The sequence below is a fragment of the Elusimicrobiota bacterium genome, from assembly GCA_041660185.1.
GTDB lineage: Bacteria > Elusimicrobiota > Elusimicrobia > 2-01-FULL-59-12 > 2-01-FULL-59-12 > JBAZWU01.
In genome coordinates this window covers 57,407-141,564 of the sequence record JBAZWU010000007.1, presented here as the reverse complement: position 1 = coordinate 141,564, position 84,158 = coordinate 57,407, and the positions used below count along the sequence as shown (strand labels likewise).

The window sequence follows — 84,158 nt, the reverse complement described above, 5'->3', positions numbered from 1 at the left end:
CAGATCGAACATTGGCTCAATGATCGTCCCAGAAAATGTCTTAAATTCCGAACCTCAGGGGAGGCCTTCAATGCCCTCTGTTGCACTTAATGGTGGAATTCGCCTACGACACCTTTTACGTCCCATTCCTATGAAATTATTGGAAGGGACAGTCCCCCTGACGTAAGGGGGACGACACCAGGATTGCCGTTTGAACGTATTCTCCGCTCGACTTTCCCCAACTTTTCTCCGAATTGGCCCGCCTGGATAATATTATTTACTACTATACCTTGCTAATCGCTTATTTATGTAGTAGATAATCTATATGCGTCAGACAGAGAACTATGGAGCCTCGGAAGGTCGAAAGCTGGTCCGCTATTTGACAGATAACGGCCAGTACATATTTTCCATTGAACAAGCTCATGCGGCGGCCGAAAAGCTCGGCATCCCCAAGAGCTATGAAAGCGTTCTTCTGACTTCTCTATTCCAAGGCAAGTGGGTTCAACGGTTACGTCGAGGCCTCTACAGCATCGCAGACGTCTCGATCCATCCTTTTGCGATCGCGACCCGCCTCGTGGAACCCTCGGCCATTAGCCATTGGTCGGCGCTTAATCACCATGGTCTTACGGAACAGATCCCTCAAGCTGTCTTCGCCATCACCCCGACGAAGGTTGTGACACCCAGTATGCGATCCAGCTCTTCAGCCCGACCCGCGGAACGACATGCGTGGGAAGTCGGTGCCGCCCGGTATCACTACATGACCGTAAAGCATGAGTACTTTTTTGGGATTGACCCCGTATGGGTCAGTGAACAGTTCAGGATTCCCATGACCAACAAGGAACGTACGGTACTTGAAACGTTCGCTTCCCCCCGTCTTTTCGGTGGGATTGGCGAGGCTCTTTCTGTGGTGGAGCAACATGCCGACAAGCTCGATATCAAGCAACTCGTGGATTATGCCAGACGCTACGGAAAGGCCTCTGTCGCCAAGCGCTTGGGCTGGGCACTGGGACGCGCCGGAATTTCAGAAAAGACACTTGTTCCTTTAAGAAATATTCCACTAACGGGCATCGCCATTCTTGACCCAACGCGCCCACGCCGCGGGCCTATCAATTCAAGGTGGCAGATTTTAGAGAATTTGGCAGGACGAGTCGTATGATCCTTCGACTAGCGCTCAGGATCATGGTGAGCGAAGTCGAACCATGAAACCGCTGCGCGCCCGCATCGCCGAAGAAACCAGAAGAACTAAAGTACCTCAGCCGGTCATTGAAAAAGATTACGCTCTGAGTTATATCTTGGCTGGCTTGAGCACGCATCCCGTTTTGCGAGAGTGTTTGATCTTCAAAGGCGGGACAGCGCTGAAGAAGCTTTTCTTCGGCGATTACCGATTCTCGGAAGACTTGGATTATTCAGCGATCAAGGCGCCGAAGGGAAAAGCGCTCATGACCGCCATGGAATCTGCCGGTCAAGAAGCCAAACATCTTCTTCTCGAACAGGGCCCCTTTGAGGTTGTGCTCCGGCGCTACGAGGAACGGGATCCTCACCCCCATGGCCAGGAAGCGTTCACTTTCCACGTACAATTTCCCTGGCATCCCTCGCCGCTTTGCCGGATCAAGGTCGAAGTATTTCATGATGAACCGGTGATCCTGCCGCCGGATGAGCGCCTCTTAATCCACGGATATGATGAAAATTTAGCCGTTCGAGTTCGCGGCTATCAGCTGATGGAAATCGTCGCTGAGAAATTACGAACGTTGCTCCAGACACACTCGAAGCTCACGACCAGAGGCTGGAACCGGCCGCGCGCCAGGGATTACTATGACCTTTGGCGTTTATTCTCCACCTACGGCAAGACACTCTCCCCTGAAAGGCTCTTGCCGCTTTTACGCAAAAAATGCCAACATCGCAAAGTGGGCTTTCGGGCGGTGAACGACTTCTTTACCGATGAACTTATCTCAGAAGCACGGACACATTGGCAGGGCACTTTGGGAGCCTTTGTGGCCGATCTGCCGCCGTTGGATGAAGTTCTTGGCGATCTGAGAAACGAATTGGCAAAGTTGACCACGATGGAGCGCGAACCGAAAAAGAAGTAAGGTACGCCAATCTCCAGGCGTGATAATTTTTGCGACACCAGATTACGACACCACGGAAGCAACTTCTATCTACTTCGATCTGTCTTTGGTTTCATTTCGTCGACGGGCGGATACTTCAAACATTTCACGTGGAAGGTTAAACGCACTCGTGTGAGGATGGCACTCTACCGCTGAGTTTGCCGTTCAACCCATAAACGGTATTGATCGAGACGTGAATAGCTCGCGAATGCCTTCGGCCCATGGCCACAGTTCGATATCCCCCCACCGTTTTCGATGCTCCCCGGCGTAAAGGACCATTTTACGGTGAGGTTTTCTGTGGTAGTCCCCGAAACTTCGTAAACCACGCAGGTCATTGGACCCGATCTGGGTGGACGATTTCACTTCAATCGCGCATAACTCATGGCCTCTTTCTAAAATGAGATCGACCTCAGCCCCGCTCTCGGTTCGATAGGACGACCATCGGACCTCCACATCGAGGGCTTGCGCCGTATGCATCAGCTGAGTCACGACCCAGTGTTCGAAAAGGGAGCCTCGGCGGTCCGGAGACACATGGAAATTGCCCAGCAAACCATTCAAGACCCCCACATCAAAGAAATAAAACCGCGGATGCTGGACGAGTCGCCGGTGCTCGCTTTTTGCAAAGGCATCGATTCGTAGGACGATCAGACAGTCTTCCAGAATTTCAAAGAAACGGACAGCCGATTGCCGCGGCACCTGCGCGGCCGACGCCAATTTAGAGAGATCCAGGAATTGCCCCGATGCGGCGGCCGCGATATTCAAAAAGCGGGCAAACCCCTCCAGGTTACGAGCCAGACCTTCGGCTTGAATCTCTTCCTTGAGATAAGTGCCCGCATAGGAGCGCAGGGTTTTTTGGGCAGAATTCTGATCCGGATCGGTCCATACGCCGGGAAGAGTCCCCAGTGACAACGCTTTAGAGAGAGACACCGCATATCCCAATTCCAACGAAATGAGCGGCCCGAGCGTATAGGTATGCACCCGTCCAGGCAAAAGATTGGCATGACCGCGACGCAGTTTCCTCGCGCTGGAACCCGTCAATAGAAATCGGCGGGAATTCCCCTGTCGATCCACGAGCGATTGAATCGTATTTAAGAGCGAAGGAAGCCGCTGCACTTCATCGATAAAAATTGTTCTGGCGGACGGAGAAGCAGCCAATCGCTCTTCCAGTTCTCGTGGATTGCGGAGAAAATCAAGGTAGGTTGGCTCATGGGCCAAATTCAGGGTCAAGTCCGGATCCAGACTCGAAACCAGCGTAGACTTCCCGGTCTGACGCGGCCCTAACAACAAAATGTGTTTTTTGGATCGGGCTAGAAGCGAGGTTATTGATCGAGATATCATGAGGTTATATTACGTCGTAATTTAACCTAATGTCAACCTGTTTTTTTACGGGCTCTCTCCTACCGAAGTGCACCCGGTTTCTGCTGCTAAGGATGGCAGGTCACCATCACCTTCGGTGTTAAGCCAATTAGGCAAAATAACACGGTTTTGGAGTATCGGATTTTTATTGGGACGAAAAATTGATTAAAGAACCAGGTATTGAAAGATTAGGTGTTACGCGGTATAGTAAAAAGAACGAAATGAAAATTAAACTTATTGCACCTGCGCGAAAACCAGAATATGGAGAAGATTTCTGGGATATTGGGACTGCCGTACGATTACATGGTAAAAAAACCGGGGGCCCCTACTTGTCTTTATATATTCTGGCTGCACTCACTCCGGACAATGTCGAGGTAGCTATTACCGATGAACGCATCGAACAAATCAATTTCAATGAAAGAGTTGATTTGGTAGGGATTACGGTCGTCACGTCCCTGGCCAATCGGGCGTATGAAATTGCGGATGAATATAGAAAACGAGGAATTCCAGTGATATTGGGAGGTATTCATGTTTCCCTCCTGCCTGAAGAAGCAATTCAGCACTGCGATTCAGTCGTTATCGGCGAAGCCGAAGAACTCTGGGGACAGGTGGTAGAAGACTTTCAGAAAGGAAAATTAGAAAGATTTTACCGCGCTTCGGCATTCCCGGAATTAACCCAATCCCCTATTCCTAAATGGGATTTTTTAGAGCCAAAAGCCTATTCATATTTTACGCTTCAAATTGGGAGAGGTTGCCCGTTCGATTGCGACTTCTGCATGGTCAAGCGATTTAATGGGAGAGTCTACCGACATAAAGAAATCGAACGCGTCATTTCGGAAATCAAGCTCTTGAAGAAACTCGATCCTGAGAAATTGATCTTTTTCACCGACGACAATATATTGGCGATCCCGCCATTCACTAAAGAATTGTTGTCTCGGTTAATTCCCCTGAAAATGAAAGCGTGGTGGTGTCAATCTTCCGTGAACAGATTGAAAGACGACAGAATGCTCGACTTAATGTATCAAGCCGGATGCCGGGTTATTTTTGTCGGCATCGAATCAGTTTCTCAAAAAAGCATTGATTCAATGAATAAAGGGGCGGTGAATAAGGTTGACGAATACAAAGACGTAATCAGAAAAGTCCATTCTCATAAAATGGCTGTTTTTGGTTCCTTTGTATTCGGCAACGACACCGACGATAAAACTATTTTTGAAGAAACAATTAAGTTTATCGATGAAACGAATATTGGTTTTGCGATGATCAATATCCTTACGCCTCCTCCGGGGAGCAGGTTATTCACCCGCCTGGAACAAGAAAATCGGATATTTCATTGGGAGTGGTGGAGATATAACACCGACACGGTATGTTTTCAGCCCAAACAAATGACTCCAGACCAGCTTTATGCAGGCCGCCACCGGGTACTCAATCAAATCTATTCATATGATTCCCTCTATAAACGATGGGATGCTTTGTGGAGTCAAGGCGTCTTATGCAGACAAAAAAAGGGATTTTTTGCTTTTTGTACCAAAGGCAGGCTTCTCTTCACTTTGCTTTCGTTGTGTTCGACGGATTTTAAGAGGATGAGGTTCATTTTAAGAAGTTTATGGAATAAGAATTTATCTTCCGTCGCTTCGGTCGATTTAGGGCTTAGTTTTCACGACTACGCGTATCGGTTTATTAATAAGGCTCACTCAAAGGGCCTTAAGTCGTCTTTTTCCTCGATTTCGTAAGATTTCGTAAGATCTTGACAAACAAGGAACCGCTTGTTATAGATGTTTGATAGCGGGTGATCATGACGACGCTGAAAAGTTAACGGACTATAAAGGAGAAAATGATGAACTCTGAAAATAAATACTGGGCCCTGTCCAAGATTTCCTTGTCCTTCCGGGTGTTGGGATGGATCGCAGCCGGTCTGTGCGTGATCTTTTTCTTTATTATCTTGATCGGTGGCGGAACTCCGCGCTCTCCCAGGATCTACTCGCTTGTATCCCTGGTTGTCGGCGCGTTCTACTTCATGCTCTTCTACGGCATCGGCGAGGTGATCCGCCTGCTGATGGATATCGAACAAAACTCGCGCAAGAGTTAATGGTCAATCGGAAACCCCTTCTTCTGGTTGCCGCGGCCATCGTTTTGCTGGTCGTCAGCTATATCCTTTACAGCCGCCATCGGACTCGAAAAGCCCGGTTCAATCGAGCGGTTCAAGCCCAGAAGGCGCCGCCGGTCTACGAACCGGGACTCATGCCGAAACGCCCTGCTTCTCCCATGCCGAACGCCTCGGCGGACATCCAGCGCACCATGCGGACGATCGAGGAGATCAACCGCATCAACAAGATGAACGCTGAGATGCGCCAACGGCAACCTGTGCCGCCCAGAAAATAGTCCACTGCGATTGGTCCCGTTGGCAGGTGGTTTGTCGGGAGATTAGGGGGATGTTCTTTCGTAAATTTTCTTAATCAATCGCTCGGCCGCGTCCCGGTTACCTGTTTTGATGAGACGTTGTATGGCCAGAGCCTCTCTCAATAGCATTTTGTCCATTATAACGCCTGCGGCCTTGCCATACTCCGTTTCGAGTTGTTTTCCGATCAAAGCGCGGCCTTCTTCAAAGTCCTTCGGGCTATAAAAAGGCCACTGACCTTCCGAATTTAAAGGAGACTTAAAGAATTCTGAGACAACCGTGAGCATCTGCGCTCCCGGCAAGTTCTGGCAAATAACATCAACCACCGAATACTTAGCCGGTGTCTCTTCCGGATGGATCGTCTGTGTTCTCTGATAAATCCCTTCAACGACTTTTTTGACGCCGGCCAGGTCCCCTTTCTTCTGGAAATCCTGTATGGCGATGGCCTCCTTCACCCGCATCTCGTGCATAATCGCGTTTGTTGCTTCATGCGCCTGCTGTTGAAATTTGTTAGTTAATTCGTTGGAGGCTTTTTTATAGGTATTCCGGCCGTAGAGAGGCCAGAACCCCTTTGAATGAAGAGGAGAATTCAACACCTTGTTAACGACCGCTGATACCAGAGCGATTGGCGGCACATGAACAATGACTTTAAACAACGAAACCTCTTTTTGCGAGGCCGGCGCGCTGCCGGAGTCCTTCAGGGAATATTCTTTCCCCTCAAAAAGCTTGTACTTCAGGAAATGATATCGCCCGGGACTCTTCCGGTTGAGCTCGGAGGGGCGAATCACATAGAGCACCGCTGATTCGGCCATATCCTTTTCTAGACCCCGAATATCCTTTGCGGTCGGCTGATGCCGTTCCCGGCTGATCGATCGGGCGTAGTCCTTGATCAGCTGATCATTCTGGATCGCAAGCGTCAGGTGCTGCACAATCGCCCTCTTAAAGGCCTCCTGCGGCGACAGGAGAAGGGTCCCTTCCGGGCCCTGGACGATTATGGAGTTGTTTCGCGCGAGTTCCGACCGGTCGATGATCAGCCCCGAGAGCTTCTTCGTCCAACCGCCGGGAAGTTGATGGAGGACTTCACGAAGGAGGCGAATTTCCTGCAGATTCCATGGGGTCTTTTTCTCATCTCGAAGTTGGACATCATACGTCCCTTCCAACACCGATTTTTCTCTGAGAGCCGCAAAATCTTCTTTCAAAAGGGCATTCCAGCGGAATGGGAAAAGAGCGATGTTTTGGAAGGAATCCAGCACGGCTTGAATTTTTCCGCGCCAAACCGTGACCTTGTCGACGGGCGATGCCTTGCTGAAAGACGTGTTTTCCCCCACCGCGACCGGACCCAGCACGAGCGACATCACCAAGGCCGCGGACACCGCGGCTTTCGATATCAAAAATCCTTTCGGCTTCTCTGACGGCCTGGCCACGGTTCCGGCGCCGCCCGGTTGCTTCGACGCATTTAGCAAGAAGGGAGCCAGAATCATGCTCGACGCGCCGATGGCTGACAGGGGAAGCTCTCGCAGGTAGCCCAGCATGTCGGGATGGACGAGCGGGAGCATGGCCAGAATCATGAGACCCGAAGAGAGGCTGAACGTATTCTGCTGCCAGATTTCTTTTACGGATAAATGTTGTTCCGCACCGTTCTTGGCGGTCACGTTAAAGGGCACCCTTTTCTTGGTTAAGGCAAAAACCATGGATTGGAATGTTCCTATAAATACCTCGGGCAGAACGACACCGCTATAGGCCACGATGGCCGCCGGGATCTCCTTCAGCTTGACGCGGGACATATTGGCTAGGGCAAGCGGAACCATCGAGGCCGCCAACACAATAAGACTGGACACCGTGGAGATCTGTGGATGAGCGAACATCACCGCGAACCCTGCTGCCGTCGCCGAATAGCTGCTCATCTGGAACAACAGATCTGTTTTTTCATACCAGCGCAGCTCCTTGGATAAAACGATCTGGTTCACCCGTTGGCAAAGGACTTCGAATGTTCCACCGGCCCATTTCCTCTGCTGCTTCCTCCATTCGGCCAATTTTGTCGGCGCATACTCGCCGGTGTCAACGTAGGAAATGAATTTCGACCTAAAACCCGCCAACCGAATTTTGATGCTGGTGGCGAGGTCTTCCGACGCGAGGGTTTCCCAGCCACCGATCCGTTCAAGAGCCGAACGCCGGATAATACCGTTGTGACCATCAAATCGGACCAGGCCCTGGGTATTATTGACCTCATTGAGTCGATGATAGGATCGCATGATCGTTGCGACGGCCCGGGTGATGGCGTTGGTTCCTTCGTTCGTCGTATTGATTTTTAACTGGGTGAATCCAAGATTTGGATCGTCGAGAAACTCCGGCATAACCTTGAGCAGCGTATCCGGCTCGACGGTTGAATCGACGTCCAGAATAAATAAGAATTCGCCTCGTGCTTTGGCTAATGCGGCATTCAGATTGCCGCCCTTTAAATCTTTGGTGCCGTCACGATGGATAACCTGAACACCCTTCGATTTGGCATAAGCCTCAATTTTCAGGTACTGCTCCAGGTGCGTTGGATTCTGCAAATCGCTGTTATCGGTGATCTGTATTTCAAACTTATCTTTTGCGTAATTCAGACCCAGAGCTGAATCCAGAGTCATTTTCACAACCTCAAAAGGTTCGTTTCTCATGGCGATTTGCACCGTCACAGACGGCAAGGCGGGATCCGTGACCAGCAGCGGCTTCGGCTGGCGGGCGGGTCGAGCCGCTAAGCTGAACGCGGACAATACCAGAGGGTGAATCATCCTCGGCAAAAACAGCGCTCCGGCAACAGCCTGCGCCACGTGCGCGGCGTCGGTCAAGGGGATGGCCTGCAGAAGGGCCACTGTCGAAGCGAAGGTCATTGCATACGCAAGGCCGGGGCGTTCAGCCAACTTGCTTATGGCGTCCCGAGGGGTCGGCTTGGTTCCCTCTACAGCTTGTTTGATGGGGTCCTTGAGGGCCCGGTGCTTTGCCCAGATGGCCTCGTTTCCGACGATGTAGATCCGGTCCGTGTGGTTAATTCGGGGATCCTTGACGGTATAGGTCGTGCCCTCTTCCCTCGGGACGACCGTTCCGACGGGTTTCGCGTCATAGGCATTCAGGAGTTGCCCATCTTTCCGCCAGGAAATGTATCCCCGCTCACCGGTCGGTCCGGCGAACTCCATCACAAACTGACGGCCATCACTCTTCATCATGCCCGTCGTTTTATCGAAAACCTGATAATCGCAATCGAACAGGACCGTATCACGGGCATTCAGATATTTTTGCAAGGTCTGTTGAAGCAATCGATTGTACGCGGGTTCCTGCTGTTCAACAGGCAATTTCAGAATCGCCTCGACTTCAGCTTCCACACCAGCGGCTCGGGCAAAATCTTTGACGTGCTTGGGATCTCCCCATCCGTGTTTCCGCCCCTCGATGACAAGACCCGGCTTATTAACATCCAACCACTCTACCGTGGCGCGCCGAGCACCCTGCTCATCATTGAAATAATCTTTAAAGCGTCCGGTCTGACGTGCGGCCTCTTTAGACGAGACGTTTGACTCAGACACCACCACAACATCGACATTCCTTCCCTCTTCAATGGCCAGGCGCAGACGATGATTGCCGTCGAGTACAACACCGTTCGAGTTCACCTCTATCGGCGAAAATTTCGCTGATTCAATCTCGCGCACACCACCCAGCCGCGCATGGTCCAACGAATTAAGATCTTTACCGGGGATTAAGGTCTTGGGATTCACCCCTGTCTGATTTGTTCCATATTGGCGGCCCTTTTCAAAAGGCAGCCCACCGGCATCTCGGAATTTCCCCCGCAGCGCTTCGTACGCGCCTTGGATCGCGCCAGCAATACCCTTAACCACCAGATCAAGGATTACGTTTGATCCTCTTTCGTTTCCTAAGGGTCCTTTGGCGGGAGTGTTCTTAGATGCGTTCCATTTGTTGTCGACAATTTCGCCAGCTTTTGTAAGAAGAGCGTTTTGGGCAGCGTCGGCTTGAGCGGCCCGGACCAGAGCGCTGGCGGCCTTCCTGGATAATCCCAGTTCTTTCCGTTGGCCTTCCAGAGCTCGCAGCGTATCCGCTTTCGACAGGCCGGCATTGAGCCGCGCACGAGCCGACTGCACAAAGGTAGACGACGCTTCGGTAAACGCCTTAAAGGCAGAGGGACGGAGTGACCCGCTATGGATGAACCCTTGAATCGTGTCACGCGACCCCATCACCAGGTCCAGGAGCGCCTGATGGACTCGCCCGTCACCTTCCACTCCTTCAAAAACGAATTCCTTATTCCCTAATTTCTTCGCTTCATGAATGACCACGATTTGTTCGACATGGTTTCTGACTTTATTAAAGAGGGTTTGATCATCAATCAGCTCACCCTTTTTAACTCTCTCTTTAAGGGAGAAATCGCCGTTGATCAGTTTCTCTTTCACGGAAGACTTTATTTTCCCGTCACGCATCAGAGCGTCTTTGAGGACCTGCTCGGGGACCGTCCCTTTGGCAAGGATCTCTTTCAAGAGCGACCGGGATGGATCAATGGCCAGGACAACGGCTACGCCGTCCGCAACCGCCTTGTCAATTTTTACGACGTCGATGAGTCCCGGGTATTTTCCTTCAATGGCTTTCAGATTGGCTAAGGCAAAGTTGTTTTTGCCTTGAAGCGCGACATCATCCATCGCCAGAGAGAACCCTTGTTCCTTGAGAACTTTCAGGTTTGCAACAACCGTGTCGACTTCACCGACTTCGAGCAGTTTGCCTTCGGTGATCTCAATTTGCAGCTTACGTGCACTCGGGGAGACTCCGGTTTCTTTTAGGATGTCTCCGAACATCCCGGCAAGCTTCGCGTCCAGAAGCTGGAATAAGGAAACATTGATAGCGATTGTTGTATCCGGCAATTCTGATCGCTTGATGGATTCACAGACCGAACGCAGGATCCACTTCCCGACCGAATCAATCAGGCCGTTCTTTTCCGCCATCTCAATTAATTTGTCAGGTCTGACCATCTTCCCGTTGTCGGGTCGTTTCCAGCGGATCAGATCTTCACCGGCCACAACCTTTCCGAACGCATCCACTTTGGGTTGTGTTTCGAGGGAGAAGCCAATCTCCTCCAGTTTGCCGGTCTGCAAGGCTTGATGAAGCTGCGTGGCCAACTCCGGAGAGTTAATCGAGGGGTCTTTGAGTTCGCCGGCTAGATCGGTCAAATACTTCTGGACGGCGGGGAGGGTCGGGCGATCCGTTGGCGCAAGGTATTCGAGAAGACCCTGGATCTTAGGGGAAAGGGAGATAACGTTGGGGGTAGTGGCTGGAATAATCGACGGTCGAACAACGGGTTTAGCCACAATGGCCGGCGGGCCGGTCTTGCTGATGTTCGATACACCCTCATTCAGGTCTAATACGGGACCATGGATTTCCCGTACGGCTATCTGGTTCTTTTCAAGATAAACCGGTAGCTGCTTCTGACTTCCTACTGCGACCGACGCCGTAGCCCTTGGTTCAGGCTTCAGGTCAGCTGCCCGATAAACGCCATCCTCTCCGCGAACCATCTCAATGACGGAAGGAAGAGCTTTAACGTTCTTGTTTACAACAACGGTCTCAGGTGTTCCTTGACGTTCAGCTTTGTGTCCACCTTTAAACATGCTAAGCACAAAAGCGATGTCCAAGGAACCCGTAAAGGGATCCTTCACAACATTCCCCGGGATCGACAGGAACATTCCCCCAAGCCCGCTGGCGAGTTCCCATCCAGTATCGAGGACAACCGATACGCCTCCCCAGCGCGCGTTTTGATAGCTTTCAACAGGGCGATCCAATGTCGTTGCGTGAATGAAAAACTGCCCCATTCCAACCGCCGCACCCGCCGACCACATGGCGCCTCTCTCCAGGAGATTTGGTGTATGAATGGGGTCTCTCGTCCGCTCCGTGAGTTTGCCTAGAGTGGCTTGTGCCAGTTTGATGTCTGTATCCGATCTATGGAACCATCGATCGATGGTATCCAACAGCAATGCTTGTCGTATGCCGACAAGGGGCTTCCCCTTGTTAAACATATTTTCTGCTGCTCCGAGGACTGCATCCACCACTAATCCCGTTTCCACCGCCACTACGCGTCCTGCAACAGCCGATGCGTATTTCATGCCTGATTCCAGAATCAATTCGGTTTTGGGAAGCGATGCATCAATAGTGATGTGATTAGTCTTCCCCCAAGCCTGTTCCTTCGCCGCACAAGCGAATTGGTCTGGTGTTAATCCGTCATAATACTCGCTGCCGTTCAGCGACTGTACTTTGAATACGCGGCCATTAAGCGACCATGGCAACGAAGTGCCGTTTTCATCTTTGACGCTTAACTTCGATGGCCCGTCCTGTTGAATATCAATGGTCTCTTGACTCCCTTGCGCGTTCACCTTCCCAAAGATTCGTGTCACCCGGCCTTTATCCAAAACTCCAACGGCCCCTTCGGGGATTTTCAGCCCGTAGGGTGTGATAGCGAAATCCAGAGTCTCGTTCCCCAGGCCTTGACTCAGTTGCATCCCATCCCAGGCGATGGAGTGGCCCGATGCGATATGGAAGACGGTTCCGGTCATAAACGGCTGCAGGACATTATTCTGAAGCATCACGTGTCCCTGCAGATTCAGTTTCTGGCCGCCTGTCACCGCCTGGCTGTCCGTAATAGTGAACTCATTGATCGGTCTCTTATGCGGAGCGCCGATCTCGGTTGAACTCTTCGACGACACCGGCTCTCCAGACGACTTTCCTTCCATGAGATACGAGACGAAACTACCGTTTAATTGACCGGTGGCCTGGACGGTGTTCTGGCGAATCATCACGTTCAGCGCTCCGGAAGCCTTGGCGCCTTCGTTGGACAAGGTAGCTTTCACATTGTCGTAAGAGCGCTCATTCAGCACGGCTTTGCCGGTTTTCGCATCGACGTGGCCGGACAGCTCCAGCCCTTTATCAAAGGTCAGTTGTTGCCCGTCCGGCAGGAGGTATTTCTCCATCCTCGCCTGGAATTCATTTCCATTCGACTTGACGATGAGGAGTTCCTGCTCGATGCCAAGCGCATCCTGCACCAGAACGGTTTGACGTTCCAGGTCACTCACAACAGGAGCGTTCTCCCGAACACCCGCAGAAGACGGCAGTTCGACCACTCCGCTGACCACGTCGTAATCACGGCCAACGTTATACGCTTTGGACCAATTGGCGCTGGCGTACACCGCCTCGACAACATGGTCCTGCATATTTTTCAGCAGGAAGATCGGCTTAAAGGGTGTGAGCGGCCCTGGTTTCATCATGTCTTTGAGGCCAGGAGGCGGCGGCACTTGTTCGTTGCCTTTCACCGGTTCCGGCAAGGCAAGCGGATTTAAGAGTGCCTGGACACCGGGGAAACTATCGAGGAGGTTCCGTGTCGCCTCGGGAACACTTGTTTCCACATTTTGAACACGTATGGAATTTAATGATTCGACCCCGGCCATATGATTTAGGGGGCCTCCATCGCCGAGTCCCGTTTTTCGTTGATCTTTGGCCGCAACGATTCCTGCGGCCCAAGCTGTCATATCGGCTTTATAGCAGTCTGAGAAAGAATGGGCAGGCCCCTCCTTTTGATCGATCACTCGCCAGCCATCCCCCCCTTCTCGACGAAATACTCGATACCAGTGGAAGGGGTTCAAGAAGTTGACCGGGTTCAAGTTGTTCCCTATGGACGGAATCATGTCTCCCTTATTCCACACATTCCGGCTGTCGGCGATTCCCACCTTGGCCGCATCGATAAGCCACTCCGATCCAGCCCCGTAAAAGTGGATCTTACTGCGCTCTTCGGGTGTCAGCATCTTGAGCGCGGTCGCAAAAATGGCCGTCCCCTGGCTATGCGACACCACATAGACTTCTCCCTTTTCACGAATAGCCTGGCGGATCGCTTGAGCTGTGTTGATGGCGGGCTTGTCATAACCACCCAATTCGTGCCCAACAATCTGGAGAATGTCGCCTATCCCAAACCCATGCGTGCCATTGGCGATACGCGTCATTCGATCTACTCCAAAAGCCTGCATAACGTTACTCTGCAAATCGACGGCGGCATCATTATCGGACCATACGCCCGAGATGCTGATAACAGCAACTTTTGACGCTCTCGGATCGAATGTAATGGGCGGCTGAGAATCCAGAATATCACCGGAGAGCACAGAGAATAGAAACCCAACGACATAGCTCTTGGTCACCATGATCGCGTCAAAGAGTTTCTTGGGGACAGACAAGACATTTCCAATCACGCGACTGACCGTGCTCAAGAATCCAGGTTTGGACTCCAAACCACTGGCCACGATCGAACTCGCCACCAGCGCCTTTCGAACCTTTTGCGCACTGATCGTGGTGCTCGCCAGAACGTTGATCGCCTGCGGGTTCTGTTCATTGGGCGCGATCGACCACATATCGTATTGTGAACTGTCTTTCTGAATCAGAAGCAGCTGCAGGCCCTTTTCGCCGCTCAGGCTTTGCAACGGCATCAGGGACTGAGCCAGCTCGCCGGTGGCGCTCATCAGGATAAACGACCGGCCGGATTCGAGGAATCTCCCGCTCAACCCGTCATTCCCCGCAGCCACTGGCGGGGAATCCATCATGCCGGGATGTTTGGATCCCCCGCCAAAACCCGCGGGGGATGACGACTTTGTGTCGAGCAGGGTGCCTTCCAGAATCAGGTTTTGGTCTTTGTCCATCCGGAGCGTCTTCACCCGCAGATCCATGGTCACCTGATTGATCGTCAGTTTGAGGAAGATCTTGCCACCTTCGCTCTCGCTGACTTTGAAACCCGTCGCTTCCGAAGCCTTGCGCACCATGGCCAGGGCCAGTTGCTGCTGCAACTCGACGATCTTGGATGTGGTGAGCGAGGCATCCTGCTTGCTCATCGCCGGCAGGCTGGCGAGCACGTCCGTCTGCTGCAGCGTGGAAAGCGAATTAAAGTCGCGGACGATGGTCCCCTGCGGCAGGTTGTTCCCTTTCGACAACAACGCCTTGTCTGCGGCGCTGAAGACGGTCATGGTCAACCCGGCTTTGGTCTTTTCCATCACATACTTCAATTGGCCCTGTTCGGTCATGACGATCTCTCGGGTCAGCGACCCATCCCGAACCGCCTTTTCACGGTAAACCAGGAGCGCCCCGGCCACGTTGCCACCCTTGGCCATGGCCTGCAGAATGGATTGCGTGAGACCGGCCAGTTTATTGACGCCGGCGGCTTTGAGGATCTCAAAGGTGGCCTGGGCCGCGCCGTACTGGCTATCCAGTGCGCGGGTAAAGACTTTTCCACGGACCAGGACTTCCCCTTCCGGCACTTTTTCAGAGACCACCTCGTAGGTACGGAAGGTATAACCGGTGACGCGGCCAAACGCGTCGAAAGCCGCGTGTTCGCTGGCCAGGACCCGCTCATCATCCCCCAGGAACACCCGGCGGGACACCGCTTCCTTCCCGGTCGAATCCTTGGCAAATTCCTGATAAACCGCCTTGGTGCCTTGAATGGCCTGAGCAATGGCTTCGGCGCCTTTGCCGATGGACTTGCTCACGCCGCTCAGCACCGTCTGCACATCTTTGGCATTCTGCAGGTATTCAAATCGTCCGGTCTCCACAAACTTGCCGTTGATTTCGCGGAAGATCTTGCCCTCGGCCCGGGTCACTTGACCGGACGCATCGTACGTAAAGCTGTAGGAACGCAGTTCACTCTGGCCGGAAGCGTTCTGGTACAGCGACGCCTGGATCTGGTTGTCTTTGAGGAACAGCCCCACCACCCGGTCATTGATCTTGACCGCCATCGTCTTGTCGTAGGTGATGCCCTCGCGGCTCAAGGTATCGATTGCTCTGTTCAACGACTCGCCGAACACCTTCGGCAGGACGCTGGCATCCAGGACTTCGACCCCTTTAACCGCGTTAAAGAGATTGCGGATCTCATCTTCGGAGAGCGCCTGCGGACCTCTATCCTCGCGTTCCCGGAAGCTCAGGTATCCACTGTTGTCTTTCTCCACTGCTCCAATCTGGCTGCCGACATCGTCTCCTGAGAGAAGCTTCATCCGGTCTTCCCGCCGCAGATCAGCCAGACTGTCCTGAAGTTCATCCGGTGTAACTTCTGAGAGTGGGAGCTGTCTTGATTCGGCATAGGTATCCAATAGTGACTGTGTCGATGACAGGGTCTGAAGGCTCTCGCCACCACTCAGCGCGTTGGCCGCCGGAGCGGGACGGATGAGATCAACCATGCTCTGGATAAACTCACTCCCTAAACTTCCAAGCGTGTATTGTCCCAGCAGCCAGCCGCTCGCCAAACCAGCCGCCCCCGGCACATTACTCATCAGGGCATTTTCATAGGCAGTTTGACCCTGAGCTTCCCGATTGATCCGGTTTTGTTGTTCTTCTACTGAAGGCGCTCCGGCACCATATTGCATCGTGACAGACTGCTGTGCACTGCGCGCCTCCTGATTCTGGCTGCTGATCGACTGTGTCAACCGCTTGCTAAATGCGACATTCAAACTTGCGCCGCCCGCCGACGCTGAACCCGTCTTTGTTTTGTCCGACAGATCGGCACCCGTCGTTGTCGTACCAGTCATCACATTAACGACAATCTGAGAGACCAGTGCCCCAAACATCTGGCCTTCGGCGTTATCGGTACTGTCGACCAGGACACGGGCCACCACTTCGGCAACCAAAGCGCCAACCAGTGCGTTTGCCACTTTTTCAAACGTACTGCTGGTGTTCGTTGAATCCGAACCGCTCTGCGACGGATTGCTCCAGGATGACACCGCGCTCATCGCCGCCACAGTTAAAAGCTGTCGAACCCCTTTGACACCCTCAAGGCTGGCCGCCGCCACATTCAGTGCCGTAACCGCCGTGATCCGTATAAATTTATCTTGCGAACCCGATGCAACTGTACTGGCCGCCGCTGCAATGATAGATACGGCTGCGGTTTTCAATAAATCATTACCTTGGACCCCTTGCGCGACAGCTACCGTGACCTTGATCGCCGCTGTCCCGGCCACGCGTAAGGCGCCGTTTTTCACGTTGGTGAATTTATCGCCGCCTTTCGTTATAGGCGTGAGATCACCCAACGCGGACGTCGCGATGGATTCAACAGCCTCTATCACAGCCGATTTAAGCGCGTCCCCCAGACTGGCGCCGTTGATGAGAGAAGTAAACATGGTGGAAACAAATGAAAAAATCAAAAAAGCGATAAAATTCACACCGGGAATGACCGAGAGTATGACTTTGATGATGCTCATGATCGTGCTGACCACGCCTAACCAGGAGGCGTCGCTTAGGCCGGAGGTCTCCGTGGTCGTTGTAATACGGCTGGCGGCCTGGGTGGCTTTCTCATCCACATTGCCGAAAGCATCGTAGACATAGTTATTGGTTCCATGACTCTGGGTCGAGATCCACCGTTGTGCGCCGTATGAGGCCCCGGCCGCCGCCACCGCCGCACCTAACTGACTGATCTGACCCGCCAAATAGATATGGCTGCTGGTGGAGTTCCATGTCGAAATCAGGCTCAGGGCGGCTGGTCCGTTGGTCCCTCCGGCGCCTGGGTCGTCGGTTTCTCCGACCTGGTTCCATCCCTGCATCTGACTGCTGATCTTCTGGCCGTTGGCGTCATAGACAATATTGGTCTCCACGTTCCAACCCCGGGTCCCATTGCGGTCGTCGCGCGTATAATCCGTCCGGGTACCGACGGGCAGGCCGTACGAGTTGAAGGCAAACGTTTGATTGTGCGAGAACGTCGCCACGCGTTGGGCGTAGGCATCTTCACTGACGTCTTTAACCTTTCCACGTCCAAGCCCATAACTCTTGTAGGTGTAGTACGTGTAATGGAGAGGCCCGACGGTGACGGAATCGCTCAGCGTCTGCCGCCCGCGAGAGTCATATTGAATATTGCCTTCGACGTAATACAGGTCAATTCCATATCCCTGAATCGTCGCATCGGATGCATACGTTCCGGTTCCCTGCGCATGGACCGTCTGGCCGCTCAAGCGGTCGGAGTTCCCGTCATACGCATATTCCGTCACAACCGTCGCCGTCGCATGGGTCCAGCCGCTATCCAGACCGGGGATACCGCCCCCGCCGATCTCCTGCCACGATTTGATTTCGGTTTTTCCGGTCATCCGGCCCAACGTGTCATAGGTCACATTGGAAACCGTGGAACCGACCCCTGTTTTCTGGGCGTATCCCTGGAACGTATCGCGCAGACGTGAGGTAATGGCAGCGGCCAGAGAACTCAGGGAATAACTCGATACCCCGAGCGAAGCGCCCAGAAGCTGTCCAAACGTGAGCTGTCCCAACGGAGAGTTATCGGAAAGCCGGTAGCCGGAGAGGTCGCCGTTCAAGACCTGATTGAATACGGCGGACAAATTGACCGGGTTCATTTCCCGGAAAAGGGCGTTATAGAGCAGGGTCTTGAGGGACGTGTTGACCAGCGAAGCGCCGTAGTTGTCAACATCCTCCGCCGGCAGGGTTTGGATATATGAAAGGGTTTCGTCAAGTGCCCAGGCCGGGATGTTCATCGTCGCCAGCAGCTGTCCGGCCAGGGTCGAGGCCGCTGCTTCGCTCATGCCTTGGGTCACGAACGACGATTCCAGAATCTGCCTGAACACGTCACGGAGCGTCATGTCCTGGATGCGGTTGTGGTTGCTGTCGAGCGTGTTATTGCTGACCAAATTATCGATGCTGAATTGGTCGACGGCGTCTCCCTCGTCGTCTTGGTAGGAGTCCAGCGCCTGGGACAGCACGGAGTACAGCACCTCGCCGGCCGTCAGCAGGGTGACCGGGGTGCCTTGGTCATCCCGAAGATCGGACAATCCCGCCAGGATGGAATCCACCGCCATCGTAAGGATATCTTCAGAATAGTTGCTGCCCAGTTGTTGTTGCAGAATCGGTCTCAGGGCCTGATTCAGAATGTCTTTAAAAAAGGTATAGACGTTTTCCTTCGCCAATGCGGAGCCGTCTGTTTGAGAGTAGGTGTTGGCAATCTGGTTGATAAAATCCTCGAGCGTCAAATTCACGAACGCCTGCCCGCTCGGGTCGACGTACGAGAGGAGGCTGTTGGCTGAAATGCTGGCCACGAGGGCGCTCAGATCCAGACTTTGTCCGTTGACGAGGTAACTGGACGTTTCCTGGTCGACCCAGCTCGTCATCTGGCCGATGGCGTTATAAACGATGGCGGTGCGCTGCGTCGTGACGTCGCGGTTGGGCGCGGCGCTGGAATGCGCGGTCTCGGTGTAGCCTGTAATCTGGCCGCTCCTGTCGTAGCTGATGGCGAAGCGGTGAAGGGTTTGAACACGATCAGGGGCTCCGTTATCTCCGGAGAGGGTGGTCTGGGTTTCGAGCGCCTGCCCCAGCGTGTTGTAAGCCAAGGTGCTCTGTTCGCTGATATATGAATGGTAATACGCCCCTCCGTCGGATGCCGTGAGGACATCGCTGGTTTCCACCGTAAAGGACAGGCGGTGGGTCACGCGTCCATAAGCGTCGTAGGTGAAACCCGTGATATCCTCCTGGACGGTTTTGTCATAGTCGACGCGCTGCTGCTGGAGATAGACGATCTGGCCTTGGGCGTTATAGTAGGTTTCCAGAATGTTGGACTGGTACGTATGGTCCAGTCCGGGCGCTTCTTCCCGGATGCTGGTGTGCGAACTGGCCATGCGGCCGTTGTTATCGTAGGTCTGGTCCTGTAAAGAGGTTTCGGTTGTTGTTTTCAAACCGTCAACCGTTACGCGCGTGAAGCGGGCCACGAGTCCCTGTGCGGTGTAGGCGCTGTTGAGAATGGTTACCTGAGTGGTTTTTTCCAGACCGTCCACCGCGCCCTGGGACGGCGCATCGACTTCATGCACACTCAAGCTGGTGGAGAAAAGCAATCCGAGGGTGTTGTAGGTATTGTCCGACAAGGTGGTCTCGGTGATGGTTTTGACCACAGCCCCCTGCATCATAAACTGCGTTGTCCGATTAAACTGCACGACACGGCCCGCCCCGTCAAATTGCGTGTTCTGAGTCACGACATCCTGGACCATCGCCAGGCTGGCGCCGCCGGTCGTCTGTTCGGTAACCCGCACGTGACTGGAGGTCAATCGGCCGAAGACGTCATACGTCGAGTCACTCAGTGTCTGTTCAATGGTGACCTTGTCCCCCTCCACGGACGTGCGGGTATAACTGAGAAGGTTGCCCTGCGCGTCATACGTCATTCCATCAGTCGTCACATCTAAAACCCGCGCGTTATCAATGGTTTCCTGGAAACTTCGGATCACCCGGTTTGAGGAGTCAAAAGCGAGGTTTCTCGTCAAGAGGCTGTAGGTATGATCAAGTGTAGTGGTCCCATCGCTGCCGGTCTCATGGATTTGCGCGCTTTGGACGATGATGCGTCCCTCGGCGTCGTAGTTGATATCCCCCTGAATAGCTTCAGAAATGGACTTGTTGCCGTCAATGGTTGTTCGAATGTATCCGGCCACCTGATTGGCCGCGTTGTAGCGGAGGGCATCCGTCCGGAGGGTGTAGGTATGGTCCAGAACCCCGTCTCCCGGATCCGCCGCGCCCACTTCGTGGTACCGCGTTTCCGAAGAATACAACCGGCCGTTCGTGTCGTAGGTCGAGTCACTGAGGGATGTTTCCGTCGTTGTCTTGATGAGCGCGCCCGATGCCGGATCTTCCGTTTCTGTCGTCTTTTGAACGCGAATAATCTGCCCCAGATCGTTGTACGTATTCTGCGTCACAACGCGGCTTAAGGTCGCTTCAGGCTCGATTTTCTGATAGAGGCTATCTGAACTGGCCAGTTGCCCGTTGAGGTTATATGTCAAATGAGTCGCGGTTTCGATGGATGACTCGTCTTTGTCGGCGCCGGTCACTGGATTAAGCGTCGTTGTCGACCGCGTGTACGAAAGAGCCTGACCCAGGCTGTTGTAAGTAATCCCAGATGTGACGATGCGGGTCATTTGGGTATATCCCGGTCCAGTTTCGGTTTCCACCACCGTACTGCCGGTCAGCTGGCCGTCGCGAAGATAAGTCAAACCACTGGTTTCTTCCGTTGTCACGCACGTGCCATCCGTCGTGATTTTGATGGATGAAACCACGCGTCCCAGCGCATCAAACGTACTCTGCGTCGAAACCACGTACGAATGGTTCAGCGTGGCGCCCTGCAAAATCTCGCCATCGGCCGCATTTTGCTCGGTGATGTCGTAAATCGAAGCGGTCATCATCCCATACCGGTTGTAGGTTAACTGCCGGGACACTTCTGTTGTGATCTTGCTGCCATCAGTCGTCACTCGTGTGATGTGCTGATACTGGCCAAGGGTGTTATAGATGTAGGTTGTATCGGCCGTATACGTATGGTTGAGCACCGTTCCGGTCGAGTCCATTTCAGTCACGACAGAATGGCTGTATGCCATCTGCCCGTCAGCGTTATAGGTGGCTCCTGTGACAACTTCACGGGTCTGGTGATCCCCTTCAATGGTCAACCGGTTCCAGGCCACAAGTTGCCCCAAGGCGTTGTATTGGTTTCCGGACGAAATGACCGTGTACGTTTGGTCCAGCACGGCGCCAGGATTGGAGGCACTCAGAGTATCCTGCTTATGAAATACGGATTGCTGGGAGACCAGCTGGCCGGAAGCGTTGTACTGAAGATTCGTCGCGGTTTCGGTCTCGATCGTGTTGGAATCCAGATCGGCAACTGTCTGCGTATACGCCGTCACACGGCCCATGTCCGGGTCATAGTCGTTGACCAGATCGGTAATCGTGTGGTTATACAGAAGTGTTCCGCCGGTCGTAACGTCGGTTTCCACGGCTTCGGTATGGCTGGTCAACACAGCGCCGTAGCTCGTGTAGGTCAACCCGGTAACTGTTTCGACTTTTCTCGTGTCGCCTTGCGTGATTGTCCGTTCATAGGCGGTTGTCTGGCCGAAATCATTAAAAGACGTTGCCTGCGTGACGACGGCTGAAAAGGAGGATAAAGCATCGGTGTCGATTGTTGAGCTTTCGGTCCTGTTGGTATTGGTCAGCGTCACATGTCCCAGGGCATCATAGGTGTAAAGGGTGTAGTCAACCGTGCGGCGCGTCCCCTCAATTATCACGCTGACCTGTGACAAAACACGGTTTTGAAGCGAATCAAAAATCAGATAGGTCACGGTCTGCTCAAAATCACGGGAATAAGACGATCCACCGGTCTCGATGTCTTCTTCATGCGTCAGGACATGCGTTGAAATGACACGCCCGTCCGAACTGGAATAGGTGTTATGGATTCGCTCGACAGTCACGATGCCGCGCTCAGTGGTGGTGCGGGTAATATTCTGCAGATTCCCGTACGCGTCGTACCCGGCCTGGTCGTCATAACCGGCCGTGATCACGACCTGGCGAGTGACGTCTGGAAGGGTCTGGCCGCCGGAGGAGTAACTATCCGTTTCATCCGCCTCGCTGTAGATAAGGCGGCGCTGAGAGTCGTACTGGATGCCGCTGACGACACGCACGGTCGTTTTACCAAAAGAATCCGAAGACGTGATGGTTTCACGATAGCCGGACGGCAAATTCGCCGCGGATCCCTGGGTAATATAGGTGTATTGATCGCGGACGGTTATTGTCGTCGGATAATCAGCGGAATTGAAATCATATGTCCTCAGATCAATGGTCTCTACGGCCACGCCTTCGACCGAAATATTGGTCGACCGGCTGATGCGGTCGTTTGAATCGTACTCATAGGCGTTGTATTCCACAGTGGTGGCGCCAAGCGGGTCAACCGTCAAAACGCGTGACTCGGTCACCTGCGAACCGGTGTAGGTATAGAGCGTTGTTTCTGTTGTAATCTGCCCGCCGCCGGAATAGGACCGGAAATCATTCCATTGCCCGACCGTACTGGACTCCACCGTCAGATCCCCGGTCCGGTCCGTGATCAATTTCTTGACCGTTTTGACGACCACGTTGGCGTCTGTCGTATAGTCCGTTATTTCAACCGAGCGTGCGCCGCTTTCATTAATGATCAGGATTTCGCTGTGCGAGAGCACGCCGTCGGCGTTGTAGCTGTAAGAGGCGTCTTCGACTGTCGTCAAATCGGTTGCCTGCGGTATCCAGGCCCCGTTTGCGTCCAGAACCGGTTCGGTCACATGAACGGTGCGGGTGCTCGCCGGTTTGGTGTCGCCCGACTGAGAGTAGTAATACTGCGTCTGGTCCACCGTCGCAACGTTGTCGCCATTGATCGTGGTGACCGTTGTCTGACAAATGCGCGGAGGCACGGCTGTGGCGTCATACGCATACGATGTGACTTCCTGCGTGGTATTGGAATCCGATGTTTGCGTAAAGGCACCGGCGACCTGTGAGGCGAAATCCGAATGCGCCGCCACATAGGCCGAGAGCGACCCGATCAACCCGTTCAGAAGCACCTCGGAAACGTCTACATCCGAAATCTTTTGCGTCGTCGTTTGCCCGTACAGATCCCGGTTCTGGAGATTGATAAAGCTGTCAACATGCGTGCTTCGGACGACCCAACCGTCGGATGAACCATTGGAGGAGGTATTTTTCGTAATCGAGAGAACGTCCACTGCCCGCCCCTGATCGTCGTAGTTGTAGAAGGTCCAGCTGGAGGTGGTCGACCCGTCCGCGTTGACCGTCGTATCTTTGGTGGCGATTTCATCGCCCGCCGCGTTTTTGACTGTCTCTTCACGAATATTGGAGCTGAACCGGTTCACGGCCAAAGCGATGGTCCCATCGGACTCGGGCTGGAGAACATCCTTCATCAGGAGCTGGATTTCCTGTGTGGTTTGCGTCCAGGAGATCGCTTCCCCATCCTGGGAATAGGACAGGTCCGTCATGTGCGTCCAGGTCGTATACGTATTCGGAATGTACGGGATATCCGCCGCCGTGATGCTGTCGGCCCCCTGCAGACGCTGCCAGATACTCGTCAGATTCGACTGCGACCCGGCCGCAGAGTAGCGTCCATTGAGCACCCATCCAGTCCCTTCCAGGGCGACCTCGTCATAGGCCGTCGCCTGGCCCAGGCTGTTGTAAGTCGTGTTCAGACGCAACGTCACCGTGGAATTATCAACAGGCACCCGGATCTGAACTGACGACAAAAGCGTCCCTCTCAAGCTCAGGCCTGTCGTTGTCGCGGCGCTCATGAGGAGCAGCTTTTCGTCATCGGTCAGATCAGCGACCGCCAGCGTACTGCCGTCCGAGAAAATGAGGGTGGCATTGCTCAGCAAGTCGTTAAAGACCGAGAGATTGTAGGCGCGCTCGGAGGCCGTCATCGTAAAGTCCGAGAAACTGGTGCTCATGAGGCTTTCCAGCTCCGTTGTGACCGGCCCGATCACGCGCGCGGTACTCTGCCAGGTTTCCATCAGGCGTTTGGCGTTATAGGTCACGCTTTCCATTTCCGTCAAGACGACGGAGGAATCGAGGCTGGCGTTTAAGTTACCGGAAAGCAGGTCGCGCTTTTCCTGGCCCGTGAGGTCATTCCAGGACACATCCACCCACGCGCCCGCCCGCCTAATGCGGATGGTACTGCCCTCATACGAAACTGACGTAAACGATGTCATCTGGCCGCTCGAGTTGTAGCCGGACACGGGAACAACCGTCACGGAGGTCGTGGTCTTGTCCGACACAATCGTCCCGGTAGAATCCATCTGATACGAGCGCTGAATGGCCGCATCTTCCAGCACCTGGCCGTGCACGTTGTAGACGTAGGTGTTTTGCACTTCGGTCACACAGGTGTATCCATCGCTGTCCTGCAGCTCTGTGATTTTGGTCGACGTTAACAACTGGCCCACGGAATCGTATGCGTCATAGATCAGGGTCTGCCGGTAGCTCTTCCGGTAATCGGACGTCTCCTGTCCCGAAGCGTCAATGGATGTCTCTGTGACATCCATGACCTGACGGAGGAGGCGGTCTTGTGCGTCATATTGGAAGTCTTCTGTATCCACATTGGATTCAACCGTCTTCATGCCCTCATCAATCGTTGTACGGGTCTGCCGGACCACCCGGTCGGACGCGTCATATTGGGCAATATCCAGCGTGACTTCGTAGGTATGTGCTAGTGAACCGGTTGTTTCCGTAATCGTTTCACGGGAATGCAGGAGTCTGCCCTGGGAGTCATACGTCATGTCCTCCAGGCTTTGTTTGACGGTGGTCTTTGTGCCTTCGGTGATGGTTTGGGTCTGGCGCAGGACCTGGCCGGCGGCATTGAAGCTTAAGTTATGGGTCTCGATAACCGAGGAACGATAGTAGTAAGACGTCTCTCCATGAACATCTGTGGTAACACCGGTTTCCAGCGACTCGGAACGGACCGTCGAAACCCGGCCGAGCGCGTCATACTGATAGGCAATGTCCTCGAGCGTGCTCTTGGATGATTCTTTGGTCAGACGCATTTGATGCAGCACCTGACCCCGCGCGTTGTAGGTCTGATCCCAGGATTCCAGCGTGTAATACCGGCCCAGTGTGTTCAAGGCCGGGTTACCGGCATACAGCTGGTCAACCTGATCTGCCGTTGTTTCCACAACCTCGTACTTGCTGTAGCTTAACTGTCCCTGCGTGTTGTACTTGTTATCGACAATCGTGTTTTCCATGACAGCCCGGTCACCGGTCACCGTGATCCGGGTCATGCGCGAGATCTGGTCCAATTCGTTATAGGCCTGGACCGTGGTTGTGATTTCGGAGGTGGTCTGGTAGTCGTAAACCGGATCCTCTTCGGTGCTGGTAAGGCTTGGCACACTCTCCGTCACGGAAAGGTGAGAGGTCAGCAGACGGCCTTCAGAGTCATACGTCATGGCTGCCAGCGTGTATTCCTCGGTAACCTTGCCGGGTTGCCCGCTGGCATCGGCGTCTTCCTGCGTTACCTTGTGGTACTGCGTCAGGTTACCCAGCCGATCGTATTCCATGCCGCTCATGGTGGTCACGTAGGAATGGTTATAGACATCGCTTCCCTGCTGGCTGATTTCCCGGGTACGGACCACGGAACCGGTCACTTGAGCGGCGGCGTTGTAGGCTGTCGAAAGCGTTTGATTGACTGAGAAGGTGCCGTTGCCGGCCAATTGGACAACCAGCGTTCCGGCAAAGATGCCGCTCTTTTCAGTCTCTGACAAATCGCTCCACTGCCGAGTCACGGAATTGACGGTCAGGGAGGTCCCGGTGAAGGTCGTTTCTTCATAGGTGCTCAGGAGACCGCGACCGTTGTAGGACATGTTGCGCCGGGCCACGGTGGAGACGGCGCCGGCATCCGCCTTGACTCTGACGCTGGCATCCGTGCTGAGCGTGGTCAGCGTCCAGGTCTGGCCGGCCAGCACCACACTGCCTCCGTTAACGAGCGTCGTGGCGTCCGACGTCTGCAGCACAACCTGCTGGGAACCGATCAAGAACGTACTCCCGGTCAAGAACGTGCTGGCTCGCGCCTGTTCCGCGGTCAGATCCGTCTGCATGCTGGTCAAATCTTCCTGAACCGTCTGGAGATCCGATGTTGCCTCCGTCACATTGTCGACGCCGGCTTCTATATCAGCCATGACGGTTTCCACTTTTTCACGGGCATGACGGGCAGTGCTCACTGCAGCCGCATCCGCGTCATAGGTCGACTGGGCGGTTTGTTTGTTGTCAAACGCCGTCCTCCATTCCGTCGCGAGCGGCTTCATCTGAGTATTCAGAATATTAAGTGCCGAGTAAGTGAAAGCCGCCAGGCCGGACACCCCGTTCGCGCTGCCGATCAGACTGCTGAGCGTGTCTCTGATATTTTTCAATCCCTGGAACGACTCGTAGCCGTTCAAATACTGGTCCGTTATGGTGACAACGTTATTCGCGGTATCGAGTGCGCTCTGGGCCGCGTTATAGAGACCGGACGTTCTCGAAACCTCAGCCGAAGCGGCCTCCCAGGCTGCCTGAGAAACTGCCAGCTCGTTCTGTTCATAAGATTGGATTGTCGCCAGAACCGCGTCGCGGGCCGCCACCACAGGACCCAGCTGGTTTTGAAGGCTTGTCAGTTGATCCTGTAAGCTCGCCCGCTGGTCCAGAAGATTGGCGAAATCCTGAACGGCCTGGGTATAGACCCCATACGCCTGCGCCATGCTCCGGATCGAAGCGGAATCGTACAGGGCCAGGTTATAGTAACTCTCCCCCTTGTCCTCCATGTCATATCTCCGGTTAAAGATGACATGATCTCCTTCAACGGTTATCGATGTGCGGAGGGCTTGAGTGTGCCGGTTATACCAATAGACCTCGTGCGATTCGCTCGCCAGAGTACTACCGTTCATCGCGGCGATCGCCGCTGCAGTGGCGGTCAATTGGTTTTGAATACTGGTGATCTGGGATTGCAGAGCGGTGACTTTGGCGTCGTCGGTGTAATACGTGCCGTAGAGACCCCCGTTGGCGTCTTGAATCAGATCGTTTCCATACAAAAGGATTCTTTTCTGCAAAAGATCGGCTTCCGCGTTAGCCAGAATTGTTGCCGCGTTGGAGTAAGCCTCAAGAGCGCTGTCTCGAACCGCCTGATATCCGGTATTGGGCGTATCAATGAGTGTCTGAATATTCGTCTGCAACGTGGTGAACTGATCAATGAGCCCGGATACATCCGACTGAATCCGTTGAGCCTGCGCCACAAGCGCGTTCATCGCCGTATCAGGATTCCAATCGGCCAATGCCTCCTGCTGTGCGGTATTCATGGCCAAAGACGTATCCCATGCCGCCGAAGCGGCGCGCGCCGCGGCGGCCAAGGCAGCCCATTGATCCAAATCGTTAAAGAGAGTCTGCTCCGCGGCCTGCAAAGCGCTGCCATTGGACTGGTAAACGGCGAGAGTGTTCAGATCGCTCACAAGCTGGCTGACCCAGGCATCGAGAGAATCCCTGATGGCAAGCTGGGCGCTGACAAAACTATCCAGCGATGAGACCGCGCTCTGCCAATTTATGATCGCGTCCGACAAGACGCGCTGATAATCAGCCACTTGCGAGGCCTTGCTGGAGAGATCAGCAATCAGCGTATTGAGAGTTTCCTGCGCCGCCTCCAGTGCATTTTCTTCGCTTCCCTCCGCCAGATAGAGAGTTTGTTCGTACTCTGAAAGAGCTTCCATGACGGCTTGCGCGTTGGAGGCATCCGGCAGATCAATGCCAAGGACTGATTCGGCTTCGTTGTAAGCCGCGAGCCATTCCTGATTGGCCGTGGCCAGCGCGGCTTGGGCCGAGGTCACGCTGCTGGTCTGGTTCTGGACCATGGCGGTCAAATCTGTAATGGATTGCTGAATGCTGGCGAGCTCAGACAACGCTTCAAGCGTATACCCCTTCTTATAGGTTGTCAGGTCATAGTCTTTCATCTGCCCGGAAGCGTTGTAGGTAATGTTCTGATAGCGGTTGAGGTAAACCACCTCTTTGACTTCCGACCCGCCAGAGGCGACTGCCAGACTGGCGGCTAGGGCGACTTTTTGCGCGGTGGTCAGCGCGGACCATGGCGTCACCACATCGTCTACAGTCAGCGAATCGTTCTCAAAGGTCATTTCCAGGTAGGCGCTGGCTTGGTCCAGGGCGTTGTAGCTGTAATCCGACCGGAAAAGATGGGTAACCTTATCCAGCGCCTCCCCGGCGTTGTCGTAGCCGGTTTCGTGGATGCGAGCGTCATAGGTGGCTTGCCGCTGGGTATCGCCGATGTAGGTGACCTGCACTTCCGAAACCGTGGTCTTTTGCTGGGAGGTGGTAGTTTGGGTAGTTTCTACCCACTGAATGGCGCGCATGCGGCTGTCATACTGAATATTGGTCTTGTTGGTGATGGTGGCGGTGTAATCAAACGGGTGCAGCTTGGCATACGCCGACTCAGCGGAAGGGACCAGCGGCAAGAGCCCGAAATCAATCCCGGCTAATAACGCCGCCACCTGCGTCTGCAAAGCCGCCAGCGCGGTACCCAGATTTGGCCAGGCAGCCTGGACTTGCGCCATAAGCGCTGCCAAAGACGTGCTGATGTCGCCGGCGATGCCGGATTCAGGGAACAGAGCCGCCAGCGAATCCAGCAATCCTTCCAGAAGATCCAGCCCTTCCACATCCGCCAAGTAGGTCTCGAGCCAGGCCTTGGCTTCTTCAACATTTGTGCTCGAGAAGCCCAGGAGCGACGCCACTGAGAGCGTCAATGTCAAAGCGGGCTGAACACCATCTCCCGAGAAATCAAAGGCGCTGAGCCATTCCGAGAACCGCCGCAGGATTCCGGCCGTCACATCTTCCTCCGCGGTCACGGTCTGGCTGCTCAGAAGCCGGCCATCCCGCGCGTCATAAGACATGCTGTCGACAATGGTCTGGACCGGCATTTCAGAAGCGCTCGAATCCAGACTGAGCTCTTCATATCCCGAAACCATGCCGCGGATATGCTGGGCATCGGTTGTCTCATCAGCGGCGGTGTAATAGGCGGTATTCAACCGGATGACCACCGAGTCAGACGTCTGCGTTCCATCCGACGTTACGCGGGAGGTTTCCGTGGCATCGCGGTAACTGAGCAGGCGGCCGCTCGCATCGTAGATCCCCTGGCTCCATTCACGGACCGTGGTGGTATCGCCGGAATCGGCCGAATGCGTGACGGTCGTGCTCGTGAAATGTTGCTGTTCGCCAAGCGAATCATAAGAATCCCCGTAATTGGCGAGCCAATCCGTGACATAGGTTTCTTTGACAACGCTGGTGGCGTCATCGGTCACGGTTCCGGTTTCTTCGTAACCCAGGAGCTGGCTCTTGTCGTTATAACCGAGCGTCACGAGCCACTGAGTGGCCGTGGTTTGACCGTAACTGGTCAAGGATTGGGAATACGACCGGATGCGCTCAGAGGTGTCGTAAGTGGCATCGCTCCAGATCTTGGTGTAGTTGCCCAGCGAGAGGCTCCAGCCTGTTTCCTGATATCCCAGCGCCTGGGAGAGTGCGTTATAGATGAGCGATGTCTGGGACCGTTCAAACCAGCCGTTTTCCGTCCATCCGGATTCAGCGAAAGACTGGATGCGGCCCAGCGCGTCGTAAACAGGCGTCTGCGTTACCGTCAGGTACTGGAACGTGGCCGCGATTCCCCAATCCTTGCGCGTATAGGTATTGCCAATCACGCCTTCATCGTGATAACCGGTCACAAATCCGTTCGAATCGTATGTGATAGTGGAGCGGGTGTAGTTATTAACGCCGTTGGACTCCGAATAGCCGGTTTCGGTGTAGCCGGTGGCGCGGCCCAGAGCATCCAGACCCGTGGCCGTCCAAGTTTTCTCGTAGTATCCCGAAGAAGAGCTTGTCCCGGTTTCCTGATACGACAGCAGATGTCCGTAGGCATCGTAAGTCGAGGCGCTACGCGTCAAGCTGGAAGTGGCGTCGACCGCCACCGCGCCAGAGGCGCTGGTGACGGTGCGGACGCTTTCTTCCTCAAAGCCTCGCAGGACCCCGCGGTCCTGTATGTTGTAATCAGCGTTCTGCCAGGTATGCGTCAGGGTTTCGTGGTAGAGAAGCGTCTGGACCGTTGCGGTTGGATCATAATAATCGGTCGTGGTGGTTTCTTCATAGGATAGAATCCGGCCCTGCGCGTCATAGTCTCCTGCTTTCCACACCTTCTGGCTGCGGGTGGAGGTGACGCCGGGAATCACCGTCAGGGTGTCTTCAGCGTAACTGACCAGAAGTCCCAGGTCGTTGTATTCGGCCTCTTTCCATTCCCGCGTGGTTGTCTTGGTTTGCCCCACCACATCCGTGCCATAATCCCGGACGATCGTTTCCAGATAGTGCTGCTGCTGGCCGCTCGTGTTGTAAGCGTCGGCATAGGAACGGGCGTCCCAGGTCGTTGTATAGTTGCCGTCTTCCGCGTTTGAACCGGATTCCACGTAATAGACGAGTTGTCCTTTGCCGTTGTAAGAAGCGGCGCTCCAGGTCTTGGTATAGTCGCCGCTCTGCTGGCTGGTCCCCTGTTCCTGATAGGACAGGCGACGACCTTGATTGTCATAGGTAACGTTAGCGGTGTGCTTTTCAAATGTGCCATAGGCCCCAACGCCGTTTGTTTCATCCCAGCCGGTCAACTGGCCGAACCCGTTGTATCCGGTGGCTGTCCAGTCTTCGGTGGTCGTGGTGTAGTAGGATGTTCCGTCCTCCGTTCCCACAAGCTCTCGTAGCGAATCGTGATAAGACACGATCCGGCCCTGCGTGTCATACGTGATGCCGTAACGCGTATCAATGGATTCGGTCTGAAGCGATGGCCCGGTCTGAACCGTGGTATCCGTATAAGAAACCACCTGGCCCATGCCGTTATAGACGTTGCCGGTCCGGGTGATGGTGGTCAAGATATCCGGCGAGGCACTCGAAGTCATTTGCTGGACTGATCCGATTAAAAGCCCGGTAGCATCTTCATAGGTCACTGAAATCTGTTCCGTGGTTTCGGTGAGATCAAGCGTTCCGTCAGTGGAAACGCTGTGCGTTTCGTCCCTCCGGGTCAGGAGACGGCCCAGGGTATCGTAGGTCAATTCGGAACTCGTCGCCGTTTCAGTCACATCCGGCGCATCTGACGAGACGCTGGTATCAACACTGCCGGTCAACTGCCCAAGGGTGTTATAGGTAGCTCCTGAGCGCACCGTATGGGTCCGGATGTTCAGGGTAGCACCGGTCGAGAGCGTGCCGGTCTGCGTGGTATCCAGGGTATAGTCCCGGAGATATCCCCCCACGTAATAGGTCAGTCCGCTCCAGGTCTGGACTTCGACCACATCCGCCTTGTCAGTCGAGGTGATGGTTTCCGTATAAGCGGAGCGCTGGTTTTGCGCGTCATACTGGATATTTGAATAAACGTTCGTAGTGATGAGGCCATCTCTCTGAATCCGTTCCTGATAAGCGGTCAGCTGGCCGTACGCGTTGTAGACGGAGCCGGACCAGTTCAGGATTTCAACCAGGAGCGGCGAGTTCGAATCGCGTGTTTCCTGCGTATAAGAGGTGACGCGTCCAGAGGTGTCGAACACGGCATCGTGGTACGTGGTACGAATGGTTTCATACACGGTGCCGGTCGCGAGATTTGTTTTAACCAGCGTCTGGCTGTAAGCGGTCACAAGCCCGTCGACCGAGAGGGCCCCGTCCCACTGGACGGTTTCCTGCAGGTCTTGATCCACCGTGGTTTCTTCGTAATGGATGAGGCGCCCGTACGCGTCATAGCGCTGGTTTTGCCGGGTCGCTGTCGTTTCAATATCCAGTTCCAGGGACGCCAGGTTGCCGAGCGCGGTGATATCGGATTTATGAATGGCGTCCGTATACGACAGGATCTGGCCGAAACCGTTGTACGTGATCCCGTCGCGGTGCGTAGTCGTTTGGAGACCGAGGGTCAGGTCGTCTTCTTCCTCATCATAGGAGGCGACGCAACTGAGCGAGCGGTAGACCTGGTTCGAGCGGGTGGTGATAACACGTGAATTATAGGTAGCGCCGTTATCGGACTGGCTTTGCTTGATCGTGTCTTTGCTGTAGGACACCAGTTGCCCGAGCGCGTTATAGGCGGTGTTGGCGTAATCGATTGTGGTGAGGAGCCCTGACTCGTCCGAAGAAACGATGCTGTCATGGTAAGCGATCTGCCGGCCGGCCGCGTCGTACTGGATAGTGGAGCGTTGAGTGCTCTGCGTGACATTCAGCGTGGCGCTCGTGCGGGTGACTATTTCGGTGTATCCCGTTACTTGTCCGGCGTTGGTATAGGTGGCGTTCTGCCACACCCGAGCCTGCGTGGCCGCGCCGTCTTCGGTCGTGAGCGTCCGTTCATAGGCCAGATGCCCCAGGGTGTCGTAGCGGCGCTCCTGAAGCACGGTTTCCGTTGTTTTGTTAAGGGTCGAGCCATCAGCCAGCGTGCCGGTCTCGAGCGTCACTTCCCGCGATGACACCAGTTGCCCCACCGCCGTATACGTTGCGTTCGAGAAGGTGACAGTCGTTATCAGATCCGGCGTCTCAGAAGTCGTTTGCGTTTCCGTATAGGACAGGGTCTGACCCAGACCGTTGTACTGGATCGCGCTTCGGAGCGTGGTCTCGGTGGCCAGCACCCCGCCGCTGGAGGTGTCCGTTGAGATCACTTCATTCGTGTACTGGGTGATTTGAGCGAGGTTGTTCCATGTTTGGCCGGTCCAGTGCGTGGTAGTCTGCAAATCCGGGCTCGCGGTCTGATTAACGGCGTTTTCAAGGGTTTCAACAACATTCCCGTAATTGTCATAGCGCGTGAGCGTGCGGTACGTATTCAGAACCACCGCCAGCCCTCCGCCGTTGGTTTGAACGGTGGTGTGGAAAGTGCTTAAGCGTCCTTGTTGATCATAGACCCCATCTTCCCACTCGGTGGTCTTTGTCACCGCGGAGGCGCCGGTCGATGTCTCGGTTTCCTGGTAATCGGTCATTTGCCCCAGGTCGTTATAAAGGATACCGGCGCGGTTCCTGGTCTCGGTCACGTCATAGCCGTCCGCCTGGGTATGGACTGATTCGGCTTGCGCGGTCTTTTGACCGTGATTGTTGTAGAGGATTCCCGTGACATGATGCGTTTCCGTGTACCCGGCATCCGAAGTATCAATTTCGCCATAGGCGACGAGCAGGGTCCCGGTATACTCCTCGGCGTTCCACACCACGGTAAGCGTTTCATCGGGTTTCTGCGCGTCATATCGCGCTTCCATGTAAGAACTGATTCGTCCCGCCGTGTCATAACGCGTCTGCGTCCGGCTAACCGTGGATTCCACATCCAGCGTGACGGTACCGGAATTCGACAAACGGTGGGTTTCGATCTGATAGGTGTTCAGCTGCCCCAGTGCGTTATAGGTCTTATTTGAGTACACCGTCTGGACGGTGACAAACGGCGAATCACTCGACGTCACGGATTCGGAATACCCCGACTGCCGGTTGAGCGAATCATAGGTGATGCCGGTGCGCACGGTGGTCGTGAGCACGTCCAGCGCGTCTCCCGTGATCGATGTCTTATGATCAATCTGTGTACTGGCCGTCAAGCGTCCTTGCGCGTCACTCGTCCCGGACCAGGTCGTTTCAACCTGCGCGTTCGGCTCGTCATCGGAAACGCGGGTCTCGTGATAAGCGTTTAAAGCCCCGTTCACGTCATAGGTCATCTGGTCGCGGGCCACGGTCGTCGTCACTGTGCCGGCGTTGGGATTCGACGTCACCACGGTTTCGTTGTAGCCGCGCAGTTGCTGGAGGGCATTGTAGGTGCTGCTTGTGCGGGTCGTGGTCGTGATCACACCGGTGGCCAGGTTCTCTTCCTGGTCCAGATAGCTGTTCACGAGGTCGTAGCCTGAATAGGTGATATCCACACGGGAATGATGGGTGGTGACATCAAGCGTGTCTCCGTTGGCGAGTGACCCGGTCTCATGGGTGGTATCTTCAAGGTCTGTGATGCGGCCGTAGTCGTCATAGGCTACGGCTGTCCAATCCGTGGTCGTGGTGACGGCTGGCGCCGAGGAATCCGTTGCCACGTCGTGGTAGGACGCCAGGCGTCCCAGGAGATCGTAGGTGCTCGTACGGGAGGTTTGCGTCACCACTTCAAAGCGCCACACATCAGGCGCTTGACCGTCTTGTGGCGAGCCCGGCCCTGTTTTCGTGACGGTCTCGCGGGTTTCTCTGTTCTGTGACGTGGCGGTGAAAGAGAGGACCTCCCAGGTTCGCGTGGTCGTTACATTATTGGTCGTTTCCCGTGTCTGCTCTTGAACCAGACGTCCCAATTGGTCATAAGACCGAGACAGGGTTTGTACCTGGGTAACGATGTCGAGTGACAAGCTGGAATCCGTCGATTGCTCATGCTTGGTCTCAGCATCGGACAGGAGAAGTCCAAAATCGTTATAAGCGGTGGCGGTGCGCTGAATCGTCGCAACGAGCGAACCGGTGGTTTGCACTTCCTGGTAAGTTATCAGTCGGTTCTGGCTGTCATACACGTTGCTTGTCCGGACACTGACGGTTTCTTCCAGAATCTCCCCGCTTGTCTGGTCCACTTTCTGCTCGGTTTTCGTGAAGCCCTGCACCCGTCCGGAACCGTCATACTGATCCACGTGATAAATCGTCCGATTGTCGAGACCTGGCGCGTCGCTGGATACGACATCCTCTTGATACGACAGCAACCGTCCCTGATTGTCATACAGCATGGCGGAGCGCTGGGTGCGGTGCGTGAGGCTTAACCCCTCACCAGTCTGCGCCAGTTCTTCGATATACCCGGCCAGTTGCCCCAGAGTATCGTAGGTGGCACTCCAGGTCCCTGTATAGGTCGAACCCAGGCCGTCCGTATACGTTTCGTCATACGACGTCATGCGGTCCAGACCGTCATAGGCGATACCCGAATGTGACTCCGTGGTGGTCAGGTCATAGAGCGTCGGATCCGACGGATCGTAGGTGCGGCTCGTTTTATGGTATTCGATCAGCTGGCTTTGATCGTTGTACGTGCCTGCCCACGTCACGTCCGACTGGAGCGCCGCCTGGGAAGAATCGGTGCTGACTTCGCGATACGACGCCAGCCGGTTAAAGGCATCGTACGTGATGGTAGACCGGTGCGTCGTGACAACAGTGGCACCGGCCGTCTCGGTCTGATCATAGGCGGTTACGCGTCCCAGCGTATCCACGGATGACGCGCTCCAGTGAATCTGCGTGGTCACGTCCGGGGAAGCCGTTGTGTGCTGGGTTTCGTCGTAATCAATCAAAATACGGGCCCGGCTGTACACGCGGTTGGCGACGGTCACGGTCTGCGTGACGTCCAGATTCTGCGTCCCCACGGTCCCGGTGGTTTCGACTTCTTCCTGGTATCCCGAAACAAGCTGCAACTCGTTATAGGTCGTCGATGATCGGCGGGTTGTCGTCGTCTTCAGATCCATAAGCCCGCCAGTGGTTGTTTCCTCCTGCTCGAGCTCTGTCTGCGTGTAAGACGACATCAGATTCTGATTGTTGTAGGCGATATCGGTTGTCGTCCGGGTAATGAGCACATCCGGGGTGACCGAGCTTTCTTCGGTTTCCTGGAAGGAAGTTACCAGGCCGCGCCGGTTGTAGGTCGTGACCAGGCGCAGGGTGGTGACGATGAGATCAATCGAGCTGGAACCGGAACTACCGATGGTTGACACCTTTTCGCGATAAGAGACCACCTGCCCCTGGTCATTGTAAGCGCCGCGCGACCAGACGGTTTTCTTCAAGGCCTCGGGCTGGTCGGAAGAGGTTTCCCTGTCAATGTAATAGGTCATCTGTCCGACAGAGTTATATAAGGCGTTGGATCTTTCGCGGGTGGTGACGAGTCGGTAGATTTCAGTTCCGGAGGTGTCACGGGCGGTGAAGGTCGTTGTTTCCTGGCGGCTGGTTTCCTGCGCCAGGTTGTTATAGGTGATGTTCCGGGCGATGAGCGCGGCCGTATAACCGTCTGAATCCACGGTGATCTCGTTGTAGGACACGAGCTGGCTGTCACCGTCATAATGCATCGCCGACCGGTCTACGACGCGGGTCCCGACAATACCCGTTCCCCGGACTTCTTCGTGATAACCCAGAAGGCGGCCGCTGCCGTCATAGAGGATGCCCGTGCGGCGAGTATGGGCCGTCGTCAAAAGCAGCGTACCGTCCCATTCTTCAGTTGTTTCCTCATAAGCCGTCACCTGGCCCAGCGGGTCATAGAGCATCCCTGAGCGGAACACGCTCATGATAATGGCCGGGGCATCCGAAGAAGTAACGGTTTCCTGATAGGAAAGCAAGCGGCCGTGGCTGTCGTAGAGCATGCCGGAGCGCAGGTGCGTTTCGGTGCGGTTCAAGTTGAGCCCGGTTGAGGTCGTGATTTCCAAATACCCGTCCAGATGGCCGCGGCCGTCAAAGGTGGCGTTTGAGCGCACGATACGGGTCGTTAAATCCATGGTCACGATCACAACCGTTGACGCGCTGGGCTGCAAGGACAGACGGATTTCACCTGCGGAGGTCACTTTGACGACCTCGCGCCCTGCGAGCAGTTCGTTTCGCTCATCCTCCGTCAAATCGTCCCAGTTGAATTCGCTCCCGGCGAAGAGCAGCGTGGAACCTTCCAGCATCCTGGGATCGATGTCCGCAAGATCCGGCAGCGCCTGCTCGGTTCGTCCGGTCAGATGCGTGGTTTCGTCCTGGTTGGCGACAACACCGAATGAATCGTAAGTAATACCGATCACCTGTTTGTCCGTCAAAAGACCCGGTGCCCGCGAATCGGTCGACACCGAGTGATACCCGAGCATCTGGGCGAAACGGTTGTACGTGACGTTGTCCCGCTGGGTAACCAGTGTGTAGTCAAAGACAAAGATGTTCTGGGAATGGATGAGCGTTGTCATGGTGTCCGCGGAGACGAGCGAGGCGGCGTTGTACGCCACCGCGTCCCAGGTGCTGGTCTGGAGCGTGCCCTGGACCGGATTTAAGACTTCTTCCTCATAATGGCTCATGCGCCCCAGCACATCGTAGCGGGTGGTCAAGCGGTTGGTGGTCTGTTCAACGGTCAATGTCAGATGAACCTGCCCGTTGGCTTCATCCAGTTCAAGGACGGTGCCATCCGACAAGACCACTTCGCGCCCGGCTAATACATCCAGTTTCTGGGCATCGGTAAAATCATTCCACGACAGCACGCTGCCGAAATCCGTCAACAGGGCGCTGATCGTATCGGTTTTCTGGGCGTCCGTCATCACGGACCAGGAATCGGGCAGGGATTTGAAGCCGTCCGAGACACGAATGGACGTCTCACCCGAACTGAAGAGACGTTTCAAACCGTCATAGACCAAATTGGTAGTGACCTTGTTCGAGGTGTCGCCCAGAAGATCGGTGGTCACCTCCCGGTAGCCCAGGACTTCGCCGCCGGCCCCGAAGATCGTCTGGCTTCGCACCACAGTGATGGTCCCGCCGGGCGTGGCCTCGTCAAAGATCACGTCCTGGTATCCCACGATCTGGCCATTGATATTGCGGACTTCGTTCGTGCGGGTGGTCGTGACCGTGTGATCCAGACCCGGGGCGGTTGTTCGCATGGATTGCACTTCTGAAAAAGCCGTTATATTAGTCACCGTCAAAACCTGCTGGCTGTTCAAGGTTTCGCCGGTGGGGCCCTGCCCGGTGGTCATGATCGTCTCGACATAGGAGGTGAGCCAGCCGTTTTGAATGACCGCGTTCTGCGTGGTGCGGGTGGTGGTCGCGTTGACCGTACCCCCGGAATGATCGACGCCGAGCGTCACCGTGGTTTCGGTTCCCTGTGTCAGGCGCCCGGCGCGGTCATACGAACGGCCGGTAACGGTATCGGTGACTGTAATCTGAGGGTCGCTGTCACAAACCGTGGTTTCAACATAGCCGATCACGCGGCCGCGATTATCGAAAGTGGTCTGGAAATGCCTCGTGTGGTACCGAAGATGATCCGCACCAACCGAATCCTGTTCGTAGGAGACCTTGCGGCTGTAGTCGTCATACACCGCGTTGGACTCCACCACCGTTGAAAGGACGCCGGACACCGATTCGGTGGCATCTTCGTAGCCCAGCAACCGGCTGTACGGGTCATAAGCACCGGCGGTCCAGGTATGGGTTTGGACCAGGCGTGTGCGCTGCGGAACATCCGTCAAAGCCCCCTCCACCACCGTCCAGGTTTCCTTATAAGACAGGAGACGGTTATGGGTGTCGTAACTCCCAGAACCCCAGAAGCGCTTGACCGCGCTGCCGGCCGGATCAATCTGCGTTTCTTCAAAGACCTGCAGATTGCCGAAGGAATCGTACGAGCCGTTCTGCCAGAGACGGCGGCTTGTCTGACCGTAGGAATCGGTGACGTCTTCGTAGTAGTTCAACAGCTGGCTGGCGGTGTTATAAGCCGAAGAGGTGTCGCCGGCAGGCAAGCCTTCGTGCCAGACGGTTGTCGTCACGTTGCCATCGGCGTCGGTCACGCTCTGCGTGTAACTTGCCAGGCGGTCGGCGTAATCGTAGGTGCTGCTTCCCCAGACCTTGACCGAGGCGTTGCCGAAGACGTCGGTGTTGGTTTCGGTGTAGCTCATCAAACGACCGTAGTCATCGTAAACCGCTTGCCCCCAATCCTTTTGCGACGCGTGCCCGAAGGCATCCGTAAACTCTTCGTGATAGGACAGGAAGCGTCCCTTGGAATCGTAGAGGGTGTTCGCCCAGGTGTGCTGCGTCACCACACCAAAGGAATCCGTTGTGGTTTCGTGATAGCCCAACAAACGGCCGTAACGGTCATAAGACGGGTTCTGCCAGAGTTTGTTTGAAACATTCCCATGCGGATCGGTGCTCTTCTGGCTGTACGACAGGATATCGCCCAGCTGGTTGTACTGAATAGTGGTTCGCTCGTTCGTCGACACCAGACCCAGCGCATCGGTGTTTTGTTCGGTGTATCCCAGCAAGCGGCCGTTGTCCGCATACCCTTGCGCCTTCCAGACGGTAACGGTCGTGGCGCCTGCCAAATCGATATTGGTCTGCCGGTAACCGGTCAGACGGCCGTAAGGGTCGTACTCGCCCCTCTCCCACACCATGCGGGTCTGCCGGCCGAGGGCATCCGTGTTCACTTCGTTGTAACTCGTGAGCTCTCCAAAACTGTTGTAGTTGGCTCCGCTCCAATCCCGGCGGGTCACATTTCCCTGGTCATCGGTCACGGTCTCGTGATAGGTGATGAGCAGATATTCCGGCGCTTCCTGGGCCAGGCCCGCGTCCCGGTAATCATCGCGGAAACCCGGGTTTTTAATATATTCCCCGCCGGTCCAGTTCCGCGTCTGTCGGTTGCCGAGCGCGTCCTGCGTCACTTCCGTAAATTCAATGAGTTGTTTGTTGCCGTCGTATTTGGCGCCGGACCAGTCTTTCGTGCTCTGGTTGCCGCGGATGTCTGTCGCTACCTGGTGATACCCCATCAAGAGCTTGCCGTCATACACCGCATTCGACCAGATCACCGAGCTCACGTTGCCGAACGTGTCGGTCATGGTTTCCGTGTAGTTCGTCATGGCCTTGCGGGCGTTCGTATCATCGTCCGCGTAGTACACCGAGTCGCTCGTGTACAGCGCACCATTCCAGCTCACGTGCGACGTGTTCCGGAGCGCGTCCGTTGTATCGGATTCATACGAAGTCAGGAGGCGTTTTTCGTTGTAATCCATGTCATAGGTATTGCGGATGGAGACGTTTCCGTGAGCATCAAGTATGCGCTCGTTCTCGATGATCTTGGCCAGACCGTCCTTAAAGCGGATGATCTTGCCGTCATCGTACTTGACGTAGTTGAAGAGGGCGTTCTGCCCGAGGATGGCGAAGACTTTGTTGCGGGCCTGTTCGGCTTGTTTGGAAAGGTCCTCAGTGGTTTGCTGGGTCTCTTGCAGATTATGGTCGATACCGGATTGGATCTTGTCGAGCACCTTCGTCTTCTGGCGGTCGAGCATCTCTTCGGCCTGCGTCTGCGACTTGGCCGCGCGGTTCTTGTAATCGAGGTATTTCTGGAGTTCTTCCGGTGTGGAGTAGCCGGGAGGTGCGTGCTTTTCGCCGCTGCGCTGGTGGTTGTCGAAGAAATCGTTGAACGACGCCCACACCGGCTGCATGCCGCACTGCGTCACAATAAAAGCAGCCGTCGTCCCAAGAGCAACGACCTGCTTACATAAGCGGAGATGACTTGGTTTGAGAATAGTCAACAAAACTCAGACCTCTCAATCTTCTGCAGCATTCGGCCTTCTGAGTTTATCGATCTCGTATTACAATGATGTTTCGCCAACATGTCGTTAGTATTACAGAAACTGGTTGATTTCAAGAGAAATCCCGCACATCGGATCGAGTCGGAAGACCTAAGCAATAAATGATCTAGAAATATGGGGGAATTGTGCGGTTCTCTATTGTTGGATTGAAACTAACCCACGCTAAGGTCATTGGGAGTGAACAGAAACTCTTGAGTTACTTTGCGTAGAAGTCATTGCGAGAACAGCGAAGGGCGGTCGCCAGTCGGTGGCGGCCTCGCGATGACAGCAAGAAGGTTATATGTTTTTCAGCTTCGATAGAACTGCGGTCCGGATGGCTAGTAGGTTTCGGGTGAGAAAGGGCAAACTGTCTCGGGAAAAGGTTCTCTTAAAATCTTCCACCGCCATATACAGGCTGGGAACAACGAAGAGGGTCAAGATACTGGAACTGATGAGACCCCCAACCACCGTGATGGCCAGCGGGCTCCAAAGCACAGCGCTTTCACTGCGGTCCATAGCCATCGGAATAAGTCCCAGGATCGTCGTGACCTTGGTCATGAAGATCGGACGAATTCGTTCAAGGCCGGCCTGCTGAAGCAACTCGGCCGTGGAGCGCTCCGGCCTGGCTTTCAGGAGCGTATTCAAACGGTCCATCAGCATGATCCCATTATTGACCACAATCCCCCCCAGCATCAAAAGACCGACGGACACACCCATGGTCACCGTGATTCCAAACAGACAAAGAGCCGCAATCGCCCCGATCGCCGACAGCATGACCGTTCCCATGATGACAAGCGGCTGGCTGTACGATTCAAATTGACAGGCCATGACCATAAAAACGAGAAACACCGTCAGCATCAACGCTTTCCAGAAATCCCGGTTGGCCGCCATCATATCCTCATACTGGCCGCCGATGTCCGCATAGTATTCGCTCGGGAACGAAACCTTTCGAATCGCTTCTTTGACACGGCGGGCCGCGGTTTCCAGCGACGTCATACCGAGGTTGGCGGAAACCTGGATCATCCGCGCCCGGTTCCGGTGCCAGATTTCACTGGGCGAAAGGTCTCCCTGAATCATCGCCACATGCGTCAACGGAATCGATTCACCCCAGGACGTCGTCAAAAGCAGGTTGCGCATCTGTTCAATGGTTTCACGCTGGTCCGGGCGGATGCGGACAACGGTTTCCACCTCCTGGGCCTGGTCAAAAAAGGTCGTGGCACGCAGTCCGCGCATCTGCGCGTGAAGCGTCTCGGAGATGTCTTTGGTATCCAGGCCAAAGATCGCCGCGCGGAGCGGGTCAATATAAACGGAGAGCTCAGGCCGCCCGGGACGATAACGGATCTTCACATCCGAAAGTCCGGACAACTTTCCCATCCGGCTGGCCACCTCCATGGCGAGTTTGGCCATCAAGTCATACTCATAACCAAAAAGCTCGACGAAAATCTCTTTGCCGGTACGCGGTTCCGAGAAATAGCAAAAGGCCTTGTACTCTTTGGCATACGTCTCGATCGCTTTCTCCACCTCCGGACGCAGAGCGTTGATCACCTCCTGGGTCGACATCTGCCGTTCAGCCAGGTCATTTAAGGTGACGTAAACCTTGGAGGACCACCCCTCCACCTTCGAGGAAACATTCCGGATGGCCCTTTTGGTGATCGGAGCGTCCCGCACAATCTTTTCGACATCCTCGACGGCCCTATTGGAAATATCGAGCCGGACCCCGGTATCCAGTTCGACGAAAATCACGAACTCATTTTGTTCCGACGACGCCATAAAATCTTTCGGCAGGGTGAACAGGAATATAAAGATGGCAAAGGAAAATACCCCGCCCATGACTCCTAAAACGATCCGGCGGCGGTTTAACGCCCATAACAGGTTCTGCGCATAACGCAGGACCAGCGGCAACCCGGTCATCACGACCGCGCCGGCGCTCAGAATGTAAAGACCCTGAAGCCAGGTTGTTTTAATCAGAAAATGCAAAACCATCGACACAAATACAACGACACCGGCGGCAACATAATAAACACCTGTCTCCTTTTTCCGGAAAACCGCTTCTGAATCCGTCCAAACCGACAAACGGATTGGATCGAGACGAGCGACACCCCAAATCCGGTTCTTGAGTTTCTTCCACTGTTCCGAGACCCACTCGTCCCAGGAGTCCTCCCGGGCGGATTCCGGGTGAATGAGACTGCCCAACGCAGGAACCAGCGTCAAGGCGATAAACAGCGACGAAAACAACGAGGCGGTGACGACAAAGGAAATGCCGGCGAACAGGAGCTGGGTCTGCTTCTGAAGCAGGGAGAAGGGCAGGAAAACAACGACAATCGTCAATGTTCCCCCGACCATGGGGCCGACCATATCATCCACCGCCTGGAGCATGGCTTCTCTTAAGGGAAGCCCGGGATTGTGCGCCACAATCCGGTCGTAAGCCTCAATGACCACGACGGCATTGTCCACGAGAAGCCCGATTCCCAGAATCAGGCCGGAGAGGGACATGACGTTGATCGAAATGCCTTCCAGATACATGAGCGCCAGGGTGATACACACTGAAGAGGGGATGGAAAGAGCCACCACAAACGAGGTGCGCAAATCCGGACGGCGATAAGCCAGGACAACCACCGCTATGAAAATAGCGGCCGCAGGCCACAGGGTGATGCTCAGAGGCCACCGAAGGAAATCAAACAAGGCGATCATCAGGGTCACGCTGGCCAGCAGCACCGCGGCCATTGAACGGGTAAAGCGGGTTTTCCCTAGAAAGAGAGGCAGCACGAGTACGACCAGCACGATCCCATGCAGCAGCGTCATCTGGACGGAGTTGATCGCCGACACAATGGCTTTTTTCTGGTTGGAAATAGTGACCAGCTCGACCTCTTTGGGCAAGCGGGTCTTGAATTTTGCCAGCTCTTTTTCAATGGCGCTGGCGACGCGAACGGTATTGGCGGTGCTCTCCTTTTGGATGTAGACCGTCACAGCCGACCGCGCATTCAACCGCGAGTAGCTTTCGGATTCCAGGAAAGAGTCTTTCACCTCCGCAATGTCTTTGACCCTGACGTGCGCGCCGTTTTTGGCGATGGCCAGCGACATCTCACGGATATCGTCCAGAGTCCGGAAGGCCCCGAGCGTGCGCACACCAAAGACCAGCGTAGGAGACCCCTCTACCTCGCCCGTTTTTAGATTCAGATTATTCCGCTCGAGTACTCCGACGACTTTTTTGATCGGGATCCCCATCGCCGCCAAACGATTTCGATCGATATCCACAATGACCTTGCGCTCCCGACCCCCGCCCACTTCCACGTTCGCCACGCCGTTGACCCGCATCAGTTTTTCCTTCAGGTCGGCATCCACCAGATGCCGCAGCGCTTCCGGAGTCAGCCGGTCGGACGTCAGGGCGGCGATATAGATCGGCGCGTCGGATTCTTCATAGCGGGCAATAATAGGTTTTTCTATTTCCGGAGGAAGCTTGGGTTTCACGCGAAGGAATTTCTCACGGACCTCCATCGCGGCCAGGTCCATATCGGTCCCGGGTTCGAACTCCAGCGTGACAATCGAACGATCCTTCTTAGAGGAGGAAATCAGATTGCGCAGATGAGAGACCGTCCCCATGGCTTCTTCCACGGGTTTGGTAATCAGGCGCTCGACTTCGGGAGGCGGCATGCCGCCGCGAACGTCCACAAATACCGTAACGTTGCCATAGGATACGTTGGGCATTAATTCGACAGGGGATTTCAGGACAGCCGCGACCCCGAACAGGGTAATGGCGGACAGGATCATGCCGAGCGTGACGGGGCGGTTCAGGGCGAAGCGCGGCAGCTTCCGCGCCATCAGAATCATGAACGCTCCGAAAACGACTAAATGAAGGAGCTGAAAGCTATTCATGAAGGCTTATTCTTTGCGGATACGAGGGAGCTTGATCGACTTCGCCAAACCCATCGCACGGTCCTTCAGAACGACGGTTTGATCTTTCAATCGGTTCAGCCAGGCCTGTCGCCGATCGCTGGGAAGCACTTGCTCTTCCATGACGACAAAAAGGGCTGGCAGAACCAGCAGCGTCAGGAGCGTGGAGACAAAAAGACCGGAAACCACCACCACGGCCATCGGCGCCTGCATATCCGCTCCTTCGCCGATGCCCATCGCCAGCGGCAGCATGCCGAGGATGGTCGCGATGGCTGTCATCAGGATGGGCCGCATACGGGTATGGCAACCGTCCCAGAGGGCCTCATGAAGACCCATCCCGCTTTCCCGGCGCTGGTTGACGAAAGCGACGAGTACGATCCCATTATTCACGACAATTCCAGCCAGCAGGATCATCCCCATCCCCGCCATGGCGGTCAGCTTGTGTCCCGTTAAAATCAGGGCGGGTGCCAGACCGATCAGAGCAAGCGGGATGGTGAAAAGAATATTCAGCGGCTGCCAGAGGCTCTCAAACTGGGAAGCCATGATCATAAAGACAAAGGCAATGGAAAGAATCAACACAATCTTAATGCTGCCGAACGACTCGGCCATGCGGGCGGATTCGCCGGTGAGAGCCAGCGAGATATCCTTCTCCTGAACGGACGCCAGAACCGGCCGCAGGTCCGCCGCAATCGCGTTGATCGACCCCCGGCCAGGTCCGCGGAAACCAGAACCGTGCGCTGTTGATCATAACGCGTAATTTCGCTGGGGCCTTTCCCCTCCAGCACAAAGGCCACCGAACGGATCGGCGTGTCCAAATCCAGAGGGCTATGGACAAAAAGTGATTCGATTGAGTGAATATTCGTGCGGTCTTCGGGACGCAGGCGCATGCGGATATCGATTTCTTTCCCGCCTTCACGGAATTTGGAGACGATTTTACCTTTGATGCCGGCCAGAACGGTTTCCGCCAGATCCGCCACGGAAAGACTCACGTTCGCCAACGCATCGCGCTTAACTTGAAGCTGAAGCTCCGGGGCGGATTCGCTGATGCTGGTCCGGATGTTATAGAGCCCGTCGACCTTCTTGAGTTGGCCGCTGACCTGGCGGGCAACGGTTTCCAGTTTGCCAAGGTCATACCCTTTCACTTCCACCACCACGGGCGCGTCCTGCCCGCCCAGAAAGGAAAACGTGCCGCCCTGTTCAAAGAAGTACAACCGTCCGCCACCCAGGTCCTGCTTATTGAAACGATCTTTCAACATCTGGACGATCTTCTGTGCGGAATGACGCCGGTGTATTTTCAAGTCCATGATGATCCGGGATTGGTGCGCACCCAACGGCTGCAGGCCTTCCTGCGACAGGGACCCGACCGTCACGGAGCGATGGTCAATTTCCTTAAACTCCTTCAGCGTTCCCTCGATACGCGCGCTTACCGCATTGGTTATCTCCAGAGAAGTCCCCATGGGCATGTCGAGCCGCATCAGAATTTGATTGCCTTCCACATCCGGGAATAAGGCTTTGGGCATGAAATACAGGATGACCAGACTGGCCAGACAGGCCAGAAAGGCCCCTTTTAAAACAGTGCCGGGGTGTTTAAGGGTATAGGACAACAGAACGTCATACTTGGCGATCCAGATTTTTGCCCGCTGAGCCAGACGTTCATGAATCCGCGTGATATAAGCCGATACGTCCGCGTCCGCGTTGGCTTCGCTTTTCCCTCTTCCCACAACCGCCGACATCATCGGGATCAAGGTAAAAGCCACCACCAGTGACGACAGCTGCGAAAAGATCACGGACCAGGACAAGTCCCGGAAGACCTGTCCGATCACACCGGAAACGAAAACCAACGGCAAAAACACCGCTACGCAGGTCAAAATCGAAGACGTCACAGCGCCAAACACCTCGGTGCCACCTTCCGAAGCCGCTGATTCCGGAGTCTGTCCCATGCTTCGGTGGCGCGCGATATTCTCCTGGACCACGATGGCGCCGTCCACCAGATGCCCGATACCGATCGCCAACCCCGCCAACGTGATCGTGTTCAGACTCATGCCCTTGCCGAACATGATGAACAGCGCGCTCAAGATAGAAATTGGAATGGCGGTGCTGACCACGACCGCATCCGGCCAATTGCCAAGGAAAAGAAGTAGAACGAGAAAAGCCAGGACTCCGCCGAGGAGGCCGTCACGCACCATGCCGTGAATGCCCGCTTTGACAAAGAGAGACTGATCGTACACGACGTTCAGCTGAACACCCTTGGGCAGCTTCGCGCGGATTTCCGGGAGTTTGTCCTTCACTTCATCGGCGACACGGACCACGTTGGCGTCCGCTTGCTTGAGGATCGAAATGGCGATATTCGGTTTTTCATCGTAGCGGGAGAAACTCGAGGCTTCGGCAAACGTGTCTTTAATCTGACCTAGAGCAGACAAAGACAACGGGTTGGGCGCGTCATGCGCGCTATAGCCCTGCTGCTTTTTGCGTTTGACTTCCGCCGGGCTCAAAGCGCTCGTGAGTCGCGTCCGGTCAACGGCCACGACGATATTCTTCAAATCGTCCACATGCTCAAAAGCGCCCAGCACGCGAACCACGTATTCAAAGGTTTTATCTTTAACGGTCCCGGCTGGATACGTAATATTGGCGCGGGATATGGATTGGCCGACTTCTAATATAGGAAGGTTGCGAGCGGACAGCTTGGACTGCTCCAGTTCCACCAGAATTTCCCGTTCCCGACCCCCTGTAATGGAAACCGCCGCCACACCTCTTGTCTTTTCGAGCAGCTCTCCCACCGGACGGCGGGCCATGGTCAACAACTCATAGTCCGTCTTGGGACCCGAAAGGCTCAGCGTGATGACCGGCAAGGCAAAGGGGTTAAATTTTTCAATACGCGGTTCTCCTGCGTCCCGGGGCAGTTTGGCTTTAGCCAAATCGACTTTTTCCCGGAGATTCAAGGAAGCCAGGTCCATGCTGGTCCCCCACAAGAACTCCACCGTGACGATGGAGATTCCTTCCCGGGAGGACGAATGGATACGGTGAACATTTTTGACGGTGCCTGCGGCTTCTTCAATGACCTTGGTGACGAGGTTTTCAACTTCCTGGGAGGAGGCGTTGGCGTAGGACGTCATAACAACCAGTTGCGGGAATTGGAGTTCCGGCATGAATTCCCGATCCAGCTTGAACCAGGCCATGACGCCAAAGAGGATGACCGTAAGCGTGAGCATGGTCACCGTGACTTTTCTTTGGACGCAGAACTGCAGGAAATTCTTCATTACGGATTACCCCTCCAAATCCATGGGGTATATATACATGAAAAATCCCTTTCTCGCATCCTTTTTCTGCGAAAGGAGTTCGGCGACTTAGGAGGAGGCTCCTGCGGGACCGGCGGACGGGGTCATGTCCGCCGACTGCTCCAGGACGGGTTTCACCAGCACGGCATCTTCAACCGGGGTGGCCACGATATCCTTGATCAGGCGATCCCCTTCGTGCAATCCGCGCAGGACCTGATAGGCGTCGCGGGTGATATGCCCCAGTTTGACCACCGTTTTATGGGCTCGGTTCTTCTTGTCCACCACGAAAACGCAGTTGTTCTTGGCATCATAGGCCGACCGGGGAATCACCAGCGCCTTCGACACATTGAAGACGTAGATCGAACACCGGGCCGACAACCCGGGACGCAGTTTGTCCTGAACGGATTTCGGCAGGGAAATCAGCACCGTTCCGGTGCGTCCGGTGGTGGTCACTTCACGCGAAACACCCCGGACCGTTCCGGCAATTTCCTTGTTGCCGAAGGCTTCGATCTGGACCACCGCGTCCTGCCCGGCCACGATCTGGTCCAACAGTCCCTCGATGACGCCCGTCTCCACATAGAAACTGTCATGATCGCTGACCAGCACGCCGACGACTTCACTCCGTCCGACGGTTTCCCCCTGTTGACGGTTAACCTGGCAGATAATGCCGCTTTGCGGGGAATAGATGAACGTGTCCTCGTAATCCTTCCGGGCCAGGTTCAAAGCCGCTCGAGCCTCCGCCACATCTCGTTTTGTAGCTCCACCCGCTTCCAGAAGTTCCTTCGCCCGCTCGAAGCTCATCTGGGCCTGCGATTTGCGCGCCTCAGCGCGCGTGTGATCCAATTCAAACAGGACCTGCCCGGCATGCACATGTTTCCCAACCTGCACATGCACATCCGTCAGGCGTTCTTCCTGCCCGTTGAATGTCAGTTCAATCGTATTTCCTTTGACGGTTCCGATGAGACCTTCCACCGCATCCGTCAGCGGCTGCCGTTTGAGATCAATCACCTCGGCGGTCACCGCCTGTTCGGTCACACTGAGCGCTTCCGCCACGTTGGAGGAGGAATTCGTTGAGCGTCGCGGGAAAAAGACGACGCTGGCGACCAGGATGAGAGCGGATGCTCCGATGAGAACGGGACGTTGATAGTTTTTCATGACACTCCTCCGAGGTGTTACTTGTAAAAACGGTCTGTCGCGCCAACCGCATGAGCCAGAGCAGCCACAGCGATCTGGTAATTGGCTTTCGCCTCATCGAGCCCTGCTTCCGCCTGCGCCAGCCGGTTGCGAGCGATGGCCCGTTCCGACAGCGGCACTTCCCGATGAGCGCTTTTGATCTTGGCAATGGAATAGCTGGCTTGAGCCAGCGGACAATCGTTCTCCGCCATTTTCAAACGGGCGATTGCTTTTTTCCAGTTCGCATAAGCCTCCCGAACCCCGTTGGCGACATCCATCTCCGTCCGCAGGCGCTGGACATCCGCCTGGTGATACGCCAGGGTCGCTTCCTGGGCCTCGGCCTTCTTCCGATAAGCATCGAGAATACCGACATTGGCCGTAGCGGTTTTTGAGGCGGTCCGCGTGGACTGACCAATTTTGGGACTGGTATGCTGATCAAACCCGGAAAGGTTCAGCGTACTCAGTGAAAAATACTGGGAAATCTGAACACCGGCCTGCCAGTCTTCGCTGAGTTTCAGCGGTTCGCTATGAAACGCTCCGCCGGATCGGCCGTAAAAGCCATTTAAACTGATGATCGGTTTATAAACGCTTCTGGCGGCGTTATGCCCGTAGTACGCGGCCTCAGCGGTCTTCTTTTGGATGATCAAATCGGGATGCTGGAGACTGGCCCACTGGAGACACTCCGGCAAAGTCCAGGAATCGTTCGAAGCTGAAATGGGACCGAGATCCGGCCGGAAGGCTGGAGGCGTTTGAAGTCCCAGGGCGGCGGTCCACTGCCAGACATGCGCTTCCTTATCGGCTTCGGCGCTTTCGACGGCGGCGATGGCCTGATTGTATTGAGAGAGAATCTGAAGGTACGCTTCGTGCGTAATGACATCTTTCGAACGCAACTGCTCGGCCATCCGTTTCTCATTCTCAAGATCGTCCTTCGCCTTTCGATAAACCTTCAACAGATTTTCCGATTTAATTAAATTCCAGGCCGCTTCACGGACTCCGTACAACACGTCTGATTGTGTCTTGACCTGTTTGGCTTTCAGGGATTCCCACGTCGAGAGCGCCTGTTTATAGGTGTTATACAGTTTGCCCCCGGCATAAAGCGCCTGGGAGGCTTCCACCCCATAACTGCGTTCGGTAAAAGCAGGGGTCCCCAACGTATCAACCGCATCACCTTCTGTATCTTCCGCTTTGGCGGTGAGGGAAGGGAAGAGTGCGCGCCTCGATTCTTTCCGCTTGGTTTCAGCCACCGCCGCCTCTTCCTGCGCCAGACGAACCGATGGATGGTTTTGCAGGGAGAGGCTTTCGGCGGCCTGGAAAGAAATAAACTCGTTGGAGGACGATGGAGCAGAAGATGTCACGTCCCCCCAAAGTGGAGTGACCATGAACAAGGACATCAAACATTTGCTTGCTTCCTTTAAGATGTTCCGCCTCATAACCGCGCCCCCTATAGGAATAACTGCCTATCTGACAACCTTAGGATAGGAGATGAAAGTTACGGTAACATCACGGATAGATTAAATGTGTGTTAACAATCAGAATGGTTTGAGCTGCGTTTAGGAGGAAAATTGGGCCCACCAGGACTTCCCGCCACTAAGGCTCTGGCGGGCCCGCCAAAGACGTAGTGGCGGGGAACCTGGGGAAAATAGTGGGCCCAGAAGGACTTGAACCTTCAACCCGCCAGTTATGAGCCGGCCGCTCTAACCAATTGAGCTATGGGCCCGAAAATCGTCATATTTAAAATGCAATATGATGCTAATCGTAGCTTATTTTTCAATATTGGACTGTCTCAGTTCGCCACAGCTGTGTCGGCTAGGGGCCTCAAATCCCCTCACCAGATAGACGAAAGAATGGATAATTTTCATTTCCTGAGACGTATTTCCTGAGACGTATTATAAGTCAGTTTCGGTCTGCCATCGGTCTGGCAGGCACTGGGCACATCAAAGGCTGCGGAGTTCATTTTTCGATCTCCCCTCGGCCTGGGCTAAGAAACTCCTTTGGGATAAAGGCGAGTCCAGTACGCGGATAGTTTTTGGAAAGCATCGACAGCCGTTTCGGTACGCAGGCCAATTTCTGCCGCAATATCGGCGTAGGGTTTTGTCCAGGTCGAATGAGGAGGCTGTAAGGTATCCGGCAGTGGGTGTGTTTTTCTCCGACGAAATGTTGATTCCAGCGCGCCACGAACATTGTCCAAATCTTCCAGACCTTCATCCAGCAGAAGAACGATATCAATGAGATCTCTGACACGTGAATTAAGGCGGCCCTCTCGCGGCCGCGTGTAGGCGTGAATCTTTTCGGCAAAATGCGTTTCGGAAGGCAAAAGGGCGATGGTCGGGCTTGGAATTCCGGCAAAGTCCAGGAGAGGCGATCCTTTGACCCATACCGGATCATCCAGAACGGCATCCCCGCTGGCCACATCCACATGGAACTTAACGAAACTCCGGCTGGATAGCCGGGCGTCTACCGGAAAGCGGTAGCCCGTATAAGGAGCCCCTTCCAAATCCATCGAGGACACCGCGATCCGAAACGAAAACCAATCCCCTAAATCTTTTGTAGCCAGCATTTGCAGTTTCTCCCGCCATGCGGACGCATCCATATGTTTCTCATGCTTGGCGGTTAGATCGAGATCCCGGCTAAAGCGCGCTTTATGACGGAGTCGTAGTTCCATGGCATAACCGCCTTTCAGCATAAAGTCAGGATTGCCATCCTGAAAAAGCCGGGCAAGGAAACGGTCGAAGGCCACCTGTTGGCGTAAACGGGCCAGCGTCAGGCCTCCGGAACTGGCCCGGGCAACCAGCCGTGTTTCAAGAGCAGCGCGAAACGCTTCGGCTGTTTTATAGGTTCTAATTTCCATAAATTTAAGAGAGGTGAAGACTTTCCTTTTGCGCGCGTGTGATCAGCCCGCGGCGCACCGCCTCTTCAACCGCTTGAAGCAGTTGATCGCGCTCGCCATCCTCCCGCGCAAGGTCCCGAAGGGTGCGCAGTGGTGTTGTGACCCGAAATCCATCGTGGGTTTCGATCTCTTCGGGTTGAACGCTTACGCGATGAATAACGCACCCCTCTTTAATACGCTTGCGAAAACTACGAGGAACAGTGAGGTGCACCTTCATAGGGAGATAGTCTGCCAGTTCGTAAAACTGCGCCGCTGATTGGTGAGAAACCGTTGCCTGCATTTCCCCCTTCTGATTGCGGCTCCAGAGGGACCAGCGAACCAGATCTTCCCAGGGGGTTCCCGGAAAATTACGCAGACGAAAAACCCCGTGTTCAATAGGCAGCCAACTTCCCCTCTGCCGGTGATAATGTTGAAGTCGTTTGTAGTAGCCAGCGCTTTTGGCCTGCTGGGCAGTGAAATACCCCGCCTGCCCGGAAGCAATTGCAAAGAGGCGATTATGGTTTCCGACGGGATCTGTTCTCATGCAAATAGGTTACATCAGATGTAACCTATTTGCAATACTAATCACTTGTAAGCGTTTTAAAAAAGATTTCGGAGTTTCTATTGGAGTGGCCACCATCTCGGAGCTTCCTAGCCAATGGCGGATTCTATAGGGGTGACCTCACCACCTGTTCGGGGGTTCTGTCGGGTGGGGAGACCGATTAATGCGGCGGAGGACCCGGGGGGCCGTGGGGAGGCTGGTTTCGATACCGCTTCGTCAGCTCATCGAACTTCTGCTGTTGTTTCGTATCAAGTTGTTTGCGGATCTCAGCATCGGTCGTGGTCCGGATTTCCTTGAATTTCGGCCCGACTTCTTTCATCAAAACATCCATGCGCTGATGACTCGAATCAATGATGACCTTGATTCCTGCCTTCTGATCCTCCCGAAGACCAATATCACGGCTGAATCGCTCGAACATTTTATTTGGAGACCTTTGCCCCTCAAAGAATCCTGGATGTAGAAATCGACCCATCATCCCCCCCAGTAAAAAACCCAGGATCAGTGCTCCGGCTATGTATTTCAAATAAGGTTTCATAGATCCCCCACAAGGTAGCTTAAGACTTGATTTTGCGAAAGGCTGGAAGACGTTAGCCACTCCGAAGGAACGTTTCCATCAGTTTGGGAGAGCAATAGCTCGTCCGCAGACGTGCTAACACGCCGGATCGGATGACTCATCGCTAGAACAAATCCTGCCAGAGCCACGGCGAAGGTCGGTACAAACCACCGTGCGAAAATTCTCCGCCATCTTTCCCACTCCAGGTCTTCCACCATTTTCCGATAAACAACCGGCGAACACCGGATTGTCGTCATAACTTTCCGGCTAAACCCCTCCGGCGCACTCATCTTCCAGAAAAACGTTTTAGCTATTTTGTCCCACCCCGCAAAAACCTTATAGCATTCACGGCAGGCATGCAGATGACGTGCCACCTCCCGGCGCTCTGTTTCCGAGATTTCGCCGTCATAGAAATCCACCAGCTTTTTTTTAATTTCATCATGGGTCATCGGCCGGAACCTCCACATTGAATAGATGCATAACCGCTCAAAAAGTGTCGGGCTTTATCCTGTAGATCCAGCCGAGCACGGCGCAGCCGTGCCCGGACGGCATCCAGAGAGCAATCTAGCTTCATCGCAATTTCCTCATAACTCAGCCCTTCCACTTCCCGATAAACCAATATTTCACGGTGCGCCGGCCGGATCTGGACCAGAGCCTCCTGGACCAGACGGCACTCTTCTTTCCGGACATCGGACCAACCCGAGGCGGATTCCAGGAGCACGGGTTCCTTCCCTGAATCCATTAATTCATTGATGGAATCCGTTTTTTGGCTGGATCTTTTCCGCAATAATCCCAGGCAATGATTGTGAGCGATCCGGCAAATCCAGGTTAAAAACGAAGACCGGCCTTCAAACTTCGCCAGAGATTCATACGCGGCGACAAAAACGTCGTGAGCCGCCGCTTCGGCATCCGAGGCATTGGCCAGGAGCGTCAGACAGTACCGAAAAACTCTGTGCTGATGGGCGTTAATCAACTCAACATAAGCCTCTCGGTCACCGGAGAGAACTTCCTGGATAATCTCGCACTCATTCAGACTCATCCGTCACTCTTTCTCACGCACCCCCCCATTTCTCCCCCGTGAAGGGAGAGGAGGAGGGAATAGGGTTGACTCAAATCCCGGATCAGTTCTCAGCCCCCGGCGGGGGCGGCGGCGCATCTCCTTCGGGACGTTCACCTCGGCCAAACGACTGATTGCCGGGCTTCTCCGGCCGGGCTTTCGCTAACTCTTCATAGGTTACTTTCTGCTCCGCTGTCAATTGAGCCTCAATCGCCGCATCCGCTTGTTTACGAATTGTTTTTTGTTTTGCCGCAAATTCCTCAAAAGCCGTTTTAGTTTTCTGATCTTGATCGTCCAGCACGGCCTTTACTTTTTCAACCTGCGCCGCGCTGAGCCCCAACTTTTCAGTCAGCATCTTGAGCCTTTGCTCGCATTTTTTGCCCGGCATCCCTTCTTTATCCGGACGACGATCCTCCGCCTGAACACATAGAACCACTGATGTTAAAAATAAAAGCGCCAGGACGCCGGCGTATGGACGTTTCATAATGTCTCCCTTCAATCACTTGCTTCTTTTTGGACAACCTTCCTCAGGAGGGCCGCCACTGACTATTGGATGCGCGAAACGCGCAAAAGTGTCAAATCTTTAATTATCCGAGGATATGTGACACTTTTGGGTCTCTGCTACATCTATATGACGAGGTCCCCTATGACCATGAACTCAAGAATAATTAGCACAACCATCCTGTTCCTTCTGATGTGGCAACCGATGCTGGCGGCCACGCCGGAAGATCTGACGCTAAACTGGCGACAATGCCAGGAGAGGGCTTTGTTATCCAATCCCTCACTGGCCGGAGCCCGTTATACCCTGGACTCCGCCCGCTACAGCATCGCTGCGAGCAAAAACCAGGATCTTCCCTACCCGTCTCTGTCAGCGTCCCATGCGTTCTCCCGCACCGGCACGGGCGGCTCGACCGGTTCCGATATGTTTTCGACGAATGTAAACGCATCCGAAACGCTGTTCAGCATTAAATCCTATGCGGATTTAAAGACACAGCTCCGAATCGCGGAGAAAGCCAATCTGGATCTGCGCACCACGCTGGCAGACACCCGCAAGAGCCTGCTTTCCTCATTCATTAACCTGCTCTATGCGCAGGGAAGGATCCACGTGATGGAGAATATCCTCACCATACGGTCCAGGAGCGCGGAAATGATCAATCTGCAATATAACAGCGGCAAAGAAAGCGACGGGAACCGCCTGCGCACGGAAGCCCAGCTGGCCCAGGCGGAAGCGGACCTGACGCAGGCGAAACTTGATCAGAAAACCGCCCAGCGCAGTCTGGCCGCGGATCTCGGCATGGACCGGTTTATCCCGATGGCGGCTTCCGGAACGCTGACGGTTCCTTCCATGGTTTCCGGCATTGATATTGATGAAGCGTCGCTGGCCATCCCAGGCGTTCTGGCCTCCAAAAAATCGGCGGATCTGGCCGAAGCCAAGCTGATGCTGGCCGGCGCGGATCTTTATCCGACACTCAGTGCCAATCAGGGGCTGGGCTGGAACGACTCGGAGGAATTCTCCGGATCCCGTTCCTGGTCTCTTGGATTTTCGATGTCCTGGCCGATTTTCAGCAACGGCCCGTCTTATCTTTTCAACAGCCGCGCCAGCTCGCGAAGTCTTTTTATGAAAGCGCAGGCCGATTATCGGGCGGCCCTCTTATCCGCCCGCTCCAGCCTCCAGTCCGCGACAGCGTCGCTGGAAACGGCCATCGCCAACGTGCACACGGCCTCCCTGCTCCTGGAAGCCGCGCGCCAGCGTCATGAGGAAGCGGAGATCCAGTATCTCGCCGGATCGCTCAATTTCCAGAACTGGCAGGATGTGGAGCAGGAACTGGTGTCCGCCGAACAAACCTATTTAACTTCTCTGAAATCCGTCAATACGGCGCGCGCGCAGGTGGACAACCTGCTCGGCATTCCGTTGGGAGACTAACTGCTATGAAAAAAATGATCATCCTCTTGATTCTCATCGTCCTCGCCGCCGGCATCGGCTTTATCGTGTTGCGCCAGAAAGGAATGTCCCGGGGGCCGTTGTATATTCCGGCAGCCGTGCAGCGCGGGGCCATCAGCGATATCGTCGACACCACCGGGAGCGTCTCGCCGCTGAACCGCGTCGAGGTGAATCCCTCGGTGGGCGGGCGCGTGGATGAGATCCTCGTCGAAGAAGGAGATCGCGTCAAGCGCGGCCAGGTGCTGGCTTACCTCAGCTCGACCGATCGCGTGACGATTCTGGATGCCGCCCGCGCCAAAGGCGAAGAAGCGGTCGCCAAATGGGAAAAAACATACCGGCCCACACCGGTGCTTTCGCCCATGAACGGCACCATCATCAAACGCGGCGTTGTGCAGGGACAGACGGTCACGACCTCGAGCGTTATGTTTGCGCTGGCCGACGACCTGATCGTGATCGCCCAGGTGGACGAATCGGACGTGGGAAGAGTCAAAACGGGGCAGCATGCGATCCTGACGCTGGACGCCTATCCTAAAAAGGAAACCGAAGGCATCGTGTTTCAAATCCTGAACGAAGGCGTTTCGGTCAGCAATGTCATTACCTATTACGTCAAAATCCGGCCGCTCAAGGTTCCGGCTTACTATAAATCGGAGATGTCCGCCAACATCAAGGTCATCGTCAGCCAGAAAAAGGATGCGCTGCTGCTGCCCGTCACGGCGATCACGGAAAAAGAAGACGGCACCCGCTGCGTTTACAAGGGGGCCGATCCGCGCAGCCTGACTCTAACCCCCCTGCAAATCGGGGTCGACGATGGGACGAATGTAGAAATTTTGTCGGGAGTCGACGAAGGCGAAACCGTTTTCACGGCCAGCAGCGGTTATATGCCGCAAGCCGCCTCCTCGGACAGCAATCCGTTCATGCCCAGCGGCCCCAAAAAGACAACCTCCAAGACCGGCAAGTCTTCGTCCAATACCGGCCCGCCGCCGATGTGAGGGTATCATGACTTCCGCGCGACCCCCTTTAATCAAAATAGCCGGCATTCGAAAGATCTACCATCTGGGCGACTCCGACCTGGAAGTTCTCTGCGGAGTGGATCTGACGATCCACGAAGGCGAATTCGTGGCCATCATGGGGCCATCCGGCTCAGGGAAATCCACGCTGATGCACGTGCTGGGGCTGCTGGACCGGCCGACGTCTGGACAGTATTTAATCGACGGCCGGGACGTGCTGGGCCTTTCTGAAGAAGAAACGGCGTATCTGCGATCTAAAATCATCGGCTTCGTTTTCCAGCAATTTAACCTTCTGCCGCGCATGTCCGCGACCGACAATGTGATGCTGCCGCTCATCTATTCGCGAACCCCGAACCGGCAAGCCATTGCGGAAAAATACCTGGTCCAGGTCGGGCTCGGCGACCGGCTTCACCACCAGCCCAACCAGCTCTCCGGCGGCCAGCAGCAGCGCGTGGCCATCGCGCGGGCGCTCGTCAACAATCCAAGAATCATTTTTGCCGACGAACCGACCGGGAACCTGGCCTCCTCGCAGACCGGGGACATCATGAACCAGTTGAAAGCCCTGAACGAATCCGGGATTACCGTGGTGATGGTGACGCACGAACCGGACGTAGCCGCCTGGGCCAATCGCGTGATCCATATCCGGGACGGTCAAATTGTCGATGACACCACCAAACCCGGCACACCGGCGCCGAAACCGGACCGCCCCCTGACCGAATGGGGACTCGGGGTCACGCCTCTGACCCTGGCGGAGTTCGGCGAGCATTTCATGTCGGCCCTGCGGGCCATGCTGTCGAATAAAATGCGCTCGTTCCTGACGATGCTGGGCGTCATCATCGGCGTCGGCGCGATCATCACCATGCTGGCGCTGGGCCGCGGCGCGCAAAAATCGATGGAAGAAAAGCTGTCCAGCCTCGGATCTAATCTGATCGGACTCATGCCCGGCTCCTCCACGCGGGGCGGCGTGTCCAGCGCGCGGACCAGCCGTTTCACCCTGGCGGATGCCGCCGCGATCGGGGAAAATAAGAAACTGATTTCACATGCGGACCCGAACGTCAATGGCAGCGTCCAGGCGGTCTTTGGCTCCAAAAATACCAGCACTTCCCTTAAAGGCGTTACCGCTGCCTATGCCGACATGCACAACGCCAGGCCTACGTACGGACGGTTCTTTGTCCAGCGGGAAGACGACGACATGGAGCGGGTGGCGGTGATCGGGCAGACCGTGGCGACCAACCTCTTTGGAACCAGTTCGCCCATCGGCCGCACCATTAAAATCAACCATAAGAATTTCCGGGTCATCGGGCTTCTGCCCGCCAAAGGATCCGGCGGCATGCAGGATCAGGACGACGTCATCCTGATCCCGCTGAACACCGCCATGAAGCGGCTGCTGGGCAACAAATACGTCGGCACCATCTGGATGCAGGCCAAAGATACCGCGAGCGTCGATGCGGCGATGGCCCAGGTGACCGCGCTCATGCGCAAGCGCCACAAGCTCGCCGCGGATGAAGACGACGACTTCCGGCTGATGAACATGTCCGACATCGTCCAAATGGTACAGTCCACCACTCAAACCATGACGCTTCTGCTGGGATCCATCGCCGGGATTTCGCTTTTGGTGGGAGGCATCGGCATTATGAACATCATGCTGGTCAGCGTTTCGGAGCGCACCCGCGAAATCGGCCTGCGAAAGGCTATCGGCGCCACGCCCACGGCGATTTTGACTCAATTCTTAATCGAGGCTTCTTCCCTATCGCTCATCGGAGGGGCGCTCGGGATTCTGATGGGGGCGGGGTCTGCCGTGGTGCTCGCGAAACTCGCCAAATGGACGCTGATCGTCACGTCGTCATCCGTCCTGATGTCGGTCGGGTTCTCGGCGACCGTCGGCATCGTCTTCGGCTTCTGGCCGGCGAAAAAAGCCGCTAAACTTTCCCCGATCGAAGCCCTCCGCTACGAATAACCAGAACTAAGGCTTTTGGGGAGAAGCCAGATGAACCGTCAGCTTGAGGTGAATCGGCTTTGGGAAGTCCATCGAGAATTCGCCGCTGGAACCTCCTGGACCGCCTGATCCACCGCCAGGACCGCCCATTCCACCGCCGGGACCGCCCATGCCCCCGCCACCCATTTCGTTAAGCCGCCCCATGCCGCCGCCTTTCCTGTCGCCGGGAGCACGTCCGCCCATCCGGGTGCTTTGAAGCTCGGTCTTGATTTCTGAGCTGATCTCGGAAGACACCACATCCAAAAAGACCGATTTCCCTTTCTGCTCAATCATGGACAGAGGGATTTGCATTTCGTAGATAGGCTGCCGGGCGTATTCGGTCGAAAGATCCGCCTGAAAAATAAAATTAGACGGGAACGTCGAGATCGAAACTTCCAGGCCTTGCGGCAACACCATTTCAGGGACCATCCCGATATCGGAAAGGTTGATGATCTCCCGAACTTGCCTGCGGCCGCCCGGCCTCTCGGACTCCGGATCCTGCGCCCGGATAAAATCGAGGGAAACTCCCCAAGCCCTGGCTTTACGGTCGGGCTTCAGAAACCAAGTCGTAACATTCTGACGATACGTTCCGGACAGGAGCGTGCGGCCATCGCTATTGGCGCCGCGAATCAGCAGATAGAGATAGGAAGCGTCGTTCATCGCGCGCCCGCTCAAACCTTTCGCCTCCACCAGCGGCCATTCCGACCACTCGGTCGCCCGACCATCGATCTGAACCGGCTTCTCCGGCCAGAGACTTTGGACCGAGTACCGCCACGCATGAGACGTCCCCGCCAAGCTGAACACCAAAACGGTTGCAAGCCAAAAAGATCGTTTCACATTTCCTCCTGATACCCCAGAACAAAGCTCTTGGAATGAATTGATGTCGAATTATCGTCTAGACTAATAGATGCACGAATGAATAAAAAGTGTCATCTTGCTCGAATAAGTCTCCGTAAATGGATCTTTCGGGTGGGCACAACTGAAGATGGAAGCGAGAAGAACTTAAGGAGGTGACGGGTGAGAGGGATGAGCGTTATGTGGGGGAAGATCTAGCGGGTCATATTGCCCGAAAAATTTCCCCCTAATCAGGGGCCGAATTGATCCTATTTAACCCAGACTGGAAGGAGGAGTTTCCCTCGAGAACCAGCTTAATCATAAACCCGTGTGACATCGTTGGAGAATTGCAGTAGGTTCAGGAGGGCACTCTAATAAATAAGGATCTGAGCTATCCTAACTACATTTCACATAGTGAAGTTGATGGATTTACGACAGGTTGTCGGTCTGAAGCCGGTCTAAATCTCAAATCGAATCTAGAAATCAATCTTTTTCCGAATCAATTGAGCTATGGGCCCGAAAAGCGGAGGTATTCTACGACATCAGGCGAAGAACGTCTACCAATGAGATTCCGCCATTGCGCCAGGATAGGGGAGGACGCTGCATCTCCCCGAGAGGGCAAAAACGTGTCACACCCAGCATCTCAAGCTGATTTCGGATGGGTGCCAAACGTTCAAGGGAGCCTGCGACCCCAATTGATGATAAGAACCCCTTGAATTGCTCCAAATCTGAGAGGAGTTGTTTCAGGTCTGAAAAAGCTTTGATTTTAGGTTGTTTTTGTACTTTTGCGAAGACTGAATCTAACCACTTTTTGTCGATATTTTCTTCTAAAAACAATATTTGAGGTGAAAGACAGCCATTCAAATCAAACAACTCGCAATCCAGGATCGTTTTCTCCCCCCAAATGGAGCTTTGCGCTCCCAGAAGGGCTTCTTTAAACAGGACAGCAATGCTCATTTTGCTCCCGTACCCGATGAAAGTCGTTGATGGATTTGTCTTTTGCCTTATATTTTCAAGTGTTTCATCGGAACCGTAGGCCACGATTGCACCGGCCTGACGCACCAAATCTTCCTTCCATGAGACAACTGAAATTCGCTCAGCAAGCGAATGATCCGACTTGCGGACAGACTCAACCCATTGGCGCGCAAATACAGGTTCCTGAGTAGAAGGTTTTATCCAGCAGCGGAACCCCATCAGGATTGAGATCACAACCCCGGGAAGCCAGGATGTGAATACGTTTCCCGCGCAAATATGCAGCACAGCCCTTTCTGACAGGTTGTCCGGCTCAATCTTGTTTTTCCTTACGAATTCAGAAAGCTTTTCATGTGATAACGCTTCAAAAGCATTCCGAATCGCCCTCTCAATCACCGGGCGCGCCATCCCGGTTGAGACCTCGAGCGCCTCTATGGCTTGTAAGCGCCCGGGGAGTGTGGGGTCCAGCCAGGATGCCGCAACCTGCCCTAAACGATCAACGCAAGAAGGCTTCAGCATTGAGAGAACATCCTTTGAGTTCGGCTTCAGGAGCACGCCCCAATAAAACAAAACCAGCCAGGGCGTTGTGCGGGGTCTGACACTTTGGAGCAACGTATTGCTCCAAAGTGTCAGACCCCTTCCCCGAAAGACCTATATCTTCAGTTTGAATGGCCATAACAGAGTCCATGTTCGCCAAGTCATAGTGGCAGAGAAGCCCAGGCTGGCCTGGAACAGCGGATTCTCCAGTCACTGGATCAAGGATACGGCTCCGGACCCAGGGCGGGCCCTGCAAGAAAGACGTGCGGCCCTGCCCATAAAACTGGCTCGATAGTTCGCACATGCCATATTCGTTAATGCAGTCCATTTCAGGGATGCCTAAATAAGTCCGGACATCATCCACGAAAGTTGGCCGGGTGATTTCAAGACGACTGGTTTTCATCCCTCCGGTGTCCATCAACCGGCTGCTTTCAGGCAATTGAAACCGTTGGCCGGTTTTCGCGCAATAATCAAAAAACGCCAGGAAAGCCAGGGTGGTCCCGAGAACCATCACTTTTTCCTTCGAGGACTGGCTTTTCGCAAGCACCTGCGCCAGGCGCGGCTCATCGAGGCGCCCCTTCCGGACCATGTATTCGCTGCAGGGAGTTCCCCATCGCCCGCGAAGAACCTCCATCATCCACGACAAAGAGGAATGCGGCGCTTCCGCAGGCGACGGAATTAGAATCAGGAAAGTGATCTGCAGGGGCGCACCGCTGCCTGCGCTTCCGCAATCCCTTAATAGCGCGCTGGCACCGCAGTCGTATGCGGTGTGCGCCCGGTCAATAATATTTCCTTCAAACCCGGTTTTGATCGATGCCTCATAGTAGCGAAGATCCCGGATAAAGTGCCGGCTGGGGGTTCCGGAGGTGGTCGCGCTGGAATGAAACACGGCGGCCGCCTGTGCCACGGGGAAGGTCACGAGTTCTTTGGATTTAAACGCATGAATTGGAACGGCGGGTATCTCTTCCCATCGTGAGATCTGCTCAGGCGTTTTGCCCTGCGCCTGACAGAAGGCCTGGTAAGGGCTGTTCTTCTCAAACTGGTACTGGAATAGCGCCAGCGCCAATTCTTCGAAATCCCCTTTCCCGGTACGCAGGAACCGGCTAATTTCTTCGGGCAGGTGTTCCACGCGTCAAGACCTCCTCCAATATCGCGGCGGCACGCCGGAGTTCGTCTTTCGAAATAATGAGCGGCGGGGTCAGGCTCAAAACCTGGCGATGCGTTCCTCCGGAAAGGACCAACAATCCTCTTCGTAAACACGCCTCAACCACCCGTCCGGCGAGCTTCGGGGCAGGGATAAGCGATCGCTTGTCTTTGACGAGTTCGATTCCCACCATCAACCCGACGCCTCGAATTTCCCCTACATTCGGATGATGGTCCAGAAGGAACTTCAGATGGTCTTTCCACCACCACCCCACTTCCGCCGCGCGTTGAGCGAGTTTCTTTTTCTCAATGGCCTGAAGGGAAGCCAGCGCCATGGCGCAGCCCAGTGGGTTCCCAAGAAACGTACTCGTATGAATAGCCTCTCCATCGGACAGCGGCCAGGCGCGCATCCCCTTGGGTGAACCGATGCAGGCGGAGATTGGGAAACCGTTGGCCAGCGCCTTGCCGACACACATCAGATCCGGCTCGACACCGGAGTGATCGACGGCAAACATCCGTCCGGTGCGGCCGAAACCCGTAAAAACCTCGTCGGCAATCAATAGAAGGCCGCGGCGCCGGGCCAGTGTCTGCAACTCTTTCAGGAAAAATGGTTTTGGAATACGGATGCCGCCCCGGCCCTGGACCGGCTCGATCAAGATCGAGCCAACCGCTGAGGAAGAAGAACGCTTGAGATAGTTGACGACGCGCTCCAAACACTCTTCCTCGGAAGGACCCCGAAGCGAATCCGGATAAGGCAAGTGCACGGCAAAACCAGGGATCTGACCCGAAAAGGGTCTGCGGAAATCGTTGCGCTGGGTCACGGCCAATGTTCCGTACGTCAGACCGTGGTAGGCGCCTTCAAAGGCAATCACTCTCGGCTTGCCGGTGGCTAGACGCGCGGTCTTCAGGGCGGATTCGACCGCTTCAGCACCAGAGCTGGACAGAATAGAGATGGATAAGCGGCCAGGAGCCAGACGAGCCAATCGTTCGAGGAGTTCCACCTTGACGGCATTGGGATGCACATCTCCCATGCCATGCCATATCTTTGCGGATTGTTTTCGGATGGTTTGGCGCACCTCAGGAGGGTTGTGTCCCAGCGCCGCTACGGCAAAAGCGCCGGTGAGATCAAGATACGATCGACCATCGACGTCCCGCACACGGCAGCCTTGAGCGGATTCCCAGAATACAGGGAAGTGGTCTGAAAGGTAGGTGATATTACGTGATTCGACCTGCCGGAGCCGGCGTGCAAGCGAAAGTGATTTAGGGCCGGGAACCGGCTTCATTGCAACTCATTCAAGGTATTCTCGAAGCGGCCGGCTGCGAGAGGGATGGCGCAGCTTACGGATCGCTTTGGCTTCAATCTGCCGCACACGCTCGCGCGTGACATTGAAAATGCGGCCGACTTCTTCGAGGGTCCTGGGATATCCCGTCCCGATGCCGAATCGCAAGCGGATGATCTGGGCTTCCCGTTCGCTGAGCGTGGACAGAATCCGTTCAACTTCCCGGTGACGCAGGAATTCGTGCGCGGAGCGGGTCGGCGAAGGACCCGTGCGGTCCTCAATAAAATCCTCGAGATACGAATCATCTTCTTCGCCGACCGGCGTGGTCAGCGAGATCGGGTCCTGCATGATCTTCAGAATTTCGCGCACCTTCTCAACCGAAAGGCGCAGGTGTTTGGAGTATTCTTCAACGGTCGGGTCGCGCCCGAACTCTTGGCGGTAGCGGCGGGACACCTTGGTCAGCTTGGAAATGATTTCCTTCATGTGCACCGGGATGCGGATGGTTCGGGCCTGGTCCGCGATGGCGCGGTTAATGGCCTGACGAATCCACCAGGTGGCATACGTCGAGAATTTGAAACCGCGTTTGTACTCGAATTTCTCGACGGCTTTGATCAATCCCAGTCCGCCTTCCTGGATCAGGTCAGCCAGTTCAAGGGAAGAGTTCAGGTGCTTCTTGGCGATGGAAACCACCAGCCGCAAGTTCGCGCGGATCAGCTTCAGCTTGTCGACAAGGATCGTCTCTTCGAGCTGGCGGATCTGGTCGTACGTGCTGTAGAGCGTTTCCTTGGGAAGCGGCAGCATCTGCTCCATACGATGGAGGCGGGTGATCACGTTTTCCAGATTGATCATCGTCGATTCCAGCGCCATGGGCATATACCCGGTCGTCTTCTTAAATGCGGCGGGGGTGATCTTTTGTTCGCGGTACTCCCGGAAAAGTTTCAACAACGCATCTTGAGGAATCTTAAAGCGTTTTTCGTAGCGAAGCACTTCGGATTCGGCTTCGCGCAATTTCTGAGCGATGACTTTGATCTTATTGGTCAGCCGTTTGATCTTCTCAAGATTCAAATTCAGGCCGACGATCTTATTGATGATCTGGGTGCGCTCCTTGGTGACACGCTCCTGGAGTGACGCGCGTACCGCCGGGCTCAGGTTCTTCTTTTTCAGGCGTTCTTCCGCCCGTTCCATCTTATTCTCACCAGCCATGATGAACTTCACGACATTCTTCATCTTCTGGCGCATCCAGGAGAGTTCCTGGTTGGTCTTGCGGCCACGCGGCATCAGCTCTTTCGGCGTCATCTCCTGCTGGGCCAGCAGGTTTTCCCAGTTGCGGATTTCCCGCAGGGTAATCGGGGATTCCAGCACCATCAGCTTCAGCGTTTTTTCGTTTTCTTTGATGTTGCGGGTCAGGGTGAGTTCCTGCTCACGGGTCAGGAGCGGCACTTTGCCCATCTCCGTGAGATACATCCGGATGGAGTTGGTTGTTTCCGCGCCGATTTCGGGCAGCACTTCTTCTTCCACGGGCTTGTCAGCCGGACGGATAAGGTCTTCCTCGCGATCAACGACTTCGATGCCTAAATCTTCCAACGTGCCAAAGAGTTCGTCCAATTCTTCGCCGCCGATGGACTGCTCGGGCAGACGGCGGTTGATCTCATCGTACGTCAGGTAGCCGCTTTCCTTCCCCTGTTCGATGAGGGCTTTGATTGGATCTTTCTTTGCTTCTTGTTCTTTGGGCGTTTGCGCTTCAGCCATGAGACGGAACCTCCTCAGGTTACACCAAACCGGCCGGATTCGATTTTGAGCCTTTTAATTTTCGCGACAAATCGTTATACGTCTGGACGCGCTGCGTATCGACAGGGATCTGCCCGTTGATCATCCGGTCGATCTCCGGCTTCATCTCCCGCAACCGGGTGGTCTCCTGCTGCCGGCGCCAGGCCCCCAACAACTCCCGCATCACGTCGAGTGGCTGCGCGTACTCCCGGGTCTGCAGCGCCAGCCGTGTGATCCATTCTGAAATGTCGTCCGGCAGGGCCGGCAGAGCATCCGACAAATTCAGCGTGCCCGACCCGATCCGCGTCTTCAAAACTTTCCACGCGCTCCGGCACCGGGCGTCCTGCCACTCGAACAGCTCGAGCATTTCGCAGACGCCCCCCGATGGATAAAGGATCGCGGCCAGGAGGATTTCTTCCTCCAGAGACAGAAATACGGATTGTTTTTCTTCGGAAGCCCTGGGAAGCACCTTCTCGGTCTTTTCCGAATACTCCTTCGGCATCCGCTTCATCTGCTGCGCCAATATCAATTTCTGCGTACGCAACGCTTCCGCCAGACGCCCCAGATGCTCATCCTGCAAAAGTGGATCGCGCATCCGGCCGATCAACGGCAAAACATCTTTCGCCACCGCCAGCTTATGCTCCGGCAAAGTTCCGGGATGCCTCTTCAGCGACTGCGCGATAAAGTAATCCATGAACGGAACCGGATTCTGCAGCTGCACTTCCAGTTCCTTCGCCCCGCCGCGCAAGAGCAATTCATCGGGATCCAGTTCATCCGGAAGCGTGACCACGTCCACTTTCAGACCTTCCGCGATCAGCAGTTCCCCGCCGCGCAACGTGGCCGCCGCCCCCGCCGCGTCCGGGTCAAAAAGCAGGGTCACATGATCAACGTAACGCCGCAAAAGCCGTATATGCTCGTCCGTCAGCGCGGTTCCGAGCGTCGCGACGGTGTAATCAAACCCGAACTGATGACACACCGCCACATCCATGTACCCTTCCAGCACCACCAGGTGATGGCGTTTGCGCAGCGTCGGCAACGCCTGGAAGAGACCGTACAAATGCCGGCTCTTGGAGTAGATCGGCGTTTCCGGCGAATTGATGTACTTCGGCATCGCGTCGCCGAGGGCACGGCCTCCGAAGGCCACAAGACGTCCTTGCGCGTCCCAGATCGGGAAGATGATCCGGTTCCAAAAATGATCGTAGGTCCGCCCGCTGCCCTCTTTGCGCCGGATCAACCCGGCGGACTCCAGCGTCTCGGGACTGAACCCCTTCCGTGCCGCGGCATCGCGCAAGGCGTTGCCCGAGGACGGCGCAAATCCGATACTGAACTTCTCGAGCGACTCGGACGAAAGGCCACGCTTCGTTAAATAGTCGAGAACCGGCTTGGCTTCCGGAGATTCCAATAATTGCCGGTGATAGAACGTGGCGGCATCATCGAGGAGACCGTAAAGCAGTTGTTTTTTTTTGGTTTCTTCCGAAACGTCCTGCCTTTGCGCTTCATCCTCAACCGCGATGCCGACACGGCCAGCCACTTTGCGAATCGCTTCAGGGTAGCTCAAGCCTTCCGAAAGCATCAGGAATTTGAAGACATCGCCGCCCACGCCACAGCCGAAACACTTGAACAACCCCATCTCCGGATTAACGTTGAACGAAGGCGTCCGCTCCTGATGAAACGGACAGCGCGCCATGAAGTTGCGCCCGCTCTTTTTCAGACCCGGAACGCTTTCCCGAATCAATTCCACCAGGTTAACGCTCTCCCGAACCCGGGAGATGGTCTCTTCAGGAATCATAGGTTTGTGTTAGGGAACTTAGGATTTTGTGTCTGAAAGCTGCTGCTGCACGACTTGCTGGGCCATTTTTCCGTCGGCGCGTCCTTTAATCTGCGGCATCACCGTCGACATCACCTTGCCCATGTCCTGCGGTCCCTTGGCGCCGATGGAAGCGATCGCCGTCTGCACAATCTGCAGGAGCTCCGCTTCCGACAACGCGGCGGGAAGATACGCCTGCAAAACCGCCAGTTCCGCTTCCTCCTTCGACGACAGGTCCAGCCGGTTCGCCTTCTTATACTCCCCGGCCGCCTCGCGGCGCCGTTTGGCCTCCGACTGAATGACTTCGAGCACTTCCCCATCCGAAAGGGTTTTCGTGCGCTCGATTTCCTTGACGCCGATCGCGGACTTCAGGAGACGCAGAGTCGATACGCGAATCGCTTCGCGCTGCTTCATCGCCGTCAACAGGTCCTGGGACACTTTGACTTGAAGATCCATTCCAAATCCTTATTGTTTCATCATGCGGCGCCGCAGCTTGCGACGCGCTTCCTGCGCCTTCTTTTTACGGCGCACGCTGGGTGGCTCGTAAAATTCCCGGCGTTTAATCTCCTGCATGATGCCGTTGCGCTCACACTCTTTTTTAAAGCGGCGCAGAGCTTCCTCAATCGATTCATTCTCGCGAACTTTAATTCCGATCAATCGTCAACACCTCTCCTTCAAAACTACCCCGGGGGCCATCCCATCCGGCGGCCCGCCAGCACATGGTAATGCAAGTGGCGGACTGTCTGATCAGCGTCCTTCCCGTTATTTACAACCACTCGAAATCCGGTGTCCTCGACTCGTTCCGACCGGGCCACCGCCTGAATGGTTTCATAAATCTGCATCAGAAGACCGGCGTGTCTGGACTCCAGCGAATTGATGGAGTCGACGTGTTCTTTGGGAACAACAAGAACATGCACCGGTGCCCTTGGATTGACATCTCGAAAAGCCAGGGTGGTCGGCGTTTCGTGGACAACCGTAGCCGGTATTTTTTTCTCTATAATACGGCAAAAAAGACAATCAGGCTGAACCATCAAAGAGCGGATATTATAGCGATTTCAAAGGCGGCAGGCTAGCGAAAAGAAGTTGGCGAGGCGCTTCCACAGCAGACTTTTCTTCGAAAGAACCGGGGCCATCTTTTGCCGTCCAAAAGCCATCAAGAGAGGAACCGCCACCGGGAGAAGCAAACTGGAAATCCAACCCAAACCAAGGCGACTGGATCCACCCCCCCACAGCATCTGGCCCCAATCCATCCAGGAGAGGCCCAGAAACCCGTGACGGACAGCCGCGCGCTCCTCCATCACAGCCGAGCGGCGCGCCTGGATGCGTTCGACGATGGCCTGTCGATTCAGGAGAAAATTTTGCGTATCCATTCAATCGTTTCCCGTATCTCGCGGCGTGTGGCTTCAAACGGTGAGCCGACCTTTGGATGGCGGCGCCCGACCCAAAGGCCAATGACCAAAGCAGCCAGGCCATAAACCCCTCCCATCACAAGACCGGCGGTTCCCAGCGTCAAGCCCAGTCTCAGGAGTCCGGCGATCAGGGCGATCTGCAGATAAACAAAAGCCGCCACAGCCAGGACACAGGCAACGACGATGGCTATTAGCCGCCGGAGCGCCTGACGCGCCTCGAAACGGGCTTCCAGCGAAACCAATTCCGCATGGTCCATGAGAACATTCAGCAGTTCTCCAAACCGGGAGTGCTTTTTTCTCGTTTCATTCGTCATAGGAGCTCACTCATATGTAAACACAACTTCAAACGATTGCAACAACTATTGTATTTAAGCAATTAAAACAGCATCCGAACCGATTTCCGTTGGATGGATCGTCCGGAACTCCCCTTCCGGAATGGGATCACGGGAACGCACACGAACATAATGTTCGGTATAACCGGAGCTCAGGGACTCCAGGAGGACCCTCACGGGACGGTTCAAAAATCGATTCGCAAAGCGCTGTCTCAGGTGCAGATCCAGCTGAAGAAGGGTCCTGCAGCGTTGGCTCTTGGTCTGAGGATTCACCTGATCACTCAAACGTTCCGCCGGGGTTCCCGGACGGACCGAGTAACGAAAAACATGAATCCGCGAGAAGGCTTCTTCCATCAGAAATCGCTTTGTGTTTTCAAAATGTTCCTGTTCTTCCCCAGGAAAACCGACGATCACGTCCGTACTTAAAGCGACGTCCGGAATGCGCCGTCGGATCTCGTGAATCAGGGATCGATAGCGACCGGCGGTGTACCAGCGGCCCATCCGCTTCAGGACCCGGTCGTCTCCCGATTGCAGCGGGATATGAAAAAACGGGCAGAGTTTAGGCTGGGAAGCCGCCAAAGCGATGAGCGCATTCGACATTTCCGTCACTTCGATGGAGGAGAGCCGAATACGAAAATCCCCCGGCAATTCCGTCAATCGCTGGATCAGAGTCGCCAGGTCCCAGGGGACATCGTCTCCGGTCCACTCATAGCGTCCCAGGCGCACACCGGTCAGAACAATTTCCCGAAAACCCCGCGCGAGGTACGTTCGAGCTTCGTCCAATACGAGGGTGGGAGGCCGGCAGACCATGACCGGCCGCACGGAAGGCACAATACAGTAAGTGCACGGCCCGTCACAGCCATCCTGGATTTTGATAGTGGCCCGTGTTCGGTCCGCAAGCAGAACCCCGTCACGCCTGGCAGCGTTCTCGATACAGGAGGCCGGCATTCCCAGCGCCACCGCCACAAGCGGTTTTTCCCGGTTGCCGAAAACTTCGACGCGAGGGGAAACGGCGCGCAACTCCACCGCTGAGCGTTCGGCATAACAACCCGTCACCAACACGCGCGCTTCGGGATGTTCGCGCAGCAGCTTCCGGATCAGCTGGCGGCAGGAGCGGTCCGCCTCCTCGGTCACCGTGCAGGAATTGATGACATAGACATCCGCGGCCTGTTCTTCGGGCACCACCTGGAAATCTCCTGAATGAAGCAGGCTTCGAAGTTCCTCGGTTTCGTACTGGTTGACTTTGCAACCGAAGGTGTGAAAGGCAATCGTCTTTGAACTCATTTTGCCTCAGGCGTATCCTTTCGGAGATAGAGATCCGAAAAGATATCGAAGAATACAGGAAGGATGGCAACGAGAACCGGCCCGATCAGAACACCCTTGACGCCATACAGTTCGGCTCCGCCGATAATCCCGAAAAACAAGAACAACGTTGACAGCTTGGCTTTCCGGCCGATAAAAAAGGTCCGCAGCAGATTGTCCAACACAGAAATGACCAGAATCCCCCAGAGCAGAATGAAGATCCCACGGCCATAGGAAGCCCTCGCGAGCAGGAACACTCCCATCGGCACCCAGACCAAAGCACTACCCACAACCGGAATAAAAGAAGCGATCCCTGTGAGGAGGCCGAAAGTCAAAGGAGCCGGAACACGGGCCAGTCCATAACCGAGCGTGGCGCAGGCCATCTGGCAGAGCCCTGTCAAGATGGAGCCCCGGACGATCTCCGTAACAATCAACTTTAACTTCTCCACCAGACGGTCTTGATCATGCGCCCGCATCGGAATCAGCCTTCGGGCTTGATTCAACATGGTTTCCCCGTCGCGAAAAAAGAAAAAGAGCGTAAAAACTAAAATGGCCAAAGAACCGATCGACAAAATCGTATTGGTCGCCAGAGACTGCCCAAACGCACCCATCCAAGAAAACAATTGGCTTCCCCATTGAAGCAGGATACGCTCCACATCAAAACGACCCAGCCCCCCCAGCCAGAGCGGCCACCGCGCTTCAATCGAGCGCATCCATGACGTATGGAGGAGTGTCGTACCGTGCCGCCAGCTCTCCAGGGTCTGGCCCCAATGCTGAAGCATGGGAACCATCGACTGCGACTCACTGATGAGAAACCAGGAAACAGCGATGAGGGGTCCGACGATCAGGGCCACAACAATGATCGTCGACAAAAGAGCCTGTAAGCCAGCACTTCGATGCCGCATCAATCGACCAATACGTTCATGAATCGGATAAGCCAAGATCAACAAAACAACAGCCCCGAGTATCGGGGTCAAGAAGGGGGCGATCAGCTGGGCGAATTCATATAAAAGGAAAGCAAAGAAGATCAGGAAAAAAGAATAAAAAAGCGTATTACGGTTCATCGCAGCACCTCTCTCAATTCATGGAGCGCCAATGTGGCCGACACAATCCCGGCAGTTTCCGCGCGCAACAGAGTTGGACCCAGCGACACCGGGACGCACCCCTGACGACGAGCGAAATTCACTTCATCCTCTTCCCATCCCCCCTCCGGACCAATGAAGACCTGCGCGGCCTGCCCTCTGAATCCCTGACAAGCCTGACGAATGGTCCTGGATGTTTCCTTCTCCCAAGGGATCAGGCGAAGCGGTTCTCCAGATGGGGCAACGGCCAAGACATCCGACAGCACTTGGGGGGTTTCGATCACCATCATATCCGCACGACCGCATTGCTTGGCCGCTGCCAGCGCGATGCGACGCCAGCGCGCCACTTTCCCCGCCACGTCACGGCCCTCCGTTTTGACGATAGTCCGCGCGGTCTCGACAGGAACCAATCGACGGACACCCAGTTCGCATACTTTTTCGATGAGCCAGTCCCACTTTGGACCTTTCAGCAACGCCTGGTAAAGCGTGAGTTCTGGACCTGAGACAACAGCGGTCGAGCGCGTTTCCAACAGAATGCCGTTGAGCGCTTCCGGCGTCACCGATTCAATGCGTCCGGTAAAAGACGTGCTCTTCCCGTCGAATAGTTCAAGCGTATCGCCGCTTTTTTTTCGAAGGACATGGATCGCATGGCGGGCTTCCGAACCGCTTAAGAAAAAGCGGCCGTCACGGATGTTTTCCGGCGGGATAAAGAATCGAGGCATATCAACCTCTCGCGTCCGCGTCGTCATCCCCCGCGGGTTCAGGCGGGGGATCTATGGGTTCCCCGCACCGTCCACCCGTTGAATCAAACAGTCGGTGCGGCCCCGTCAATAAAAACATCGACGGGAGGTCGGGGCCGCCAGTGGCTGCGGGGAATGACGTTGGGGGTCACGCATCAGCCTCTACCAAAGATTTTTTTTAGCACGCTTTCGTCGTATCGGGCAGGATTTTCACCCAATGTTTTAGCGAATTCCTGGAGCAACCGGCGCTGTTCGCTGGTCAGCTCTTTGGGAATATCGACAATCACTTTAACGAACTGATCCCCCTGGCCGCGGGCCGCCAGGCGCGGCATGCCGCGATCGTGCAGGCGGAACAACGTCCCCCCTTGTGTTCCAGGAGGGATCTTCATGGTCACAGGTTCTTCCATGGTGGGCACGGGGGTTTCGCAACCCATCACCGCCTGGGGGATGGACACATGGACCTCCGTATAGAGATCATCCTCCTCACGGATAAAATGGACATCCTTGGCCACATGAATCACGACATAGAGATCCCCCGCGGTCCCGCCGCGATGCCCGGCCTGACCGCTGCCGGAAATGCGCAGCGAGGTTCCCTCGCGCACACCAGGCGGAATACGGACGGTAATGGTCGAAGATCTCTCAACAATACCGGTGCCGCGGCAGGAGGTGCAGGGAGATTGGATGGTCTGCCCTTCACCATGGCATGTGGGACAGGCGGTTTGCATGACAAAGAATCCGCGCTGGGAGCGTACCTGCCCAACGCCGCCGCAGGTTTTACAGGTTTGAATGTTCGATCCCGGCTTGGCTCCGCTTCCTTTGCACGTGTCGCAGGATTCGGCGCGGTGCACTTGAATCGGCTTATTGAGGCCTGCGTAAGCTTCCGGAAGCGTAATGTCCGCCTCGACAGCAATGTCCTGACCGCGGGACGAACGGGAACGCCGCCCGCTTCCGGAGAAGGTCTCCGCGCCGCCGAAAATATTGCCCAGGATATCCCCTAGGTCTATATCCCCCAGATCGGAAAAACCCCCGCCAAAACCACCGCCACCCGGGTATCCTCCGGCATTCATCCCGGCGTGCCCGAAACGGTCGTAGGCGGCCCGCTTTTGCGGATCGGAGAGAACTTCATACGCTTCATTAATCGTCTTGAAGTGAGTCTCCGCGTTTTTATCACCGGGATTCTTATCCGGGTGATATTTGATCGCCTGCCGCCGGTAGGCCGCTTTTATTTCGTCCTGGTTCGCACCTTTAGACACGCCCAGGGAGTCGTAATAGTCCTTTTTATCCGCCACTGGTCCCTCAACCCACCCGAAGGGGTATTATTTTTTCTCGTCGTCGACAATTTCGGCGTCGACCGCCCCGCTCTGGGATTGATGGGCTTCCCCATTACCTGATGAGGCACCCGCTTCGCCTTCCGGAGGAGCACCAGCGGCGCCTTTGGATTTTTCCGCCGCCTGTTTGTAGATGGCTTCGGCCAGCTTATGCGAAACGCTCATCAGGCTTTCTTTGGTGCGCTTCATGGCGTCCACATCCGTGCCCTTCAAGGCCTCTTTCGCTTCCGCCAGGGCGCGGTCGATTGCCAGGCGTTCGTCATTGCTGGCTTTGTCACCATGCTCTTTCAGGGATTTTTCCGTGGCGTAGACCAAACCGTCCAGCTCGTTTTTGGCCTCGATTTGTTCCTTGTTCTTCTTGTCTTCTTCGGCGAATTGTTCCGCCTGTTTGACAAACTTCTCGACGTCGTCCTTCGAGAGTTTGCTCGGGGACGAAATGCGGATCGACTGCTCCTTGTTGGTCCCCAGGTCCTTGGCCGTCACGTGGAGAATCCCATTGGCATCGAGGTCGAAGGAGACTTCGACCTGCGGCATGCCACGCGGCGCCGGCGGGATGCCGTCCAGGATGAACTTTCCGAGCGAAACATTGTCTTTCGCCATCGGCCGCTCCCCCTGCAGCACGTGCACCTCAACGGAAGGCTGATTGTCTGCGGCTGTTGAGAAAATCTGCGACTTTTTGACCGGGATGGTCGTATTCCGGTCGATGAGCGGGGTTCGCACACCGCCCAGGGTTTCGATCCCGAGCGTGAGAGGAGTCACATCCAGCAACAGGACATCCTTCACTTCTCCCGTGAGCACTGCGGCTTGGACCGCCGCGCCCAAAGCGACGCACTCCATCGGATCAATGCCATGCTCCACCTTCTTGCCGACATAATCTTCGACGAACTTCTGGACGATCGGCATGCGGGTTGGTCCGCCCACCATGATGATCTTCGTGATATCCGAAATGGCTTTCCACGAATGCTTCGGGTTATTGCGAGAATCGTTCAGAGCACGATCCACCGGACCTTTGCAGCGATCAATAATCGGAGAGACGATCGCCTCAAGTTTGGCGCGGGTCAGTTTCTGCGCCAGATGTTTGGGACCGGAGGCATCCGCCGTAATGAACGGCAGGTTGATTTCCGTCTCCATCACGCTGGAGAGTTCGATCTTCGCTTTCTCAACCGCTTCCTTCAGACGGGTCGTGGCCAGCTTGTCGGTCATCAGGTCAATGCCCGACCCCTTGCGGAATTCACCGGCAACGTACTCGATCAGCGCGTTGTCCATGTCGGTCCCTCCAAGCTGTGTATCGCCGGAGGTGGCCACCACTTCGAACGTCGCGTCTTTTCCCGTGCTGGACATATCCATCAGCGTGACATCCAGCGTCCCGCCGCCGAGATCAAAAACCATGATCTTCTGGTTTTGCCCGGATTTATCCAATCCGTAGGCCAGACAAGCCGCCGTCGGCTCGTTGACCAGGCGGACAACTTCCAGACCGGCGATGGCGCCGGCGTCTTTGGTCGCCTGGCGCTGGTTATCGTCGAAATACGCCGGAACGGTGATCACCGCTTTGGCTATCGTATCGCCCAGGTATGCTTCCGCGTCTTTTTTTACCTTTTGAAGGATAAAAGCGGAGAGTTGCTGCGGAGTATATTCCTTGTTCAAGACTTTGTATTTATGATCCGTCCCCATCTTCCGCTTGAACGCGCTGAGCGTGGCTTCCGGATTGCTCACCGCCTGGCGACGGGCCGGTTCTCCCACGAGCAGCTGGGAGTCCTTCGTAATAGCCACATAAGACGGGAACGCTTTCCCGCCGAGAGTCGTTCCTTCCGCTGACGGGATGATGGTGGGTTTCCCACCTTCCATTACCGCCGCGGCTGAATTCGATGTTCCAAGATCAATTCCAATGATTTTAGGCATGATACGTTCCTCCCGTTCGTCTATTCCTCTTCGACGGGACTTGCGGCGATGAACTCATCCACCGCAGGTCCTTAAATTCGACCCGCTACGATGCCGCAGCGGTTGGCTCTTCGTTCTCCGCGCTTTTGGTCACGCCGACGCGTACTCGGCTGGGGCGTAGAATGCGCCCCTGAAAGGCATATCCTTTTTGAAGTTCCGCCAGCACCTGGCCGGCCTGTTCAGGCGGAGTTTCCACCCGTTCCACGGCTTCCGCCGTGTGGGGATCCAGGGGTTTCCCAATCACGTCCAGCACCTGCAAACCCTCTGCTCTCAAGAATCCCGCAAAGTTCTTATGCAAAATTTCGAGTCCCGTCAAAACCTGTTTAATGTCGGTGGCGCTCTGCGTCTGTGCCAGAGCTTGTTCAAAAATATCCACGAGGCCCAATAACGGCATCAACACGTCCTGCTTCCCCCAAAGTCGGGAATCGGCCTTTTCTTTTTCGGTCCTCTTGCGGTAGTTTTCAAACTCGGCTTTCAGGCGAAGCAGCTGATCGTAATACTCAGCAGTCCGCTGCTTGGCTTCGGCCACCGCCTGCTGAAGGATGGCGAGCTCCGCCAGTTTTTCCTCAAGTTCAGGCCCTATCTCGGGTTTTGGGTCACTCATACCGGTTCATCTTCTCCAGCATTTGATTGACGATGCGGGTGACCCCTTCAACCAACGCGATCATGCGGCCGTATTCCATCCGCCGGGGCCCGAGAATCCCCAGAACCCCAAGGGTATTGTCCCCCATCTTATAGGTAGACGAAACCAGCGAGATGCCGCGCAGCTCGGGCTGGGTGTTTTCTGCACCAATCCGGACGCTCAAACCGTCCTTTTTCATCGCCTTTTCCAGGACAGAGGTGAGGAGGCTTTTTTCTTCGATAATGCGCAGCAGACCTGTCATCTGCTGATAGTCATCGCTCGTGTCCGGGAACGAAAAAATATTTTCGCCGCCATCCACATAAACCTGGCTTTCGGAAGCATGCAAATCAAAGGCGGACCGAGCGAGTTCCTTGGCCAGCATCAGCGATTGCTCCTCTTCCTGCTGGATCGCTTCAATGTGATGCAATATCTGCGTGCGAACTTCCGCCAGGGGAAGTCCGGCCAGCCGCTCGTTCAAAAGATGGGACATCATCCCCAGGCGATCCGCGGAGATGGAGTGGGAGAGAGACACCACCCGGTGGCGAATCAGACCCGTCTGGGAAACAACCACAACCAGGACCTGGTTCCCGCCCAGGGGAATTAACTGGAGACGGCGCAAGATGCTTTTATCAAATCGGGGAGATAAGACCAATCCCGTGTAATGAGAGAGAGAAGAAAGCATGTGCGAAGTCGAGATCATCAGGTCTTCCAGTTCTTTTGTTCGCGCCCCACACTCGCGGCGGATTTTTTCCTCTTCCGTGGCTGCGATGCTCTGCACATCCAGGAGGGAGTCCACGTAAAACCGGTACCCCTTGTCCGTGGGAATGCGACCGGCGCTCGTATGGGGCTGAATCAGGAACCCTTCCTTTTCTAAAGACACGAGAAGGTTGCGCACGGTGGCCGATGACATGCCGAAGTTGTATTTATCGACAATAATATGGGATCCGACCGGCTTTCCAGTCCGGACGTAATGATAGATGACGGCCTGCAACAGGCGTCTTTTTCGATTTTCTTGTGTAGAGGGATCAATCGTTCGCATTGAAGTCTTCCATCCGAAAAACTAGCACTCCCAATATCTGAGTGCTAGTACTTTATCATCTCCTCGGATTTCATGTCAATAGAAGTGATTCGAGTTGATATTTAGATATGTTTTCAACTGCTAATTTTGAGTAATATTTAGTGAATGCCTATTTCTTAAGTTTGAAGAGCAAAGGATATGGACAACGACATATTGACACACAGAATTGATCTGTTGTACTGTCTAATTCATGAGTACAACGATTTTTTCCGCGAAGCCGTCCAGGATGCCCATGTGTATGTGTTGCGAGGGCGGGACGCTTTGCGTCTGCGATCGGAGAATGCTCTAGACAAAACAGACCATCCGAAGCAGAAACAATCGCAAGCGCCCCGCCAGATGAATGGCGGGGTTTTTTATTTCTGCTGTTTGGCCACTAAACTTAAGGGAGACCCAACATGAGTGCAATTGACGCAAAACTAAAACCAGAAACACTGGCCCTTCACGGAGGGCAGGAACCGGATCCGACCACAGGATCCCGGGCGGTGCCCATTTACCAGACGACCTCATATCAATTCAAGAACACCGACCATGCCGCCAACCTGTTCGGGCTGAAAGAATTTGGAAACATTTATACCCGCCTGATGAACCCGACAACGGATGTTTTTGAAAAACGCATCGCGGCCCTGGATGGAGGCATTGGAGCGCTGGCAGTGGCCAGCGGGCAGTCGGCGATTACGCTATCAATCCTCAATATCGCCAAAGCCGGCGACGAGATTGTCTCCGCAGACAATCTGTACGGAGGAACTTACAATCTCTTCCACTACACCCTTCCGAAATTCGGGGTCAAGGTTAACTTCGTACCTTCCAATGATCTGGCGGCCCTTGAAAAGGCCATTACGCCCAAGACCAAGGCGGTCTACGCGGAGTCGATTGGCAATCCCAAGCTGGATGTGGCGGACCTGGAAGGGATCTCAAAAGTCGCGCACAAAAACGGGGTTCCGTTCATCCTCGACAACACCGTCTCGCCTTATCTGCTGCGGCCGTTCAATCATGGCGTCGACATCATCGTCTACTCGGCGACGAAGTTCATCGGAGGCCATGGGACCTCGATTGGCGGCCTGATCGTGGATTCCGGGAAGTTTGACTGGACCAACGGGAAGTTCCCCCTGATTGCCGAAGCCGATCCCAGCTACCACGGCATCAACTTCGTCGAAGCGCTCAAACCCATCGGGAACATTGCCTACATCATCAAGGCGCGCGTGACGCTCCTGCGGGATATCGGACCGGCGTTATCGCCCTTTAATGCTTTTTTGTTTCTGCAGGGACTGGAGACGCTGCACTTGCGGCTGCCGCGCCACTCCGAAAACGCGCTGTCGGTCGCGCAGCATCTGGAAAAGCACCCGAAGGTCAGCTGGGTGAGGTACCCCGGCCTGGCTTCGAGCCCTGAAAAATCGCGTGTTTCGAAGTATCTCCCGAAAGGGGCTGGAGCGATCCTGGGTTTTGGAATCAAAGGCGGTATTGAAGCCGGGAAGAAATTCATCAACTCGCTGCAGCTTGTGTCGCACCTGGCCAACGTCGGTGACGCGAAATCACTGGCGATCCATCCCGCGACCACGACGCACCAGCAGCTCTCGGCCGAAGAACAACGCGCGACCGGTGTCACGCCGGATTTCATACGTCTATCCATCGGCATTGAGCATATCGACGATATCCTCGCGGATATCGATCAAGCATTAGCGAAAGCAACGAACTAATGCGATAGAATTGAGGGGTTTCCTTATGAGCAAAATCTACGAAGACATAACCAAGACCATCGGACACACGCCTCTGGTTCGCATTAACCGGCTGACGGAGGGAGCTGGAGCCACGGTTCTGGCCAAACTGGAGTTTTTTAATCCGCTGTCCAGTATCAAGGATCGCATCGGTCTGGCTATGATTGAAGCCGCCGAAAAATCCGGGGCCTTGAAGAAGGGGTCGGTCATCATTGAGCCGACGAGTGGGAACACCGGTATCGCCCTGGCCTTTGTCAGCGCGGCCAAAGGCTACCGCCTGATTCTGACGATGCCGGACACGATGAGCGTCGAACGCCGTCAAATCCTCAAGGTCCTGGGAGCGGAACTGGTCCTGACCGAGGGAGCCAAGGGAATGAAAGGGGCCATTGCCAAGGCTGAAGAGCTGGCGAAGGAAACCCCGAACAGCTTGATTCCCCAGCAGTTCAACAACCCCGCCAATCCGGAGATCCATCGGCGAACGACCGCTGAGGAAATCTGGGGCGATACCGACGGCCAGGTGGATATCTTCATCGCCGGCGTCGGCACGGGTGGAACCATTACCGGCGTCGGCGAAGTGCTCAAAAAACGGAAGCCGTCGGTTCGGATTATCGCGCTCGAACCCGATGACTCGCCGGTTTTGTCGGGCGGACAGCCGGCCCCCCATAAGATCCAGGGCATCGGAGCGGGATTTGTTCCCGGGGTTTATAACAGCCAGGCGGTCGATGAAATCATCCGCGTGAAGACTCTGGATGCCGGGGCCACAGCCCGCCGGGCGGCTAAAGAGGAAGGCATCCTGATCGGGATCTCCGGCGGCGCCGCGCTCTGGGCCGCGCTGAATGTCGCCCGCCGGGAAGAATCCAAAGGAAAAACGATTGTGGTCATCATTCCGGATACGGGTGAACGGTATCTATCCACCTGGCTGTATCAGGAAACATAACTGATTTGTTACGATTGGGTATGTTTAAAACGATTCTCCAGGATATCCGGGCGGTGGGTGAGAACGATCCTGCCGCACACAATATTCTCGAAACGCTTCTGTGCCACACGCCGCTGCACGCGATTCTGATTTACCGTGTGGCTCATGTCCTTTACCGGATCAAAATACCGATCCTGCCGCGTTTTCTCTCCACTCTCGCGAAAATCGTGACCGGTGTCGAGATCCATCCGGCCGCGGTCATCGGGGAAGGGTTTTTCATTGATCACGGGACCGGCGTGGTCATCGGCGAAACCGCTCAGATCGGGAAAAACTGCGTCATGTTCCACAATGTAACACTTGGGGGAACCGGTAAACATCACGGCAAGCGCCATCCGACCGTCGAAGATAACGTTCTCATTGGAACCAACAGCGTTCTCCTCGGTCCTCTGACCGTCGGATCCAACGCACGGATTGGCGCCAACTCGTTTCTCATCATGCACGACGTGCCCCCGAACAGCACCGTGGTTGGCACCCCGGCGCGCATCGTCAGGCAAAACGACCGCAAGGTCGATTTACCGCTTCCGGAAACTCCGGAACCGGCCCCCCAATCCCACTAAACGTTCGTTAAGCAAAAGGAAGTAATACCTGGTTAGTAATTCGAATATACGCGTCAGGGATGCGCCAGCAACCGGGGCGGATTTCCTCCAACCAACCCTTTTCGGCCAACCGGCGGCGATGGGAAAACCATCCGGGATTATCTTCCCTCTCCCAGTTGCATCCTTCACGCAGGCGAAGCCCGAGCATCAGGCGTTCGAATTTTCGGGTCTTCGCATCCAAGATCTCCTGTGAAAGCCAGGGGAGTCGCTGAGCCGTAACATCGGTTTCATATCCGTTAAGTGTCTTCTGGTTCTGCCAGCGCACCCCCCCGACACAGCCCACCGCTCCCACTCCGAGCCCGAGGTAATCCTGTTGGCGCCAGTAAATCATATTATGCTCGCACACCCTGCCCGGACGCGCGAAATTAGAGATCTCATACTGCTCATACCCCTCTTGCCGGAGATACGAACGGGACCATTCATACATCTGCGCCTGCCGGTCTTCATCGATACGCAGACCTTTGTCGAAGAAGGACGTATGCTCTTCAATCGTCAGCGAATAGAGGGACAGATGTTCCGGCGCAAGCGCCACCGCCGATTGGAGGGACTTCCGCCAGTTCTTCATAGACTGGCCGACGATGCCGTAAATGAGATCGAAACTGATGTTTTGAAAACCGCTTTGCCGCGCGGTTTGATAAGCCTGCCGGAACTGCTCCGACGTATGAAGGCGGCCTATCTCCCGGAGCAGTCCATCATCAAACGTCTGCAGGCCCAAGCTTAAACGGTTGACGCCAGCACGCCGCCATCCGGCGGCTTTATCAGCGGTGACGCTTTCCGGATTGGCTTCCAATGTGATTTCAGCATCGGGCTTGAGAGGAAAGCATTCCTGAAGTGCCTGAAGGATGAGCCCGATATGGGAGAGTTCTAAGAGCGATGGTGTCCCGCCGCCGAAAAAAACAGTCTCGGCTGTCCGCCCGCCCCAGAGCTGCTTAGAATGCAGCCGTATTTCATCGCATAGATGGTAGACGTAAGTCGAAATACAATCTTCGTTCCCGGTAAAAGAAACAAAGTCGCAGTAACCGCATCGAGAACGACAAAAGGGGATGTGTATGTAAAACCCAGTCCGTTCCGTACTTATTCGTTGCTGAGATGAACTCGAGAAAACCGGCAAGCACTACTCCAATGGCCAATGGTCCACCAGATCACGGTAAGACCCAACAGCCCCAAGGCTCCGTAAATCGCGGTACCAGGGAGTTTTTCCTGAGCAATCATGTCGACCGTCAAGCTAATGCCGCCAAACCCGATTAAAGGCGCCAACCAAATGGAAAACTTGGAGAACCGCCAGAGCATGTACCGTTCGCGGCTGGAAACGATTGCACTGATCCGCCGGATCGCAGGGTCAATTTGATCGTTATGATCCTCGACATAGAGTTCGGCCCATGACCGGGCGAATTTGAGCCTCAGGCAAGGCGTATGCGTATAGACGACCAGCGTTTTCTCGACACCCGAATCCTGGGGAATATCCGCCACGCGGTCATAGACGGCGCCATGACAAGCCAGATGATACTGTTGGGGCTGGAGATCCTTCAGGATCACCTCTTCGATCTGCGCCAAATCCTGTCTCCGGATATTCGGCATTTTAAAAGAATACGAATAATAGCTTCCTAGCGATTTCTTCGCCATAAAATCCTCCCCTTACGATTTCTTATCGGCGTTCTTCTCACGCATGACTTCGACGGCGGACATGACAGCGCCGGCCAGGCCGGCGGTTTCAATGGGAAGCAGAATTTTCGTCGCTTGCCCGTCAGCCATTTTCCCCAGCGTCTCGAGGTATTTGATCGCGATCAGGTCTTTGGTCGGATTGCCATTGTGAATGGCCTGGTAAACGACCTCTGTCTCATATTTATGGGCGTCCGCAACACGTTTGATCGCCTCGGCCTGGCCGTTGGCCCGCAAAATCATCGACTGCTGCTCGCCGTCCGCGGCCAGAACCACCGCGGTTTTGCCTCCCTCCGCTTTCAAAATGGCCGCTTGCTTGAGCCCTTCGGCTTCCAGGATCGCCGCGCGCTTTTCCCGTTCAGCCTTCATCTGCCGGGACATCGCGTCGGTAATATCGCGCGGCGGTTCAATTTTCTGAATTTCCACGCGCACGACTTTAACCCCCCATCTATCCGTGGCTTCGTCCAACACCTGACGGAGCTGAGTATTAATCCGCTCACGACTGGTCAGCGTCTGGTCCAGTTCCAGTTCGCCGATGATGTTTCTCAGGTTCGTCTGGGCCAGCTTGATCGCGGCCATAGCGAAATTCGCCACATTGTAGACCACCTTGGACGGGTCCGTGACCTGAAAATAGATAACGGCATCCACCGTGACAGGGGCATTATCCTTCGTAATGACCTCCTGCGGTGGGACTTCCATCACCTGCTCACGCATATCGACGAGGCGCAGGGCCTGAAAGGGCGGGAAAATGACGAGCAACCCGGCCCCGGTTGTACGACTGTACTGACCAAACGTTTCAACCAGGCCTTTTTCAAACTGGCGTACAATCCGAAGCATCCGGCTCGCATAAATAACAACGGCAACCGTGATGATGAACCCGGTCGTGGATAGAAATGGAAACATTAGTAAATCCTCCTGATGATAACGTGCGTCCCTTCGACGCGAATAACCTGACCCCATTGCCCCTTTTCGAAAGAATCCTGCTCGGAGAGGGCCCGCCAATCCTCCCCGACAATCTTGACGATCCCGGGCGCCTCCGGCCGCACCGGCTCAACCACCAGGGCTTTCTGATTAATCAACTCGTCCACATTCGAGGCATGCGGCCGCGGCGTGAACAAGAATTTGGCCAGAGGGATGAGCGTGGGAATCAAAACCACCGATGTCACGAGAAACACCGTCCACGGCAGCCAGGCCATGGTACTGAAATAGGCCGCGACAGAAGCGGCCAAAGCACCCAGTGCGAGTCCCAGAAAGAAAAAATGAGTCGGCGGCGGGATGATTTCAATCACGACGCAGCCCACCGCAACAACCAGCCAGATTTCAGAAGGAGTCATCATCGAATTATTTTGACCCGGCGAATCGGCCAGTACACCAGCCAGGCTTTTCCTTTCAGATTTGAATTAGGCATCGGGCCCCAGAAACGCGAATCAAAGGAACCATCCCGATTGTCCCCCATAACAAAATAGCAGTTTGGAGGGACCCGAACAGGCCCAAACGTATCCCCCACCTGATCCCGGCGGAAGATCGAAAACTCGCCGGACGCCCATTCCCGCTGATACTCGTCAGCGTTCATGGATTTTAATGCATTGGGCCAGATACTGTCGTCCCGGTAGATGGCGTAGGATTCCTCCTGCAGTTGACCGTTGATATAGACGTGTTTGTCCTTGATTCGGATCTCATCTCCCGGCAATCCGATGGCGCGCTTAATAAAGTCTTTGTGCGCATGTTGTTCGCGCTCTTCCCGGGACTGCAGGGCGGTCGAAGGGGCTTCAAACACGACGATGTCCCCCCGCCGCACATCCCTCAGCTTCAAAACGCGACGATCGGTAAAGGGAATCCGGATGCCGTAGATGAATTTGTTAACGAAAAGGTGGTCTCCGATTAGAAGCGTGTCTTCCATGGAACTGGACGGGATCTTAAATGCCTGAACCACGGAGTACATGATCACGGCCGCCAGCAAAATGGCTGAAAAAGAGGTCTCGACCCATTCTAGATCGCCCGTCAACAGACCGAGGGCCCCGTCCTTCCGCGTGTCACGGCGGAGCTGGACAATCGCCCAGAGGAACCCGATGACGGCTCCGGTTACAGGGAATCGCGGGGTGGGCCCATGGATTTCCATTGACGCGCTGAGAACAAAACCGGCCAGCGCACCCACGACCACGAGAAAGAACAGGTGCAGGCCGGCCACTACCACGCGCTGTTGCATCAAAGAATCTTTCTTGAATATCTTGCGCAGAAGATAAGCGTATCCGCCTAAACCACAACCAATCCAGAATAGTGTCGCTTCCATTACTCCTCCAATTGTAATCGTTCTCGTTCTCTATCGTCATTCCCCGCGGGTTCTGG

At 55.1% G+C, this 84,158-nt stretch carries 47 protein-coding genes and 1 tRNA gene; 11 read left to right on the top strand and 37 right to left on the bottom strand.

Annotation, left to right across the window (positions count from 1 at the left end; all coding sequences use genetic code 11):
* Positions 1-304 precede the first annotated feature (304 nt).
* Positions 305-1,135: a hypothetical protein gene (locus WC859_07210; GenBank protein MFA5975941.1), complete on the top strand. Its 831-nt coding sequence runs from the start codon at positions 305-307 to the stop codon at positions 1,133-1,135.
* Between the two features lie 43 nt (positions 1,136-1,178).
* The gene (locus WC859_07205; protein MFA5975940.1) at positions 1,179-2,066 is read left to right on the top strand and encodes a nucleotidyl transferase AbiEii/AbiGii toxin family protein; all 888 of its coding nucleotides are present in this window, start codon (positions 1,179-1,181) and stop codon (positions 2,064-2,066) included.
* A gap of 183 nt (positions 2,067-2,249) precedes the next feature.
* On the opposite strand, the gene WC859_07200 is transcribed toward WC859_07205, so the two are convergent.
* The gene (locus tag WC859_07200) at positions 2,250-3,422 is read right to left on the bottom strand and encodes an AAA family ATPase (protein MFA5975939.1); all 1,173 of its coding nucleotides are present in this window, start codon (positions 3,420-3,422) and stop codon (positions 2,250-2,252) included.
* Positions 3,423-3,661: 239 nt separating this feature from the next.
* On the opposite strand from WC859_07200, the gene WC859_07195 reads away from it, so the two are divergent.
* From WC859_07195 to WC859_07185, 3 genes are all read left to right on the top strand, one after another.
* On the top strand, positions 3,662-5,170 hold the full coding sequence (locus tag WC859_07195) for a radical SAM protein (protein MFA5975938.1): 1,509 nt from the start codon (positions 3,662-3,664) through the stop codon (positions 5,168-5,170).
* A gap of 101 nt (positions 5,171-5,271) precedes the next feature.
* Positions 5,272-5,526: a hypothetical protein gene (locus WC859_07190; GenBank protein MFA5975937.1), complete on the top strand. Its 255-nt coding sequence runs from the start codon at positions 5,272-5,274 to the stop codon at positions 5,524-5,526.
* Positions 5,526-5,819 carry a hypothetical protein gene (locus WC859_07185; GenBank protein ID MFA5975936.1) on the top strand — a complete coding sequence of 98 codons (294 nt, stop codon included), beginning with the start codon at positions 5,526-5,528 and terminating at the stop codon, positions 5,817-5,819. Before WC859_07190 ends, WC859_07185 begins: the two co-directional genes overlap by 1 nt.
* Positions 5,820-5,861: 42 nt before the next feature.
* On the opposite strand, the gene WC859_07180 is transcribed toward WC859_07185, so the two are convergent.
* From WC859_07180 to WC859_07120, 13 genes are all read right to left on the bottom strand, one after another.
* Positions 5,862-40,361 (bottom strand): EAL domain-containing protein, encoded by a 34,500-nt coding sequence (locus tag WC859_07180; GenBank protein ID MFA5975935.1) that lies wholly within the window; start codon positions 40,359-40,361, stop codon positions 5,862-5,864.
* Positions 40,362-40,694: 333 nt separating this feature from the next.
* Positions 40,695-44,270, bottom strand: a complete 3,576-nt coding sequence (locus tag WC859_07175) for an efflux RND transporter permease subunit (GenBank protein ID MFA5975934.1) — start codon at positions 44,268-44,270, stop codon at positions 40,695-40,697.
* Positions 44,271-44,276: 6 nt separating this feature from the next.
* Entirely contained in the window at positions 44,277-44,924 is a 648-nt protein-coding gene (locus WC859_07170) for an efflux RND transporter permease subunit (protein MFA5975933.1), read from the bottom strand.
* On the bottom strand, positions 44,861-47,545 hold the full coding sequence (locus tag WC859_07165) for an efflux RND transporter permease subunit (GenBank protein MFA5975932.1): 2,685 nt from the start codon (positions 47,543-47,545) through the stop codon (positions 44,861-44,863). The genes WC859_07170 and WC859_07165 overlap by 64 nt, the downstream gene beginning before the upstream one ends.
* An 87-nt stretch (positions 47,546-47,632) precedes the next feature.
* Positions 47,633-48,718: an efflux RND transporter periplasmic adaptor subunit gene (locus tag WC859_07160; GenBank protein MFA5975931.1), complete on the bottom strand. Its 1,086-nt coding sequence runs from the start codon at positions 48,716-48,718 to the stop codon at positions 47,633-47,635.
* Between the two features lie 17 nt (positions 48,719-48,735).
* Positions 48,736-50,091: a TolC family protein gene (locus WC859_07155; protein ID MFA5975930.1), complete on the bottom strand. Its 1,356-nt coding sequence runs from the start codon at positions 50,089-50,091 to the stop codon at positions 48,736-48,738.
* 288 nt (positions 50,092-50,379) lie between these two features.
* A tRNA-Ile gene (locus WC859_07150) sits at positions 50,380-50,453 on the bottom strand.
* Positions 50,454-50,714: 261 nt separating this feature from the next.
* On the bottom strand, positions 50,715-51,584 hold the full coding sequence (locus WC859_07145; protein MFA5975929.1) for a nucleotidyl transferase AbiEii/AbiGii toxin family protein: 870 nt from the start codon (positions 51,582-51,584) through the stop codon (positions 50,715-50,717).
* A gap of 4 nt (positions 51,585-51,588) precedes the next feature.
* Positions 51,589-52,146, bottom strand: coding sequence for a type IV toxin-antitoxin system AbiEi family antitoxin domain-containing protein (locus WC859_07140; protein ID MFA5975928.1), 558 nt, complete (start codon positions 52,144-52,146; stop codon positions 51,589-51,591).
* 178 nt (positions 52,147-52,324) lie between these two features.
* Entirely contained in the window at positions 52,325-52,582 is a 258-nt protein-coding gene (locus WC859_07135; GenBank protein MFA5975927.1) for a hypothetical protein, read from the bottom strand.
* Between the two features lie 113 nt (positions 52,583-52,695).
* Entirely contained in the window at positions 52,696-53,166 is a 471-nt protein-coding gene (locus tag WC859_07130; GenBank protein ID MFA5975926.1) for a zf-HC2 domain-containing protein, read from the bottom strand.
* Complete coding sequence (locus WC859_07125; GenBank protein MFA5975925.1) at positions 53,163-53,756, bottom strand: RNA polymerase sigma factor; 594 nt, start codon at positions 53,754-53,756, stop codon at positions 53,163-53,165. Before WC859_07125 ends, WC859_07130 begins: the two co-directional genes overlap by 4 nt.
* A gap of 82 nt (positions 53,757-53,838) precedes the next feature.
* Positions 53,839-54,258, bottom strand: coding sequence for a hypothetical protein (locus tag WC859_07120; GenBank protein ID MFA5975924.1), 420 nt, complete (start codon positions 54,256-54,258; stop codon positions 53,839-53,841).
* Positions 54,259-54,426: 168 nt separating this feature from the next.
* On the opposite strand from WC859_07120, the gene WC859_07115 reads away from it, so the two are divergent.
* Genes WC859_07115 through WC859_07105 form a run of 3 tightly spaced genes read left to right on the top strand, consistent with a single transcriptional unit; the run spans position 54,427 to position 58,680 of the window.
* On the top strand, positions 54,427-55,698 hold the full coding sequence (locus tag WC859_07115) for a TolC family protein (GenBank protein ID MFA5975923.1): 1,272 nt from the start codon (positions 54,427-54,429) through the stop codon (positions 55,696-55,698).
* Between the two features lie 5 nt (positions 55,699-55,703).
* A complete protein-coding gene (locus WC859_07110; GenBank protein ID MFA5975922.1) occupies positions 55,704-56,705 on the top strand; it encodes an efflux RND transporter periplasmic adaptor subunit in 1,002 nt (333 codons plus the stop codon).
* Positions 56,706-56,712: 7 nt separating this feature from the next.
* Positions 56,713-58,680: an ABC transporter permease gene (locus WC859_07105; protein ID MFA5975921.1), complete on the top strand. Its 1,968-nt coding sequence runs from the start codon at positions 56,713-56,715 to the stop codon at positions 58,678-58,680.
* A gap of 6 nt (positions 58,681-58,686) precedes the next feature.
* Here the strand turns inward: WC859_07105 and WC859_07100 are convergent, their stop codons facing one another.
* The 18 genes from WC859_07100 to hrcA all read right to left on the bottom strand — a co-directional run bounded on the left by WC859_07100 (position 58,687) and on the right by hrcA (position 76,830).
* Positions 58,687-59,535 (bottom strand): hypothetical protein, encoded by an 849-nt coding sequence (locus WC859_07100; protein ID MFA5975920.1) that lies wholly within the window; start codon positions 59,533-59,535, stop codon positions 58,687-58,689.
* Positions 59,536-60,066: 531 nt separating this feature from the next.
* A complete protein-coding gene (locus WC859_07095) occupies positions 60,067-61,023 on the bottom strand; it encodes an acyl-CoA reductase (GenBank protein MFA5975919.1) in 957 nt (318 codons plus the stop codon).
* A complete protein-coding gene (locus tag WC859_07090) occupies positions 61,001-62,170 on the bottom strand; it encodes a hypothetical protein (GenBank protein ID MFA5975918.1) in 1,170 nt (389 codons plus the stop codon). Before WC859_07090 ends, WC859_07095 begins: the two co-directional genes overlap by 23 nt.
* The gene (locus tag WC859_07085; protein MFA5975917.1) at positions 62,145-63,467 is read right to left on the bottom strand and encodes an aspartate aminotransferase family protein; all 1,323 of its coding nucleotides are present in this window, start codon (positions 63,465-63,467) and stop codon (positions 62,145-62,147) included. The genes WC859_07090 and WC859_07085 overlap by 26 nt, the downstream gene beginning before the upstream one ends.
* Before the next feature lie 6 nt (positions 63,468-63,473).
* Positions 63,474-65,213 carry a sigma-70 family RNA polymerase sigma factor gene (locus WC859_07080; protein ID MFA5975916.1) on the bottom strand — a complete coding sequence of 580 codons (1,740 nt, stop codon included), beginning with the start codon at positions 65,211-65,213 and terminating at the stop codon, positions 63,474-63,476.
* 19 nt (positions 65,214-65,232) lie between these two features.
* Positions 65,233-67,020: a DNA primase gene (gene dnaG / locus WC859_07075; protein ID MFA5975915.1), complete on the bottom strand. Its 1,788-nt coding sequence runs from the start codon at positions 67,018-67,020 to the stop codon at positions 65,233-65,235.
* A gap of 18 nt (positions 67,021-67,038) precedes the next feature.
* Positions 67,039-67,494 carry a GatB/YqeY domain-containing protein gene (locus tag WC859_07070; GenBank protein MFA5975914.1) on the bottom strand — a complete coding sequence of 152 codons (456 nt, stop codon included), beginning with the start codon at positions 67,492-67,494 and terminating at the stop codon, positions 67,039-67,041.
* Between the two features lie 9 nt (positions 67,495-67,503).
* Positions 67,504-67,695 carry a 30S ribosomal protein S21 gene (gene rpsU / locus WC859_07065; protein ID MFA5975913.1) on the bottom strand — a complete coding sequence of 64 codons (192 nt, stop codon included), beginning with the start codon at positions 67,693-67,695 and terminating at the stop codon, positions 67,504-67,506.
* 23 nt (positions 67,696-67,718) lie between these two features.
* The gene (locus WC859_07060; GenBank protein MFA5975912.1) at positions 67,719-68,069 is read right to left on the bottom strand and encodes a histidine triad nucleotide-binding protein; all 351 of its coding nucleotides are present in this window, start codon (positions 68,067-68,069) and stop codon (positions 67,719-67,721) included.
* 24 nt (positions 68,070-68,093) lie between these two features.
* Complete coding sequence (locus WC859_07055) at positions 68,094-68,408, bottom strand: hypothetical protein (protein ID MFA5975911.1); 315 nt, start codon at positions 68,406-68,408, stop codon at positions 68,094-68,096.
* Positions 68,384-68,761 carry a phage holin family protein gene (locus WC859_07050; GenBank protein ID MFA5975910.1) on the bottom strand — a complete coding sequence of 126 codons (378 nt, stop codon included), beginning with the start codon at positions 68,759-68,761 and terminating at the stop codon, positions 68,384-68,386. The genes WC859_07055 and WC859_07050 overlap by 25 nt, the downstream gene beginning before the upstream one ends.
* Positions 68,762-68,815: 54 nt before the next feature.
* Positions 68,816-70,063, bottom strand: a complete 1,248-nt coding sequence (gene mtaB, locus WC859_07045; GenBank protein MFA5975909.1) for a tRNA (N(6)-L-threonylcarbamoyladenosine(37)-C(2))-methylthiotransferase MtaB — start codon at positions 70,061-70,063, stop codon at positions 68,816-68,818.
* A complete protein-coding gene (locus tag WC859_07040; protein ID MFA5975908.1) occupies positions 70,060-71,145 on the bottom strand; it encodes an AI-2E family transporter in 1,086 nt (361 codons plus the stop codon). Before WC859_07040 ends, mtaB begins: the two co-directional genes overlap by 4 nt.
* Positions 71,142-71,885: an RsmE family RNA methyltransferase gene (locus WC859_07035; GenBank protein MFA5975907.1), complete on the bottom strand. Its 744-nt coding sequence runs from the start codon at positions 71,883-71,885 to the stop codon at positions 71,142-71,144. Before WC859_07035 ends, WC859_07040 begins: the two co-directional genes overlap by 4 nt.
* A gap of 173 nt (positions 71,886-72,058) precedes the next feature.
* Entirely contained in the window at positions 72,059-73,192 is a 1,134-nt protein-coding gene (gene dnaJ, locus WC859_07030) for a molecular chaperone DnaJ (protein ID MFA5975906.1), read from the bottom strand.
* 27 nt (positions 73,193-73,219) lie between these two features.
* Positions 73,220-75,130, bottom strand: a complete 1,911-nt coding sequence (gene dnaK / locus WC859_07025) for a molecular chaperone DnaK (protein ID MFA5975905.1) — start codon at positions 75,128-75,130, stop codon at positions 73,220-73,222.
* Between the two features lie 85 nt (positions 75,131-75,215).
* Positions 75,216-75,773 (bottom strand): nucleotide exchange factor GrpE, encoded by a 558-nt coding sequence (locus WC859_07020; GenBank protein ID MFA5975904.1) that lies wholly within the window; start codon positions 75,771-75,773, stop codon positions 75,216-75,218.
* A complete protein-coding gene (gene hrcA, locus WC859_07015; GenBank protein ID MFA5975903.1) occupies positions 75,766-76,830 on the bottom strand; it encodes a heat-inducible transcriptional repressor HrcA in 1,065 nt (354 codons plus the stop codon). The genes WC859_07020 and hrcA overlap by 8 nt, the downstream gene beginning before the upstream one ends.
* 434 nt (positions 76,831-77,264) lie before the next feature.
* Between hrcA and WC859_07010 the strand changes: the two genes are divergently transcribed.
* The 3 genes from WC859_07010 to epsC are packed head-to-tail and all read left to right on the top strand — an operon-like array spanning position 77,265 to position 80,114.
* Positions 77,265-78,563: a homocysteine synthase gene (locus tag WC859_07010; protein MFA5975902.1), complete on the top strand. Its 1,299-nt coding sequence runs from the start codon at positions 77,265-77,267 to the stop codon at positions 78,561-78,563.
* A 25-nt stretch (positions 78,564-78,588) separates the two neighbouring features.
* Positions 78,589-79,518, top strand: a complete 930-nt coding sequence (gene cysK / locus WC859_07005) for a cysteine synthase A (GenBank protein MFA5975901.1) — start codon at positions 78,589-78,591, stop codon at positions 79,516-79,518.
* Between the two features lie 20 nt (positions 79,519-79,538).
* Positions 79,539-80,114: a serine O-acetyltransferase EpsC gene (gene epsC / locus WC859_07000; GenBank protein ID MFA5975900.1), complete on the top strand. Its 576-nt coding sequence runs from the start codon at positions 79,539-79,541 to the stop codon at positions 80,112-80,114.
* A gap of 7 nt (positions 80,115-80,121) precedes the next feature.
* On the opposite strand, the gene hemW is transcribed toward epsC, so the two are convergent.
* Genes hemW through lepB form a run of 5 tightly spaced genes read right to left on the bottom strand, consistent with a single transcriptional unit; the run spans position 80,122 to position 84,102 of the window.
* The gene (hemW, locus tag WC859_06995; protein MFA5975899.1) at positions 80,122-81,264 is read right to left on the bottom strand and encodes a radical SAM family heme chaperone HemW; all 1,143 of its coding nucleotides are present in this window, start codon (positions 81,262-81,264) and stop codon (positions 80,122-80,124) included.
* On the bottom strand, positions 81,228-81,776 hold the full coding sequence (locus tag WC859_06990; GenBank protein ID MFA5975898.1) for a hypothetical protein: 549 nt from the start codon (positions 81,774-81,776) through the stop codon (positions 81,228-81,230). Before WC859_06990 ends, hemW begins: the two co-directional genes overlap by 37 nt.
* 12 nt (positions 81,777-81,788) lie before the next feature.
* The gene (locus WC859_06985) at positions 81,789-82,715 is read right to left on the bottom strand and encodes an SPFH domain-containing protein (GenBank protein ID MFA5975897.1); all 927 of its coding nucleotides are present in this window, start codon (positions 82,713-82,715) and stop codon (positions 81,789-81,791) included.
* Positions 82,715-83,149: an NfeD family protein gene (locus WC859_06980; GenBank protein ID MFA5975896.1), complete on the bottom strand. Its 435-nt coding sequence runs from the start codon at positions 83,147-83,149 to the stop codon at positions 82,715-82,717. Before WC859_06980 ends, WC859_06985 begins: the two co-directional genes overlap by 1 nt.
* Entirely contained in the window at positions 83,146-84,102 is a 957-nt protein-coding gene (lepB, locus tag WC859_06975; protein ID MFA5975895.1) for a signal peptidase I, read from the bottom strand. The genes WC859_06980 and lepB overlap by 4 nt, the downstream gene beginning before the upstream one ends.
* Between the last annotated feature and the right edge of the window lie 56 nt (positions 84,103-84,158).

Excerpts from the sequence above, each read along its gene's own strand:
- WC859_07210 (MFA5975941.1), top strand. The coding sequence starts at position 305 with ATGCGTCAGACAGAGAACTATGGAGCCTCGGAAGGTCGAAAGCTGGTC.
- WC859_07205 (MFA5975940.1), top strand. The coding sequence starts at position 1,179 with ATGAAACCGCTGCGCGCCCGCATCGCCGAAGAAACCAGAAGAACTAAA.
- WC859_07200 (MFA5975939.1), bottom strand. The coding sequence starts at position 3,422 with ATGATATCTCGATCAATAACCTCGCTTCTAGCCCGATCCAAAAAACAC.
- WC859_07195 (MFA5975938.1), top strand. The coding sequence starts at position 3,662 with ATGAAAATTAAACTTATTGCACCTGCGCGAAAACCAGAATATGGAGAA.
- WC859_07190 (MFA5975937.1), top strand. The coding sequence starts at position 5,272 with ATGATGAACTCTGAAAATAAATACTGGGCCCTGTCCAAGATTTCCTTG.
- WC859_07185 (MFA5975936.1), top strand. The coding sequence starts at position 5,526 with ATGGTCAATCGGAAACCCCTTCTTCTGGTTGCCGCGGCCATCGTTTTG.
- WC859_07175 (MFA5975934.1), bottom strand. The coding sequence starts at position 44,270 with ATGAATAGCTTTCAGCTCCTTCATTTAGTCGTTTTCGGAGCGTTCATG.
- WC859_07165 (MFA5975932.1), bottom strand. The coding sequence starts at position 47,545 with ATGAAGAATTTCCTGCAGTTCTGCGTCCAAAGAAAAGTCACGGTGACC.
- WC859_07160 (MFA5975931.1), bottom strand. The coding sequence starts at position 48,718 with ATGAAAAACTATCAACGTCCCGTTCTCATCGGAGCATCCGCTCTCATC.
- WC859_07145 (MFA5975929.1), bottom strand. The coding sequence starts at position 51,584 with ATGGAAATTAGAACCTATAAAACAGCCGAAGCGTTTCGCGCTGCTCTT.
- WC859_07140 (MFA5975928.1), bottom strand. The coding sequence starts at position 52,146 with ATGAGAACAGATCCCGTCGGAAACCATAATCGCCTCTTTGCAATTGCT.
- WC859_07135 (MFA5975927.1), bottom strand. The coding sequence starts at position 52,582 with ATGTTCGAGCGATTCAGCCGTGATATTGGTCTTCGGGAGGATCAGAAG.
- WC859_07130 (MFA5975926.1), bottom strand. The coding sequence starts at position 53,166 with ATGACCCATGATGAAATTAAAAAAAAGCTGGTGGATTTCTATGACGGC.
- WC859_07125 (MFA5975925.1), bottom strand. The coding sequence starts at position 53,756 with ATGAGTCTGAATGAGTGCGAGATTATCCAGGAAGTTCTCTCCGGTGAC.
- WC859_07120 (MFA5975924.1), bottom strand. The coding sequence starts at position 54,258 with ATGAAACGTCCATACGCCGGCGTCCTGGCGCTTTTATTTTTAACATCA.
- WC859_07115 (MFA5975923.1), top strand. The coding sequence starts at position 54,427 with ATGAACTCAAGAATAATTAGCACAACCATCCTGTTCCTTCTGATGTGG.
- WC859_07110 (MFA5975922.1), top strand. The coding sequence starts at position 55,704 with ATGAAAAAAATGATCATCCTCTTGATTCTCATCGTCCTCGCCGCCGGC.
- WC859_07105 (MFA5975921.1), top strand. The coding sequence starts at position 56,713 with ATGACTTCCGCGCGACCCCCTTTAATCAAAATAGCCGGCATTCGAAAG.
- WC859_07095 (MFA5975919.1), bottom strand. The coding sequence starts at position 61,023 with ATGCTGAAGCCTTCTTGCGTTGATCGTTTAGGGCAGGTTGCGGCATCC.
- WC859_07085 (MFA5975917.1), bottom strand. The coding sequence starts at position 63,467 with ATGAAGCCGGTTCCCGGCCCTAAATCACTTTCGCTTGCACGCCGGCTC.
- WC859_07080 (MFA5975916.1), bottom strand. The coding sequence starts at position 65,213 with ATGGCTGAAGCGCAAACGCCCAAAGAACAAGAAGCAAAGAAAGATCCA.
- dnaG (MFA5975915.1), bottom strand. The coding sequence starts at position 67,020 with ATGATTCCTGAAGAGACCATCTCCCGGGTTCGGGAGAGCGTTAACCTG.
- WC859_07070 (MFA5975914.1), bottom strand. The coding sequence starts at position 67,494 with ATGGATCTTCAAGTCAAAGTGTCCCAGGACCTGTTGACGGCGATGAAG.
- WC859_07060 (MFA5975912.1), bottom strand. The coding sequence starts at position 68,069 with ATGGTTCAGCCTGATTGTCTTTTTTGCCGTATTATAGAGAAAAAAATA.
- WC859_07055 (MFA5975911.1), bottom strand. The coding sequence starts at position 68,408 with ATGGATACGCAAAATTTTCTCCTGAATCGACAGGCCATCGTCGAACGC.
- WC859_07050 (MFA5975910.1), bottom strand. The coding sequence starts at position 68,761 with ATGACGAATGAAACGAGAAAAAAGCACTCCCGGTTTGGAGAACTGCTG.
- mtaB (MFA5975909.1), bottom strand. The coding sequence starts at position 70,063 with ATGAGTTCAAAGACGATTGCCTTTCACACCTTCGGTTGCAAAGTCAAC.
- WC859_07040 (MFA5975908.1), bottom strand. The coding sequence starts at position 71,145 with ATGAACCGTAATACGCTTTTTTATTCTTTTTTCCTGATCTTCTTTGCT.
- WC859_07035 (MFA5975907.1), bottom strand. The coding sequence starts at position 71,885 with ATGCCTCGATTCTTTATCCCGCCGGAAAACATCCGTGACGGCCGCTTT.
- dnaK (MFA5975905.1), bottom strand. The coding sequence starts at position 75,130 with ATGCCTAAAATCATTGGAATTGATCTTGGAACATCGAATTCAGCCGCG.
- WC859_07020 (MFA5975904.1), bottom strand. The coding sequence starts at position 75,773 with ATGAGTGACCCAAAACCCGAGATAGGGCCTGAACTTGAGGAAAAACTG.
- hrcA (MFA5975903.1), bottom strand. The coding sequence starts at position 76,830 with ATGCGAACGATTGATCCCTCTACACAAGAAAATCGAAAAAGACGCCTG.
- WC859_07010 (MFA5975902.1), top strand. The coding sequence starts at position 77,265 with ATGAGTGCAATTGACGCAAAACTAAAACCAGAAACACTGGCCCTTCAC.
- cysK (MFA5975901.1), top strand. The coding sequence starts at position 78,589 with ATGAGCAAAATCTACGAAGACATAACCAAGACCATCGGACACACGCCT.
- epsC (MFA5975900.1), top strand. The coding sequence starts at position 79,539 with ATGTTTAAAACGATTCTCCAGGATATCCGGGCGGTGGGTGAGAACGAT.
- WC859_06990 (MFA5975898.1), bottom strand. The coding sequence starts at position 81,776 with ATGGCGAAGAAATCGCTAGGAAGCTATTATTCGTATTCTTTTAAAATG.
- WC859_06985 (MFA5975897.1), bottom strand. The coding sequence starts at position 82,715 with ATGTTTCCATTTCTATCCACGACCGGGTTCATCATCACGGTTGCCGTT.
- WC859_06980 (MFA5975896.1), bottom strand. The coding sequence starts at position 83,149 with ATGATGACTCCTTCTGAAATCTGGCTGGTTGTTGCGGTGGGCTGCGTC.
- lepB (MFA5975895.1), bottom strand. The coding sequence starts at position 84,102 with ATGGAAGCGACACTATTCTGGATTGGTTGTGGTTTAGGCGGATACGCT.